The sequence below is a fragment of the Mesorhizobium sp. M1182 genome, from assembly GCF_040318335.1.
Lineage (GTDB): Bacteria > Pseudomonadota > Alphaproteobacteria > Rhizobiales > Rhizobiaceae > Mesorhizobium.
In genome coordinates this window covers 1-81,580 of record NZ_JAMYMD010000027.1, presented here as the reverse complement: position 1 = coordinate 81,580, position 81,580 = coordinate 1, and the positions used below count along the sequence as shown (strand labels likewise).

General features: G+C 61.5%; 71 protein-coding genes, 1 tRNA gene and 8 pseudogenes. 32 read left to right on the top strand and 48 right to left on the bottom strand.

Annotation, left to right across the window (positions count from 1 at the left end):
* Nucleotides 1-487: pseudogene (locus NKH33_RS25125) on the bottom strand (hypothetical protein); the annotation flags it as partial.
* A gap of 184 nt (nucleotides 488-671) precedes the next feature.
* Between NKH33_RS25125 and NKH33_RS25120 the strand changes: the two are divergent.
* Both NKH33_RS25120 and NKH33_RS25115 read left to right on the top strand, forming a co-directional pair.
* The gene (locus NKH33_RS25120) at nucleotides 672-1,118 is read left to right on the top strand and encodes a YcgN family cysteine cluster protein (RefSeq protein WP_023678278.1); all 447 of its coding nucleotides are present in this window, start codon (nucleotides 672-674) and stop codon (nucleotides 1,116-1,118) included.
* Between the two features lie 225 nt (nucleotides 1,119-1,343).
* Nucleotides 1,344-1,703, top strand: coding sequence for a hypothetical protein (locus NKH33_RS25115; RefSeq protein ID WP_352637442.1), 360 nt, complete (start codon nucleotides 1,344-1,346; stop codon nucleotides 1,701-1,703).
* A 132-nt stretch (nucleotides 1,704-1,835) separates the two neighbouring features.
* On the opposite strand, the gene NKH33_RS25110 is transcribed toward NKH33_RS25115, so the two are convergent.
* Nucleotides 1,836-2,546, bottom strand: coding sequence for an SIMPL domain-containing protein (locus NKH33_RS25110; RefSeq protein WP_352472400.1), 711 nt, complete (start codon nucleotides 2,544-2,546; stop codon nucleotides 1,836-1,838).
* Between the two features lie 173 nt (nucleotides 2,547-2,719).
* Here NKH33_RS25110 and NKH33_RS25105 point away from each other — a divergent pair.
* Nucleotides 2,720-2,795: transfer RNA gene (locus NKH33_RS25105), tRNA-Ile, on the top strand.
* Between the two features lie 21 nt (nucleotides 2,796-2,816).
* On the opposite strand, the gene NKH33_RS25100 is transcribed toward NKH33_RS25105, so the two are convergent.
* The 13 genes and pseudogenes from NKH33_RS25100 to NKH33_RS25040 form a co-directional block, all read right to left on the bottom strand.
* Nucleotides 2,817-4,034 (bottom strand): tyrosine-type recombinase/integrase, encoded by a 1,218-nt coding sequence (locus NKH33_RS25100; protein ID WP_352566044.1) that lies wholly within the window; start codon nucleotides 4,032-4,034, stop codon nucleotides 2,817-2,819.
* A gap of 655 nt (nucleotides 4,035-4,689) precedes the next feature.
* Entirely contained in the window at nucleotides 4,690-6,003 is a 1,314-nt protein-coding gene (locus NKH33_RS25095) for an HlyD family type I secretion periplasmic adaptor subunit (RefSeq protein ID WP_352548197.1), read from the bottom strand.
* Complete coding sequence (locus tag NKH33_RS25090) at nucleotides 5,978-7,747, bottom strand: type I secretion system permease/ATPase (RefSeq protein WP_352450798.1); 1,770 nt, start codon at nucleotides 7,745-7,747, stop codon at nucleotides 5,978-5,980. Before NKH33_RS25090 ends, NKH33_RS25095 begins: the two co-directional genes overlap by 26 nt.
* A 395-nt stretch (nucleotides 7,748-8,142) precedes the next feature.
* A complete protein-coding gene (locus NKH33_RS25085; RefSeq protein WP_352483785.1) occupies nucleotides 8,143-8,934 on the bottom strand; it encodes a calcium-binding protein in 792 nt (263 codons plus the stop codon).
* 891 nt (nucleotides 8,935-9,825) lie between these two features.
* Nucleotides 9,826-10,087 (bottom strand): annotated as a pseudogene (locus tag NKH33_RS25080) (hypothetical protein); the annotation flags it as partial.
* Between the two features lie 8 nt (nucleotides 10,088-10,095).
* A complete protein-coding gene (locus NKH33_RS25075) occupies nucleotides 10,096-11,058 on the bottom strand; it encodes a LysR family transcriptional regulator (RefSeq protein WP_352687762.1) in 963 nt (320 codons plus the stop codon).
* Nucleotides 11,059-11,125: 67 nt separating this feature from the next.
* Nucleotides 11,126-11,914 (bottom strand): ABC transporter permease, encoded by a 789-nt coding sequence (locus tag NKH33_RS25070; protein ID WP_352483783.1) that lies wholly within the window; start codon nucleotides 11,912-11,914, stop codon nucleotides 11,126-11,128.
* A gap of 3 nt (nucleotides 11,915-11,917) precedes the next feature.
* Nucleotides 11,918-12,829 (bottom strand): nodulation factor ABC transporter ATP-binding protein NodI, encoded by a 912-nt coding sequence (gene nodI / locus NKH33_RS25065; protein ID WP_023719311.1) that lies wholly within the window; start codon nucleotides 12,827-12,829, stop codon nucleotides 11,918-11,920.
* Between the two features lie 43 nt (nucleotides 12,830-12,872).
* Nucleotides 12,873-13,118, bottom strand: a pseudogene (locus NKH33_RS25060) (carbamoyltransferase N-terminal domain-containing protein); the annotation flags it as partial.
* 35 nt (nucleotides 13,119-13,153) lie between these two features.
* The gene (nodS, locus tag NKH33_RS25055) at nucleotides 13,154-13,750 is read right to left on the bottom strand and encodes a nodulation methyltransferase NodS (protein ID WP_352687925.1); all 597 of its coding nucleotides are present in this window, start codon (nucleotides 13,748-13,750) and stop codon (nucleotides 13,154-13,156) included.
* A 48-nt stretch (nucleotides 13,751-13,798) separates the two neighbouring features.
* Complete coding sequence (gene nodC, locus NKH33_RS25050; protein ID WP_352687760.1) at nucleotides 13,799-15,157, bottom strand: chitooligosaccharide synthase NodC; 1,359 nt, start codon at nucleotides 15,155-15,157, stop codon at nucleotides 13,799-13,801.
* Nucleotides 15,158-15,171: 14 nt separating this feature from the next.
* Nucleotides 15,172-15,831, bottom strand: a complete 660-nt coding sequence (gene nodB, locus NKH33_RS25045; protein ID WP_352615317.1) for a chitooligosaccharide deacetylase NodB — start codon at nucleotides 15,829-15,831, stop codon at nucleotides 15,172-15,174.
* Nucleotides 15,828-16,421 (bottom strand): NodA family N-acyltransferase, encoded by a 594-nt coding sequence (locus tag NKH33_RS25040; RefSeq protein WP_352483781.1) that lies wholly within the window; start codon nucleotides 16,419-16,421, stop codon nucleotides 15,828-15,830. Before NKH33_RS25040 ends, nodB begins: the two co-directional genes overlap by 4 nt.
* Before the next feature lie 269 nt (nucleotides 16,422-16,690).
* Here NKH33_RS25040 and NKH33_RS25035 point away from each other — a divergent pair, with 269 nt between their 5' ends.
* On the top strand, nucleotides 16,691-17,620 hold the full coding sequence (locus tag NKH33_RS25035; protein WP_352506788.1) for a LysR family transcriptional regulator: 930 nt from the start codon (nucleotides 16,691-16,693) through the stop codon (nucleotides 17,618-17,620).
* A 580-nt stretch (nucleotides 17,621-18,200) separates the two neighbouring features.
* On the opposite strand, the gene NKH33_RS25030 is transcribed toward NKH33_RS25035, so the two are convergent.
* From NKH33_RS25030 to NKH33_RS25020, 3 genes are all read right to left on the bottom strand, one after another.
* The gene (locus tag NKH33_RS25030) at nucleotides 18,201-19,232 is read right to left on the bottom strand and encodes a LacI family DNA-binding transcriptional regulator (RefSeq protein WP_352921967.1); all 1,032 of its coding nucleotides are present in this window, start codon (nucleotides 19,230-19,232) and stop codon (nucleotides 18,201-18,203) included.
* A 302-nt stretch (nucleotides 19,233-19,534) separates the two neighbouring features.
* Entirely contained in the window at nucleotides 19,535-20,863 is a 1,329-nt protein-coding gene (locus tag NKH33_RS25025) for a dicarboxylate/amino acid:cation symporter (RefSeq protein ID WP_352687757.1), read from the bottom strand.
* Nucleotides 20,864-20,917: 54 nt separating this feature from the next.
* Nucleotides 20,918-21,127 (bottom strand): hypothetical protein, encoded by a 210-nt coding sequence (locus tag NKH33_RS25020; protein WP_352687756.1) that lies wholly within the window; start codon nucleotides 21,125-21,127, stop codon nucleotides 20,918-20,920.
* Between the two features lie 735 nt (nucleotides 21,128-21,862).
* On the opposite strand from NKH33_RS25020, the gene nifA (NKH33_RS25015) reads away from it, so the two are divergent.
* The 3 genes from nifA (NKH33_RS25015) (at nucleotide 21,863) to NKH33_RS25005 (ending at nucleotide 26,144) form a co-directional block, all read left to right on the top strand.
* Entirely contained in the window at nucleotides 21,863-23,635 is a 1,773-nt protein-coding gene (gene nifA, locus NKH33_RS25015; RefSeq protein WP_352921965.1) for a nif-specific transcriptional activator NifA, read from the top strand.
* A 237-nt stretch (nucleotides 23,636-23,872) separates the two neighbouring features.
* The gene (gene hisC / locus NKH33_RS25010) at nucleotides 23,873-25,012 is read left to right on the top strand and encodes a histidinol-phosphate transaminase (RefSeq protein ID WP_352472406.1); all 1,140 of its coding nucleotides are present in this window, start codon (nucleotides 23,873-23,875) and stop codon (nucleotides 25,010-25,012) included.
* A gap of 91 nt (nucleotides 25,013-25,103) precedes the next feature.
* On the top strand, nucleotides 25,104-26,144 hold the full coding sequence (locus NKH33_RS25005) for an LLM class flavin-dependent oxidoreductase (RefSeq protein WP_352915431.1): 1,041 nt from the start codon (nucleotides 25,104-25,106) through the stop codon (nucleotides 26,142-26,144).
* A 246-nt stretch (nucleotides 26,145-26,390) separates the two neighbouring features.
* Here the strand turns inward: NKH33_RS25005 and NKH33_RS25000 are convergent, their stop codons facing one another.
* From NKH33_RS25000 to NKH33_RS24915, 18 genes are all read right to left on the bottom strand, one after another.
* On the bottom strand, nucleotides 26,391-26,594 hold the full coding sequence (locus NKH33_RS25000; protein ID WP_352457028.1) for a hypothetical protein: 204 nt from the start codon (nucleotides 26,592-26,594) through the stop codon (nucleotides 26,391-26,393).
* 159 nt (nucleotides 26,595-26,753) lie between these two features.
* Nucleotides 26,754-28,649, bottom strand: a complete 1,896-nt coding sequence (locus tag NKH33_RS24995) for an ABC transporter ATP-binding protein (protein ID WP_352921963.1) — start codon at nucleotides 28,647-28,649, stop codon at nucleotides 26,754-26,756.
* Nucleotides 28,649-30,517, bottom strand: coding sequence for an ABC transporter ATP-binding protein (locus NKH33_RS24990; RefSeq protein WP_352921961.1), 1,869 nt, complete (start codon nucleotides 30,515-30,517; stop codon nucleotides 28,649-28,651). The genes NKH33_RS24995 and NKH33_RS24990 overlap by 1 nt, the downstream gene beginning before the upstream one ends.
* A 54-nt stretch (nucleotides 30,518-30,571) precedes the next feature.
* Nucleotides 30,572-31,492, bottom strand: coding sequence for an SIR2 family NAD-dependent protein deacylase (locus NKH33_RS24985; protein WP_352921960.1), 921 nt, complete (start codon nucleotides 31,490-31,492; stop codon nucleotides 30,572-30,574).
* A 36-nt stretch (nucleotides 31,493-31,528) separates the two neighbouring features.
* The gene (nifT, locus tag NKH33_RS24980) at nucleotides 31,529-31,741 is read right to left on the bottom strand and encodes a putative nitrogen fixation protein NifT (protein WP_023678250.1); all 213 of its coding nucleotides are present in this window, start codon (nucleotides 31,739-31,741) and stop codon (nucleotides 31,529-31,531) included.
* Entirely contained in the window at nucleotides 31,738-32,058 is a 321-nt protein-coding gene (locus tag NKH33_RS24975) for a nitrogen fixation protein NifZ (protein WP_352450751.1), read from the bottom strand. The genes nifT and NKH33_RS24975 overlap by 4 nt, the downstream gene beginning before the upstream one ends.
* Nucleotides 32,059-32,156: 98 nt before the next feature.
* Entirely contained in the window at nucleotides 32,157-32,351 is a 195-nt protein-coding gene (locus NKH33_RS24970) for a 4Fe-4S dicluster domain-containing protein (protein WP_023678248.1), read from the bottom strand.
* A 32-nt stretch (nucleotides 32,352-32,383) separates the two neighbouring features.
* Entirely contained in the window at nucleotides 32,384-33,862 is a 1,479-nt protein-coding gene (gene nifB / locus NKH33_RS24965) for a nitrogenase cofactor biosynthesis protein NifB (protein WP_352921957.1), read from the bottom strand.
* A gap of 238 nt (nucleotides 33,863-34,100) precedes the next feature.
* Nucleotides 34,101-35,864, bottom strand: a complete 1,764-nt coding sequence (gene nifA / locus NKH33_RS24960; protein WP_352921956.1) for a nif-specific transcriptional activator NifA — start codon at nucleotides 35,862-35,864, stop codon at nucleotides 34,101-34,103.
* 181 nt (nucleotides 35,865-36,045) lie between these two features.
* Nucleotides 36,046-36,345 (bottom strand): ferredoxin family protein, encoded by a 300-nt coding sequence (locus NKH33_RS24955; RefSeq protein WP_023678245.1) that lies wholly within the window; start codon nucleotides 36,343-36,345, stop codon nucleotides 36,046-36,048.
* Nucleotides 36,346-36,356: 11 nt separating this feature from the next.
* Entirely contained in the window at nucleotides 36,357-37,664 is a 1,308-nt protein-coding gene (locus NKH33_RS24950; protein WP_352548322.1) for an FAD-binding protein, read from the bottom strand.
* Between the two features lie 9 nt (nucleotides 37,665-37,673).
* Entirely contained in the window at nucleotides 37,674-38,783 is a 1,110-nt protein-coding gene (locus tag NKH33_RS24945) for an electron transfer flavoprotein subunit alpha/FixB family protein (protein WP_352921954.1), read from the bottom strand.
* A gap of 18 nt (nucleotides 38,784-38,801) precedes the next feature.
* A complete protein-coding gene (locus tag NKH33_RS24940; protein WP_352921952.1) occupies nucleotides 38,802-39,653 on the bottom strand; it encodes an electron transfer flavoprotein subunit beta/FixA family protein in 852 nt (283 codons plus the stop codon).
* Nucleotides 39,654-39,831: 178 nt separating this feature from the next.
* Complete coding sequence (gene nifW / locus NKH33_RS24935) at nucleotides 39,832-40,212, bottom strand: nitrogenase stabilizing/protective protein NifW (RefSeq protein WP_352503026.1); 381 nt, start codon at nucleotides 40,210-40,212, stop codon at nucleotides 39,832-39,834.
* Nucleotides 40,209-41,417 carry a homocitrate synthase gene (nifV, locus tag NKH33_RS24930; protein ID WP_352921950.1) on the bottom strand — a complete coding sequence of 403 codons (1,209 nt, stop codon included), beginning with the start codon at nucleotides 41,415-41,417 and terminating at the stop codon, nucleotides 40,209-40,211. The genes nifW and nifV overlap by 4 nt, the downstream gene beginning before the upstream one ends.
* Complete coding sequence (gene nifS / locus NKH33_RS24925; protein ID WP_352637415.1) at nucleotides 41,414-42,631, bottom strand: cysteine desulfurase NifS; 1,218 nt, start codon at nucleotides 42,629-42,631, stop codon at nucleotides 41,414-41,416. Before nifS ends, nifV begins: the two co-directional genes overlap by 4 nt.
* 44 nt (nucleotides 42,632-42,675) lie before the next feature.
* Complete coding sequence (locus tag NKH33_RS24920) at nucleotides 42,676-42,828, bottom strand: NifU family protein (RefSeq protein ID WP_352921947.1); 153 nt, start codon at nucleotides 42,826-42,828, stop codon at nucleotides 42,676-42,678.
* 258 nt (nucleotides 42,829-43,086) lie between these two features.
* Complete coding sequence (locus NKH33_RS24915; protein ID WP_023678237.1) at nucleotides 43,087-43,407, bottom strand: HesB/IscA family protein; 321 nt, start codon at nucleotides 43,405-43,407, stop codon at nucleotides 43,087-43,089.
* 725 nt (nucleotides 43,408-44,132) lie between these two features.
* Here NKH33_RS24915 and NKH33_RS24910 point away from each other — a divergent pair.
* Nucleotides 44,133-45,200 (top strand): hemin-degrading factor, encoded by a 1,068-nt coding sequence (locus NKH33_RS24910; RefSeq protein WP_352921945.1) that lies wholly within the window; start codon nucleotides 44,133-44,135, stop codon nucleotides 45,198-45,200.
* Between the two features lie 91 nt (nucleotides 45,201-45,291).
* Here the strand turns inward: NKH33_RS24910 and NKH33_RS24905 are convergent.
* Nucleotides 45,292-45,632 (bottom strand): annotated as a pseudogene (locus NKH33_RS24905) (hypothetical protein).
* A gap of 436 nt (nucleotides 45,633-46,068) precedes the next feature.
* On the opposite strand from NKH33_RS24905, the gene NKH33_RS24900 reads away from it, so the two are divergent.
* The 9 genes and pseudogenes from NKH33_RS24900 (at nucleotide 46,069) to NKH33_RS24860 (ending at nucleotide 54,324) form a co-directional block, all read left to right on the top strand.
* Nucleotides 46,069-47,286, top strand: a complete 1,218-nt coding sequence (locus tag NKH33_RS24900) for a cytochrome P450 (RefSeq protein ID WP_352921974.1) — start codon at nucleotides 46,069-46,071, stop codon at nucleotides 47,284-47,286.
* Nucleotides 47,287-47,326: 40 nt separating this feature from the next.
* Complete coding sequence (locus NKH33_RS24895) at nucleotides 47,327-47,518, top strand: ferredoxin (RefSeq protein ID WP_352921943.1); 192 nt, start codon at nucleotides 47,327-47,329, stop codon at nucleotides 47,516-47,518.
* 360 nt (nucleotides 47,519-47,878) lie between these two features.
* Nucleotides 47,879-48,499, top strand: coding sequence for a nitrogen fixation protein NifQ (locus NKH33_RS24890; RefSeq protein WP_352921972.1), 621 nt, complete (start codon nucleotides 47,879-47,881; stop codon nucleotides 48,497-48,499).
* Between the two features lie 265 nt (nucleotides 48,500-48,764).
* Nucleotides 48,765-48,872: pseudogene (locus NKH33_RS24885) on the top strand (ABC transporter permease); the annotation flags it as partial.
* A 496-nt stretch (nucleotides 48,873-49,368) separates the two neighbouring features.
* Nucleotides 49,369-50,580 (top strand): cysteine desulfurase family protein, encoded by a 1,212-nt coding sequence (locus tag NKH33_RS24880; RefSeq protein WP_352752946.1) that lies wholly within the window; start codon nucleotides 49,369-49,371, stop codon nucleotides 50,578-50,580.
* 4 nt (nucleotides 50,581-50,584) lie between these two features.
* A complete protein-coding gene (dndC, locus tag NKH33_RS24875) occupies nucleotides 50,585-51,739 on the top strand; it encodes a DNA phosphorothioation system sulfurtransferase DndC (protein ID WP_352921941.1) in 1,155 nt (384 codons plus the stop codon).
* Nucleotides 51,736-51,921, top strand: a complete 186-nt coding sequence (locus NKH33_RS24870; RefSeq protein ID WP_124998086.1) for a hypothetical protein — start codon at nucleotides 51,736-51,738, stop codon at nucleotides 51,919-51,921. The genes dndC and NKH33_RS24870 overlap by 4 nt, the downstream gene beginning before the upstream one ends.
* Before the next feature lies 1 nt (nucleotide 51,922).
* Entirely contained in the window at nucleotides 51,923-53,902 is a 1,980-nt protein-coding gene (locus tag NKH33_RS24865) for an AAA family ATPase (RefSeq protein ID WP_352921939.1), read from the top strand.
* Nucleotides 53,902-54,324, top strand: coding sequence for a hypothetical protein (locus NKH33_RS24860; protein ID WP_352752941.1), 423 nt, complete (start codon nucleotides 53,902-53,904; stop codon nucleotides 54,322-54,324). Before NKH33_RS24865 ends, NKH33_RS24860 begins: the two co-directional genes overlap by 1 nt.
* A 5-nt stretch (nucleotides 54,325-54,329) precedes the next feature.
* Here the strand turns inward: NKH33_RS24860 and NKH33_RS24855 are convergent, their stop codons facing one another.
* From NKH33_RS24855 to NKH33_RS24835, 5 genes are read right to left on the bottom strand one after another with little or no spacing between them, the layout of a single operon-like run.
* Nucleotides 54,330-55,196 (bottom strand): hypothetical protein, encoded by an 867-nt coding sequence (locus tag NKH33_RS24855; RefSeq protein ID WP_352752940.1) that lies wholly within the window; start codon nucleotides 55,194-55,196, stop codon nucleotides 54,330-54,332.
* Nucleotides 55,197-55,206: 10 nt separating this feature from the next.
* The gene (locus NKH33_RS24850; protein WP_352921937.1) at nucleotides 55,207-56,343 is read right to left on the bottom strand and encodes an AAA family ATPase; all 1,137 of its coding nucleotides are present in this window, start codon (nucleotides 56,341-56,343) and stop codon (nucleotides 55,207-55,209) included.
* Complete coding sequence (locus tag NKH33_RS24845) at nucleotides 56,340-57,836, bottom strand: FtsK/SpoIIIE domain-containing protein (protein ID WP_352921935.1); 1,497 nt, start codon at nucleotides 57,834-57,836, stop codon at nucleotides 56,340-56,342. The genes NKH33_RS24850 and NKH33_RS24845 overlap by 4 nt, the downstream gene beginning before the upstream one ends.
* Nucleotides 57,833-59,860 (bottom strand): hypothetical protein, encoded by a 2,028-nt coding sequence (locus NKH33_RS24840; RefSeq protein WP_352921933.1) that lies wholly within the window; start codon nucleotides 59,858-59,860, stop codon nucleotides 57,833-57,835. The genes NKH33_RS24845 and NKH33_RS24840 overlap by 4 nt, the downstream gene beginning before the upstream one ends.
* On the bottom strand, nucleotides 59,857-60,051 hold the full coding sequence (locus tag NKH33_RS24835; protein WP_124998072.1) for a hypothetical protein: 195 nt from the start codon (nucleotides 60,049-60,051) through the stop codon (nucleotides 59,857-59,859). Before NKH33_RS24835 ends, NKH33_RS24840 begins: the two co-directional genes overlap by 4 nt.
* A gap of 452 nt (nucleotides 60,052-60,503) precedes the next feature.
* Here NKH33_RS24835 and NKH33_RS24830 point away from each other — a divergent pair, with 452 nt between their 5' ends.
* From NKH33_RS24830 to NKH33_RS24815, 4 genes and pseudogenes are all read left to right on the top strand, one after another.
* Nucleotides 60,504-61,535, top strand: a complete 1,032-nt coding sequence (locus NKH33_RS24830; protein ID WP_352921930.1) for an IS110 family RNA-guided transposase — start codon at nucleotides 60,504-60,506, stop codon at nucleotides 61,533-61,535.
* Nucleotides 61,536-61,993: 458 nt separating this feature from the next.
* Nucleotides 61,994-62,209 (top strand): phage integrase N-terminal SAM-like domain-containing protein, encoded by a 216-nt coding sequence (locus NKH33_RS24825; RefSeq protein ID WP_352752931.1) that lies wholly within the window; start codon nucleotides 61,994-61,996, stop codon nucleotides 62,207-62,209.
* A gap of 38 nt (nucleotides 62,210-62,247) precedes the next feature.
* A pseudogene (locus NKH33_RS24820) lies at nucleotides 62,248-62,853 on the top strand (tyrosine-type recombinase/integrase).
* Nucleotides 62,854-62,856: 3 nt separating this feature from the next.
* Nucleotides 62,857-63,423: pseudogene (locus tag NKH33_RS24815) on the top strand (IS91 family transposase); the annotation flags it as partial.
* Between the two features lie 158 nt (nucleotides 63,424-63,581).
* On the opposite strand, the gene NKH33_RS24810 reads toward NKH33_RS24815, so the two are convergent.
* The 3 genes from NKH33_RS24810 to NKH33_RS24800 all read right to left on the bottom strand — a co-directional run bounded on the left by NKH33_RS24810 (nucleotide 63,582) and on the right by NKH33_RS24800 (nucleotide 65,758).
* On the bottom strand, nucleotides 63,582-64,925 hold the full coding sequence (locus tag NKH33_RS24810; RefSeq protein ID WP_352921929.1) for a hypothetical protein: 1,344 nt from the start codon (nucleotides 64,923-64,925) through the stop codon (nucleotides 63,582-63,584).
* A 66-nt stretch (nucleotides 64,926-64,991) separates the two neighbouring features.
* A complete protein-coding gene (locus NKH33_RS24805; protein WP_352921927.1) occupies nucleotides 64,992-65,387 on the bottom strand; it encodes an XRE family transcriptional regulator in 396 nt (131 codons plus the stop codon).
* Nucleotides 65,387-65,758 (bottom strand): type II toxin-antitoxin system RelE/ParE family toxin, encoded by a 372-nt coding sequence (locus NKH33_RS24800; protein ID WP_352554126.1) that lies wholly within the window; start codon nucleotides 65,756-65,758, stop codon nucleotides 65,387-65,389. The genes NKH33_RS24805 and NKH33_RS24800 overlap by 1 nt, the downstream gene beginning before the upstream one ends.
* Nucleotides 65,759-65,821: 63 nt before the next feature.
* Here NKH33_RS24800 and NKH33_RS24795 point away from each other — a divergent pair, with 63 nt between their 5' ends.
* A complete protein-coding gene (locus NKH33_RS24795) occupies nucleotides 65,822-66,013 on the top strand; it encodes a group II intron maturase-specific domain-containing protein (protein WP_352921925.1) in 192 nt (63 codons plus the stop codon).
* A gap of 365 nt (nucleotides 66,014-66,378) precedes the next feature.
* On the opposite strand, the gene NKH33_RS24785 is transcribed toward NKH33_RS24795, so the two are convergent.
* From NKH33_RS24785 to NKH33_RS24775, 3 genes are all read right to left on the bottom strand, one after another.
* On the bottom strand, nucleotides 66,379-67,596 hold the full coding sequence (locus NKH33_RS24785; protein ID WP_352921923.1) for an MFS transporter: 1,218 nt from the start codon (nucleotides 67,594-67,596) through the stop codon (nucleotides 66,379-66,381).
* A 57-nt stretch (nucleotides 67,597-67,653) separates the two neighbouring features.
* On the bottom strand, nucleotides 67,654-69,090 hold the full coding sequence (rpoN, locus tag NKH33_RS24780; RefSeq protein ID WP_352921921.1) for an RNA polymerase factor sigma-54: 1,437 nt from the start codon (nucleotides 69,088-69,090) through the stop codon (nucleotides 67,654-67,656).
* Between the two features lie 69 nt (nucleotides 69,091-69,159).
* Nucleotides 69,160-69,693, bottom strand: a complete 534-nt coding sequence (locus tag NKH33_RS24775) for a peroxiredoxin (RefSeq protein WP_352466644.1) — start codon at nucleotides 69,691-69,693, stop codon at nucleotides 69,160-69,162.
* 1,659 nt (nucleotides 69,694-71,352) lie between these two features.
* On the opposite strand from NKH33_RS24775, the gene NKH33_RS24770 reads away from it, so the two are divergent.
* The 10 genes and pseudogenes from NKH33_RS24770 to NKH33_RS24725 form a co-directional block, all read left to right on the top strand.
* The gene (locus NKH33_RS24770; protein WP_352921919.1) at nucleotides 71,353-72,555 is read left to right on the top strand and encodes a cytochrome P450; all 1,203 of its coding nucleotides are present in this window, start codon (nucleotides 71,353-71,355) and stop codon (nucleotides 72,553-72,555) included.
* A 91-nt stretch (nucleotides 72,556-72,646) separates the two neighbouring features.
* Nucleotides 72,647-73,936, top strand: a complete 1,290-nt coding sequence (locus tag NKH33_RS24765; RefSeq protein WP_352921917.1) for a cytochrome P450 — start codon at nucleotides 72,647-72,649, stop codon at nucleotides 73,934-73,936.
* Nucleotides 73,920-74,063: pseudogene (locus NKH33_RS24760) on the top strand (ferredoxin); the annotation flags it as partial. The gene NKH33_RS24765 and the pseudogene NKH33_RS24760, both read left to right, overlap by 17 nt.
* Before the next feature lie 168 nt (nucleotides 74,064-74,231).
* Nucleotides 74,232-75,074: an SDR family oxidoreductase gene (locus NKH33_RS24755; protein WP_352491518.1), complete on the top strand. Its 843-nt coding sequence runs from the start codon at nucleotides 74,232-74,234 to the stop codon at nucleotides 75,072-75,074.
* A complete protein-coding gene (locus tag NKH33_RS24750; protein ID WP_352921915.1) occupies nucleotides 75,074-76,417 on the top strand; it encodes a cytochrome P450 in 1,344 nt (447 codons plus the stop codon). The genes NKH33_RS24755 and NKH33_RS24750 overlap by 1 nt, the downstream gene beginning before the upstream one ends.
* Nucleotides 76,418-76,571: 154 nt before the next feature.
* Entirely contained in the window at nucleotides 76,572-77,564 is a 993-nt protein-coding gene (locus NKH33_RS24745) for a polyprenyl synthetase family protein (RefSeq protein WP_352921970.1), read from the top strand.
* A 147-nt stretch (nucleotides 77,565-77,711) separates the two neighbouring features.
* Nucleotides 77,712-79,262: a hypothetical protein gene (locus NKH33_RS24740; protein WP_352921913.1), complete on the top strand. Its 1,551-nt coding sequence runs from the start codon at nucleotides 77,712-77,714 to the stop codon at nucleotides 79,260-79,262.
* Nucleotides 79,259-80,161 carry a terpene synthase family protein gene (locus tag NKH33_RS24735; protein WP_352921911.1) on the top strand — a complete coding sequence of 301 codons (903 nt, stop codon included), beginning with the start codon at nucleotides 79,259-79,261 and terminating at the stop codon, nucleotides 80,159-80,161. Before NKH33_RS24740 ends, NKH33_RS24735 begins: the two co-directional genes overlap by 4 nt.
* Nucleotides 80,162-80,189: 28 nt before the next feature.
* Complete coding sequence (fni, locus tag NKH33_RS24730; protein WP_502906769.1) at nucleotides 80,190-81,293, top strand: type 2 isopentenyl-diphosphate Delta-isomerase; 1,104 nt, start codon at nucleotides 80,190-80,192, stop codon at nucleotides 81,291-81,293.
* Nucleotides 81,294-81,345: 52 nt separating this feature from the next.
* A partial coding sequence (locus NKH33_RS24725; RefSeq protein ID WP_352921907.1) for an FAD-dependent oxidoreductase occupies nucleotides 81,346-81,580 on the top strand: 235 nt, incomplete at its 3' end.

Below are 81,580 nucleotides of genomic sequence, written 5' to 3'. Positions count from 1 at the left end.
ACTCGGCTGGAGCGATCTGCTCGGCCGGAGCGGATTCTGTTTGCTGCTGCTGATTGCGCCGCTTCTTGCGGGGTTGCTCGGACTCGGCTGGAGCGATCTGCTCGGCCGGAGCGGATTCTGTTTGCTGCTGCTGATTGCGCCGCTTCTTGCGGGGTTGCTCGGACTCAGCTGGAGCCGCCTGCTCGGCCGGAGCGGATTCCGTTTGCTGCTGCTGGTCGCGCTTCTTCTTTCTGGGCTGCTCTGCCTGCTGGCTTTGCGCGCAGGCCTCCGCCGACTCGCCCTCGGCGCAACTCGATTGCACTGGGATGAGCGGCGCTGCGGTACGTTGCACGGGGCCGAATGCGGCGTCGCCTTGCAGTGGGAACGCGCCTAGCGGCGCGGACGCCATCAACAGGCCAAGCGCCGTGCCTGCCAGAATCCGTGGTTGGCGTTTCATCATAAACACTCCTTGTGGCGTCCCATCCATGCCCAAACTTTCAGCAACCATGTTTGGTTCCTGTTTGTAGGTTCTAGCTGTGGCACAGGGCGATTGACCGGCGTTTTGAAGGCGACTTCATGTCATTCGTATGGTCCTGGCGTATGTTCCGGCGTATGGTCCCGGCGTATCGTTCGGACGAGGGTGCACGGTTGCCGTGCTTGACCTTGAAGCGTCCGGGGGCCACATGCCGACGATGGAAAAGCCGTTCTGGAAGACCAAGACGCTCGAGGCGATGACCCCGGCCGAGTGGGAATCACTCTGCGACGGTTGTGGCAAGTGCTGCCTGTCGAAACTCGAAGACGAGGACACCGGAGAGATCTACTGGACCAGCGTCGGCTGCCGGCTGTTCGACGCTGGAAGCTGCCGCTGCTCCGACTATGCCAACCGGCTGGCGCGTGTTCCGGATTGCGTCGGGCTGACGCCGCAGAACGTGCGCACCATCAGCTGGCTGCCCAAGACCTGCGCTTACCGGCTGGTGGCCGAGGGCCGCGATCTCTATTGGTGGCACAGGCTGGTGTCGGGAAGCGACGAGACCGTGCACGAGGCCGGCATCTCGATGCGCGGCCGGGTCAGCGCCAGCGAGACCGACCTTGCCGAGCCGGACGACTATTTCGACCATATGCTCGCGGACGAGCCTTAGGATTTCCTGCGGTAACGAAGACCGGGAACCATGGCAAAAGGGTACGTTCCCCATCTGCCCTGCATAGAACGGTTCCAGAAACGGACAGACTAACGGCTGGCCCATTCTTGCCGCATGAACGGGGGATGAATGGCCGGTTCGCAAAAAATTCAGACAGGCGGGTGCATTCTCCTCGCATAGGTTTGACGAAAACGGGTGGAAACCCTCAAACAAGGAGAGAAGACAATGTTCAATACCATCAAGACGGTTGCTCTTTCGGCACTTGTCGGCCTTGGCACGCTTGCTGCCATCCCCGCTCATGCTGACAGCATCTATCTCGGCTTCGGCAACAACCAGGATCCGCGCGTCGGCGTCTATACCGGCGACGAAGATGATGGTTACTATCGCGAACACCGCCGTCATGGCGGCTGGCGCCGGTCCTGTTCGCCGGAGCGTGCCATTGACAAGGCCGAACGCATGGGCCTGCACCGCGCCCGCATCATCGACATCAACCGCCGCACGGTCAAGGTCGCCGGCCGCCAGTATGGCGACCGCGTCGTAATCGTATTCGCCAACGAGCGCGGCTGTCCGATCATCTATCGCTAAGGTCTTCGGGCTTGCGGCCGGCTGACTTGCAGCCGGTAGAGTAGCGGAGCCCTTTCCGCCAGGACGGAAAGCGCGGCTCAAAAAACCCCGGAGGATCGATCCTCCGGGGTTTTTTCATGCTGCAAGCGATGATCATTTCAATTCGAAAGTCACCGTCACCTGTGCGGTATAGGAATTCTCGCCGGCTTGCACCGGGACCGACGCGCCGGCGGCATCGAATGCCTTGGCGTTGATCGGCATCGGCGGTGGTGCGAAATTCTGGTCGGTGATTTCCAGGACCCGGCCGATGCCGACGCCGGCCGCTTCGGCCAGCGTCTTGGCCTTGGCCATGGCATTGGCGACGGCCTTCTTGCGCGCCTCGGTGACGGCTGCCGCCGGATCGTCGTTGGAGAAGGAGATGCCGCCGCCCTGGTTGACGCCGAGCGACACCGCCTTGTCGAGAATGTCGCCGGTCTTGTCGATGTCGCGGACGCGCACCGAAAGCGTGTTGGTCACCTGATAGGCGACAAGCTCGGCCTCCTGGCTGCCGTCGGGCTTGTTGGTGTAGTTATAGCGCGGATTGATCTGGATGCCCGCTGTCTGCAGGTCGCGCTCCTTGATGCCGGACGATTTCATGGCAGCGATCACCGCGGCCATGGCGTCGTTATTGGCATCGAGCGCTGCACGTGCCGTCTTGGCTTCGCGCATGACGCTGAGCGTCAGCAGAGCCAGATCGGGTGCTATCGCCGCCTCGCCTTCACCGGTGACGACGATACGCGGCGGCGGTGGCGAATCGGCGGCGGCCGCGATCGCCGGAAATGCGATTGCGGCGGCAATCGCCAGGGGCAAGATACGTCTGGTCATGAAATCTCCTCGATCTGGGATCCCAAGACAGCCGAGTGTTGGCCGGCGTCCAATGGGCGACGTGCAATAGGTTATCAATATGGGCTGATTTGGGCGATCCCTGCCAGCCCCCTTGGAACGCCTGCTCGGAAAGCCTTGTGCGGTTCAGGGAAAAACACTAATCCAGCGCCGTGGGGCCTGTAGCTCAATGGTTAGAGCCGGCGGCTCATAACCGCTTGGTTGGGGGTTCGAGTCCCTCCGGGCCCACCATTGGCTTTTGTGGCCGTTGATTTAATTGGATTTTTTGGCCATTTTTGTCCCACCTCTTTCAACCCCCTCAGAAAGTGGGACAATTTTGTTCTCTTTTCGATCGATAACCAGCAGGTATTTCGCCGCTCTCGCTACCTTCCGGCGACGCGCTTTCTTGATGTAGTGGTCGGGCTGCTGGTACGTAGTCCACCCATATATCGCCTTCAGCTGCTCGTGCGTCGCGCCGTTCTCAGCGGCGATCGTCGCGCCGGCCTTGCGAATTCCATGAGCACTGCAGTGCGGCAGCTCAGCTTGATCACACCACTGGCGCATCTTGTTGCCCAGACCGTTCTCCGAGAACGGGCGACCATACTCATTGACCAGGAAGGTCATCTGGTCGGAGGGCGTGTGCTCAAGTTCCGCCTCTAGTTCGGGCAGAAGCGGGAGCTCCACCAACACCGCATCCTTGTTACGACTGGTCTTCCCAGGCTTAATTCTGATCCACTTCTCCCACTGCTCGGTCTCCTCGTTGTAGACGAGCGTGATGTGCTGTCGACCGAAGATCGCGACGTCGGACAACCGCAGGCCAGTAAACATGAAGATCGAGAGCGCACGTCTGGCTGCGGTACCCAGCGGATGCCGCTTCTCATATTGAACGATCTCCGACACGTCCCATGGGTGCCAGCCGTCGCCGCTCTTTAGCCGTCTGATGCCGCGGGCGGGATTGGAGTCGACGCCCGGAATCTCTGTGTCCTTTGCCCACTCAAACATCGCGCTGATGGCTTTTACGATATTGTTTGCCGCGCCAAGGGCGTCGAGCCTGGTGTCCCTGATCTCCTTAACATGAGACCGTTTCATACCGGCGAATGGCAGAGATCCCTTGGTGGGATACTGAGGATCCGGGTCACCTTCGAGGGGATGAGGTAATTCGCATACGCGCTCCAGAATTGCTCGTCGGCGCGCCATAGTGTCTTGGGTGATTTCCGTGCCGCCCCGACGGTAATACTCCTGGCAAAGCCACAGTAACGTGCCTTTCTTCGCTGGCTCGGAAGGCTTGGGGAGGCGCCGGCAAATCTCGGGAAGAGTGCCGGGCCGAACATAAGAGACCTCGGCGCGTGCGCAGCGCAGTTCCTCGAGGAACTCGTCGCTGCCGGTCGGTTCACGGAGCCGGACCTTCTTCCGACCCGGTGCGCGAAAATAGTACCGATCATTGCCGTGGCGATCAGTGTCCTTCACTACGCCCTTAAGATCGATTTTCACGGGCTCATCCGTCATGTTCGTGGTTTTCGATCCCAAGGATTGTCTAGTGGCGGCGAATCTTCGTCAAGCTTTGGTGCTCCTCCGATTTGGCGGTGAGGGAGCTTTCGAAAGGCCAATACAAGTTCCTCGACGTCCCAAACAATGCGCCCCTTGCTCGGCATTCGTGGCTGCGGCATCCGGCCGTCCTGGACCATTTCATCAAAGGTCGTTGAGCTTACGCCGATGAACGTCGCAGCCTGCTCGCGATTGATTCCTACCGGCGGGAGCGAGGGCGGCAAGACGCTCGGGGTGCGTAGCATCGGTTTAGCGCGTTGAAAGCGCGTTTTTGACGCCTGCCTGTCTTCCTATGTACCTGTCCGAATATTGCAGACGCTCAATCATGTCCTAGCCCTGTGCTTGCAGGCTCACCCTAGGTCTCCAGACCTAGGATCGCTCAAGACACCGGACTCTTTTCCAGCCTTTGTGTACGATGATGGGTATCTTAATGCGCTCGAGGCCAAGAACTGAATGGTCGGCGACTTGGAAGGGCAAAATGACCGTGGAACCACGAATCTGAGTCAGAGGCGGAATCATGGCTGTGGTTTCAGACGGTTATGACTCTCATGCATGCGTAACAACCAACAAGAATACCAACAAAATGTTTCTGTGGTTACTTTCATTCCTCATGGAATGCGCGACTGATTTGGTCCGACAGCGGCTTCACAAAATAAGAAAGCGCCGTACGCTCGCCCGTCTGGATCATCGCTTCGGCCGGCATGCCGGGCACGAGCGTCAGGTCCTTGAGCTTCGTCAGTTCCGCATGCGGAACCGACAGACGCACCAGGTAATACGAAACGCCGTTTTTTTCGTCCGTCGCCAGATCGGCTGCGATCCGGCTGACATATCCGTTCAATACCGGCGTGGTCCTCAGATTGAAGGCTGACATCCGCAGCACGGCCTTGTGACCAAGCTGGATTTGGTCGATGTCCTTCGGGGTGATTCGTGCTTCAAGCGCAAGATCGTCGCCTTCCGGCACGATTAGCATAATCGGATCGGCGGGCGTGATCACTCCTCCGACCGTATGAACTGCGAGTTGTTGAATGGCGCCTGACTGCGGCGCGACAATATCGATCCGTCGCAGTTCCTGTTCAGCCGCCACCTTGCGCTCAACATACTCCCCAACCTGCGCCTGAACCTCTCTGAGCTCCTGGCCGACTTCCGTCTTGAAATCCGGATCGATCTGCAGGATCTGCAGGCGCGTTTCGGCTATGCGGGCTGCCGTCTGTGCCTGATGTGCAATCTTCTCACCGCGTTCGCCGCCGAAAGTGGCAACCTGCGTCTTCAGACTGTTCAAGCGTTGGTCCGAGACAATGCCTTGGTCGCGCAGCCCACTCAGGGCAGCAATTTCCTTTTGGAGGATCTCGGTGCTTTTCTCACAAGCGATTGCCTGCGCCTTGAGCCCCTCGATCTCGTGCTCATATTGAGTGATGCGTTCCGCTAGCTGCGCCTGCCTTCCGTCGCGGGATTGTCTGCGGAATTCGAACAGCCGCGTCTCGCCATGTACTGCCGAAGCTACGTCCGGAACATCTCTGCGGGCGAGCAGCCAGTCCGGGAAGGCGATCTCCGCCAGATCGTCACGCTCAGCTTCGAGTCGTGCCAGGTTGGCGGCCAGCTCATCGAGCCGCTTGGTGACTACAGCGAGAGTGGCGCGCGTCTGGGTGGCGTCGAGCCGCATGAGGATGTCGCCGGCTTTTACTTTATCACCTTCGCTCACCAGGATTTCTCCCACCACCCCGCCGGTCGGGTGCTGCACCTTCTTCACATAGGAATCGACGACAAAGTGTCCGGACGCGACAACCGCGCCGGAGAGATTCGTGAAGGCCGCCCAGGCTCCGGCTCCTCCCACAAAGATCACGCTCGCCAGCAGGCCCGCCACCAGGTGCCGGCGAATGGACCTGGAAACGTCATTGTTCTGATGAATGCCGGACACCGGGATCCTCCATGTCAGCGCGCTCGTTATCCTGTGTAGACTCGATGGCCTTGACCCCAGCGCCTGATGCCATCGCTGCCCCCTTAAGGACTTTGGAAAGCGCCTCATCACGCGCACCGAATGCTCGCTGCCGTCCACCTTCCATCACCAACACCAAATCCACGGCGCGGATGGCGCTCGGCCGATGGGCAACGACAACCGCAATGCCCTTGCGCTCGCGCACGGAGGCGATCGCCTTGACAACCGCAGCCTCGCCTTCCGCATCGAGATTGGCATTGGGTTCATCCAGCACAACAAGGAAAGGGTCTCGATAAAGAGCACGGGCAAGACCGATACGCTGGCGCTGCCCGGCGGAAAGTGCCGATCCGGCCTCACCAATCGGAGTTTCGTAGCCGTGCTCAAATCGGAGGATCAGTTCGTGTGTGCCCGCTGCTTTCGCCGCGGTGACAATAGCCTCAGGGTCAGGATTATCTTCAAAACGAGCGATGTTTTCGGCAATGGTGCCGTCGAATAGTTCAACACCTTGCGGCAAATAGCCGATATGACGGCCTAGCGCTTCCCGGTCCCATTGATCGAGGCTTGCGCTGTCGATGCGAACCTTTCCGGCGACCGGCGCCCATGCGCCGACGATGGCGCGCGAGAGTGTCGACTTGCCCGAACCCGATGCACCGATGATCCCGAGTGCGCTTCCCGCCTGAACGGCAAACGCAAGGCCGGTCACGGTCGGCTTCCTTTCGCCGGGCGGAACGATTGTCACGCCTTCGAGGCGGAGTTCGCGTTCAGGTGCAGGCATTGGCATAACAGGAGCGGTTTCAGGAACCTTTCCCAAGAGGTCCTCCAGCCGCGCCCAACCCTGGCGCGCCATGAGGAAGGGTTTCCAGCTTGAAATGGCCAGATCGACCGGAGCCAGCGCACGCCCCATCGTGATCGAACTGGCAATCATGACCCCGGCCGTAGTCTCCTGCCTGATGACAAGGTACGCGCCGACGGCAAGAATGGCCGATTGCAGCAGCACGCGCAGCGACTTTGAAATGCCACCCAGCCCACCTGCCACGTCCCCGACTTTCCGGTTGGCGGCCAGATACTTGGCATTGGCCTTGTGCCATCGGGCAGCGATCCGCTTTGCGAGACCGAGAGCTTGCACGACCTCGGCATTGCGGCGCGCTGCTTCCAGTAGACCATTGCGTACCATGTTGTGGTCAATGGTATCGCGTATCGGCCCTTGCGAGAGAGTGTTGGTAAGGAGTGTCAGAGATGTGAGACCGATCGCCCCGATAAGTGCCGTCATGCCGATCCAGAAATGAAAGAGGAAGCAAATGCCAAGATAAAGCAGCATCCATGGCAGATCGAAGAACGCTGTCGGGCCGTTTCCACCTAAGAATCCGCGAACATTGTCGAGATCGCGTAGCGGCTGCAAGCCGTCGCCCGGCATGCGCGTTAAAAGCGGAAGGCGAACGATCGCATCGTGAACGCGTCCGGAAAACTGTTCATCGAAACGCTCGCCAATCCGCAGCAGCACGCGGGCGCGCAAAACGTCGAGCAGGCATTGGAACGCATAAAGCCCTGCAGCAAGCACGACGAGCCCCACTAGCGTCGATACGCTGCCACTTGCCAGAACGCGGTCGTAGACCTGAAGCATGAACAGCGGCGAGATCAGCGCAAGCACGTTGACCACGCCGCTGATCAACAGAATTCCCCAAATAGCGGAAGTCAGAGGGAAAGGTCTCAAAGCTGAATCCTTCAAGGAATGGTTACTCACGTAGGTCTCCGTGAGGATCTGGCGACCCAGCTCCCTATATTGCTCCCCGAGCGGCAACCGACTGCATCCGCTCGCTGATTCAGGATCAGTGCTCCCGCCGAATGTGTTTGGTTTGGCATCTAATGGAGCGGGTCAACAACAACACCGTCCGGCTGAAGGTTTGGAAGGGCAACGTCATCGTGGCCGGCCGCAAGGGCCCGAACAGGCTTCCGCCTCCACGCCTTCAGGGAGATTTCGGTGTACGACCAGCGCGACGTGCAGGGCTTCGTCAAGCTGTACACGCTGCGACTGCTCCCGGGCGCCCCGGCCCATCGCAAGTAGCGGAAACGGAAGCGCCCGCCCCCGGGGGGCGGGGCGCTGTTCCGTATGGGTTTTCTGGATCAAACGAAGGTGAAGTCCGACGCGGTCAGGCCTAGGTCGGCCACGGTGACCACACCGCCCAGGTGGACGAATTCATGCGCGTTGTTGTCGGCGGTGACATAGGCCAGAGTTGCGACTCTGTCGGTGTAGCTGCTTTGGTAGACAATGATGTCGCCGGCGTGCTCGCCGGAGATCGCACTCGCGGCTTCAGAAGCAGAGTTGAAAGATTCGCCAGTGATTACCACGACGTGTTCGCCGTTCGCACCTGAGGCCGCACCACTGTAGAAGCTGCTCACCGGGTAGCCGGACTGTATGCTGGCGTTGTTGACGAAGTTCGCGCCAAAACCGTCATTGTAGAGGCCCACCGCATCGAAGGCGAACTTGTCCTCCGCCGGGTTGAAATCGGTGATAGTGGTAATGTCCGACTTCGACCCGACAACCCCAGGCACCGGATTGTGGAACTGGAACACGAACGTGTCACTGTCGGTGCCCCCGGTCAACGTGTCCTGGCCGTCACCCACGTAGAGGACATCCTGGCCGGGACCGCCGCTGAGCCTGTCATTGTCCTCACCGGAGACGCGCGGGTTGAAGCGGCCGTTGTCGCCGGAGAGATCGTCCCAGCCATCTCCGCCGAAGATGCGGTCGTTACCCTTGCCGCCGATGAGTCGGTCACTGTCCGGGCCACCCGAGATCTCGTCGTTGCCGCCACGACCGTCAATCCAGTCACCGCCCTGGAAACCCTCCATCCAATCGTCAAGCTCGGTGCCGATGAGTGTTTCGGCACCCGGGCCACCCTCGATAATCTTTGCCATCGAAAATACTCCTAATGATGCACCCTGCCTGACGCGTTCATATTGCTCATCGGATAATTAGAGAAATCGATTGCTTGGATAGACACACATTTACGAAATGGATGCATTCACGTTCACTTCGCCCTTCTGCTGAGCAGTTGCGGGCTCGCTGGCGGCGGGGACGCTGGTCGCCCAAGCAATCGATGAAGATTCGACACTCAAACCGGGACTAGGACGAACTTCGTAACGGGGCCGTCCTGGTTGGGCCCCAAACTTCTCTCTGTTTGCTCGACGCCGGCATACCCGCACCGTGAGCGCTGGACGAGGACAAGTTCCGCTGGCGGAGAACGGCGTGATCGGCTTGCCGCGCCGAAACTGATGGCGCTCGTCGAAGGCATGGACTGGACACGCGTTCGAGCCGAACGGCGACGGCGTCCGGCCGGAAGGCGGTGGCGAAGTGACTCAGGCGCAAAAGGCGGGCTTCAGGCCGTGCACAATAAGCTTCTGTCGGCGTCATGATGAGAAGCGCTTCGGCCCGTCCCCACGAAATCGATACGCTCAAGGCGATGTTCGTCGCCATGGCGGCGGAGAAGGCCGAACTGCAACAACTCCGGAGCGAAACACTCAAGGCCGAGATCGTCCGGATGGCGACACTCAACGAGCGTGCCCAGGTGAGGATCGCCGACCTTCATGGGATCGTCAAGCAGCTGGAGCGCGCCGCTTCGGTCGCAGCTCCGAGAAGCTCGAACGTGCCTAGCAGGCCTTCGCCTTCGAAATCCAGACCGGGCTCGGCGCGATTGAGTCCGAGCTCGAGGCCGCAAGACCGACAGGCGAGCCGCGACGTGCTGCGCGACCGCGCAAGGCGTTCCCGGCGCATCTGGAGCGGGTCGAGATCGTCATCCAGCCCGAGCCATGGGGGAAGAAGCGCTCCCGCAGCCAATCGTCCAGTCCGTCAAACGCGGTCGGCCGCACAGGCTTGCGAAACGGAACAGTCCCGCCCTCGCTTAGATACCGAGGCACCGTGTTGCGAGCGCACCCGAATTCGTTCGCCCGTCGGTTCCCCAGCCAAGCTCATGCAGCGGCAGCATCGCTGCCACCTCTTCAGGTGAAGGATCTGCTCTCCCTGCATCGTTCTCGACAATGCAGGAATCGCCCAATCCCAATCGCCATCCATGCCTCCTCTCATAACCGAGGGGTCGTCGGCCGACAACTGAGACGTCCGGTGCTCTTAGGCGGGGTAATCATACGAGATGCCTCCTGCAACATCATTTCCCGCATCCATAGGCTTGCCGGATCATTATTGTGAAACGCAGGCCATTGGACGGCCTCCGTGAATGCGGCAGGAAGTGGCGGCGGAAGTTCGACAATCCGCAGGGGTGTTGTTTTTGCGAAATGCTGCGCCAGCCGTAAGGGCATTGTCCCGATGCGGTTGGTGCCTGATAGAAGGGGCGGGATCATGCTAAAGCCCTGTACGACGACCTCGATACGTCTCTCGAAACCGTTCTCGAGCAAATACCATTCCTCGATGGAGGGCTGCCGGGTGTCCCCGAATTTAAGCACAACCTGCCCCATCGACAAGTATCGGTCGAATGTAAGTGGCTCTGACAGCTGCTTGTTCGTGCCGCAGCCTACGCATACGAGTATATCTTCGAACAGGGCTGCGCGAGGATGTTTCGACATGAACACTTCCGGCATAATCAGAAAATCAACGTCGCCGCGCCGGAGAAGCTCCTCGGGGTCGTCGGAAATAAGCAGACATTCGAAGCGGACGGCGGGAGCTTCCCGCGCAGCACGCTTTACGATCTTCTTAAAAAATACGAGTGTGAGGTAATCGGAAAGGATGATGCGGAAGCGACGATCCGATCGGGCCGGGTTAAAGGCGTCCCAGGAAATAATCGACAGCTGGATGTGCAGCAATGCCTCCCGGACTGCTGTGGCGAGCCCCTCCGCGCGCGGTGTCAAAATGAGTTCGCGGCCGTTCATCGTAAATAGCTCATCGCTGAAATAGGCGCGTAACCGACCGACGGCGGCGCTCATGGCCGGCTGACTCAGGTTAATACTGCGGGCCGCGGCGGTGACTTTACGCTCCCTGATCAAAGCGTCCAGCACAACCAGGAGATTTAGATCGAGTCCCTTAAAACGCATGTATTGACCTATCCGACGCGTGGATGGGTATCGCCCAAAGAATCAATTTTACGAATGGTAAGTAGCGTCAACGCATCAGCCGACGACGAAATAGAGCAACCGATAGGAAGAACGGCAAAACCGTGTATATGCAAAGCGCGCCGATATGCAGGCCCATGCTGCCGGCCGGACGGCCAAGCATCGCCGGACGAATGAGGTCAATTGCATGTGCGAGCGGCAACAAGGAGGCGACGTCCTGAAAGGCGCCGGGCAATTGGTTGACCGGAAACATCGCGCCGCAAAGGAACAGCATGGGTGTTACAACAAGCGTATTATAAAATATGAAATATTCATAACTGGGCGCAAGCGCCGTGACGACCATCGCTAGACTCGCGAAGGCGAGGCCACTGAGAGCGATGACTGGCAGCAAGCAGAGGATGGATGGCCACGATGTGTAGCCGAGCGTGGTGGCAACAATAGTGATTGCTGTGCCCGCCATCAGGGCCTTGGTGGCTGCCCACGCCAATTCGCCGAGTAAGATATCGCCGAGCGTCAGCTGAGTGCATAGCATTCCTTCCCAGGTGCGCTGGTTGTCCATGCGGCCGAAACTCCCGTAAACCGTTTCAGCAGTCGCCGATGCCATCGCGCTTGTGGCAACCATGCCAGCCGCGAGAAACGCAATGTACGAAGTGCCCTCAACAGGACCTATCATTGTTCCGATGCCAAAGCCGAGACCGAACAGATAGATCATCGGATCGGCGAGGTTGCCGAGAACCGATGCAAGCCCGATTTTCTTCCATCCAAGATAGTTGCGGCGCCAAACCGCGACCCAATTCCACGCATTGGCGGGCATGGCCGCCGCATAACGTTCGCCCATTGTTCAGTCCTCCATCTCGCGCCCGGTTAGCCGCAAGAACACATCCTCGAGATTGGGGGGACGCTGCAGAAGGCGCAGACCGGCGCGCCCGCGTAGCTGCACCAGCACCTGCTCCGGATCGGGTGCATAGCAAAAAAGCGTCTCACCGCTCACCTCGATGCGCTGTGCGTACGGCCGGATCAGCGCACCCAGTTCATGCGGATTGCCGCCGTAGACCTCGACCACGTCACAGCCGATCTGCTCGTCAATGAGTGCGGACGGGCGGCCTTCGGCGATCTTGCGCCCCTCCTCCATAACGCACAGCCGATCGCACAGCCGCTCGGCCTCTTCCATGAAATGGGTAGTCAAAAGAATAGTCTTGCCCCGCGCCAGCAGCGATCGCAGCCGTTCCCAGATCAGGTGGCGGGCCTGCGGATCGAGGCCGGTGGTCGGCTCGTCCATCACCAGCAAGTGCGGGTCATTGATCAGCGCACGCGCGAGCGTCAGGCGCCGCTTCATGCCGCCGGACAGTTCGGCGACGCGCGCATCCGCTTTGTTCTCGAGGCGGGCGAACTCAAGCAGCGACGGTATGACCGCTTCGATCTGGCGTCTGCTCATCCGGAAGTAGCGCCCGAACACCAACAGGTTCTCGCGTACAGTGAACGCGGTATCAAGATTGTCGAACTGCGGGACCACGCCGATGCGCATACGTGCCAAACGCGCGCGCGCCGGCACTGGAGCGCCGAGCACAGTAATCTTCCCCGCATCAGGCGATGTCATGCCGAGGACCATACGCGCAATCGTGCTTTTGCCCGCACCGTTCGGTCCCAAGAGCCCGAAGCATTCCCCCGCCGCAACGCGGAACGACAGTCTGTCGACAACGAGCTTGTCATAAGTTTTGCTTACGTCAGTAAGATCGATCGCTACCATGGACATGGGTTCATTTTACCGAGAGGGACGCCAAGACTGGCGGTTGCTTGGTTGCCTGCCGGACCTGAAACTGTGACTCGTCTTCGCCATCCCAGCCGTCGATAACGAACTGATCGACATCACAAGGATTTAGCCCCTGTTCCGCCAAAGCGGCGACAATTACGTCGAGATTATCGATGGTTTGATAACGCGGATTGTTGTGCCGCTTTTCCTGCTCAACGCAGAAGACGAGCCGTCCATCCTCGACAAGGGCGATCGCCCCATCATGGGTCAGCTTGGTACCACAGATGCGCATAGTGTCTCCACGTTAACGGCGATAGATTCGATTCATCAGGAAGCGGAAAGCGGGTTCCGGAAACGGACGAGCAAGCAGTCTTCGTTGACCGACTCGCCCCGACACTCAAGACGCTCTACCTCGATCAACGTTTCGTTCAGCATGGCGATGACCGGCTCAGCACCAGCGGCGTGACCCCAGCGACGGCAATTAGCATCCCTTGCCGATCCGAAGATCAGATGCCCGCCTGGCGCAAGCACCCGCACCAGGTTTTTGACGGCCGCGCGCATCTCGGCTATGTCTTCGAGGTAGTATAGGACCTCCGCCACAACGATCAGGTCAAACAACTCGTCGGTCGAAAACTGTTGAACATCGGAGACTATCCAGTTGATGCGCGACGGCTCCTTTATCCGTTGACGTGCTCGAGCAATCGCTTGCGCCACCACATCGATGACGGTGAGCCCTTGGCAGTTGGGAGCTAGTTTTTCCGTGAATGCGCCGGCAGCGCACCCGACTTCGAGGGCATTTGTAATGGAGCCTTGGGCAAGCGCCAGCTGGAGCATTTGCGTGTGGCGCTCCCGCTCGAACGGATTGCCGTCGAGGCGCCACGGATCGTCTGCGGCCAATTCCTGATCGAGCAACTGATGATTCATGTTCTGGGTCAAACTCGTCCACCTCTCGTCCACCTAGGTAATTAGCGATCACTCGTCGCCGCAAATGTTGCCCGACAGCGCTAATCCCGAAGAATCCCGCGCAAGATTGAGCCTGCGAAGCGGAGCCGCATGCGGTGAGAATTCTGCCCTGCTTGATCCAGTGATCGGAGTTTGGGTGGGGGCCTGTTTTCCCCCAGTGTTCGATGTAGCGACAGCAGAGCTTCGCGACAGCCAATCGCTATTGCTCAATGTACACAGCGCGTAGGCCTTCAAGGGAAGTAAGAGAAAGATGTTGATGAACGTGTGCAGGGAAAAGCCCAGAAATCGAAACTGTCGAGCACGAAATGCTACCACGCTGCATCGGACCATGGTCATGGACACAATCATCAGTCCTGTCCACCAAGGCACAGTGCCTGTCAGTGCGAAATGTGCGAGGCCCGTTAGTACCGATAGGGCGAGGAGTAGCGGCCCGAGATTCTGTCCGACCACGTCCAACGTGAGATAGCTATTGAGGCCGGGCAGCAAGCGCAGCCCAAGCAGCGTGTCCCGGAATGTGCTTCGTGCCCAACGGAGTTGTTGGCGCAGATACGGTCCGAGTCTGTTCGGAACGACTGTGGCCGCGATGGCGCCCGGAACGTACTCGGTTCGAAAGCCTGCTTTCAGCATGAGGATAGTGAGATGGCGATCCTCCCCGAAGTCGCTTGGCTTGCCCCGAAAAAATTGCGACTCGTACTGGTCCAGTAACAAAAGGAGCGCAGACCGGCGGTACATGGCACATGGGCCGCAACAGCACATAACGGCACCGAAGCGAGCCTGTGCCGCGCGCTCCTCGTTGCAAGCCAGCCAGTACTCCATGTCTATCAGCCTTGTCAGCCAGCTCTCGCTCCGGTTACTGGCAATCAACTGACCCATGACTGCGCCGACCGCTGGATCTCGCATCTTCGGTACAAGCTTGGTGATGACGTCGGGCGCGAGTATCGTGTCTGAATCAACGTTAAGCACCAAATCCCCGGATGAGCGGCGTATCGCGGCGATCTGCGCCTTGCGCTTTCCAACATTCTCGGGAAGCAAAATGATGTCGAACCTAGGGTCGCGCGCGTAGGTTTCGTGGACAGTTCCTACGGCTTCGCGATTTCCAGAACCGTCATCAACCACATAGACCCGAAGTCTTCCGGCGTATTCTTGGTCTGCAATGGACGCCAGGCACTCTGAAAGCGTGCGCGGATCCTCGTTGAAGCAGGGGACGATGACATCCACGCTGGGCAGTTGATCGGAGCCGACGAGATCCTCCAACGCCGATGAGTCGTTTGTCGGCAGAGCATAAATCCCCTGCATGCTCTTATAAGCAGTCGAGAGCAGTGCATAAAGCGAAATGGCCACAGTGCTGGTTGTACCAAGAAGAGTCATGGGATCTCGTTTGTTCAGTGATGTTGAGGAAGTGAGCGGATTACAAATCCGCGCTCATGAAGTGCTGGAATCAGCCGGGACAGCGCCGTGACCGTCTGGTCGCGCAGACCGGCGTGAGCGCCCTGGCTCAACTCGCCGGGAGGGCATCCGTCGTGCAAGAGTACGATTGCGCCCGGCCGGACAGAGGCGAGCACGGTATCGATAATCGCGTCGGCCCCAGGGCGAGACCAATCTCGAGGGTCGACGGACCAATGGAGGGCCGTCAGCCCGGCGATCTGTGACGCTGTGAAGACTTCTTCGCTCCAGGCCCCGTAGGGCGCGCGAATATAGCGCACCGAGGCCTGGGGGCACGCCCTCATGATGGCGCCGTTCGCTTCAAAGATCTCACGTTGCACTTCGCCGAAGCCGCATTTGTACAGATCCGGATGAGTCATCGTGTGGTTGCCTAGCTCGTGCCCTTCTGCAAACATTCGTTGGATTAGATCCGGGTGCTCTAAGGCGTAGGCGCCGATGACGAAGAAAGTGGCCGGCACCCGCTGCTCTGCCAGCACATCCAGAATCTCCGGTGTGAAAAGTGGATTGGGACCGTCGTCAAACGTCAGATAAACGCTGCGACGGCCGGTGCCGTCAGAGCACTCACGGCGCACTTCGTACAAGCAATCGGGACGGCTCATAGCTCTGGTCCGTTCCGATCGATCATCGTGCCCGTGGGCCATTCGCTGATCGGCCGTCCAACTGGCAGAACAATGGTGAGTGCGTCATCAATGCGTGTGGGCGGCAGGTCGAGGCGCGCCTCTGGTCGGGTGGAGCGCACGCGAATTCCCGACAAGACGGCCAAAGGGCTGTATCGCCGCCCGAACCTCTCAACATGATTCCGCAGCGCGTGCCGGACGGTTCCGAAAGCGAATGGAACGCCAAGCTCCTGCAGTATTGGAAGCACGACATGGATTGAATGGGCGATTCCGAGACTCTCAAGATCCGGACGTACCCCGTACAGGCCCAGCTCAGCCACCAACAGATCGACCGCGTCAACCTTGATGAAACGGCGCAGTATGCCCATGTGAGCCGCTACACCGTTCGAATCATAGGCGATTGCGCGGAGTTCAGGCCTGGCGCCGGCCCAGCTTCGACTACCTTCGAACGGTTCTGCGTTGGACGCCCCAGTCGGCCCGTAGGTATTACGAAAGAACTGGGCGAGCTCGACGTGGTCCGAGAGCTGCAACTCGTTTTCCCAGCACAATTTCCACTGCACCTGAGGGCGCATTCAGGACCTCTCTTCAAAATAGTTTCTTGCGGGCCGCATTACCCGGCCAAAGCGGCGGCGTTGTTGGCTGCACTCAACCGTTGTCGTTAGCGACGGTGAGCCAGCCGGTGGGGGCTCGCCAATGAGCTCTCTCGATGTTCCCCCCCGTGTGGCGGCGCCGTCGATTTGAGCTTGACGTCGGTCATTTACGTTCCTCTAATGCATGGTTCGTAAATTCGTAAAATTGATTGTTTAGATGATGCCCATCCACACGCTGGATAGATCAGGATATGCGGTTTAAGGGGCTGGATCTGAATCTCCTCGTTGTGCTGGACGCTCTGATCAGGGAGCGTAAAGTCACTGCCGCGGCCAACAGTATTAACCTGAGCCAGCCGGCCATGAGCGCCGCCGTCGCTCGGTTACGCGCCTACTTCAGCAATGAGCTATTTACGATGAACGGCCGCGAGCTCATTTTGACACCGCGCGCGGAGGGGCTTGCCCCAGCAGTCCGGGACGCATTGCTGCACATCCAGCTATCGATTATTTCCTCCGACGCCTTTAACCCAGCCCAATCGGATCGTCTCTTCCGAATCATGCTTTCCGATTACCTCACGCTCGTGCTTTTTAAGAGGATCGTAGAGCGTACTGCGCGGGAAGCTCCCGCCGTCCGCTTCGAATGTCTGCCTATTTGCGACGACCCCGAGGAGCTTCTCCGGCGCGGCGACGTTGATTTTCTGATTATGCCGGAAGTGTTCATGTCGAAACATCCTCGCGCAGCCCTGTTCGAAGATATGCTCGTATGCGTAGGCTGCGGCACGAACAAGCAGCTGTCAGAGCCACTTACATTCGAGCGATACTTGTCGATGGGGCATGTCGTGCTCAAATTCAGGCACACCCGGCAGCCCACCATGGAGGAGTGGTATTTGCTCGAGCACGGTTTCGAGAGACGTATCGAGGTCGTCGTACAGGGCTTTAGCCTGATCGCGCCCGTCATATCAGGCACCAACCGCATCGGGACCATGCCCTTACGGCTGGCGCAGCATTTCGCAAAAACAACACCCCTGCGGATTGTCGGACTTCCGCCGCCACTTCCTCATCCCGCATTCACGGAGGCCGTCCAATGGCCCGCGCTTCACAATACTGATCCGGCAAGCCTGTGGATGCGGGAAATGATGTTGCAGGAGGCATCTCGCCTGGCGCCTTTGCTTGAAAGCTATTGAGCGTCTCGGGCTTCCTGGAGGCGGTCGCGATCGCGTAGGAGCGGTTGCCATTCGGGCGTCAGGCCTTTGGCTCGGCAGAGCGGCGCAGTTCCTTGCTGAGTACGAGGGCCAGGAACGAGCAGAACACATGCCCGGGTTGGTGCTGAGTTGACTGCCGCCTCCGATTTCGCGTGCGAAGTCCCAGAAGATGTTTAGCCCCACTCAAATGCCAACTTTGCCGGCCTTGCCGCGGCTTTTCACGCGCGGCCAGGCGAGGAGATGCCGGTCGACGAGGTCAATCCCAATGGACTGTGCCGGCCTCGCTCGGCTACTGGCGTGAGGCATCCTTGACGACACCGCCCTGGACCGACAACGTCGAGATGTTGGCAATGAAGCCGGTCGCGATTGACGCTGCGGATGTAGGCAATTTACCTCGCGCTTCCGCCTGAACGCGTGGCCGATCCGTTCACCAATTGGCGCTTCATCCTGGGCCGCGGCTGAGGCCTGTGGGGTGCGGCTACCCCGCGTGGATGGGATCATCAATCAACTTTCTCTCATTTATGAAAGGAAACTTCCCCGCTTACGATAGAAGCCATCAGTTTCATATATTTTCCGGCAGATGAATGTCGAACGGCAGAAATGTCTGTCCTGGTGTTTCAGCAGTGCCGGTCTCGATAGCCCGCGTCATCAGCGTTATCAGCTCCTGGGAAAGCCGGCGCATTGGCGTGGCGACCGCCATCGTGATGATGTTATCAGCGAGTGCCGCCCGAGATTCCGGCGTGATTTCATTCACGATCGCGACGAGATCGCGACTTTTACCCTCTTCCCGGACCGCGGAGATGGCGCCCTCCATGCCGCCCCCGGCGACATAGAAGCCGACGAGCTCGGGTTCCCGCTGCATGAGATCAAGTGTTGCCTCGTAGGTGACCTGCCGTTTCTCCAGGTTCACAAGCGGATCGAGCACCTCGAACGTCGGCGCGTTCTCACGGCAATAGGAGCGAAAGCCGACGTCACGGAGCTCGTGCCCCTGGAAACGATGGCTACCGACAAACACCGCCACCTTGCCGGGCCGTTTTGCGACCTTGGACACCATCCAAGCGGCCGTGCGCCCCACCTTGCGGTTGTTGAGGCCGATATAGCCCTGTCGCACGCCGGCGGCGAAGTCGGAAAGCAGCGAGAAAACCGGAATGCCTTTGGCCTTGAGGTCCTCAACCGCTGCTGTAATTCTTGGGTGGTCCGGTGCCACCATCGCGATCGCATGGCAGCGTGCGCCCAAATCCTTGAGCGGTGCGATTAGGTCGCTCGGCATATGTGACGGGGCGAATTGGATGAGCGGAATGCCGTGGAAGGACTGGGCCAAATTGACCGACGCTTCGACCTCGCGCGCAAAGTCTTGGTAGAAATGCTGGGCCGGTTTTCTCAAGATGAAGCCCAGACGGTAGCACGGTAGGTCTCGCCGCAAGCGCTGCTTGATGAGCCCGGCAGCATGATAGCCGATCGCGTGGGCGGCGTCGTGGACCCGCCGCGCGGTCTCCTCGCGCACCGGATGGCGGGCGTTCAGAACCCGATCGACCGTTGCTACGCTGACTCGGGATTCGCGGGCGAGATCGGCAATTGTGGGGCGCTTGGTCATGGGTCCTATTCTGATTGGTTTTTGACGCAGGCTGGCTCTCTGTCACCTAGCGCGATTCGACAATGGTTTCGGGTGGGCAAAGTGAAGACGCCCGCATACTGAATGATCGACAGCGTATTGGACTACTCCAGACGTAGACCGGCCGGGTATAACGGAAGGTTCATTCGCTTAGGGCGGCGATGATTTGCACTCACACATTTAGCGCTTCTGATACATGGTCCGTGAGGCGCCGTTTAGAGCCTGCGAGTCGATCGTTCAGGTCATGTGACCAGCTTGGCGAAGCCGGTCGCGGTGCGTCGACCTTACTCGGCGGAGGATAGCCGGTTTGATGCCTCGGCAAGCTGATGACCGCAGAAGGCGGCTTTCATCTGCGCTTGGTCCAATTCTCCTTCCCAGCGGGCGACGACGAGGGATGCCACTGCGTTACCAACGCAATTAGTCAACGCCCGGCATTCGGACATGAAGCGGTCGATGCCGAGTATCAGTGCCATCCCAGCAACGGGAACACTCGGAATTACGGCGAGCGTAGCAGCCAGGGTGATGAAGCCCGCACCTGTCACACCTGCAGCGCCCTTGGAGGAAAGCATCGCAACGAGCAGCAGCAGCACCTGATCGCCGATTGACAGGTCCGTGTTCGTTGCCTGCGCGATGAAGAGGGCCGCCAGGGTCATGTAGATATTCGTGCCGTCCAGATTGAACGAATATCCGGCCGGGATGACGAGACCCACAACCGAACGCCTGGCGCCCGCCTTCTCCATCTTCTGCATGAGCGAGGGGAGCGCGGCCTCCGAGGAGGACGTTGCGAGCACAAGCAGCAGCTCTTCCTTGATGTAGCGAATGAGAGAAAAGATCGAAAAGCCGTTGTAGCGGCAGACCGCGCCGAGAACCCCGAACACGAAGAGGAAGGCGGTGAAATAGAACGTCGCGACCAGCATCGCGAGGTTGACGACCGAACCGATGCCATATCTGCCGATGGTGAAGGCCATTGCGCCGAAAGCGCCGATCGGCGCGGCTTTCATCAGAATGCCGACGAGCTTGAAGACAGGCGCGATGAGCGCCTGAAGGAAGGAAACGACAGGCTTGCCCGTCTCTCCGGCCATCGCGAGCGCCATGCCGAACAGAACCGAGAAGAACAGCACCTGCAGGATGTCGCCTTCCGCGAAGGCGCCGACTATCGTTGGCGGGATGATGTTCATCAGGAAGCCGGTGACCGACTGCTCGTGGGCCTTTGCGGCATAGGTATTCACGGCCTGGACATCGAGCGAGGCCGGATCGATGTTGAGGCCGGCGCCAGGCTGGACGACATTGGCGACGATGAGGCCGACGATCAGCGCCAGCGTCGAGAAGGTGAGGAAATAGACCATTGCCTTGCCGGCGACCCGGCCGACCTTGTGAAGATCGTTCATGCCGGCAATGCCGGTCGCAATTGTCAGGAAGATGACAGGCGCGATGATCATCTTGACCAGCTTGATGAAGGCATCACCCAGCGGCTTCAGGCTCTCGCCGGTCCCCGGATAGAAATAGCCAATTGCGACGCCTAGGGCGATGGCGGCAAGCACCTGCGCGTAAAGCTTGGCATAGAAGGGTTTGCGGGGCGCGGGACTCGCGCCGCGGACTTGTGCAGCTGACACTGTTTCTCTCTCCCTGACCGGATCGAGGTGGCGTGACTTCTCCCGGGCTTCTCCCTATCGCGGCGCTCCGGTCGAACGCTGCACCAACGCCGCCGCAATACCCATGCCAAATGGATCCGCATGACCTGAACTGACGTTGGGCTCGCCAATGATGGGATGAATGCGGTGGCACAAGACGGGAATGACAAGGCCGCCGTCCAGCACGCGCTTGATGTTCTTCGGCAGATTGCCGGTCGATCTCTCTGGCTTGCGGTTTTGCTGCACATCGTGGCGGGCTCCTCGGTTTGCCGACTTTGGGAAGGGCCGCATCGCTGGCACCAGGGCGCAGAATTGCCGTGTTCTTTGCCGCGCTCCCGCTGCAGCGACAGCTTGAAAGCGACGTCGAGACGTAGGGATTGACGCCGCTGGTGCTGACCGCGACGATGCGGTTCAGAAGTTCCGAGCACCGCCGAGAAAGCCGCGCTCGACCGCCACCTTCGCGCCTTCACACGCGACGCCGCCGCCTTATCTGCGTCATCAATATCGAGGAAATGGCGGTTGCCGCGACCGACCAGTGTCGTCGGCAGTGATTATCGCTCCCGCCCCTGGTTCGCAGGCGCTGGTGACTGGCACGGCCCGGCAACTCGGCGCGGTCAGCCGCTCGGGCACCGCATCGCCGGCGCCGTATTTCTGTCGTTCAACATCGCCGACAAAAATTAGAACTGATGAATTCTATCATAGGCCGCGAGGTTTCCTTTCACGAATGAAAGAAAGCTCGATTGACTATCCCGCCTCGCTCCAGTCTTTTGAAAATCAACGTGTGGTTGCCCCCGTGCAAGCCGAGAACGTGGCCAAGCTTCGTGGAGGGAGAGCCAAGCGATGCGTCAGGGGTCGACCCGCTTTGCACTCGACCACACGGCGGTGGCACGAGTTCACGTCAGAGCATTTTCGCGCTTGCCCGCGACGTCGCGGGCGCACATGCCGCCGGCATGCATTTCATGGCGCGAGATCGAGGATCATATGCACCACAACATTCCCAAATCAGAACAAAATGCCAGCGAGTGCCGCATTTCGCTTCCGGATGCGAAAAGGGCTTACCCAAAGTCCGAGATGAACACCGCGGTCCCTTTTGTGCCATCGCACGAGCACGCGCTTACCGGCATCTTCGAAATATCGAAAGTACTCACCGACCCCGCCCGGCTCGAAGTCACGTTGGCCAAGGTCGTCGATCTCCTGCCCTCGTTTGTGCAGATGCGGCACGGCATCATCGCTCTCTTCGACGCTGAGGGCGTACTGGACATCACCGTAGTCACCGGCTGCGACGAGAACAGCGATGAGCGCTCCCGGATGCGCCTGCCGCGCAAGGCAATCGATCTGATTGTGACGACGGACACGCCGCTCGTCGCCGAGAACATAGCGGTGCATTCGGCCTTCACTGCCGCTGACATAGAGGTGCTTGGGGCCTCCGACACCGTGTCCTTCATCGGCGTTCCCATTCGTGTTGATGGGAACGCCGTAGGCACGCTGACTGTCGACCGCGCCTTGGACAGCAGGTCAACGTATCGGCTCGATTATGATGTCCGGCTGCTCACCATGATAGCCAACATGGTGGGACAGACAGTCAAGTTGCACCGCTTCTCCGCGGGCGACCGCGAACGACCGACGGAGGTGGAAGATGGGCTGCAAACGCAATTCTCTGATGTCAAGCACCCTGCACCGCAGCGCAAGAAGGTTCACGTCAAGGGAATGATTGGCGATAGTCCGGCGCTAAGCGCGCTGCTCGAGAAGATCGCAGTTGTAGCTAAGGCAAAGACCACGGTTCTGTTGCGAGGCGAATCCGGTACCGGGAAGGAGCTGGTCGCCAAGGCAATTCACGAGTTGTCGCCGCGCGCCAAGCGGCCCTTCATCAAACTCAATTGTGCAGCGCTGCCAGAGACAGTCCTGGAATCCGAATTGTTCGGTCATGAGAAGGGTGCCTTCACAAGCGCGTTCAATTCCCGCAAGGGTCGCTTTGAGCTCGCCGACAAGGGGACGTTGTTTCTGGATGAGATCGGCGAGATCTCGGCCTCCTTCCAGGCAAAGCTACTGCGCGTGCTGCAGGAGCAGGAGTTTGAGCGCGTCGGCAGCAACCAGACCATCAAGGTCGACGTTCGCGTGATTGCCGCCACGAACAGGAACCTTGAAGAGGCGGTTGCAAGGAATGAGTTCCGCGCCGACCTATATTATCGCATCAACGTGGTTCCCTTGCTGGTGCCGGCATTACGCCAAAGGCGCAGCGATATTCCGCTCCTCGCAGCTGAGTTTCTCAAGAATTTCAACGATGAGAACGGCCGTACGCTGACCTTCGATCCGCGTGCGATTGAAGTACTGATGAAATGTGAATTTCCCGGCAACATTCGCGAGCTTGAAAATTGCGTGCACCGGACAGCGATCCTGGCGGAGGGACGATCAATCGGGAGAAACGACTTTGCGTGCTCCCACGACCAATGCTTTGCCGAGGCGCTGCGGAAGAGCAGATCGGGCAAGGCCGCGCCGCAACCAGCGCCAATCCTGCCAGAGGCAGTGAATCCGGCCACGCCTCCGGATGCGGCCGCTCGTTCGGCCGCCACCACAGTCCCGCCTGCCGGAGCAACCCACTCATTGGGCGCGAGGACCACCGACGCCGAGCGCGTCATTGCTGCCATGGAAAGATGTGGCTGGGTGCAGGCAAAGGCGGCGCGCCTGCTTGGACTGACCCCGCGCCAGATTGGCTACGTGCTGAGGAAATACGGCATCGAGGTCAAGCGTCTGTGAAAGCATGACTCAGGCGGATTAGCTGAGACCGCTTAGCGGCTTGGCCCGCGCAGGGATGCAGATCCGCGTCCGCGTCAAGTCGATCCGACCGAGGACAGCCTGGCCGAATTCCCGTCGTGGCAGCCGGCGTTGCGACCATCTTGTGAAAGGCGACGCTGCCATCGTCAATCCGTCCGCCATGTTGCTCTCGTTGCGAGCTCATACGGATGCCCTGTGCGACTGAAACGGAGATAAAATATGTCCGATGCAAAACTGCAAGCTGTGCTTTCGTCTCTTCCGCAAGGGACGCGACAGTTAGATGCTCTGCCGTCCAACGGACCAGCGCCGGACAGAAGTTTTGTCAAGCTGAATACGAATGAGAACCCGTTTCCGTTGCCGCCAATCATAATGCAAAGTGCAGTGGCGGCCCTCCAGCGCCAGTATCTGTATCCGGACGACGATAACATCAGCTTGAGGGAAGCAGCGTCCAATACCTATGGCGTATCCACGGATCAGGTCATCGCAGGCAACGGGTCGTCTGAACTGCTCGGACTCATCTACAGAGCTTTCCTCGCCCCTGGCGACAAGGTGGCGATGATATCGCCAGGGTTTTCGTTCAACCGCAAACTTGCCATGTTGCATGGTGCTGAGTTTCTCGAGATCGGATGTCAAACTCATTCGCTGCCAATGGAGCAATTGCTTTCCGGTCCGGCAAAAGACGCCAAGTTCATTCTGGTGGCCAATCCAAACAATCCGACCGGAACATTCCTCTCGATAAGCAATATCGAACGCCTCGTGGCACAATCGGATCGCCTGGTCGTCCTTGATGAGGCCTACGTCGACTTTGCACCCGATCACGGGCTGCGCCTCATCAACCGTTATTCGAACCTTCTGATCTTGAGAACATTTTCGAAGAGCTATGCCGCCGCCGGCATTCGCGTCGGTTTCGGTTTCGGTCACCCTGAGATTATTGGCAGGCTGCGCAACATCCAGAACGTCTTCAACATGAACGTGATCGGGCATGCGGTTGGTATCAGCGTGCTTGCGCATCGCGGCGCCTACGCAGAGAACCACAAGCACATCAGACATGAACGACAGCGAGTGACAGCCGCACTGTCGCAACTTGGATTTTCCGTAACGCCCTCCCACGCAAATTTCTTGCTAGCCCGTGTGCCAGCGGGACAGGACGGCTCATGGTGGCAAGCAGCCTTGGAAAGGCAAAAGATACTCGTTGCCTACTTTCCGGACAATGGTTTGGAACATTGCATCCGCGTCAGCATCGGCACAAAAGAGCAATTGGATGCATTTCTTGCTGCCGCTCGCGATATAGTTGGAAGCTTAAACATACCAAGCACCACGGGCAGGGGAGCGTCAGGCTCTGCTCGTTCGGTACGCTGACGCTAATCCGATATCACACATTGCTATCTTTAGACTTGCTTGGTCACCCAAGCACGACAACATTTTTCTTTAAAATCAGGGACAATATCGAGTGACAAACGTCTTTCCTTCAAACCTAGCCTTCGGCATCTTCGATCATCTGGACGAGGACGGCCTCGATATCGCCCGGCAGTACGAAGATCGCCTGATATTAGCAGAGGCGTGCGATCAGCTAGGGTTCTATGCCTATCATCTCGCAGAGCACCACTGTACCCCCCATGGGAGAGGTCCATCGCCGAATCTGTTCTTATCGAGCGTCGCCCAGCGCACCCGGCGCCTGCGTCTCGGACCCTTGGTGATGCTGCTTGCGCTTTATCATCCGCTGCGTGCGTTCGAAGAGATCTGTATGCTGGACCAGTTGAGCGGTGGCAGGCTCGAACTGGGCATAGGGCGCGGTGCTCTCCCGATCGAATTGGGTTACTTCGGGATTGGTGCGGACGCGGTGCCGGGCCGCTATGCGGAAGCCAGCGAAATTCTTGTTGAAATACTTGTTAATGCCATGAAGGTTGGCACGCTGTGCTATCAAGGCCGCCATTTTGAGCTCAATGACGTTCCTTTGACGCTAAGACCTCATCAGCGTCCACATCCGCCGACATGGGTCGCCGCCAATCGACCCGAGTCCGCAGCCTGGGCCGCTGCGAATGGAGCAAATATCGCGTGTGTAGGACCTTCCTCTTCTGTTCGCAAAACTACTGATGCGTTCCGCGCCTATCAAGAGGACAACACTGGCGCGGGCGATCGAGCGCCATTTATTGGATTGCTCCGCATGGTCGTGGTTGGGCGTTGTGACACACATGCCTATTCGCTCGCGGCACCTGCTTACGATCGATGGCTCAAGAGCTTCCAATTCCTTTACGAGCTTAACGCTATCCCCACTCCACCCAACCTGCCGCTGACCTTCGATGCGGCAGTCGAGAGTGAATTGTGCGTGGTAGGATCAGCAGCGTCTGTGCGAGAAGCTCTGCTCAGTCAGTTGGAAGAGGCAGGTGCTAACTACCTTCTTTGTCAACTGGCATTTGGGAATCTGCCGCTAGATGCTTCCCTGTACACCGCGACGACCATTCAATCCGAAATCATGGCTCGACTTGTCTGACCGTGAAATTCGCGGTCTGATCCGAAGGTAAATCGTTGTAACAGCGCTCCCTCACATTGCTCGAGCGTGCACGTGGTGGGGATTGGGAAATCGTGAGGGAGGCCAAACTGACGACGAGCCGGCGGCACAGATTACCAGGTTTGTGCGTTGGCCGGCATCTGGGCACGGTGTGAGACTGCACGATCCTAAGGAGATGATGGCCGAGCGCGTCACGATGCCGGCACGCATCTGCTCGTCGCGCTCGCGCTAGTCGTTGCCCATAGCCCGCCGCAAGAGGTTCTTCTCGACCGGGGCGGCGCCGGTGGCGGCTCCCGCATCCAGCTTCATCAGCGGCTCGGCGGTAGCAAAGCCGTCACTCGCTACGGCGCTGTTGAGGGCGCGCTCGCGAGCGGCTTTGCTACGCCGAGCGACACCACCTGGAGCGAGTTCGCCCGATGTCGCGGCGTGCACCGCGGTCGGATGACGACGCTGGAGGAAATCGTTCGCAGCCGGTCTTCACGATCCGCGCGAGTGCTTTGCATGAATGCTGCCTGCTTCCTCGTCTGCGGCGGCCTGAGTGTCCGCCGGCACGCCCGAGGTCAATGTCAGTACCACAAGGCCGCCAAGACGTCAGGTCTGGGAGCCGGCTTGTACGGTCGTATCGTGTTCTGGAATATCGTCAAAGGAGGCGTAGTTGAGATTGTAGAGTTTGGAATACAGGCCCCCCATGGCTAATAGCTGATCGTGGTTGCCAGTCGCAATAACTTGGCCATTCTGAAGCACGATGATGCGGTCGGCACCCCGGATCGTGGCAAGACGGTGGGCGATCACGAGGCCAGTGCGGCCTTCAAGCAGCTTTATCAGAGCCTTCTGAATCTGCATTTCCGTGTAGCTGTCGATGTTGGCGGTAGCTTCGTCGAGCACGAGGATCTTGGCGTCGGCGACGAGGGCGCGGGCGAAACTGATAAGCTGGCGCTGGCCGAGAGATAAGTTGTCGCCGCGTTCGCCAAGTTGGGTCTCATACCCGTCGGCGAGGCTCATGATGAAGTCGTGGGCGCCGACCGCCTTGGCGGCCTCGATCACCTTGTCGCGCGTGGCTTCCGTCTTGTGGTATCGAATGTTCTCGAAGACCGTCCCGGTGAACAGGAACGGCTCCTGCAGCACCATGGCGACCTGGCGGCCGAGCGATTCCTGGGTGAGATCGCGCACATCATGTCCGCCGACCAGCACTTGGCCCTGCTGAACATCATAGAAGCGGTGGACCAGGGCCATCGCGCTCGATTTGCCAGAACCGCTCGGCCCGACCAGTGCGACCGTCTCGCCGGGATTGACCCGGAAGGAGACATTTTTCAGCACCGAATGGTTGGGATTGTAGCCGAAGGTGACGTCCCTGAACTCGACCGAGCCGTCCATTTCGGGCGAAAGCACCTCGGCATTGGGTTTGTCCTGAACATCGATCTTGACGTCGAGCACATCGGTCAGGCGCTTGCCTGAGGCCATGGCGCGCTGCATGACCGAATATTGCAGGGTGAGTGAGCGGATCGGGTCAAAGAAGCGCTGGATGTAAAACAGGTAGGCTACCAAAACCCCCACATCTATGCGGCCATTCATGACCATCGAGCCGCCGACCACAATAACGGCGGCCATGGCGAGGCCGGTGAGGCCATCGACGATAGGCACCATGACCAGTGCATATTTGGCAGCGATCAGGTGGGTCCTGAGGTTGGCATGGGCCTTGTCGTCAAAAAGGATGAAATTCACCTGCTGGCGGTCCATTGACTGGACGGTGCGCACGCCGTGAATGGCTTCGGCCAGCGCGCCGTTGACGACGGAATTAGTCTCGTGTGCGGCCATGAAGGCGTCGCGGGCACGCGGCAGCCAGACAATGCGGACGATCACCAGGACCGGCAGAACCGAGAGCGTCAGGAGGCCGAGGCGGAAGTCGAGCCACAGCATTACGAAAACGATGCCGAAGAGAAGCGCAACATCGCCTACGGAATATACCGAGGTTTCGAGGAATTCCTGTATGGAGTTGACGTCGCCTTGCAGGCGCGACATGAGGCGTCCGACCTCGGTCTTGTCCATGAAGGAGAGCGAAACCTTCTGCAGATGGCCAAACATGGCGCGGCGGATGTCGAACAGGACAGTTTCGGCCACTTTCCCAACCACGGTTTCCTGCATGTAGCCGGCAGCGAAATTGACCAAAATCGCCAAAACGAACGCGCCGACGGCCGCGAGCTGGGCTGAGCGATCGGTCCTTGCCGGGTTCATGCCCTGGTCGAGCGCGTAGCGGATGAACAACGGGATGAGAAGCTGCGTCCCGGTGAAGATCAGCATTGCTGCAATCGTGATGACTACCCTGGCCCGATAGGGACGGACGAAAGCCCAGATGCGCCGGAGGATGCTCTTGTCGAAAGCCCGGCCGAACATCTCCTCCTCGATGCGGTGCGAGCCGACAACCGCGCGCGGAGGGCGTCTACCGTCGTCACGTTCGGCTTCGACTTCGCCGGCGCGGCCCTGCGCCATCAGCGGGCGCCCCCATACTGGGTCATATTGTCATCACCCGGGCGCGTCTGGAGATCGTAAAGGGCCCTGTAGCGTCCCCGCTTCGCCAAAAGCTCTTGATGCGTGCCGCGTTCTACGATTTCGCCGTTATCGACAAAAAGGATCTGATCGGCATGCACAAGCGCACTCAGCCGGTGCGCGATGATGATCGTCACCCGATCCTTGGCGAAGCGCCGCATCGCCGCGCGGATGCGCTGCTCGGTGCCGGCATCGATCGCGGCCGTTGAGTCGTCGAAAACGACGACGGAGGGGCGCAGCATCATGGTGCGAGCAATCGTGAGACGCTGGCGCTGGCCGCCAGAGAGAGAGACGCCGCGTTCGCCCACGACCGTCTCGTAGCCCGCTGGGAGCCCGAGGATGTAGTTGTGGAGCTGGGCGAATTCGCCAGCGCGTTCGATTCGCTGTCTCTTCGCCCAGGGATCGCCATAAGCGATGTTGTTCTCGATCGTAGTGGTGAATAGGAATGCATCCTGCTGTACGACGGCGACCGTCTTGCGAAGCGTCGCGAGGGTGACATTGCGTATGTCCTGGCCGTCCAGCGTGATGGCGCCACCGGTCACGTCATAAAAGCGTGGGACCAGATGAGCTATCGTCGATTTGCCCGAACCCGGCGGACCGACGATCGCGATCGTCTCGCCTCTACGGGCCTCAAAGCTGAGGTTCTTCAGAATGGCGCGGTTTTCGGCGCTGGGGTACGCAAACGAGACATTGTGGAAGCGCAGAGTGCCGTCGCTTATCTCGAGCGGTCTGGCCTCGAGAGCATCCCTGATTGTGATCTCCTGGTCGAGGAGACCGAAAAGCCGCGAACCGCAGCTAGAAGCGCGGGCAAAGGCATTGACCATGAGGCCGATCTGGCGGACTGGCATTTGCAGGATTGTCATGAAGGTCAGGAAGGTCGCCACCGTTCCGACGCTTATCTCGCCAGCGACGAGCTTGCTGCCACCGATCCAGAGCACCAATCCCATTGCGAAAAAGAAGGACAAGGTCATCGCCGACGTGCTGGGCACGTAGATGTCAACTCGGTCGTGGGCGAGGTCGAGCGCGTTCTTGGAAGCGCCGTCGAACTTCAGCATCTCATAGGCTTGAGCCGCAAAAGCGCGGACCACGCGGATGCCTGCGAGATTTTCCTCCATCACGCGGCTTAGTACTGAAAGCCGCTCATGCAGGTCGAGCCAGGTGGCGCGCAGCCTAAGCTGTGTGGCCGATGAGCGCCAGGCGACAAAAGGCACGAAGCTCAGCGCGACCAGGCCGAGCATGGGATCTGTCGAGATCATCATGTAGGCGCCGATCCCGATCAGCATGGTGAGCAGGAGCACGCGAACGAGCGCGGTGGAAAAATACATCCGCACGCCTTGGAGATCGAGCATTCCGATGGTGATCAGATCGCCTGAATGGACCCGGTCGTGAAAGGAAAAGCTGAGACGCTGGATCTTGTCGTAGTAGGCGAGCCGCAGTTCGTACGCGACATGATGCCCGACGGCTTCGGCAAAATAGTTCTGCGCCATCGTGAAAAGGCCGCGTAGCGCGCTGACGGCGAGCAGCAGGAGAGCAGGGGTCCAGAGCGCTTGTCCTGCCGCGGTCCCCGCGACACCGCCCCCGATGGCTGTCTGGGTCAGGTCGACGGCCCGGCCGAGAAGCTGGGGAATGAGCAACTGGAGGATTGCCGCCAGGACCGTCGAGCCCATAGCGAAGGCGACCTGCCAGGGGTGCCGCAAATTCATACGCGTGATGCGCAACAGCGTACTCAAATCCCGGCCCCAGCGCGCCGCTTCCACATCGGTCAACGAATTCAGAGCGTTCGTTGCGCTGCCGATAGCATCACTGCTCACGGGTGTATTCCCGACTGCATTTTGCGCCTTCGAGGCAAGCCGAAGGACCAATCATCAAAGGGGCCCGCCATTGTTAATCCTGTCCACCGCAGCAGGGCGCGTTCCTATAAGCCGAGCCGCGGCTTCACTTACTGGCATGTCGATCACCGTGATTCCGCTTGCCGCAAGGAAACGCGCTTCGTTTCTGGTCAGCGTTTCCGCGTCCATTACCGCGCAATATGGACCTCGGGAGCGCTTCATGATCTGCCTGGCGTAGGTGCGCAGCATCTGATCGTTGAAGCGGCAGCCAACGAAGAAAAATCCACGGGTGATGCGCCGTTCCTTCACCACGTCTGGGATCGGTGTCTGGATATCGATTTCGGTCAGGACTTCGACATAGTCGGAATCTGCGACGAGAAAGTTTTGCGCCGGCCTAATACTCCCGTGAGGTGTATAGAGAACCGTCTTCGCCCCCGATCGGGGGTCGAGTTCCCTCCCGCACACATCGTAGGTTTTCGTCCAAATGTTACCGATTTCGTTCGCCCGCGTGACGCCTTGTATCTCAACGACGTCCGTTCGGCCGGTCTCTACGAGAGCCGTGCGCATCGCGCCGTCGTACCAGCTGTCGACGATGAGGGAGAGCGGCAGCCTTGCGAGCCAGGCGTGGAGGAGGGTCGGCGCCACCGGCGCTGCGAATATGTCGGTCATCCAAGCTTGAAGCGTCCGGCGATGCCGGCGCTGTTCGATGAACTGCGCAACCGACCACATATTGGTGCGGATCCTGGAAGGGGCCGGCGCCCGCGCATTGAGTGCCGCGGCAACGAGCTCCGGCGTATGCGGCACAGGCGGTTCCGCACAGTTGAACCCAAGAAGACCCGGACCGAGATAGGGGATCACCTCATCGGCGGCGAGCGCTTCCTTCGCCAGGTCAAGCAGCTTTTCGGCAAAACTGTCCCGCACGATGACGAGGTGGCCCGATGTCAGGATCGTGTTCATGCTCGTTCCTCGCGACGCACCTATCAAGGGGCAGCATCAGTCCTCTTCGGAAACCTTCCTTGCCTCGACGGTGATCGGCAGACGCGTATCCCGTGGAAGATCGGGTAGGAGGAGCCGCCACCCGTTCCTGAGCGTCACAGTTCCGCCCCACAACTCTTCCTTCTCGAGCTTGATGATCGGCTCTTCGAGGTCCTTCTTCGGGACATACGCCGACAAGCCAGCATCGGTCCTGCGGATCATGACTTTCATCTGGCCGTCCCTTCATTGGTATTGCTATCAGCACTGCAGGGCACCTCGGCTTTGTCGAGGCTCATCAGTTCACGCGCTCGCATGCCGACGACTGTGCCACGGTCGATCCATTCGACCGCATAGATGAAGAACTGCTGGAGAAAGGTGCCAATGTCGCGCACATATCCCTCGTCGCCCTTCCGCACGAGATTTTCGCCGATCTCCCTGCCAGGATAGGTGCCGTCATTCTTTATGTGGCGAGTGGCACGTACCCGCTCTCCCGGCATGAATCGTGGAGGCCTGCGGATTTCGACCTCCTCTTCGCGTCCGAGCGACATGTCCGTTCCCTGATTTCTCTTGAGGCGCAGATTGTGAACAAAGGCGTTCCAGGCGTCCTGCGAAGGCATCCCCGACCATGTCGGCGGCCCAATGTCCGTCACGCAGGAACGCAGGTCTTCGGCACCGGGCATACCGAGGCACATTGCTGCGCATCGAAGACCCCCTCGCATTCGGTGCACTTTTGCGGCTCGATCACATAGCTCTCGCCTTTGAACTTGATCGCGCCGGAGGGACACTCGAATTCGCAGGCGCCGCATTGGGTGCATTGGGATGCGATGATCTTGAAAGCCATTTTAACTCCTGGTCCGAATGGATGAGACGCGCTCAGGCCGTCGCCGCGAGTGCGGGGGTCCCAGACGCGGCCGCGCAAATCACGCTGATTGCGGTCTCGATATAGTCGTGGGCATATGCGTCGGTGGCTTGGATTCCAGCGTCGGCGAGCTGATCCTGCGGGCAGTTTCCGATCTTGGCGCACAGCACGATATCTATGCCTTCAAGCGCTGCGATGACGCCATCGAGGGCGGCTTCTCCGCCCCAGCCGCCGAGGCAATACTGCTCCACCTTCCGATGCCCGACAAAACTGATCCCTCTCGGCGAGGCTTGATAAACCTGGAATTCCTTCGCATGGCCGAAATGTTCATTGACGCGGCTGCCGCCCTTGGTCGCCACCGCGAAGAGAAGGGACTTGCCGGGGCTCGCTGCCTTGACCAATCCGATCGCTTCTCTCCTAGCCGCCACGTGATCACGGCGCTCCTCCGCGACCAACTCCCGATAGGCCTTGCGATTGCTGGCATCGTAGGTGACCTCGCCGGGAATCCGGTCGAGTGTGAATTCCTGGCCACGATCCTCACCGAGCAGGCCGACGGCATCTGCCCGGCACTGCCGGCAGTGGCGCATCAACTGGGCGCCGCCTTCGACACGATCCTGAAGAGCCTTCATCTCCATTGCGTTTGGGCCGCGTTGCCCGCTCAGTCCGTAGTGCGTGCCGTGCGCCGGGTCCGAAATCAGCGGCATGAGGTTGTGCAGGAACGCGCCTCGCTCCTTGACCCATCTATTCACCTCGATCAGATGCTCATCGTTCACGCCGGGGATCATCACCGAATTGATTTTGGTGAGGATGCCGCGCGCGGTCAGCATCTCCAGACCCAACATCTGCCGCTCGTGCAGGATCCGGGCGGCTTCGATGCCGAAGTAGCGGCGATGGTCGTAAAAGATCCAAGGATAGATCTTTGCACCGACCTCAGGGTCGACCATGTTGATGGTGATCGTCACGTGATCGACATTCATGTCGGCAAGCTCGTCGACATGGTCCGGCAGCGCGAGCCCATTCGTGGAGATGCAAAACTTGATGTCTGGGATTTCCCTGCCGACTCGTTCGAACGTTGCCTTCGTCTTCTTCCAGTCGTAACAGGCATCGCCAGGTCCGGCGATGCCGAGCACGGAAAGCTGCGGCACCTCGTTGGCGACCGCGACCACCTTGCGTAGCGCCTGGTCGGGCGTCAGCTTTTCGGAGACCACCCCAGGCCGGCTTTCGTTGGCGCAGTTATATTTGCGATTGCAGTAGTTGCACTGGATATTGCAGCCGGGCGCGACCGCGACGTGCATGCGCGCGAAATAGTGATGCGCCTCTTCTGAAAAGCAGGGGTGATCCTTGATCTTGTCCCAGACAGCCGGATCCGTGTCGTCCGGCTTTATCGACGAGCCGCAGGACGAAGACGCGCAGCCACCGGCTTTCACGGTGGCAAGCAACTGGTCATCGAATGTCGTGCTGAGGCTCTCAAGCGAAATTGCCGGTGCGGACATCGAACGGCTCCGTTGCTGGGTGAATGTCGCAGTTCAAACCGCAAGAGCTATGCCAGCTCAAAGAGCGGTTTTGGTTCACGAATTGGCTTTCGTGTCGGATTCCGTCGGATTGCTCCGACACACCTTTGTCGGGCTTCCGACAGTGGACAAGCAAATCGGGTCGCGAAGGCTACCAGCCTTGGGCGCGAAGGGTGTGAGGGAGACTACTTCGGGCTTACGTTTGACGTCATCACGACGTCTAGAATTTCTTCACCTTGATGCCATGTCGGCGCAGCGCGTAGCCGATTTGCCGCGGCGTGAGGCCGAGGATACGAGCCGCCCTGGCCTGAACCCAACCGGCCTTGTCCATCGCGTCGATCAGCCGGTCGCGTTCCGTCAGACGCGGGGGACAAGCGGGATCGTTCGGATCGCCGGCCGCAAGGGGAGATACGTTGCCTGCGGAGGCAGCGATGCGACTGGCCGGCAGCCGCAATCCGACCGGCCGTGCGTTGACCCGTGCGAGATCGTCGATGATATTGCCGCCATTCGAGCGGTCGGCTCGCTTCCAGAGGAGCCAGGAAAGGCACTGGCTCTTCTTACAGGCGAAATCGGATGGCGTGATCGTCCTTGAACGCGCAAGTGTGGCCGTCCTTTGGACGCAGTTCTCCAGCTCGCGGACGTTACCAGGGAAGTAGCATTGCGAGATCAGGTCAAGCGCCGACGGCGCGAAGGCGAGTGCGCGATCGTTCTCCTTGTTGAATCGATTGAGGAAGGCGTTCGCAAGGCGTGGAATATCGCCGGGTCGCTCTCTGAGCGGAGGCAGGATAATTGGCACCACATTGATGCGGTAATAAAGGTCGGCCCTGAACTCCCCTTTTATGACGGCCGTCTCGAGGTCCTTGTTGGTGGCGCATATGAGGCGCACGTCGACCTGTAGCGTTTTGGTGCCGCCGACTCGCTCCAACTCGCCTTCCTGCAAGACACGCAACAGCTTGGCTTGAAAGGCCGGCGAAATCTCGCCGATTTCATCAAGTAGCAGCGTTCCCTCATTTGCCAATTCAAAACGACCGGCGCGCTGGGAGATAGCACCCGTGAAAGCGCCCTTTTCATGCCCAAACAGTTCTGACTCCAGAACGCTTTCAGACAGTGCGGCGCAGTTCAATTTGACGAAAGACTTCTTCCTCCGACGTGAGAGCTTATGGATGGCTTGCGCAAAGAATTCCTTGCCGGTGCCGCTTTCACCCCGCAGTAGCACGGTGGAATTGGTCCCTGCTACGACCGAGACGGTTTCGAGCACCTGCTTGAGTACGGGGCTTTCCCCGATGATCCCGTCGATTTTGACATCCGCATGCCGGGCAGGGTCGTAGGTCCTCCCCTCGTTGGGCGATTTCTCCGGTCTCCATTGCTCATGGACAGACCGCTGACGATCTGTACTCAGGATGCGGTGGAGACGGATCGTCCGGCCGACAAGGTTGGCGACCATCGTCAGGAAGTATGTGTCCTCGTCGTCGCGAAAGTCGGTGGCGCCGTCTCCGGCGCGGTCGATCGACAATGTCCCAAGGATTTTATGATCAGCCTTTAGCGGGATACCGATAAAGGCAATTGGGATGGTGCCGCTGCTCGAAGATGTTTGAAGGTCAGCCTGAAATAGTTGGGACTTGCGGACGTCCGGTATGAAGAGCGGCGTCCCCGTAGCGACGATTTGATCTGTTATGGCCTGTGGTATGACGCGGCGAGTGCCTGATTGAGGTGCGTGGGCATTGCCGGCAGTTGCGGCAATCTCCGGCTCTCCTTCAGCGTCCAGGACGACGATTGCTCCGTGACGCATCTGCAGAAACGAAGGCAGGATGTTCACGACATTGGCGAGCGTAATCTCCAGCTCGCTGGGGGCGGTCAGCACCTTCGATATCTCGTAGAGTCCCCTGAGCGCGATATCTGCTTGGGGCATGCTTTTGATGGGCGGTTCAGGGCGGGTATCCCGAGGTGCTACCTCGTCGACCCGATCTTGCGGTACGTGAGCCATGGAAACACCTCAGCGGTTGTCGTCCAGAGTGCTCCTCCTTTTGTGTCTGAGTCTGAATTCTGAAAGCACAGTATTCACGAGCTTCTCTTCGTGGCGCGGCAATTCAAGCAAAGATAGACTTGGCGTTGGTCGCGACCTCAGGTGTACCAAGATTGACCCGCTTGATACGGTGCGTGCGTCCTCATCCGAATTTGAAGAGGACTCCGAAGCCGCCGCGTGGATAGTTCCACTCGATCTCGCCACTGGTCTCGCACAAAATCCGGCAGGTGCCGCACTCCATGCAGCCGTCGGCAGTGATCTCCACCTGACCTTTGTCGTTCAACTCATAACATTTCGCGGGGCAGACGTGGGTCAGCGCGAGCAAGTTCGCGCTTGGCCTCTCGTGCGGTCGCACTTTGATATGCGGACGGCCGGAATCCACCAAGTAGCGGTTCTGGTAAAGCTTGTCCTCGACACGTGACTTCGTCACTGCGATCGTCATTTCGTCTCCCCTCAGCGCCACGCCAATGCAAGGCGGACCGCGTCGCTGACCAACCCCCAGCGCGAGCGCGCCTTGATGAAGGCCGCCGTGGTCGCCTTTTCCTTCTCGATCTTCGGCGTGCCGTCGACACGCATGAAGTTCTGCGCGGCTTGCGACATCAACCGCGGATAAGCCGTGAAGTAATTGCAGGAATTGGTGTGGAGCAAGGCCGGCATGTCTTTGTATTTCCTTAGGTCCTTGACCACGAAGGACTTGTCCAGCATGGCTTTGTAAAGGGCGAGATTCCGTTTGGTCATAGGATCGTTGCGGCTCTTGACCTCGATGATTGCCTCAGCCGCGATGCGGCCGGAGGTCATGGCGAGGTTCGAACCCTCGCGGTGAATGGCGTTGTTCAGTTGCGCGGCATCGCCGACCACGACCCAACCGTCGCCAAAGAGCTGCGGAATAGCCTTGTAGCCGCCTTCGGGAATGAGATGCGCGGAATATTCTTTCACTTCCGAGCCGGCGATCAGCGGCCGGATCGAAGGATGGGTTTTTAAGGCGTCGAGGAGGACGTAAGGGCTCTCGACCATCGCGGCGAAATCGGAGACGAGGCAGCCAATGCCCAGTGAGATCGACTCCTTGTTGGTGTAGAGGAAGCCGAGCCCGGCCATGCTGCGGGAGGTCGTGCCCACCGCCTCGATCACGCAGCCTTCATCGCCTTTGAGGCCGAACCGCTGCTCAATGACCTCTTCGGGCAGGAAATGCATTTCCTTGACGGCGAGCGCCACGGTTTGCGGCTTCGGCATCTCGCGCAGGCCGGCCCGCGTGCCAAGCAGTCCGCATACACCTTCTGCGAGGACGACCACGTCCGCGTAGATGGCTCCGCCGGCCCGGTCTGTGCGGACGCCGATCACCCTGTGCTTGGCGTCACGGATGAGTTCCGTCACGGTCGTCTCGCACAGAACCGTCGCGCCGGCCTCGCGCACCTTACGCGAAAACCATTTATCGAACTGGGCACGGATGATCGTGTAGCGGTTGGGCTTCGCCTCATTGAAGTCGTCCGACCGATAGTGAATCCCGGTATGGGATGTGTCGTCCATCACCCAAAGCCGCTGTTCAACCAAATGCCGCTCGAGAGGCGCATCGTCCCGGAAATCCGGGATGATCTTCTCCAGCATGTTCGCGTACATGATGGCACCCTGGACATTCTTGGAGCCCGGATATTCACCCCGCTCCAACTGCAGCACCTTCAGGCCGTGGCTGGCCATGGTGTAAGCAGCTGCGTTTCCGGACATGCCGGCCCCAATAACAATGGCGTCGAATTGTTCCTCAATCATGTCCATCCCTTAGCTCGCAAGCTTATCGCGACTGTGGGGCGACAGCCGCCGGGTGAAGGCTTCCGTCAGTGCGGGCAGGAAGCGGATCGCGTCGGTGACGATCCCGAGGTGAGCGAAATCGAAAATCGGCGCGTTCGGGTCGGTGTTGATGGCCACGATGAGATCCGCCCCCTCGACGCCAACCCGATGCTGGACGGCGCCGGAAATCCCGGCCGCTATGTAAAGCTTCGGCCGGATGGTCTTGCCAGTTTGGCCGATCTGCCGATCAGCTGGCATCCAGCTCTTCTGGACCAACGGGCGCGAACAGCCATGCTCGGCGCCGATTGCCCGCGCGAGATTCTTCACAAGCTGCAGGTTCTCCGCCGCGCCTAGACCGAGGCCTCCCGCAACCACGACGTCGGCATAGGCAAGATTTGCCTTTGCCGACTGACTATCCGGCAGGAAGCCGAGGATTTTGGTAACGATCTCGTCCTCGGCTACCGAGAGCTTGTGCCGGATGACACGCCCAACCGGTTTATCCGCCCGCTGCGGCATGGGCATGACCCTCGGTCGCACTGTCGCCATCTGGGGGCGGAAATTGAGCGTATAGATCGTGCACAACAAGGAACCGCCGAAAGTCGGACGGGTGGCGGCGAGCGAACCGTCGGTATCCACATCGAGTTCGGTGCAGTCGGCCGTGAGCCCTGTCTGCAAGGTCGTCGCCACGGAGCCGGCAAGATCCCTGCCGAGTGTGGTGGCACCGAGAAGAAGGATCTCGGGTTTGTGGGTATCGACCAGATCCGTCATCGCCTTGGTGAAAGGCTCGTTCCTGTAGTCGGCGAGCAGCGGCTCCTCGACGATGTAGACCAGGTCGGCACCATAAGCGAAGGCTTCGGCAACGGCGTTCCCGATGGCCTCTCCCGGCGGTCCAAGCACGACGCCCGCAAGCTGGACCTGAAGCTTGTCTCCTAACTTGCGGCCTTCGCCGAGCAGTTCGAATGATACGGGATGGACCTGACCGCGTTCGAGCTCGATGAAAACCCAAACGTGCCGGTAGTCCTTGAAATGCGCGGGCAGCTCCTTCTTTATTCCGGCACGGCCGGCGGCAGGGCGAGGGGTTTCTCGGTTCGCGTTCGACATCGTCTGATCCTTGCCCTCTCACGCGCCGCCGTTGAAGGCGAGCTCATGTTCCAATGCCGGCTGGCGGGTGAAGATTGCCGTGATGAGTTCGTCAGCGACATCGCGCAAGGCCATCTCGGCGGTTTCGATTTTTGCCGCCTTTTCCGCCCGCGCAGGAGGCGCGAAAACACGCTTGACGACCGTCGGTGAACCGCGCAGGCCGCATTTGGTGAGATCCTCAATGCCGGCGTCGGCCGCACTCCATTTCAAAACCTGGCTGCGCGCGGCGCACAGGGCGTCCTGGATCGAGCCCCGGCGGATCTCGTTTGTGCCTTCCAGCATGGTGATGAGGCAAGGGAGCCTGCTCTTCAGCATCTGTGTGCCGCCTTCGGAGCGGCGCTCGACCCTGATCTCGCGTGCAGCAAGGTCAATAGAGGCGATCTTCGCGACATAGGTCAGTTGCAGGAGTCCGAGGCGCTTGGCGATGCCGGGCCCGACCTGGGCGGTGTCGCCATCGATCGTCTGCTTGCCGGTGAAGACGAGGTCTGGCGTGCCGAACGTCTCGCCAACCTTCGCGATTGCCTGGGAAAGGGCGAACGAGGTCGCGAGCGTGTCGGAGCCGGCAAAATAGCGGTCGGTCAAGAGCACCGCTCGGTCGGCGCCGTAACCGAGCGCCTTGCGCAGCGCGTCCTCTGCCATGGGCGGACCCATAGTGAGCACGGTGACTTCGCCACCATAGGAGTCGCGCAGTCTGAGGGCTTCTTCGAGGGCGAACAGGTCGTAAGGGTTGATGATAGTCGGAACACCCTGGCGCATGATCGTGTTCGTCACCGGATGGACCCTTATCTGTGCCGAGTCCGGCACCTGCTTGATGCAGATTACGATGTGCATTGGCGGTTTCTCCAGGCTCCTGTCCGGATGCGGGCTTGGCGGTTCATCTCCTTGGTTTGCATCATTCGTGCCAACTGTTTTGCGTGCCCCCTCTGCGATTGGTTGCTTCTGAGGGCGCCGTGGTGATGACCGGATTTGTCGGCTTCTCGACATTGTCGCGTCGCAACCCGTGTCGCGGTCATTCCTGTCCGAACCGCTTCAGTACGGAGTCGAACGGGACAAAGGTGCGGCCCGGCGTGGCAGGTTTGTTCGGATCGTGGTCTTTGAGCACCTTGAAGACCCGATGCGTGAGCGGCGAGGAAACCGCGAAGTCCTCGTAAGCGCGTTCGAGCGTCGCGCGCACCCGCGCGGCAATCACCTGGTCGGGCAGACCGGAGAAATCTTCTTCGGCAAGGTATTGGCCCACGCGCTTCATGATATGGAGCCGCGAGACATTCAGCACCTTCGGATCATAGGAGACGCCAAGGACTGCGAAGAACTCCTCCGCAGCCGACAGGCGCTTCAGTCGTGCGAGGATGTCGGTGACATCGATGGGGCGGCTGTCAGCGGAACAATTCATTGCATTCTCCCTGGTCGGAAAACTGTGGTGTCGGTGCGCTCGCGCACGGCTGACCTGGACCCGCACAGCTCCGCGAGGGATGCCTCGCTGCACAGTCCATCGTAGAGCTCGACCAGTTGAGTTGCAGTGACGGTCGATTTGGTCTCGGCCGCCTCGCGCCGGACGCGGGCCACCATCGCGGCTGCCAGATCCGGGTCGAGATCGCGACCGCTTTCGCTCAGCACATGGGCAATCGCAGTGGCGCCGGAATGCTTGCCGATGACGATACGCCGGCAGCGGCCCACGAGAGCCGGATCGAGCCCTTGATAAGTACGCGAGTCCTTCAGCAGCCCTGCGACGTGAATGCCGGATTCGTGGGTGAAAACATCGGCGCCGACGACCGGCTTAATGGCCGCGGTCTGCCGGCGGGCGGCCCAAGCCACCTGGGCGGCGAGGTCGGGCAATGCGGTCAGCTCGATGCCGGTATCCGCGCCGTCGAAGACCGCCATCGCGGCGGCCACCTCTTCCAGCGCGGCATTGCCCGCACGCTCGCCGAGCCCCAGGACGGTGACGGACGCATGGCGCGCGCCCGCGCGGATCGCGGCCAGCGTGTTGGCGGCAGCTAGTCCGAGATCGTTGTGCGCATGAAATTCAAGGTCGATTGGAGACTGCGCCACGAGCTGGGCGACAAGTTCGAAGGTCGAAAACGCATCGAGAACGCCCACTGTGTCGGCTAGCCTGACGCGGCTTGCGCCGGCGCGTGCAGCCGTCTCGATGACGCGGGCGAGATGATCCCGATTGGCCCGCGAGGCATCCTCGCAGCCCACCGCGAGGAAGAAGCCGGCGGCGGCGGCGCGCCTGACCATATGATCGATGACCTGGAGCGCTCCCGCCTTATCGAGGCCGAGCTTGGCGGCAAGTTGGATGTCCGACGCAGGCAGCGATAGATTGACGGCGTGGACGCCGCTCTCGATCGCTGCATCGAGATCCAGCGACGTCATCCGGCACCAGGCCATGCGCCGAACCGGGAGACGCCGCGCGACCACGGCGCGAATTGTTTCGATCTCGTCGGCGCCCATGACCGGCGTGCCGATCTCGATCTCTGTGACGCCGGCCGCCGCAAGAGACTCGGCGATCTCCTGCTTTTCCGTCGTGGTAAAGGCGACGCCGGGCGCCTGCTCGCCATCGCGCAAAGTCGTATCGTTGAGAAAGACATGACGGGTCATGAACGGTAGCCGGTTCTGCTGCCGCTCAGGCATAGACCGGATTGAACGTCTTCGGAGCTTCGCTTACCCGGCCCAGAACTGGGAAAGCCACGCAGCTTCTCCACGATTGCCGGCATGACCTCGAGCACCCGGTCGACGTCCGCTTCGCCGTTGTCCCGCGCCAAGGAGAAGCGGACTGCCGCGTGTGGCGTTTTCATCGCGCTCAGGACATGGCTCGGTTCCAGAGAGCCGGAGGTGCAGGCAGAGCCGGAGGAACACGCGATGCCCACGCGGCTGAGGAGGAGTGGAATTCCATCACTTTCGACATGTTCGAAGGAGATGTTTGCGGTGTTGGGCAACCGTTCCAGGGGATCTCCAGTGACACAGGTGCTTGGGATGCGCTGGAGAATCCCGTCCTCTAAACGGTCGCGGAGCGACTTTACCCGTGTGGTCTCGTCGTGCATGAATTTCAAGGCGAGTTCGGCCGCCATGCCGAGCCCGACTATGCCGGGCGTATTCTCGGTGCCAGCACGCCGGTTGTGTTCTTGGTGGCCCCCCTTGATCAGCGAGTGGAAATTGACGCCACGTTTTACGAAAAGCGCGCCGATCCCTTTCGGCCCGTGCAGCTTGTGGCCGGAGAGCGACAGCATGTCGATTGCGGTCGACTTCAGGTCCATCGGAAGCTTGCCGACCGCCTGCACAGCATCGGTATGGAAAAGGGCGCCCACTTCCTTGGCCAACTCGGCAAGCCTGGCCACGGGGAAGATCACACCAGTCTCATTGTTCGCCCACATTATCGAGACGATTGCCACCTGTGGGGTGAGGGCGGCCATATAGGCGTCGAGGTCGAGCCGGCCACGGCAATCCACCGGGATCCTGTGCACCTTGACGCGGCGGGTCTTCTCAAGATGCGCGCAGAGCGTCAGCACGGCGGGATGCTCGACCGCGGACGTCACGATCTCGGTTCGGTTGGGCGCCGCCTCGAGCGCCGAAAGAAGCGCTGCATTGTCGCTTTCTGTCCCACCCGAGGTGAAGGTGATCTCATCGTCGAACTCCGCGCCGATCAGAGCTTGCAACTGCCTCCGCGCCTTTCTCACCGCCGCACTGACTGAGGCGCCGAGAGCATGCGCCGACGAAGGGTTGCCGAATTGATCCCTAAAGAACGGCAACATCGCTTGCACGACCTCAGGATCGACTCGTGTGGTTGCGTTGTTGTCGAGGTAGACAGGTTTCATGTGCGATCCTCAGTTGACCGGAATGACGCGAGCGCGCGACCGCCTCATTGAGCCTCTGGCGTATGCCGTTGATGATGATGGGCCCGAACTGGCAGCCGGCGCAGACCGCCCGAGAGTTTGACGTAGACCGGATCGGCGTCGACATGGACAAGTCCGCAGTCGCCGCCGTCAGCCCGCAGGTAAGGACGCCCGAACACGACAACGTTATCGATAAACCGAATTTGGCGCAGCGGCGCGATTTGGCCGCCAGCAGCTCGGGTGCCACCAGGAACCGAACTGTTTCGGGAGGCGACGTTCTTTGCATCCTACCTGAAGCGATTGCCGGTCCCAAGATCGGCTTCGACCTTGCCTTGTTCTTGAGGACCGGGACATCTGTGGCCATATAAGCCTCCTCTGCCGCAAATGAGTCCGTCGGCGGCAATCGCTTCATGGACCCGCACAGGCGCTTCGGGCGATCAACTGAAGGACTTGCCGCAGCCGCACTTCTCGCGCGCGTTGGGGTTATCGAAGACAAAGCCGGAAGATTCGAGCCCGGTGAGGAAGTCGACGGTCATGCCGGCGACATGCGGTTGGGAGCCCGCGTCCACGAACAGCTTGATCCCATCTGTCTCGGTGATCGCGTCGCCCTCGCGCGACACGCTCTCCAGGCCCATTAAGTATTTGAAGCCGGCGCAGCCGCCAGCCTGGACCATGATGCGAAAGCCTTCCGCCGGCTCGCTGGCGCGGGAAAGAGCAGTCTTGATGGCGGCAACAGCGTTGTCGGTGAGCGTAATCATGGCTCCATTCTCCTCAGTCCGGGACCTGCTTGCGCATCACGTTGCATGCACCGTGCCAAAGCGAAAAAATGTTTCAACACAGCGCGGCATCTCTGACCCTGCGGTGGTTCTTGCGAGTCCATTGCTGCGAAGGTGTCGGCCAACCGACACGTACTGTCGGGTTTGTCGGGTCCGCCACGCGGGATGTTGGGCCTGAGTTGTTGGCTGAACTCACATTGAACCAATGACCATTACAGAAGACTCCTTCTGAGCTTGCTTCGGCGCAATTGGCACGGTTTTTGAAGCTCCACTGGCGAGGCGGCAAGAGACTGCCGATCCACAATCGTGTCGTGGGTGCCCTCGCGATCGATGCGGCGAAGCAAGGGAGCAACATGTCAGGACTGGGTCAGATACGCTTTGTTTGGCAAAGCAGCGCCGCCCGTGGGATCCGAATGCCTGATTGGCCGATTGCGACAACACCCACAATCGCTCACCACCGCCCAGTGGCCGCCGACCGGCTCGATGAGATTCCATCGGCGTGTGCCTGCTCGTGTCACTCGGGTCTCGCCGCTCCGATAGCACCCCCGGTTTTCGCGCGGGTGCGACGACGTGCGCACGCTGTCCAGCGACACTTTGTTCACGGGCCAGCAGCAGATCAGGGTCGAGCATTACGGCGCGCCCGATCGGCTGAAGATTCACCGGCAGGGCAGCTGATCCTCACACGTAGGTGGAAGCAGGGGTAAGACATGGACCAGCGCGAGAAACCGTCGCCGGACGAAATCCGGCGGGCGTGCGAAGACAATCCGAAAATCCGGGAGCATGATCTCGCCGCTCGATTGGGCATTTCGGAAGCCGAATTGGTCGCGGCGCATTGTGGTCACGGCGCGGTGCGCATCGAGCCGCGCGTCGATGATCTGCTGACCGGCCTCGAAGCGGTCGGCGAGGTGATGGCGGTCACCCGCAACCAAAGTGCCGTGCACCAAAAGATCGGCGTCTACGACAAAGTGGTCACCGGCAACCCGCATGCCATGGTGCTCGGCGACGAGATCGACCTGCGCATCTTCCCGAAAGCGTGGGCGTATGGCTTCGCCGTCGAGAAGCGCGAGGGAGCCGAGATCCGCCGCAGCCTGCAATTCTTTGATGCCACCGGCGAGGCGATGCACAAAGTACATCTCAGGCCCGCCTCGAACCTGCACGCCTATCAGAATCTGGCGGCAGAGCTCGTATCCTCCGACCAGGAGCCGATCATATCGGTCGAGGCGAACGGGGCGCGCGATAACGCAGTGAGTCCAGACCAAGCCGCCACGGTCGACGACCTACGCGAGCACTGGAGCCGGCTGAGCGACGTGCATCAGTTCTATCATATGTTGAAGACACTGAAGCTCAGCCGCTGCCAGGCGATGCGTATGGCCGACGAGGATTACGCCTGGCTGCTCGACAATGATGCCGTTGGCGCCCTGTTCCAACAGGCTGCCGAAGACGAGATGCCGATCATGTGCTTTGTCGGCAATCGTGGTTGCATCCAGATCCATTCCGGCCCGATCAAGTCGGTCAAGCAGATCGGGCCGCGGATCAATGTGCTCGACGAGACCTTCCATCTGCATCTTAGGACCCATCACATCCGCGAGGTCTGGGCCGTGCGCAAGCCGACGAGGGACGGTCACGTCACGTCCATTGAAGCCTATGGCGGCGACGGCAAGATGATCATCCAGTTCTTCGGCACGCGCAAGGAAGGCGAACGCGAGCGCAGCGACTGGCGGTTTCTGACCGAGAACCTGCCACGCATTCCCGGTCCGACCGACAGGGATGTGTAGAGTGCCGGCAGACCCTCGGATTGAACCGGCCGCCATAGGACTCGGCACCACGTTGCGACAGCGGCTGCGAGGTCGTAGCGCATACGGACGGTCAGGTGTGCACGCCGGAATTGACCGCATCGATACAGTCAAGCTCGTCGCCGGGCGGACCGCTGCGCACGAGTGCATCGCCGTCTAACCGGAAAGCCTTGCTGCGGCTGCGAGCGATACAACGCATACGCCATCAGCGCCGAACCGAAGCGCGGCTCGACCTTGTTGATAATTTCGATCATCGCGCGCAAGCGCCGCTGAGTCTTGTCGGACCGCACCCGATCCTTGCGCTGGATCGCGTCGTTGCTCAATCCGGGCCGTGCGAGCGATCTTCTCGCTCGTCGACCGGAAGGCAGTGCAGCAGCAGCCAGGCCGAACAGCCCGATGTCGCGGACTCGACAAAACCGACCGTGGATGTCGGTTGTCGGACGTTGTCCTAAGAATGATGGACAGGTGATCATCAACTTAGCGGCGGCGGGCCCAGTGCAGGCTGGCATCGCTTGGTGCAGCGCCATGGGTACGCCTATCCGGCACGCGACTTGCTTCGACAATTTGATCAGCAGGGCATCAGCAGTGCGTCACGGAGCTCAGCGGTGATTGACCAGCCTCTCAACCCTAACGGGGATAAGGGGCGGCTTTGCTTCATGACCGCAGCGCGGCGGAGATGCCCCTTCTGATTGACTTCGCAACCGATCTCATCCGCGCTGGTGCAGGTGGGCTGTATCGGGAGACAGAATGTAGAAGGGGCCCGACAAGAGACGTACCCATGCTGGAAATCGACTTTATGAACAGCGGTGCAATCTCAATCGGCCATGAACGCCAATGTAGAGAAAGCAAAATGGCAACCAAACCCGTTCCAGATCATGTCCCGCCCGAAATGGTGAGGGACTTCAGCCTGTTTACGTCACCAGGGATGTCACCGACGCCCAACGGGGATCCACACGCAGCTGTCGCTTGCGCCCATGACGGGCCTCCGATCTTTTATTCCCGCTACAACACGCAAGATGGCCGGGGTACCTGGGTCATCACCCGTGCCGCGGACCAGCGCAAGGTGCTGCAGGACGCTGAGACTTTTTCCAGCCATCGCAGCATCTTCTCCTCCATACTAGGTGAAAACTGGCCGACGATCCCGCTTGAGCTCGATCCACCGGCCCATGGCGTCTTTCGCTCACTGCTCAATCCGCTGCTTTCGCCAAAGCGGGTGTTGGCTTTGGAACCGGCTGTCCGCGAACGGGCGGTCGAGCTGATCGAAAGGATCGCCGCGTCGGGCACAAGCTGCGACGTGATGAAGGATTTTGCCTTTCCTTTCGCGGTGAGCACCTTTCTTCGCTTTCTGGGGTTGCCCGATGACCGACTCGATACATTCGTCGGCTGGGGGAAAGATCTGCTCCACGGCGACGATAAGGAACGACCTGTGGCTGCCCGGACGATCGTGGCATTCATCGACGAACTTGCAGCCATGCGCCGCCAGGAGGCGGTTGACGATTTCATGACCTTTATCGTGCAGGCACAGGTCGAGGGCCGCCGGCTGACGGACACCCAAGTCCGCGGCATCGGCGTGCTTGTCTTCGTCGCTGGGCTCGACACGGTCGCAGCAGCTATAGGCTTTGACTTGGCGTACCTCGCGCGCAACCTCAAAGATCAGCAATTGCTGCGGAGCGAACCGGACCGCATCCCGCTCGCAACCGAAGAATTGCTGCGGGCCTATCCGCCCATTCAGTTGATCCGCGTGGCTACGAAAGATATCGACTTCGAAGGCGCGCCGATCCGGAAGGGGGACTATGTTTCCTGCGCCACGATGATTGCCAATCGTGACCCGGCGGAATTCGAATGCCCCAACACGATCGATTTGGAGCGGGAGGACAACCGCCACGCAGCGTTTGGCTATGGTCCCCACCGTTGCCTTGGCTCACACCTTGCCCGGCGGGAGATTGTCGTTGGCCTGGAGGAGTGGCTGGCGCGCATCCCGGCTTTCAGGATCAAGCAGGGTACGGCACCCATAACCTCTGGCGGCCATGTATTCGGGATCGAAAATTTGATCCTGGAGTGGTCCTAGGCCCGCCCCAAGCCGGGGCACAGAGAATGGAGGCAGCGCCATGCGCATCATCGTCCAAAATGCCAAATGCCAGGGTCACGCGCGATGCGCGGCGCAAGCGCCGGACATCTTCAAGCTTGATGACGAGGGTTATGTCCTGCCTGGTGACATTGAAGTTGCGGAAGGGGAGGAGCTGCCTGCATCGCGAGGCGCGCGATGCTGTCCTGAACGTGCGCTGGAAGTCACCCGCTGACGCTTTGAATCAGACGTCATTCAACCGAGAGTCTGGCGGGCTTGAATGGGGTCGACCATGTGGCCGCACTGGAAAGGACGGCACGCGACCTCTGTCCCAGCACGGTCCACGTCCAACTCCGCGGGGGCACTTCCGGCGCCGAGGTGTTCCCCATGAGGCGCAAACAGCACGGCGGGGGTTCGCGAAACACCTCTTCCAATCACAGAATTTGCGACAGAGCCGATGGACCAGACGAAAATTACCGAGCTACTCGACCGCGAGACGATCCGCGACTGCCTCTACCCGAAGAACTGCCCGACCCATGTTGCGGCCGGCCGGGTCGCTGCATGACTTGATAGGACAAACCAGGAGAACGGCACCATATTTGCCCAACACTATGCCCGGCTCAGCACCGGCCGATGGCCGCAGATCGAGCTGGAGAGGAGGTTCGACCAGCATGTGCTTGCCTGTGTGCTTTCACGTGCGCTCGAGGAGATCGAGGCCGGCGAGGCAACGGCGACGCAGGCAACCGGCCTTTCGCGCGCCGAGCTGCGCGATGTCCTGGCCCGCTGTTTCCCTGCTATTCCTATCAGCGCGTTTGCCTTGGAAGAGGTGAGCGAGCCCGAGCCGGATCTGGAGGAAGAACTTCTGCGCGGACTGCTGCTGGCGCATGCCCGGCCGGGCGACCCGGCGAGCGCTCGCTTCGCCAAGATCATCGCCCGGCGTGCCATGCGCAATGACCATCTCTGGCAGGACCTTGGCCTTTTTAATCGAACCGACCTCGGCCGCCTGCTCGCCTCGCATTTTCCGACGCTGGCGGCCGGCAACACCCAAAACATGAAATGGAAGAAATACTTTTACCGCAAGCTCTGCGAGGCCGAAGGTTCTTCGCTATGCAGCGCGCCCAGTTGCGGGGAATGCAATGATTTCGAAAGCTGCTTCGGCCCGGAGGACGGCGAAAGCCACCTCACACGGATCAAGAATGGCATCGCCTCGGATTGAGCGCCGCTTCGTAGGTCGTACAGCGCCAGCGCTCGCGCCGCGCCATATGTCTCTTGTCGAATGTCGACGGACACCTTCGAGGATTTGAATGCTGTGCCTGCTGTCCGATTACTCGCCATGCTCGCTTCGGCGGGCGCCGTCATGATGGCGGTGCAGGATGCGACCCGCACCATCGCCGCCGAGCAACTGGTGTTCTCCGGGCCGTTGCTGCTCGCCTGCCTCGCGGTTGCGGCGCCTGGGCGGCCGCGGTTCACCGCCGTCATTTTTCGCGCTGGTGCACAGTTTCGCCTCGCTCACCCATTGGGGCGGCCAGATTGTCTCCGGCGTGGCCATCAATTTCGTTGCTGCCGGCTCCGCCATCATTCTCGGCCAGGTTCCGGCAGGGCGCGCGCTGGGGTTCCTGGAAGCTTTTCGAACTTTCTGGATCACGCCTCAACCCGAATTGCGTGTGCTTGTTGGACAAATTAGGTCACTAGATTCGGATTTAGGATAGATTCAGGAGGCTTCGAATTTCTAACGCTCGCGACCTCGCAGGTCGTTCACGTCAGCACGAAGGCGTCTCTACGTGTCTTATTGGTAGCTATGCGCCTGATGTCGGTCATTGAAAGTTGATGGCCACCCCCTGAAAGCGGACGTCGCTCGCAACCAACCATGACGTGACGAGCTCACCCGTTTTGCTGGGCCCTATGCCTCAGCGCCTCGACGACGATCGACATCGCCGGCGACAGTTGCCGCCGACTTTGATATGACAGGTGGTGCCAAGGCATTGGGGGGAGCAGACTGCCGTCCGAACAGTTCCTTGGCGACCAATACCCCGGCCCCGGTGCGGGTGTTGCACTTAGCGACTCTAGGGGTTAATCCGGGGCCGAATGAAACCACCGGCTGAACACATCACTGACGCCATGGGCTCGATCGATAGACACGGAATCTATCTCGACTACCAAGCGACGACGCCGCTGGACCCTCGTGTCCTAGAAGCCATGCTGCCGCATCTAACTGCGTTGGGGAATCCGCACTCCAGTCGCCATGACCACGGCATCGCGGCGATGGCCGCGGTGGACACGGCGCGGGCGCAAGTCGCCGCCCTGGTCGGCGCTGAACCGGACGAGATCGTCTTCACCTCGGGTGCCACGGAGGCCGACAACCTTGCGATCAAGGGCCCGCTCGCTTCGTCCAGGCGGGACGGCGTCGTCACCTTGGCTACCGAACACCATGCCGTGTTAGATGTGGTGCTGGCGACTGGCCGGAGAGGCGCCCGGTCGACGATCATCGGCGTGGACGGCGAAGGCCTTGTCGATCTCGATGCACTTGCGCAGACTGTGGACGAAGGGACGGCCGTGGTCAGCGCCATGGCCGCCAACAACGAGATCGGCGTCCTGCAACCCCTCGCGGAAATCTCCCGGATCGCGAAGCGCGCCGGCGCCTTATTCCACAGCGACGCGGCGCAGGCGATAGGCAAAGTTCCGTTCGACGTGGCCGAAACCGGTGTCGACATGGCTAGTATCTCGTCGCACAAGCTGTACGGACCGATGGGCGTTGGCGCCCTCTATATGTCCCGTGACGCGGGTCGACGCATCAGCCCGATCATCGAGGGGGGCGGTCAGGAGCGCGGCTTCCGCAGCGGTACGTTGCCGGTGGCGCTATGTGTCGGCTTCGGCGAGGCCTGCAGGATATCCGGGGAAGTGATGACGAAGGAGGCTGGGCTCCTGCGGGAGTTGCGGGCCGCATTCATGGAACGTCTGCGCGAGATCGGCGTGCGGTTCACGATCAACGGTACGATGGGCGAACGCTTGCCGGGAAATCTCAATCTCAGCTTCGACGGTGTGGACGCCGAGGCGTTGCTAATGCGCCTGCGCGGGAAAGTGTCGGTAGCTTCGGGTTCGGCATGCACTTCCGACAGCCTCGATCCCAGCCATGTCGTGATGGCACTGGGGTTTGGCTTGGAGCGCGCCGAAGAAGCCATCCGCATCGGCTTCGGACGGTTCACTACGCTCGACGAGGTGTTAACAGGCGCCGGGACGATGGCGGAAGCGGTGGCTAAACTGCGCCGAGTCGGCTACAACCGGACCAAAGGAGCTTAAGTCGATGAGCCTGTTGCCTTTAGCTGCCCAGATGGATGAGGACGCGCTCGAGGACAAGCTCGAAGCGGCCAAGGCTGATCTGGCGGATGAGTACGGTCAAAACCACAAATATCCCTGGATCATCGGCTTCTCCGGCGGCAAGGACAGTACCCTTGTCCTGCAGCTGGCGATGGAGATGCTGCTCGAGCTTCCGCCCAGCGAACGAAAACGCACGGTGCACGTCGTCTCGAACGACACCCTCGTCGAAGCCCCGGTTGTCGCCGACCTGGTTGACAGGACCTTGGACCGCATTTCTGACGCTGTGACGGCGATGCGCTTGCCCATAGTCGTGGCGAAGACGGCGCCCAAGGTCGACCAGACTTTCTGGGTCAACTTGATCGGACGGGGCTATCCGGCCCCAAGCAGGACCTTCCGCTGGTGTACGGACCGCATGAAGATCCAGCCGACATCCCATTACATCCGGAGTCGAGTATCTGAAAACGGCGAAGTCATCCTTTTGCTTGGTGTGCGCCGTCAGGAATCAGCGACTCGAGCGGTTAGCATGAGCCGGTATGATAACGGCGAGAGGCTGAATGACCACAACGACCTCAAAGGCTGTAAGGTGTTTCGTCCGATCGTGGATTTCTCCACCGACGAGGTCTGGACAACCCTGTTGCAACGTCGCCCACCATGGGGCGGCAGCCACCGCGATCTGGTGGCACTCTACAAGGATGGTCAGGGGGGCGAGTGCCCGCTGGTGCTCAGTAAGGATGATGCTCCGTCATGCGGTACGTCGTCCTCGCGATTCGGCTGCTGGACCTGCACCGTCGTCGTGAAGGACCGGAGTATGGCCGGCTTCATCGAGGCGGGTCACGAGAACCTCGAACCACTTATGGATTTCCGCGACTGGCTTGCCGAAATCCGGAACGATCCGGCTCGCCGATCGGCGCGGCGCCGCAACGGCCAGACGACGTTCCTTGCCGACGGCTCATTGGTCCCGGGACCGTTCACGCCGACCGCGCGTCGGGAAATTCTCGATCGCCTGCATCAGGTCGAACGTGCCACCGGCCGCACCCTGATCACCGCCGCCGAGATCGAGGCGATCAACCGCATCTGGGCCGAGGACGCCGCCGCCGTCGTCGCTTCTGTCGAGGCTACCGCTCTTGAGGCGGTTTCGTGAAGCCGGCGCTGCTCCGTACGCCCGCCGGTCGGGAATTGCTGCAGCGACTGTCCACCGAACGGGGTGTTGATCCCACGATCGTGGATGACCTGTTGGACGCCATCGATGAGCATGCCGGTATGCTACGCCGCCGCGGTCTCTTCCAGCGCTTCGATGCTATTTTAGACAAGGCCCGGGAATAGCATGCGCCTTAACGCCATCGGGCTACGCAACTGGAAGTCCTATCGTCGCTTCCGGTTGGACATTCCCTACGGTCGCGAAAAACCAGTCGCGCTGATCGAGGGTAACAACGGATCAGGGAAGACCAGCCTACTCGAGGCCTTCGTGCTGTGTCTCTACGGGCGGCTTGGCATTCCGCTGCTGGCCCGCGCTAATTCCGTCAGCCGTGTAGACCGGTCATATGAACGCTTCATGGAGCGTGCGCTGAACTCAGGAGCGCGCCAAGGGCGGGCGCAAATCGCGATTGAGATCACTTTCCAATCGGACGACAACGAGTACGTCATCGAGAGGATCTGGCATTTCGTTGACGGCGCCCTGCGCAAGAACGACGAGGAAGTGCGCATCTTCCAAGGGGCCGACCGCATAATCCTTGCTTCCCCCGACCCCGAAGACGACGAGCGGTTCGTCCGGGACTTCGTCGATCAGAACATCCTTCAGGACAATCTTGCGGGCTTCTTCATCCTAGACGGTGAACACCTCGAGCGCATGGCGAGCATCAATATGGACGGCCAGGTCAAGACGGCGCTGGAAGCCGCGATCGGGATCGACCGGCTGCATCGCGCCTCGGCTGACCTTCGCACCTATGCGCGGGAGCGGCGCCGCAACCTTCCCGACAACGCGGCTGCCACGGCCGAAGCCCGGCTCGCGCTTAACAATCTGGGGCGCGAGATCGAGGAACGCGCGACGTCGGTGGAACTGCTTCTGGCGGTCATCGGGCCGTTGCGGGAGCGGCGTGATGACGTAGTCAGCCGTATCGGCCGCCTGCACGGCGACAGCTACCGTGCGTTCAAGACGCATTTCGAGCAGCGCGAAAGCGTGATCCGGGAACGAGACGCTCTCCGCGACGAACTGCGTCGTTTGCTGAGCGGCGAGCTCGCACAGGCGCTGGCCGGCGAAACTCTCAGGACTGCCGCACTAGAGCGGATCGAGGCTGAGCATAAGGCCGCGCAAGTCAAGGGGGACGAGGAGCGGAACCTGAACCGCGCCTCGGAATTCGTGGACCGCGTCTCGCGCCACACGACGGTGACGGACGATGTCGCCCGTGCTCTCGCCCTGGCGTGGCGGGAGATGTGGGGAAATCGCACCGCGGATGCCGGCGGCCCCCTGCTCTCGCATTTGGGCGAGACAGATCGCCTTTCCGTGGCGGAGCATCTCCGTAAGTTGTCGTCGGTCAGTGCCTCCGACATCCGGGATCTCGCCCGCGCGGTTTCTAGGGCCGACGAGAGAATTGGCCAACTCGATCGCGCCTTAGGCGAGCAGAAGGGTACGGACGACGAGTCCAAGTCGTTGGCGGAGGAGTTGAACGGAATCCAGGAAGAACTGGCCCGCGCGGAAGCCCGTCACGCGATGGAAGCTGCCGCGTTGCGGGAGTTGGAGGACAGGCGTTCATGCGAGGAGCAACAGTTGGCGGCGGTCTCGCTGGGCGAGAGCGGCAACGCGGTGGCGCTCAAACGGAGCGCCGCGGCGGACCGGGCCGCCGATCTGATCGACGCTCTTGCCGACGCTGCCGTTCCGCAAAACCTCGATGCGCTGTCCGCCGAGATTACCGACGCCTATCGCTCGATGGCGCACAAGACTGTGGTCGAACAGATCAAGGTCAACGAGGAGGGACGTGTTACACTGCTCGACCGGTCCGGACGGGATCTGCATGAACTCGACGCCAGCGCCGGCGAAAACCACATCTTCACGCTGTCGCTGATGTCCGCTCTCGCCCGCCTAGCCGCGGACTTCCCCATCATCATGGACAGTCCGTTCGCGAGGCTCGACGCCGAACATCGCCGTAGGGTAATCGGCCATTTCACGGAAATGGACCGACAACTCGTCCTTCTTGTTCATCCGGCCGAGCTTCATCCCGGCGAGCTGGCGCTTGTGACACGACGGAGCGGCGAATCGCTGAAGCTGCCTTCGACCGAACGCCTTCCAGTAACGGGAGCGGCATCCTGATGTCGGCGACAATGGTAGAATTCACGCGCGGTGACTTCAGAACGTCGCGCTATGCCGACGAACTGAACAGCCGATTTCAGGGCTTCCTAGGTCTGCCGCATCGATACGGGCCGGCAAGGCTCGCTCTGGGTCGGTCGCTAAGTATTCCCCAACTCCCCTCCTTTGAATTGGGCAGCATGGGTTACGGCAAGCCGATCAAGGGCGAGCAGCTGTTCGGCCAGGGTATAGAGCTGGCAACGTGGATCACCCTGATCTCGGAGCATGACGCGAGGTCGGGCGAAGCGATGACCCGCAAGCGAATGCAGTCCTTGGCGGCATCGCATTGGCAGCGCGGCATAACGCTGCTGTGGGAAGACTGGAGAGCCAGCACCGGGGACTTCGACACGTTCGTTGGGCGCTTGGTCGGCATGGCCCGTCTGTAATCAATTCAGGCGGCCACCAGGATTTCGTTGATGCGCTTCTCCAACTCCTGAGGCCGCCGACCGGACTTCTCCATCATGGTGGCGAGGAACCAGCGGATGTCGCCCACCGTGTCGAATCGCCTGCTCAGCCTGCCGATGAGTCGCTTCGTATCCACGAACCTGAGAAGCCAACGCCACTTGTCCTCGTCCGGACCTGGGGACGAGTCTACGATGGCGTCGAGAAGCGGTCGGACAGCCGCGGCAGCCGCCAGGCCGTTCTCGTGCGTGAAAGCCTCCAGCTCCTTCTCGCACTCGGCTTCGAGCTCTTCGGCGAGCTTGTGCACTAGGTGGTTCGACGCGCGATTGATGCCGGCCACATGACACGCCACGAAAAGCCGCTGCACGAGCAGGAGGTTCTCAATCTCTACCAATGCACGCTCGAGCGCCGCCCTGCATTCCGCCTCGGTCCCTTTTCCCGATCGTGTGAAGGACTTCACTAGATCGGCCATTAGGTCGGGCTCCAGCAGATAGGCTTCGATCTCCCAACGGCGGGTCGTATAGAACTCCTCGTTCCACGTCGCCGCCTCGAAAACGGCATCATCGAGCGCGAAGAGGTTATCCCAGTCGCGGTGTCGGAAAAGCCAGTCCCGGTCCACGAAACCGAACGCAGGTATCTTGTCCACCTCACGACTCTTTTTGACCGCGGCGGCCACCGCGGTGCATCCTGAGCCCTGCACGAGGTCGTTGGCCTGGACGAAATCGACGCGGTCCATGTAGCTAGCGAACCAATACCGCTCGAACAGCCGCAAGTCGTCGACGCCTTCGAGCACGATGCGTGGCAGGCCTAGATGGGTAGCACCGATCTGCCGTTCGTCGTCGAACTCGTCGAACATGACTACATTGTCAGTCATCGTCCGACCTGAACTTGGGTTTGACGAGACAGCCGCTCTTGAAGAGCCCGTCCTCGACGGTCTTCGGAGCCAGAAGCCGCATCGAGTCCGTCTGGTGCGAGGTCAGCACGAAACTCAGACCGTCGCGCTCTTGCGCCCAACTCTTGAGGATGTTGATGAGGCGACGGCGCATCACGGTATGCAGATGCTGTTCGGTCTCGTCGATCAGCACGATCGTTGAACCGGTCATGTGTGCGGCGATACGGATGGCCAACTGGACCAGTTGCCGTTCGCCGCTGCTGAGCTGGTCGAGCCGATGATGGTCTCCGCTCGCGGTCTCCACGGGGATCGACAGTTCGTTGCGATCAACGGCGCCGAGACGCTTCGTTCCCTTGAACACAACGTCGTTCACGATCTCCCGGCAGATCTTTTCCCGGTCGTCGCCGAGCCAGGCGAACCACACGAGCAGGTTCTCGATGGACTCGGCCCAGTTCGTGCCGTCTGGACCGAACAGATGGGCGGGCGAATAGCCCAGGGATTTGGGACGCACGATGGAGCGGTTTTCGTGCGGCGGCCGACGCAGGCCTCGGTCGGAATGGAAATACAGCACCGTCGGCAGGGCCATCGAGGTGCCCCAAAGCGACAGCGGATGCTGGTCTAGGCTCTGGATTATCGCCTCGGCGAATTCGAGCGCCAGCGGGGAGGACGAGTTGGATCGCTCGACAGGGCCGTAGCCGAGCCTTTTGCCGAAGAAAAGCAGTTGCTGGTCCTCGTACACTCCGATGCGCTCGCACTCCTCGGGCGTCCAAAAGTTCAGCGCTTTGTCCGCCCCCGCCACCATCGAGATCAGGTGCATAACCGACCGGCGCCCGTCGTCAAGCTGGACCAGCGCGTCGAGCTGGATCGCGCCTTTTCCGCTATCGAGCGCCTCGTGGCCGTAAGCCTCGCTTGTGCGCGCCCGCAGCAAGGACATAGCGCAGTAGATGGCGTCGAGAATGGTGGTCTTGCCCGCGCCGTTCTTTCCCATGATCAGGAAGACGTTGGTGGGGTTGCCTGTCGGATCCAGGAACGGGACGAACGTCTTTCCCCGCAAAGGGCCGACGTCGACGGTAGAAATGCCCACCAGAGAGAATTTGGTCGGTCTGTTCATGTGTGCCTCGAATTGGCCGCGGCTACGGCTCGCTTCACATCGGCGACGTCCACACGCGCGCCGTGTGCCCGGAGAAGCGGTCTCCCGGCCAGCTTAATGAGCATGTCGCCACGCATCATCAAGTCTTCGGCGCCGGACTCGTCAAGAATGATCCTAGAGTCCGAGGACTTTTGGACCGTCAACGCGATGCGACTGGGTATGTTGGCCCTAAGCAGACCGGGGAAAGTAGCTGCTTCCGGTCGCTGGGTCGCCAGCAGGAGGTGGATGCCGACAGCCCTGGCCTTCTGCGCGATGCGGACCAGTGGCTCTTCCGCACCGGTGCGCGACATCAGAAAATCGGCGAGCTCGTCCACAACGACCACCAGCCGTCTCATCGGACTGCCGGCGGCACGTGCCTCCGCAATGTTCCGGGCGCCGAATTCTCTTAGACGCTCCTGTCGCGCGTCCATCTCCTCGACGACGGCACGCAGCATTTCCACGGCAGCCCCCATCTCGGTAACGACCTTTTCGCCACGCAACAGTTTGAGCCCGTCGTACTCCGCGAAGTCTACGCCTTTCGGGTCGATCATGAGCAACTCGGGCGGGTTGTCCGAAGCCAGCATCGACAGAAGGATGGCGTTCATGCAGACTGACTTGCCGCTGCCGGTGGCGCCAGCCACGAACATGTGCGGCGCCTCGACGAAGTCGAACACGACGGGTTCGCCGATAACGTCGACGCCTGGGCATACCGCCAACGCCGCATCGGAGGACATGAACGCCTCAACCAGCGGAGGCCACGGCACGTCGCGCCATGCGCCGGACGGCCGGGGAATGTCGAGCACGACCCGCCGCTCGCCGGGTTCGCGGCCGAAAGCGATCGTACCCGTACCCAGACCGATGGCGAAGGCCAGATCCTCGAGGCCGCGGCGAAGTCTGTCGTAGTCCTCGACGCCGCCCAAGGTCAGCCTGTGACGAGAGAGGCGGGGTCCTGAAATGGGCTCGCCGATCGGGTTCGCGTCCACGCCGATCTGCTGTAGTCCCTTCTTGAGGATATCGAACTGTACGTCACCCTTGTTGGTCGAGTGATCGTCGTCGACCGACGGCCGGAAGTAGAGGCTGTCTAGGAGGACATCGTGGAAACTTGTACCCGGCAACCAGCTTTCGTGCAGCAATTCCATACCACGACGCGCGTGGCGCTGCAGCACCTCGACATACAGGTCGTGGTTCTCGAACAGGTCCTCGTCCCGGCGAAGGGACAATAGCAGCGCGAAAGCATCGTCGTAATCGGGTTCTTTCGCGCGACCGGTTATCTGCTCCAGATGCAACTCGCTCGGCGACTTCGGCATGGCCTTGTAGCGCTCGTCCGGTTCGTCGCTTTCCTGTAGGGAGCGGGCGATGGCGATGCGGACAATCCACCAGTAGACGCCGCGCCTGCCGTCCTGCATCAGACCGTCGTCGATAATGCGCTCGAAAAACGCGCGCTCCTCGACGGTGAAATAGATGCTGTCCTTCATAGCTCTACCGGCATCAGCTTGGCGGTCTCGCCGCCCTCGTTGTCGATGCGGTATCGGCGCCGGATATGCTCACCGAGCAGATCGTCGGCGATCTCGGTGAATTCGGTGTCGGTCGGCAATAGGATGAGAGGCGCGCCAGCCTCCGGAAAATAGTCACGCATCAGGAGGTTGCGGTTGGTGGAGTCGATACGGCCCAGGGGCGTGTCGACGATCACCGGGATGGATCGGGCGGCCTCCTCCTTCAGCGCCCAAAGCATCGACATGGCGATGAGTTGGCGCATGCCTGCCGAGATGCTGTGGCGCGAGACCTCCTCGCCGTCCTGGTCGAAGTAGCTCATGATGAATTGTCCGTCGAGGCGGACGCTTTTCACCAATTCACTGGGCGCGAGCAGGATGGCCACCTTTTGGTTCACCCGATCCTCCACGGACTGTCGGATGCGTGAGCGCCGCAGTTCCAGATAGCGTTCGAGGGCGCGCTTAGCCCGGAGAGCGAACCGATAACCTTCGTCCAGCTCCATGGAGACTTTGTACTCCTTCATCTCCTGGGCGGCGCGTTCGTCGTGGCCAACGGCTTCGTGGGCAAAGCCCTTTTCGTCCACCAGTGCCTTGGCTGACCGCTGCATCGCGTCGCGAATCGCTTCTCCGATCCTAGTAATCTCGGCGGTGATTTCCTCATACCGCGCTCGAGCCTCGTCGGTGCTCAGCTCCGCTTCGTCCAGCTCCTTGCGCAATCTACGCGTCTCGGTGACCAGTTCGCGCATGCGACGAAGTTGCGCACGTTCCTCGGCGAAGTCGGCGGCTCCGCGGCTTCTCCAGACTAGGAACCGGTCGCGCAGCGCCTTGGTCTTCTTGGCGCTTAGCGACGCCAACACCGGATGCTGATCGCCGGACACAACGCCGAGCGTTCGCAACGATTCCCTAATGTCGTTCTGCAGGTCAGTCTGCTGCTTGGCATTCAGCGTCACCGGATCCTCGATCGTGGTGAGGCTGCGTACCGTCATGGCCGGTAATTCCGCATGTAATCTCCCGGCCAGGCTCGCGTCGGCCGTGGTCTGGCGGTCCAAAACGGCGAAGGCCTCATCCACAAGGTGTGGCTGGGTACGGAAGACGATCTCGAGCGGCAGGCGTTCCGCTAATTCGTCTGCCAGGGTCTGACGTTGGGTTGCCAGGACTTCCAACCGGTGGTGGAAGCGCTTCGCCTCGCTTTCCGAAAGGGTGCCGCTGCGCAAACGTTGCCGTTCCCCATCGAGCCGAGCGCGCCTCGCCTCCAGATCAAGCAGTTCTTCCTCGGCCGCCACCCGTGCTCGCGCCTGGACGGCCTCGTTGGCGCGAGCCTCTCGGGCGGCGTTTTCCGCCTCAACGACGCTTTTCATGACGTCGACAGGCAAACGCGCCCGGCTTCGGCGGTTGGCGTCGTCGTTCACCTTATCGATCAGGTGTGCTACGAAGTGCAGCCCCAAAAGACGTTCGATCTCGCCGGCCTCGCGTCCGATCTCCGCGTCGGCGAGCGACTGCACCTGTTCGCCGTCAAAAAAGAAGAAGGGCACCAATTCGCGCGGGAGCATTGCCTGCAGCGCGTCCTCCGCAGCGTTGCCATCAAGCGGCGAACTTACCGGGCCGAATTCGACCAGTTCGGAGTATGCCGAAAAGCTCTTCTGGCCAACGAAAGTGCGGCGCGCCCGATGCACCACGCCGCCTTCGGTCCAGCACAACGACACGCTAGCACGGTTATGCCCCTGCTGCCGCGCGGTCTTGTTGAACACCCCGGACCAACGTCCGGGCTGGCCCAGAACATATTGCTTATCTGTAAGCGCGGTGCGCGAGAAGCCTACCCGCCGCAGAGACTCGTCCTGCGCGCCCGCGAAGAGGAGTTTCGCGCTGTTGAGCAGGCTAGTTTTTCCGGCGCCGTTGCGCCCCTTGATGAGCACTATGTTGCGCTCACCATCCTGCGTCTCGGACAGGTCCACCGAGCAGGTCCCGTTATAGGCGAACATATTCTCGATATCGAAGGAAACGAACTTCAATCCTTCGACCCCAGCCCGGCTGAAATTACTTCTTCGACCCTTCGGGTCAAGCGCGACTTGGCGCTGCGGGCGGACATGTTCGGGAATTCGCTTTCGAGATCCAACAACGCCTGCACGGTCACCGGCGGTAGCTCGAACTCGCGGGACACCCGCTCGATCAACTTGTCCTCTGCTTCGGATATGTTAGACATCTTAGCCCCCGTAGCACCCAATACCACGAAATCCTTATGTTGTATGAATTTTCAGACCGAAGGGGCATACAATGGCTTCAATATTTTTCTGATGGTTAGCAGCTCTCGTCGGCCGTTTCAGTGTCCGGTGACCGGCTGACGGCCACGAGTTCGCCTGTGGCGTGCCAGGCTTGCTCGAGGAATTCACCCCTGCGGTATTCTTGCCGCTGGAGCACCATTGAGGAACGGCAGCTATTCCATTCGGCACGTTCAACAGCCGACAGTCCACTGTCGGCCCCACAGCCGCCGGGCTGCAATGCGCCTCATGCACGAACATGACGTAATCGCGGGAGCGGTGGCCACCAAAGCTGTGGCGGCGATGTTCGGAGCTCTAGCCGGCTGGCTGTCCCCCGATAGGATGAAGAACGGGCTCACGATGGACACCGGGCCCAGGCATCGAACGGAGGACAGCCATGGAGCAGTATATCGGTCTCGACGTATCCATGAAAGAGACGGCAATTTCGATCCGGCAGGACGGCAAAAGGATGTGGCGGGGCAAGTGCGCGTCCGACCCGCAACTGCTCGCGGCGCTGATCCGCAAGCGCGCGCCCGATGTGCGGCGGGTGGTATTCGAGACGGGGCCGCTGTCGGTGTGGTTCTACCATGCGCTGACGGCAGAGGGGCTGCCGGTGATCTGCATCGACGCGCGGCATGCCAAGGCCGCGCTCGACATGGCCGCGAACAAGACCGATGCGAACGATGCCGATGGCCTGGCACATCTGGCCGAGGTCGGCTTCTACCGAGAGGTTCGGGTCAAAGGTTTCGACAGCATGCTGATCCGCACACTGATCACCGCGCGGCGCCAGCTTCTCAAGATGCGTTTGCAGATATCCAACCAAATCCGCGGATTGATGAAGACGTTCGGCCTTGTCGTGCCCAAGGGCGCCGGCAGCGTGTTCGAGCGCAACGTTCACGATCTTCTGCAGGGCGAAGCAAAGCTGGCGCGCATCGTCGTGCCAATGCTTCGGGCATGGAGTGATATTCGATACCAGATAGCAGAGCTGAGCAAGCAACTGGCCGCGATGGCTCGTGAAGACCAGCACTGCCGTCTGCTCATGTCGGTGCCCGGTGTCGGCACCGTCACAGCCACCGCCTTTGCCGCGGCCGTGGAGGATCCGGCGAACTTCAGGAACTCGCGCGCCGTGGGCGCATGGGTGGGCCTGACCCCGAGACGCTACCAGTCCGGCGAGGTCGATAATGACGGCCATATCTCGCGCCGTGGCGACAATCAGTTGCGCGGACTGCTATACGAAGCGGCCGCGGTCATCCTGAACCGGTCGACGGATACCAGCACCCTGCGAACCTGGGCGTTGGAGTTCAAAGAACGGCTCGGCTTCAAACGAGCCGCCGTGGCCCTGGCGCGCAAGCTGGCAGTGACCATGCATACGATGCTCCGGACGGGCGAGCTGTTCGATCCGCACGGAGGAACGCCCGCCGCCGCCTGATCCTGCAGACGCTCGACCACGGCGATTTCTTCAGGGCCATTCCACCAATAGCGTTCTTACAGGACGCATCGAGCCGTCCCTGCCGGGACGTGGCTGGGATCATTCCGCGAAGCGGGAAGCAACTGCCTCGTTAAGCAGATTGCGCAACGAACATAGGAAGATCTCACCTGCGAAACTCATCCTGCGGCGATCTTTGCATCGACCGCGTAGACGACCCTGTACCCGGCATACGAACGAACATGGAGAGAAAGGACGACTGGCTTGCACTCACCCCCTTGACGGCCGAGCGATTAGACGACCCGCTTCGCGGGAGGGGCGCCTCGGCCTGAGCTGGCGCGACTGCCATTTGACTTGAGCGGGTAGAGGCGTCGATCTGACCATGGAGTTCCCTTCAACGAGAGGAACTCGCCGTGGCTACCCTGTCGACCGATGCACCAATCTCTCCGCTTCGCTAGCGCATGCAGCACGACATGCTCATGTGTGGCCTGGGCTCCCATACCCAGCAGAACTACGTTCGTCACGTCCGGCGCTTCGCTGTGTTCCTTGGCCGCTCGCCCGACACGGCGACGGCTGAGGACATCCGTCGATTCCAGCTGCATCAGCATGAGAGCGGCGTCGGCCCTGCGACGATCAATGGCGCGGGGTCTCGGCACTGCGGTTCCTGTTCCTCGTGACGCTGAAGCGTCGGGATCTGGCGCGTGCGCTGGTGATCATGAGGTATCAGCGCAAGCTGCCCGAGGTGCTGAGCGTGGAGGAAGCGGCGCGGCTGCTCGAAGCCGCACCCGGCGCCAAGTACAAGTCCGCGCTCGGCGTCGCCTATGGCGCGGGCCTGCGCGTGTCCGAAGTCGCGCACCTCAAGATCGACGACATCGACTCGACACGCATGCTGATCCGCGTCGAACAGGCAAGGAACGCAGGGACCGCAACGCCATGCTCTCGCCGCAACTTCTGGAACTGCTGCGGCTGTGGTGGCGCGAAGGCAGGCAGCGCGGGGTGATGCTCCCCAATGGCTGGCTGCTCCCGGGGCGCAGCTTCACCGCGCCCGATCTCATCGAGGCAATTGCACCGCGCAGTCCAGGAGGCAGCCGAAGTCGCCGGCATCCGCAAACGCGTCAGCCCTCACACGCTGCGTCACAGCTTCGCCACCCACCTGCTCGAACAGGAGGTCGACATCCGCGTCATCCAGGTGCTGCTCGGGCACAGCAAGCTCCATACGACCGCGCTCTACACCAAGTTCTCGACCCGGACGATCCACGCGGTCGCAGGGCCGCTCGACCGGCTGATGGCGCTAATGGAAGGCAAGACGCCGCCCGGCTGAGCCGTGCACATCTCTGTTGAGGTCGCCGACATCTTCCGTGCTGCCGGCCCCGCCTATCGGGCCGCCCATGCAGGTCACCTGAGCCTCATCCAGCTCAAGGTGATGTCGGCGATCGAGCATTGCCGCACCGCGGCGCTCGGCGGTCACGTCGAGGCCTGCGAAGACTGCGGCCAGTGGCGCATCGCCTCGCGGCCGCGCGTATATGGCTCGCCGAGCGGGAGGCCGACCTGCTGCCGGTCGGCTACTTCCATGTCGTGTTCACGCTGCCCGCCGAGGTCGCCGCCATCGCGTTCGGCAACAAGGCGCTGGTCTATGACCTGCTGTTCAAGGCGGCATCGGAGACGATGCTGACGATCGCGGCGGATCCCAAGCACCTCGGCGCGCATCGGCACCACCGCCGTGCTCCACATATCGGGATCGGCAATGACCCACCATCCCCATATCCACATGATCGTGCCGGGCGGCGGCATTGCGCCGGACGGACGCCGGTGGATATCGTCGCGGCCGGCCTTCCTTCTCCCAGTGAGAGTACTGGGCAAGCTGTTCCGCCGTCTGTTCCTGACCCGGCTGGTCGCGGACAAGAAGGCCGACGCCTTGGCGACGGGATCTGATCCCGGGGGGTTCTTCCTCGTTCAACCTCGCCGTCCTCTTTTTGCGAACCAGCGGGTTGCCGGTCACCTACATACAGTAGTCCAGGGGCGAAACAGGGTCAGCGGGAACGCAGCGAATCAAGGCTTAGGAACCCATTTTGCGTAAAGGCTCTTCGAGGCCGTGGGAACCGTCTTGGCGTCAACGAGAGCGACGAGCGAGCGGAACCGCTTCTCGCAGCCGCTGTTCGAGTTGATGCGACTTGCGACGAGGGTCGAGGCCTTCGGTAGATCCAGCATCAGCTTGACCTCGTTTGGCGAGAACGACTTGACCATCTCATTGTAGGATGGCGACGCCGCGTTCGAGACGCCGTATGAGTTGCCAGTCGCTGCCGTCACGACTGCCTCCACAAAAGTGGCCTGCGCTGTTTCCGGAACGCGGTTGTTCCGCGACAGCTTGAGGAGCCGATCGGCGAAGGGCGGCTCGTTGTGGAAGTTATCCCAGCCATTGTGCACACTTAAGAGCTTCCTACTCGCTGATGTGAAGATACTGTGAACCTCGGCTTCGCTCAGCAGCGACAACTGGCCCAGCGTCTCGAAGAACTGCAGCGAAGCCTTCTGACGGGCTTCGTCGCCTTTTGCCTTATAGTCCTGGTGTCGATCCACCAGCGCCGACCTGGTCCGGGGGCTAAGGTCGTTACTGAACGATTCGCAGGTTGCGATGGCGTTCAGCCGGGCTTCCTCTCCCGACGCTGGGTCACAGTAGATGCCGTGTAACATGACGAAGATCAGCTCGCGCTGGGCCTCGAATGTTTCCTGGATACGGCGTTCCCATTCTTGTCGTTGATCCTTCTTGAACTTCGTTGCTTTCAGCGCGGCGAGCAGGGACTTTGTGTCCACCCCCTTTGGGTTGTGGGCGCTCGAGAGCGCATGCTTCTGGCAGCGGCTTAGGAAGCTCAGGAACTCGTCTTCGTCGACCGTCCCCGCAGCTGGGTGTGCGATAGAGAAACTGTTGCGTGTGGCCCTGCACTGGTCGAGGAAAAAGAAGTCGTCGTCACCGATCAGGTTGAGCTTACGGCAGAGGTCGAGCAGCTCGGCGTCCTTGAGGTCGAGGAGCGTGTCCTCGTCGAAGGACTTGTCGTCGAGGATCTGAGGGACGACGTTGATGCCGAACCGTCGCACCTTGTCACGCAGTTCCACCACGGCCGCGTTCCAAACGTAGTTGATGGCTGCGTCGAACAGACCGCTGGCGACGGCGACACACATTTTGACGATCCGCTCATCGCGCAGGTGCGGAGGGATCTTCTTGATCAGGCGTGGGAGCTGGGACCAAGCATGGGCGATCTGGTCGTCCTCGGCGAGCACATTGCGGGGGACTCCCAACGCGGCGGTAAGTTGGGCTAGCATGGGCGAGGAGAGAGGGGTCACGTCGGGCAGTGTGACGGCGGGCAGGTCGGTCTTTGGCTTAACTAGGACGTTGCTCATACCTACTCCTTGCATCGACGAGACCATCTCGCACCATCGGTAGTCTTTAGCCGAAACAGAGTGAGGTCAGCCGGCGCGTGCGGCCTTTGTGCGATTACGTCCACCTGCCGCTCTTTTAACGCTACGCACGGAGACGGCTTTGGGAGCCACGACGTCCCCGAGCCGCTCTATACGGAGGGGCGCGCGCGAGGGAAGGCGAACGACGAGTTCGAGTTGCCCCCCGATCGCCTCGACGTAGCTTTTAAGAGTAGACAAGTACATGTCGGCTTGTTTCTCGATCTTCGAGACCGAAGGCTGCTTGATCTTGAGGACCGAAGCGATTTCGGCCTGGGCCTTTCCAGCGGCACGCCGCAAATCGCCGAGACTCTCGACTTCTCCCCTTAAGTCTTCGAAACGCGCGTCGACCCGCTCCCGACGATCCTCGGGGAGCGCAGCGATTAGGTCGTCAAGCTTGCGTCCCATCACTTCTTCTCCTTCTTCGCCGCCGCCAAACGGTCGAGATGCCCTTGATAGCGCTTGTCCGCCTTGGCGATCAGACTTTTATAGAAGCGCTTCTCACTCACGCCCGACTTATCGCCGGCGACGAGCAGGATCGCCTTCCGCTTCCGGTCGAATGCGAACGCAACCCGCCAGACACCATCATCAGCGTCGAAGCGAAGTTCTTTCATGTTCGCGAACGACGAGTCATTCAAGGTATCCGCATGCGGTCGCCCCAGCTGGGGCCCGAACACACCGAGCAGCTTAGCCGAGGCCAATAGCTCATCTTGGACTGTCTGGGGCAACGCCTCGAACTCCCCATCGAACTCATCGCCAAAAACGACTTCCCAAGTCATATATAGCTCCTAGGCTATGTGGTCAACATCACACCAGCGGTCAGTTCCTCGGCGCTGAAAGCAATGCGGGAAAAGATCAGGGACTTGCACATCCGCCGACAGACGCAGCTCTCGTTGAACGACATCGCCCGGCTGATCAATCCGCTCCTCAGGGGGTGGATCAGAGGCGCGCAAGCGTTTCCGCTACTCGCCAACAGCATCAAGCTGCCGAACGATAGTCTGCGGCCGAAACAAGGTACGCGCGGTCGACGATAATCCGGCCGCCGTTGACACGACTGGCAATTCGCGACCTGTCTGCGCTATCGAGCGGCATCGCCACCGGCGTTCTGACGGGCATGGCCGGCGCGTAGCTGTCGCTTGCCCAGAATCCCGGCTTGTCGTGAAGGATATGACCGCCAGCAAGGGTTCCATCGCGCCGGCAGCGCTCATCGTCGCCAAATAGAAACCGGTGCCGGCGAGGTTCGCGTGTCTGGCGGCGAAGGTCGCCTTCCGCCCGGAGGTGAAGCCGGCGAGGCGCTGGCGCTGGTCGATACGCAATCATGCGGAGGATCGCGCCGCGCCGTGCATGCGACTGCATCTCTCGTCCCGCTGCGCTGCTGAGGCCTCTTCTGTCAGGCGGTCTAGGTTTCGCGCTTCGGGCCGAGCAGGAACACTGTCAGGGCGGCGAGGAACGTGGCAACAGCACTGTAGGCAATGGCACTGGTAATCCCGGCATTGTCCACCAATAGTCCGCCGAAAATCGCGCCGGCTGCGATTGCCACTTGGAACGCTACGACCATCAGCACACCGGCGCTTTCGGCGTGCTCGGGGACGGCCCGCCGCACCATCCACGTCTGCAATCCTATCGGCACCGCGCCGAAGGCAAAGCCCCACGCGGCAACCGCAATCGCCGAGGCCAAGGCCGATGCTCCCGCCGTCAGCAGCGAAACAGCGGCTATCGCTATGAGCAGCGGTGCAAGGGCCGCGACTGCCTTGAGACTGTACTCGGCCAGAAGCCCGCCGGCCAAATTGCCGAAGAATCCGCCGATGCCGAAAGCAAGCAACACAAGCGAGATCGTTTCGACATCCAGTGCGGGAATCTTCTCGAGGAAGGCGCGAATATAGGTGATTCCGGCGAAGTGGCCGGAAGCGACCAACAGGACGACCAAAAGCGCAACTTTGACCATCGGAATCTTAGCCACATCCAGCAGGCTGCGGACGCTAGCCACTCCAATCGGAGGCAGCCTCGGAATGGTTATGAGTTGCACCAGCAGTGTAGCGGCGCCGCCGGCTGCGGCGAGCATGAAGGCGCTTCGCCATCCCCAGATATCGCCCACATAAGCGCCAATTGGAGCTGCGCAAACGGTTGCCACGGAAACGCCGGTGAGGATGACCGACATGGCGCGCGGCAGGAGGTGGCTTGGAACGAGCCGCATCGCCAGTGCTGCCGACATCGACCAGAAGCCGCCGAGCGCTATGCCGAGCACAACGCGTGCAGTGAGGAGAACCGCCAGCGACCACGCGCCGGCCGCCAGAACGTCCGACAGTATCAGCAGCAGTGTCATCGTCCACATGACGATCCTGCGGTCCAGGCGCTTTGTGATGATGGCCACCGTCGGCGCCGAAATGGCCCCGACGATAGCGGTAGCCGTCATCGCCTGTCCAGCCGCTCCCTCGGTGCTACCGAGATCATGCGCGAGCGGCGTGAGCAGGCTGACAGGAAGAAACTCTGCCGTCACCAGACCGAAGGTACCCAAGGAAAGCGAAATGACCGCACCCCATGCGGGACCAGACGGTGGGACGGGCCTTTCTGGGTCGTGCAGAACAGCGTCCATAACGCCTGCTGCGGATTGGGTCATGAACGAAGTCTCCACTTTGATGCAATGCAACGTGATGTTGGCTGCCTTGACCCAAATCTAAAAACACAAGCGCATTTCCCGGCGGCGTTGCACGGAGGAGGGGATGTTCATTGCTTCGCGATATTTTGTGACGGTGCGGCGCGCAACATGGATGCCGGTTTCCTTCAGCCGGACAGCGATGTCATCGTCGGAAAGCACGTCGCCGGGAGATTCTGCGGCAATCATCGCTTTGATCCGATGGCGGACAGCTTCGGCGGAGTGCGCATCGCCGCCTTGGCAGGACGCGATCGCGACGGTGAAAAAATACTTCAGTTCAAAGACTCCGCGCGGGGTAAGCATGTACTTGTTCGAGGTCACCCGGCTTACCGTCGACTCGTGCACGCCGATCGCGTCAGCGACGGTTCTGAGATTGAGAGGCCGCAGGTGGGCGACGCCATGTTCCAAAAACGCATCCTGCTGGCGCACGATTTCAGCCGCAACCTTAACAATCGTCTTGGCGCGCTGATCGAGGCTGCGGATTAGCCAGTTCGCGTTTTGCAAGCATTCGTTGAGAAATGCTTGATCTTTCGGATTTTGGACAGTTTGACGCGACACTTCGGCATAGTAGGTTTGGTTGATCAGCAGCTTGGGCAGTGTGGCCGGATCAAGTTCGATTTGCCACCCGCCTTCCGGCGAGGGCGTGACCCAGACGTCGGGTATGATTGATTCAGACGCACCGGATTGGAATCGGTTTCCAGGCTTGGGATCGAGCGCCCGAATCTCATGCATCATGTCGAGAAGGTCGTCTTCATCGACGCCGCAATGCTGCTTCAGTGCCTGAAAATCGCGTCGCGCAAGCATTTCAAGATTGGCAACCAAAGCTGCCATTGCCGGGTCGAACCGGTCTCGCTGGCGTAACTGGATTTCGAGGCATTCTCCGAGAGTTCGCGCAAAAATTCCCGGTGGATCAAAGTGCTGCAAGGTTCCGAGAACCCGTTCCACATCAGCCTCCCGGACATTCAGGCTCTCAGCCAACTCCAAAAGGTTTGCCCGAAGATAGCCAGTGTCTTCCAGATCGGCGGCAAGCTGGCCAGCGATCAGCCGCTCCTGTGGTGTGAACGCAGTGAGGGCGATCTGACGAGCGACATGGTCGTGCAATGTCTCGGCGAGGCTGGCAAACTCGTCGAGGGAAGGGCCATTACCCGGCGGGTTGTTGGTCGTGTTGCGAAGTGATTTCCATTGCCCGAGCCGTTCAGGCGACCCGGCCCCGGTCGGTCCGTCAACGGCGTTTGCGCGTGGGCCGACAGGCTGATCCGCTCCCGAAATCGAAACATCGCCAAAAGGCCCGCCATCGTTTGGCGCAGGTTCCAAGAGCGGGTTCTTTTCGATTTCCCGCTCCACGAACTGATGCAGTTCAGTATGCGCCAGTTGCAGCAAGCGAATCGACTCAATGAGTTGAGGCGATGCGACCATCGATTGCTTCTGGCGCTGAAGCAGGCTTGCTGAGGATTGCATGGTGAGCGCGATAATCCTGTCGAGGAGCCTCTTGGGGCGGGCAATGGCACCAGTGAGACGTTTTCTAGGTCATGCGGCGGCTTTCAGCGTTTCGAGAACGTTTTGCGGGGATGAGACGCCATAGGGGTCGGCCTCGCAGTTGTCGGAGAAACCTTCCTCCTCAAACCACTGCTCCACCACGCCATTGTTGATCAGGGCGGCGTAGCGCCAGGAGCGCATCCCGAAGCCGAGATTGTCCTTGGCGACCAGCATGCCCATCTTGCGTGTGAACTCGCCTGAACCATCGGGGATGAGCTCGACCTTCTGCAGGCCCAAGGACTTCCCCCACGCATTCATGACGAAGGCATCGTTGACGGAGACGCAGTAAATCGCGTCAATTCCCTCCTTCTCAAACTCATCATAGAGCTCTTCGAAATTGGGCAGTTGGTAGGTCGAGCAGGTCGGCGTGAAGGCGCCAGGCAGCGAGAACAGGATGACGCGCTTGCCGGCAAAGTAGTCGTCAGATGTCTTTTCTTCCCAGCGATATGGATTTGGGCCCTGGACTGACTCATCGCGAACACGCGTGAGAAAGGTGACGAAGGGAACCTTCTTTTGAACGGTCATCAACTTGCTCCTCAGGAAAAAACTGGCGCGCCGGATTCTGGCAGAGGCTGGCGCAATACCGAGCAAAGGCTCGTATGACGGGGATGAAATGAGGCCCTCGCGGCTCGCACCCTCCTTTTTCCATCCCGATGTAGGGGAACGTCTTGGCTGCTGGTCTTCGTCACCCGAACGCCATCGATCTGAGCAAGTGGAGGCTGTCGAGCCGCTGGGGCAATCTTTCCACGGCTATGGCGCCGGAAGCGGCATCCATCGCTCGCGCTCGTGCCCGGGACAAAGTGATAGCGGGCCCGAAGTAGCCAATATCGGACGCGTGTGGAGGCCTCAAATGTGACTTCACGCAAGAGACCCGCGTTACTGAGCTGGTTCGGCGTATTGTCGATATTTGCCAGTGACCCGCCGACCTTGGCTTCGGTGGCTCTTTGATGGGGCTCTTGGGCACTCACATGCTGATCAGAACCGGTAAACGGCAATTGCGCGAGCGCCATGTGTTGGCGTGCCGGCATCGGACCAGCCGTGCGCAAAGCGGCCGCCGAGGAGGGACCTCCGGAGGAGATGATGTACCGATGTTCAACGGGAACGGGCACCGTCTCCTCAGGCCACGGTCTAGAGCTTCGCGTGTCGGGCATGGCGCAAGTCGCTTTCATCGTGTTTTGATGGGCTCTGACCAGGAGCAGCAAGCGGCGTGCCATTTCAAATAGAGATGCTTTTGGACCGCCCCCTTTTTCTCGGAGGCCGTGTCTTAGAAGATCGGGCGCGCGCTATAACCGCCTCGTCACCACACGCAACAACGGTGCTGTATGGTGCGGGTATTCGGCGCTTCCGCCCCGGCTGGGCAAAGACGAACCGGAAGCCGAGCCGATGCACTACCTCACACCGGCGGGCACTGCAGCGATTGCGTAGCGTGTGCCACTAGCGTGTTCTTGCGTGCGGAGGCACGGCTATCGCGAACACGCGCCTGTCGCAGCAACCATGAGCGCGCGCTCTTCGGCAAGCGCCCTGATTCCGTGAGGATCGAATTCCACAATCGTGTCTGTTTGCCGCCCTCTTATGTTCGAAACTGGACCAGAATGTCGCAAGCCCGACCTAAAGGTCGCCCGAGGCGTTCTGTCCGACACTGTTCCGTCGCCTTTGTTGGCCCGCGACACCGGCTTATTTCGCCTAGCTCTTCTCTGGCCTCAGGCTAAGCCGCTGAGAAGCTGCCACAATTTTTTTCTGCTGCGGCCAAATTGGCACGAGATTTGAAGCACCTTCGTTGCGGGCCGGGAGCCGCCGACCGACTTTCATTCGTGGATGGCACGAATGGAACGAAGAAAGAAAAGCAAAATGTCAAATCCGCGTCGGATAGCGTCTATGGGCAGGGGGTCCTCGGCGAAACCGCCCTTACCCAACAGCTCGCCGCCCTTGTCGACCCTTGCGCAGGAAATCTTGGCCGGCGGCGGCTCAAAGGCCCACCACACCGACCTTATCCTGAAATCGATGGTGCAGGATAAAGTTCTGCATCTCGCCGCGCGGTGTGCCTAGACAGTTACACGTTGGCCGATCTTGATAATCAGGCCGGCCGTCGGAGGACGTCATCTGTATGCCGTCTTAGGTCATTCGCTGCCGCAGCGCCCGCCGGTCACCTTCCGCCCTTCCATCGCTATAGAGTGAAGTGCCACCATGCCCGAACAACCTTTGCCGACGCTGCCGATGTGGCGCGTCGATCACATTGAGCCCTCGCCCGAGATGTTGGCACTACGCGCCAACGGTCCGATCCACCGCGTGCGCTTCCCGTCCGGGCACGAAGGCTGGTGGGTCACAGGCTACGACGAGGCCAAGGCGGTGTTGTCCGACGCGGCGTTCCGGCCCTCCGGAATGCCGCCGGCGGCATTCACCCCGGATTCGGTGATTCTCGGTTCGCCGGGGTGGCTGGTCTCGCACGAGGGGGGCGAGCATGCGCGGTTACGTGCGATCGTGGCGCCGGCCTTCAGCAACGGCAGGGTGAAGCTGCTCGCGCAACAGGTCAAGGCGATCGCCGCGCAGTTGTTCGAGACGCTGGCGGCCCAGCCCCAGCCCGCCGACCTGCGGCGCCACCTCTCCTTTCCGCTTCCGGCCATGGTCATCAGCGCGCTGATGGGCGTGCTCTACGAGGATCACGCCTTTTTCGCCGGGCTGTCCGACGAGGTGATGACGCACCAGCATGAAAGCGGCCCGCGCAGCGCGTCGCGCTTGGCCTGGGAAGAACTGCGTGCCTACATTCGCGGCAAGATGCGGGACAAGCGCCAGGATCCGGGCGACAACCTGCTGACGGATCTGCTCGCGGCGGTCGACCAGGGCAAGGCGACCGAGGAAGAGGCGATCGGCCTGGCGGCGGGCATGCTGGTGGCGGGGCACGAGAGCACCGTCGCGCAGATCGAATTCGGCCTGCTGGCCATGTTCCGCCATCCGCAACAGCGCGAACGCCTGGTCGGCGATCTATCCCTGGTGGACAAGGCGGTGGAGGAAATCCTGCGCATGTACCCGCCGGGCGCGGGCTGGGACGGCATCATGCGCTATCCGAGGACCGACGTAACTATCGCGGGCGTGCATGTTCCCGCGGAGAGCAAGGTGCTGGTCGGCCTGCCGGCGACGTCGTTCGATCCGCTCCATTTCAACGACCCGGAAATCTTCGACATTGGACGTGACGAAAACCCGCACCTGGCGTTCTCCCATGGGCCGCACTACTGCATCGGCGCGGCGCTGGCCAGGCTGGAACTCAAGGTGGTGTTCGGTTCGATCTTCCAGCGCTTTCCCGCGCTGCGCCTGGCCGTGGCGCCCGAAGAACTGAAGTTGCGCAAGGAGATCATCACTGGCGGGTTCGAGGAGTTCCCGGTGCTCTGGTGATGCGCGGACGCCACCGGGAACCGCGATGTTCTCCGAATTCGCCGGCGCGCCTGCCGCGCGCCAATCAGATCAGCCAGCCAACAGGTGACCAATGGATGTGCAAGAAACCACGGCAGCATGCCGGGACGCCTTCGCCGAACTGGCGTCGCCAGCGTGCATTCAGGACCCGTATCCATTCATGCGGTGGTTGCGCGAGCACGATCCGGTGCATCGCGCGGCGTCGGGCCTCTTTCTGTTGAGCCGCCACGCCGACATCTACTGGGCGCTCAAGGCCACGGGCGATGCTTTTCGGGGACCGGCGCCGGGCGAACTGGCGCGCTATTTCCCGCGTGCGGCGACCAGCCTGTCACTCAATCTGCTGGCGTCCACGCTAGCGATGAAGGAACCACCGACTCATACGCGTCTGCGCCGGCTGATCTCGCGCGATTTCACCATGGGCCAGATCGACAACCTGAGGCCGACCATCGCTCGCATTGTCGCAGCGCGCCTGGACGGCATGGCGCCCGCGCTGGAGCGCGGGGAGGCGGTGGACCTGCATCAGGAATTCGCGCTGGCCTTGCCCATGCTGGTTTTCGGCGAACTGTTCGGCATGCCCCAGGACGACATGTTCGGGCTCGTCGCCGGCATCAGCGCCATTCTGGAAGGCCTGAGCCCGCACGCCAGCGATCCCCAGCTCGCCGCGGCGGACGCGGCCAGCGCCAGGGTGCAGGCCTACTTCGGCGACCTCATACAGCGCAAGCGCACCGATCCCCGCCACGACATCGTGTCAATGCTGGTCGGCGCACACGACGACGATGCCGACATGCTGTCGGATGCGGAATTGATCAGCATGCTCTGGGGCATGCTGCTGGGCGGCTTCGCCACCACTGCCGCGGCCATCGGCCATGCGGTCCTGGCGATGCTGGCGTATCCCGAACAGCGGCACTGGCTGAAGGGAGATGCCGTGGGGGTGAAGGCATTCGTCGAAGAAGCCCTGCGCTACGACGCGCCCGCCATGTTCAGCTCCATTCCGCGTATCGCCCAGCGCGACATCGAACTGGGCGGCGTGGTGATCCCGAAGAACGCGGACGTGCGCGTGCTGATCGCGGCCGGCAATCGCGACCCGGACGCCTTCGCCGATCCCGACCGCTTCGATCCCGTGCGGTTCTACGGCACCAGTCTTGGCATGTCGATCGACGGGAAGATCATGCTGACCTTCGGCCACGGCATCCACTTCTGCCTGGGTGCGCAACTGGCCCGAGTGCAGTTGGCCGAGAGCCTGCCGCGGATCCAGGCGCGCTTCCCCACGCTGGCATTGGCCGAGCAGCCGACCCGGGAGCCCTCCGCGTTCCTTAGGACGTTCCGCGCGCTGCCGGTGCGGCTGCATGGGCAGGAGGGCTGAGATGCGCGTCCTGGTCGATCAGGATCTGTGCGGAACTACCGGGCAGTGCGTGCTGACGCTGCCGGGCACCTTTCGCCAGCGCGAACCGGACGGCGTGGCCGAAGTGTGCGTGGCGACGGTCCCGCAGGCGCTGCACGCCGCCGTGCGGCTTGCGGCCAACCAGTGCCCGGTCGCCGCCATTCGGGTCATCGAAAGCGACGCTGGCCATGACGAGCGCGCCAGCGCCGACCCTGCGCCTTCTCCGGCGGAGGCCGAGCGGCATGCTGCGAAAGACCAATACAATTCAGGAGACACGATGGGACGGTTTGAAGGCAAGGTGGCCGTGGTGACCGGCGCCGGCGCCGGCATCGGCAAGGCATGCGCTCTCGCCATCGCGCGCGGGGGCGGCAGAGTGGTGGTGGCCGACATTGATGGCTCGGCGGCCATCGCCTGCACCGCGCAGATCGCGGCCGAAGCAGGCCACGCGCTGCCCATAGCCATGGATATCGCCGATGCGCAGGCGGTGGCAGCGCTGTTCGAGACGGCGGAGCGGCACTTCGGTGGGGTCGACCTGCTGGTGAACAATGCGAGCGCCATGCATCTGACCCCGCGCGACCGCGCGATCCTCGACCTGGACCTGGCAGTCTGGGACCAGACCATGGCGACCAATCTGCGCGGCACGCTGCTCTGCTGCCGGCAGGCCATCCCACGGATGATCGCCCGCGGCGGTGGCGCGATCGTCAACATGTCGTCGTGCCAGGGGCTCAGCGGGGACACCGCGCAGACGTCCTACGCCGCGTCGAAGGCGGCGATGAACATGCTCTCGGCTTCGCTCGCCACCCAATACGGTCATGCGCAGATCCGCTGCAACGCCGTTGCGCCGGGTCTCGTCATGACCGAGCGTCTCCTCGCCAAGCTGGACGAGTGCATGCAACGGCATCTGCGCCGTCACCAGCTCCTGCAGCGCGTCGGCCGCCCCGAGGACGTGGCCGCGCTGGTGGCGTTCCTGCTCTCCGACGATGCTGCGTTCATCACCGGTCAGGTCGTGTGCATCGATGGCGGCATGCTGGCGCATGTGCCGACATACGCCGACGGTGGCAACAGCTGCGCCGCGCGCCCTGCCGGCCACACCGAATCGGCGGCGGCGGCGCGCTGCTGATGGACATGCTGCTCAACCCGCTCAACCGTCGGCACCGGCTGCGATGCGACATCCCGGTCATGCCTGGCGCTTTCCCCCTGGTCGGGCATCTTCCTGCCATTGTCTGCGACCTGCCGCGCCTGCTGCAGCGCGCAGAACGGACGCTGGGCAGCCACTTCTGGCTGGATTTCGGCCCTGCCGGACACCTGATGACCTGCGTGCATCCGGATACGTTCGCACTGCTCCGGCACAAGGACGTGTCCTCGGCGCTGATCGAAGAGATCGCGCCCGAATTGCTTGGCGGAACGTTGGTTGCCCAGGACGGCGGCGCGCACCGGCAGGCGCGCGATGCGATTAAGGCGGCGTTCCTGCCCAAGGGGCTGACCCAGGCCGGCATCGGCGACCTGTTCGCGCCCGTCATCTGGGCGCGGGTGCAGGCGTGGCGCGACCGCGGCGACATAACCATCCTGCGCGAAACCGGCGACCTGATGCTGAAGCTCATCTTCAGCCTCATGGGAATCCCCGCGCAGGACCTGCCGGGATGGCATCGCAAATACCGGCAACTGCTGCAGTTGATCGTCGCGCCCCCGGTCGACCTGCCCGGACTGCCCTTGCGGCGAGGCCGCGCCGCCCGCGACTGGATCGACGCGCAGTTGCGCCAGTTCGTCCGCGACGCGCGCGCGCATGCCGCGCGCACCGGGTTGATCAACGACATGGTGAGCGCCTTCGACCGCAGCGACGATGCGCTTTCCGATGACGTCCTGGTCGCCAATATCCGCTTGCTGCTGCTTGCCGGTCACGACACCACTGCCTCGACGATGGCCTGGATAGTGATCGAGCTGGCGCGGCAGCCTGTGCTGTGGGACGCCCTGGTCGAGGAGGCGCAACGCGTGGGCGCGGTGCCGACCCGGCACGCGGACCTGGCGGAGTGTCCGGTCGCCGAGGCGCTGTTCCGCGAGACGCTGCGCCTGCATCCGGCGACCACGCTCCTGCCGCGTCGCGTCCTGCAGGAATTGCAACTCGGCCAACGGCGCATTCCCGCGGGCACCCATCTGTGCATCCCGCTGCTGCATTTCTCGACCTCGGCGCTGCTGCACGAGGCGCCTGATCAGTTCCGCCTGGCGCGGTGGCTGCAACGCACGGAGCCGATCCGGCCGGTGGACATGCTGCAGTTCGGTACCGGCCCACACGTCTGCATCGGCTACCACCTGGTATGGCTGGAAATGGTGCAGTTCTGCATCGCCTTGGCGCTGACCATGCACAAGGCCGGGGTGCGGCCGCGGTTGCTGAGCGGCGTCGAAAAAGGCCGGCGCTATTACCCGACCGCACATCCGTCCATGACAATCCGCATAGGCTTCTCATGAGCTGGCATCGCATGCCCCGTGTGGCGAGGCAGCGGCGCCGGCGACGCGCGGCATTGCTGCACTCGGCGCACGCGCTCGGTGCGACGCCGGCAACACCGCGGCGGCTTGGCGCTCGCCGTGGCCATCTCGTGTCAGGTACAAGGACATGAAAAACATGCAGACCGGTTCCACGCTACACGACGACCGAACTGGCGTTTCCGCCCTCGGCGGATTGGGTGCGCAGGCGCGCGGCGCATCCGGCAGGCTGCTGCCGGAGATCTGGATGCAGGACGGCGCAAAGCGGGTCGAACAGGCGCTGGCGCGTCTTCTCTGCGCCGAAGACGACGGTGAGACAGAGCTGATGGCGGCGATGCGCTACGCCACCTTGCATGGCGGGAAGCGCACCCGCGCCTTGCTCTGTCTGGCTGCCGGCGCACTGGCCGACACGCCGGCGCACATGCTCGACGACGTTGGCGCCGCCATCGAGATGATGCACGCCTGTACCCTGGTCCACGACGACCTGCCCGCGATGGACGACGACGTGCTTCGCCGCGGCCTTCCGACGGTGCACGTCAAATTCGGCGAAGCCACTGCGATCCTGGTCGGCGATGCGCTGCAGGCGCACGCCTTCCTGACCCTGGCGAGCCTGGATGCGCCGGGCGACAACCGAATCGCGCTCGTGCGCGAACTGGCGCAGGCGGTGTCCGCCGAGGGTGCCGCAGGCGGGCAGGCCATGGATCTGTCGCTGATCGGAAAGCACGCCGAGCTGGACAGGATCGTGGCGATGCACCGGAAGAAGAGCGGAGCGCTAGTGCGCGCGTCCGTTCGCATGGGCGCGCTATACTCCATCGCGGAGGATGCCGCGCACGATGCGCTGTACTGTGCGCTCGATCGCTACACCGCCTGTTTCGGCCTGGCGTTGCAGGTAATCGACGACATTCTCGACGCGACAGCGGATACCGCGACGCTGGGCAAGACCCCCGGTAAGGACGCGGCGGCGCAGAAGCCGACCTGCGCGTCGATCATGGGGCTGCAGGCAGCGCGCCAGTTCGCGCTGGATTTGTTGCGCGACGCCGGGGAGGCCATCGTCCCGCTGGGGCCGCGTGCGGAACGGTTGGCGCAGATGCTGCAGCGGGCCAACGTGTATCTGTCCGCGCCATACGCATGAGCGCGCCCGTCCGCATGGACTCGCCCCTGTGCTGCTGCGATCGGCCGGCGGGCGGTGCATGCTGCACTGTGTCCGAACCGGCGGCGACGTGCGCGGCGTCTGCCCGATCCTGGTTCTCGTTAGCCCTCTGCAGAAGGAACATCCCGCGTGAACGCGCTGTCCGAACAGATCCTTTCCGAATTGCGCCACCTGCTGAGCGAGATGAGCGACGGCGGCAGCGTCGGTCCGTCCGTCTACGACACGGCGCGAGCTCTGCAGTTCCACGGCAGCGTCACCGGTCGGCAGGACGCATACGCGTGGCTCATCGCGCAGCAACAGGCCGATGGCGGATGGGGAAGCGCGGACTTCCCGCTGTTCCGCCATGCGCCCACGTGGGCGGCGTTGCTGGCATTGCAGCCTGCCGATCTTCTTCCCGGCACTGCCGACGCAGTCCAGGCTGCAACCCAGTTCCTCGAGCGCCACCCCGATCCCTACGCGCATGCGGTGCCGAAAGACGCGCCGATCGGCGCGGAGCTGATCCTGCCGCAGTTGTGCGGCGAGGCCGCATCCTTGCTGGGCGGCGTGGCGTTTCCGCGCCACCCGGCGCTGTTGCCGTTGCGGCAAGCGTGCCTGGTCAAGCTTGGGGCGGTCGCGACGTTACCGAGCGGCCATCCGTTGCTGCACTCCTGGGAAGCCTGGGGGACGTCGCCGACCACCGCATGCCCGGATGACGACGGCAGCATCGGCATCAGTCCGGCGGCCACCGCCGCGTGGCGTGCGCACGCCGTGACACAGGGGAGCACGCCGCAGGTCGGGCGCGCCGACGCGTATCTGCAGGCGGCATCGCGGGCGACGCGCAGCGGCATCGAAGGTGTCGTTCCCAACGTCTGGCCGATCAATGTATTCGAGCCATGCTGGTCGCTGTACACCCTGCATCTGGCCGGTCTGTTCGCGCATCCCGCGCTCGCCGAGGCGGTGCAAGTGATCGTCGCGCAGCTCGACGCCCGCCTGGGCGTGCGCGGTCTGGGCCCGGCCTTGCACTTCGCCGCCGATGCGGACGATACCGCCGTTGCGATGTGCGTCCTACGCCTTGCAGGCCGCGACCCGGCGGTCGATGCGTTGCGCCATTTCGAAATCGGCGAGCTGTTCGTCACCTTCCCCGGCGAGCGCAATGCCTCGGTGTCGACCAACATCCATGCCCTGCATGCGTTGCGACTATTGGGAAAGCCCGCCGCCGGCACCAGCGCCTACGTCGAGGCCAATCGCAACCCGCACGGTCTATGGGACAACGAAAAATGGCACGTTTCGTGGCTGTATCCCACCGCGCATGCGGTCGCTGCGCTGGCGCAAGGCAAGCCCCAGTGGCGCGACGAGCGCGCGCTGGCGGCGCTGCTGCAGGCGCAGCGCGACGACGGCGGCTGGGGCGCCGGTCGCGCGTCCACATTCGAGGAAACCGCCTATGCGCTGTTCGCGTTGCACGTGATGGACGGGAGCGAAGAGTCGACAGGGCGCCGGCGCATCGCGCAGGCGGTGGCGCGTGCGCTGGAGTGGATGCTCGCCCGCCATGCGGCGCATGCGTTGCCGCAGACGCCGCTGTGGATCGGCAAGGAACTGTATTGCCCCACCCGGGTCGTGCGCGTGGCCGAACTCGCCGGGTTGTGGCTGGCGCTTCGTTGGGGGCGGCGCGTCCTGGCCGAGAGAGCAGGAGCGGCGCCATGATCCAGACCGAACGCGCGCTGCAGCAGGTGCTGGAGTGGGGGCGTTCCCTAGCCGGGTTCGCCGACGAGCATGCCGTGGAAGCGGTCAGGGGCGGCCAGTACATCCTGCAGCGCATCCACCCGAGCCTGCGCGACACCAGCGCCCGCACCGGCCGCGATCCGCAGGACGAAACGCTGATCGGGGCGTTCTATCGCGAACTGGCGCTGCTGTTCTGGCTCGACGATTGCAACGACCTTGGCCTGATCGCGCCGGAGCAGCTCGCCGCGGTGGAGCAGGCGCTGGGGCAGGGCGTGCCGTGCGCGCTCCCCGGATTCGAGGGCTGCGCTGTGCTGCGCGCTTCGCTGGCCGCGCTCGCCTACGATCGTCGCGACTATGCTCAGCTTCTCGACGATACCCGGTGCTACTGCGCGGCGCTGCGCGCCGGACACGCGCAGGCGGCAGGGGCGGAACGCTGGTCCTACGCCGAGTACCTGCACAACGGCATCGATTCGATCGCCTACACGAACGTGTTCTGTTGCCTGTCGTTGCTGTGGGGGCTGGACATGGCGACCTTGCGCGCGCGTCCGGCGTTTCGCCAGGTCCTGCGGCTCATCTCCGCGATAGGGCGCCTGCAGAATGATCTGCATGGACGCGACAAGGACAGGTCGGCCGGCGAGGCCGACAACGCGGCGATCCTGCTGCTGCAGCGCTATCCGGCTATGCCTGTGGTGGAGTTCCTCAACCACGAGCTGGCCGGCCATACGCGCATGCTGCACCGGGTCATGGCGGAAGAACGCTTTCCCGCGCCGTGGGGACCGTTGATCGAGGCCATGGCGGCGATCCGCGCGCAGTACTACCAGACCTCGACCAGCCGCTACCGCAGCGACGCTGCGGGGGGAGGCCAGCGTGCGCCGGCCTGAACGCGCGGGAGGCGGCGGCGTGCGCGCGCTGCCGTCGGTCCGATCCGACGCAACGCCGCCCGATGCGACGCACGGAGCGAGCGTGAGCGACACCGCCCTGAGCCGGCGCAAGGACGACCATGTGGACATCGTGCTGGATCGGCGAACGGCGCCGGCCACGGTCGCCGCCGGCTGGGAGTACATCCGTTTCGAACACTGCGCATTGCCCGAGTTGGACCTGACGCAGATCGACCTGCGCGCCTCGCTGCTGGGCAAGACCATGCGCGCGCCGCTGCTGATCAGCTCGATGACCGGCGGCATGCCACGCGCCGAGGCCATCAACCGGCATCTGAGCGAGGCAGCGCAAGCCTTGGGAATCGCCATGTGCGTCGGTTCGCAGCGCGTGAGCCTGCAATCCCGCAACTCCCAGGGGCTGACGCGCACGCTGCGCCGCTTGGCCCCAGACATTCCCTTGCTGGCCAATATCGGCGCCGCGCAACTGCGCGAGGCCGACGGCCTGGACCTGGCGCGCCGGGCGGTGGATGCGCTGGAGGCCGATGGACTCATCGTCCATCTCAATCCGCTGCAGGAAGCGGTACAGCTGGGGGGCGACCGCGACTGGCGCGGCGTCCTGGCGCAGATCGCTCGCGCCGCGCGCAGCGTGGGCGTGCCGATCGTGGCCAAGGAAGTGGGGTCGGGCCTGTCGGCCTCGGTGGCCTGTGCGCTCGTCGAGGGGGGCGTGGCGGTGATCGATGTCGCCGGCGCCGGCGGCACCAGTTGGGCCGCGGTGGAGGGCGAGCGCGCCCGCGATGCCGCCGACCGTGCAGTGGCGATGGCGTTCGCCGATTGGGGGATTCCGACCCCGGCCAGCGTGCAGGGGGTACGTCGGGCGCTGCCAACGGTGAAGCTGATCGCGTCGGGCGGGATCCGCGACGGCGTCGACGTGGCCAAGGCCATCCGCCTGGGCGCGGACATCGCCGGGCAGGCGGCCGGCGTGCTGCGCGCGGCTACGGTATCCACCGAGGCGGTTGTCGCGCATTTCGAGATCGTCATCCGCCAGTTGGCCGTCGCCTGCTTCTGCACCGGGTCGGCTGATCTGGCGGCGTTGCGTCAGGCGCGCTTGTTACCCTCGGCGCATCTGCCCGCCCGTTGATGCCGGCGTCGCCCCCACGTGGGCGGGCGCCTAGAACTGGAGAAGCGAAAAAGTGCATTACGACATCGTCATCATCGGCGGAGCCATCGTCGGCTCGTCGGTTGCCTATTACCTGCGCAAGGAAGGGTTTTCGGGCTCGATCGCGCTTGTCGAGCGCGACCCGCAATTTTCCCGCGCCGCGACCACGCTGTCCTGCGCCTCCATCCGCCAGCAGTTCTCGATCCCGGAAAACATCCGGCTGTCGCAATTCACGCTGAAACTGTTCCGGCGGCTCAGGGAAGAGTTTG

Coding starts and splice junctions, on each gene's coding strand:
- NKH33_RS25120 (WP_023678278.1), top strand. CDS start 672: ATGGAAAAGCCGTTCTGGAAGACCAAGACGCTCGAGGCGATGACCCCG.
- NKH33_RS25115 (WP_352637442.1), top strand. CDS start 1,344: ATGTTCAATACCATCAAGACGGTTGCTCTTTCGGCACTTGTCGGCCTT.
- NKH33_RS25110 (WP_352472400.1), bottom strand. CDS start 2,546: ATGACCAGACGTATCTTGCCCCTGGCGATTGCCGCCGCAATCGCATTT.
- NKH33_RS25085 (WP_352483785.1), bottom strand. CDS start 8,934: ATGGCAAAGATTATCGAGGGTGGCCCGGGTGCCGAAACACTCATCGGC.
- NKH33_RS25075 (WP_352687762.1), bottom strand. CDS start 11,058: ATGCGTTTTAAGGGACTCGATCTAAATCTCCTGGTTGTGCTGGACGCT.
- NKH33_RS25070 (WP_352483783.1), bottom strand. CDS start 11,914: ATGGGCGAACGTTATGCGGCGGCCATGCCCGCCAATGCGTGGAATTGG.
- nodI (WP_023719311.1), bottom strand. CDS start 12,829: ATGTCCATGGTAGCGATCGATCTTACTGACGTAAGCAAAACTTATGAC.
- nodS (WP_352687925.1), bottom strand. CDS start 13,750: ATGAATCATCAGTTGCTCGATCAGGAATTGGCCGCAGACGATCCGTGG.
- nodC (WP_352687760.1), bottom strand. CDS start 15,157: ATGACTCTTCTTGGTACAACCAGCACTGTGGCCATTTCGCTTTATGCA.
- nodB (WP_352615317.1), bottom strand. CDS start 15,831: ATGAGCCGTCCCGATTGCTTGTACGAAGTGCGCCGTGAGTGCTCTGAC.
- NKH33_RS25040 (WP_352483781.1), bottom strand. CDS start 16,421: ATGCGCCCTCAGGTGCAGTGGAAATTGTGCTGGGAAAACGAGTTGCAG.
- NKH33_RS25035 (WP_352506788.1), top strand. CDS start 16,691: ATGCGGTTTAAGGGGCTGGATCTGAATCTCCTCGTTGTGCTGGACGCT.
- NKH33_RS25030 (WP_352921967.1), bottom strand. CDS start 19,232: ATGACCAAGCGCCCCACAATTGCCGATCTCGCCCGCGAATCCCGAGTC.
- nifA (WP_352921965.1), top strand. CDS start 21,863: ATGCACCACAACATTCCCAAATCAGAACAAAATGCCAGCGAGTGCCGC.
- hisC (WP_352472406.1), top strand. CDS start 23,873: ATGTCCGATGCAAAACTGCAAGCTGTGCTTTCGTCTCTTCCGCAAGGG.
- NKH33_RS24995 (WP_352921963.1), bottom strand. CDS start 28,649: ATGGCGCAGGGCCGCGCCGGCGAAGTCGAAGCCGAACGTGACGACGGT.
- NKH33_RS24985 (WP_352921960.1), bottom strand. CDS start 31,492: ATGAACACGATCCTGACATCGGGCCACCTCGTCATCGTGCGGGACAGT.
- nifT (WP_023678250.1), bottom strand. CDS start 31,741: ATGAAAGTCATGATCCGCAGGACCGATGCTGGCTTGTCGGCGTATGTC.
- NKH33_RS24975 (WP_352450751.1), bottom strand. CDS start 32,058: ATGTCGCTCGGACGCGAAGAGGAGGTCGAAATCCGCAGGCCTCCACGA.
- NKH33_RS24970 (WP_023678248.1), bottom strand. CDS start 32,351: ATGGCTTTCAAGATCATCGCATCCCAATGCACCCAATGCGGCGCCTGC.
- nifB (WP_352921957.1), bottom strand. CDS start 33,862: ATGTCCGCACCGGCAATTTCGCTTGAGAGCCTCAGCACGACATTCGAT.
- nifA (WP_352921956.1), bottom strand. CDS start 35,864: ATGGCTCACGTACCGCAAGATCGGGTCGACGAGGTAGCACCTCGGGAT.
- NKH33_RS24955 (WP_023678245.1), bottom strand. CDS start 36,345: ATGACGATCGCAGTGACGAAGTCACGTGTCGAGGACAAGCTTTACCAG.
- NKH33_RS24950 (WP_352548322.1), bottom strand. CDS start 37,664: ATGATTGAGGAACAATTCGACGCCATTGTTATTGGGGCCGGCATGTCC.
- NKH33_RS24945 (WP_352921954.1), bottom strand. CDS start 38,783: ATGTCGAACGCGAACCGAGAAACCCCTCGCCCTGCCGCCGGCCGTGCC.
- NKH33_RS24940 (WP_352921952.1), bottom strand. CDS start 39,653: ATGCACATCGTAATCTGCATCAAGCAGGTGCCGGACTCGGCACAGATA.
- nifW (WP_352503026.1), bottom strand. CDS start 40,212: ATGAATTGTTCCGCTGACAGCCGCCCCATCGATGTCACCGACATCCTC.
- nifV (WP_352921950.1), bottom strand. CDS start 41,417: ATGACCCGTCATGTCTTTCTCAACGATACGACTTTGCGCGATGGCGAG.
- nifS (WP_352637415.1), bottom strand. CDS start 42,631: ATGAAACCTGTCTACCTCGACAACAACGCAACCACACGAGTCGATCCT.
- NKH33_RS24915 (WP_023678237.1), bottom strand. CDS start 43,407: ATGATTACGCTCACCGACAACGCTGTTGCCGCCATCAAGACTGCTCTT.
- NKH33_RS24910 (WP_352921945.1), top strand. CDS start 44,133: ATGGACCAGCGCGAGAAACCGTCGCCGGACGAAATCCGGCGGGCGTGC.
- NKH33_RS24900 (WP_352921974.1), top strand. CDS start 46,069: ATGGCAACCAAACCCGTTCCAGATCATGTCCCGCCCGAAATGGTGAGG.
- NKH33_RS24895 (WP_352921943.1), top strand. CDS start 47,327: ATGCGCATCATCGTCCAAAATGCCAAATGCCAGGGTCACGCGCGATGC.
- NKH33_RS24880 (WP_352752946.1), top strand. CDS start 49,369: ATGAAACCACCGGCTGAACACATCACTGACGCCATGGGCTCGATCGAT.
- dndC (WP_352921941.1), top strand. CDS start 50,585: ATGAGCCTGTTGCCTTTAGCTGCCCAGATGGATGAGGACGCGCTCGAG.
- NKH33_RS24865 (WP_352921939.1), top strand. CDS start 51,923: ATGCGCCTTAACGCCATCGGGCTACGCAACTGGAAGTCCTATCGTCGC.
- NKH33_RS24860 (WP_352752941.1), top strand. CDS start 53,902: ATGTCGGCGACAATGGTAGAATTCACGCGCGGTGACTTCAGAACGTCG.
- NKH33_RS24855 (WP_352752940.1), bottom strand. CDS start 55,196: ATGTTCGACGAGTTCGACGACGAACGGCAGATCGGTGCTACCCATCTA.
- NKH33_RS24850 (WP_352921937.1), bottom strand. CDS start 56,343: ATGAACAGACCGACCAAATTCTCTCTGGTGGGCATTTCTACCGTCGAC.
- NKH33_RS24845 (WP_352921935.1), bottom strand. CDS start 57,836: ATGAAGGACAGCATCTATTTCACCGTCGAGGAGCGCGCGTTTTTCGAG.
- NKH33_RS24835 (WP_124998072.1), bottom strand. CDS start 60,051: ATGTCTAACATATCCGAAGCAGAGGACAAGTTGATCGAGCGGGTGTCC.
- NKH33_RS24830 (WP_352921930.1), top strand. CDS start 60,504: ATGGAGCAGTATATCGGTCTCGACGTATCCATGAAAGAGACGGCAATT.
- NKH33_RS24825 (WP_352752931.1), top strand. CDS start 61,994: ATGCAGCACGACATGCTCATGTGTGGCCTGGGCTCCCATACCCAGCAG.
- NKH33_RS24810 (WP_352921929.1), bottom strand. CDS start 64,925: ATGAGCAACGTCCTAGTTAAGCCAAAGACCGACCTGCCCGCCGTCACA.
- NKH33_RS24805 (WP_352921927.1), bottom strand. CDS start 65,387: ATGGGACGCAAGCTTGACGACCTAATCGCTGCGCTCCCCGAGGATCGT.
- NKH33_RS24800 (WP_352554126.1), bottom strand. CDS start 65,758: ATGACTTGGGAAGTCGTTTTTGGCGATGAGTTCGATGGGGAGTTCGAG.
- NKH33_RS24795 (WP_352921925.1), top strand. CDS start 65,822: ATGCGGGAAAAGATCAGGGACTTGCACATCCGCCGACAGACGCAGCTC.
- NKH33_RS24785 (WP_352921923.1), bottom strand. CDS start 67,596: ATGACCCAATCCGCAGCAGGCGTTATGGACGCTGTTCTGCACGACCCA.
- rpoN (WP_352921921.1), bottom strand. CDS start 69,090: ATGCAATCCTCAGCAAGCCTGCTTCAGCGCCAGAAGCAATCGATGGTC.
- NKH33_RS24775 (WP_352466644.1), bottom strand. CDS start 69,693: ATGACCGTTCAAAAGAAGGTTCCCTTCGTCACCTTTCTCACGCGTGTT.
- NKH33_RS24770 (WP_352921919.1), top strand. CDS start 71,353: ATGCCCGAACAACCTTTGCCGACGCTGCCGATGTGGCGCGTCGATCAC.
- NKH33_RS24765 (WP_352921917.1), top strand. CDS start 72,647: ATGGATGTGCAAGAAACCACGGCAGCATGCCGGGACGCCTTCGCCGAA.
- NKH33_RS24755 (WP_352491518.1), top strand. CDS start 74,232: ATGGGACGGTTTGAAGGCAAGGTGGCCGTGGTGACCGGCGCCGGCGCC.
- NKH33_RS24750 (WP_352921915.1), top strand. CDS start 75,074: ATGGACATGCTGCTCAACCCGCTCAACCGTCGGCACCGGCTGCGATGC.
- NKH33_RS24745 (WP_352921970.1), top strand. CDS start 76,572: ATGCAGACCGGTTCCACGCTACACGACGACCGAACTGGCGTTTCCGCC.
- NKH33_RS24735 (WP_352921911.1), top strand. CDS start 79,259: ATGATCCAGACCGAACGCGCGCTGCAGCAGGTGCTGGAGTGGGGGCGT.